Origin of the sequence: Actinomyces marseillensis, assembly GCF_900155605.1 — a bacterium.
GTDB classification, from domain to species: domain Bacteria; phylum Actinomycetota; class Actinomycetes; order Actinomycetales; family Actinomycetaceae; genus Pauljensenia; species Pauljensenia marseillensis.
Genome location: NZ_LT707420.1, coordinates 1,076,208 through 1,191,550, shown reverse-complemented (window position 1 = coordinate 1,191,550; position 115,343 = coordinate 1,076,208). Strand labels below are relative to the sequence as shown.

General features: G+C 56.6%; 101 protein-coding genes and 2 tRNA genes (2 of these 103 cut by a window edge). 34 read left to right on the top strand and 69 right to left on the bottom strand.

The genetic code is table 11. The annotated features are described in order from the left end of the window. Nucleotides 1-715: the 3' portion of a DUF58 domain-containing protein gene (locus tag BQ8011_RS05230; RefSeq protein ID WP_231945274.1), read on the top strand. It extends 584 nt beyond the left edge of the window; only the last 715 of its 1,299 coding nucleotides appear in the window; the start codon falls outside the window, past its left edge; its stop codon occupies nucleotides 713-715. A 1-nt stretch (nucleotide 716) separates the two neighbouring features. Here the strand turns inward: BQ8011_RS05230 and BQ8011_RS05225 are convergent, their stop codons facing one another. After that, on the bottom strand, nucleotides 717-1,706 hold the full coding sequence (locus BQ8011_RS05225) for a stage II sporulation protein M (RefSeq protein WP_072455431.1): 990 nt from the start codon (nucleotides 1,704-1,706) through the stop codon (nucleotides 717-719). A 19-nt stretch (nucleotides 1,707-1,725) separates the two neighbouring features. On the opposite strand from BQ8011_RS05225, the gene BQ8011_RS05220 reads away from it, so the two are divergent. Next, complete coding sequence (locus tag BQ8011_RS05220; RefSeq protein WP_072457666.1) at nucleotides 1,726-2,565, top strand: RDD family protein; 840 nt, start codon at nucleotides 1,726-1,728, stop codon at nucleotides 2,563-2,565. Here the strand turns inward: BQ8011_RS05220 and BQ8011_RS05215 are convergent. Then, a complete protein-coding gene (locus BQ8011_RS05215) occupies nucleotides 2,562-3,071 on the bottom strand; it encodes a DUF3499 domain-containing protein (protein WP_072455429.1) in 510 nt (169 codons plus the stop codon). The genes BQ8011_RS05220 and BQ8011_RS05215 overlap by 4 nt on opposite strands. A 94-nt stretch (nucleotides 3,072-3,165) precedes the next feature. On the opposite strand from BQ8011_RS05215, the gene BQ8011_RS05210 reads away from it, so the two are divergent. After that, nucleotides 3,166-3,585 carry a metallopeptidase family protein gene (locus BQ8011_RS05210; protein WP_072455427.1) on the top strand — a complete coding sequence of 140 codons (420 nt, stop codon included), beginning with the start codon at nucleotides 3,166-3,168 and terminating at the stop codon, nucleotides 3,583-3,585. A gap of 29 nt (nucleotides 3,586-3,614) precedes the next feature. Here BQ8011_RS05210 and BQ8011_RS05205 read toward each other — a convergent pair whose 3' ends face one another. Genes BQ8011_RS05205 through BQ8011_RS05195 form a run of 3 tightly spaced genes read right to left on the bottom strand, consistent with a single transcriptional unit; the run spans nucleotide 3,615 to nucleotide 8,342 of the window. Further along, entirely contained in the window at nucleotides 3,615-5,021 is a 1,407-nt protein-coding gene (locus tag BQ8011_RS05205) for a DUF5719 family protein (protein ID WP_231945273.1), read from the bottom strand. Next, entirely contained in the window at nucleotides 5,005-8,046 is a 3,042-nt protein-coding gene (locus BQ8011_RS05200; RefSeq protein ID WP_072455425.1) for a glycosyltransferase family 2 protein, read from the bottom strand. The genes BQ8011_RS05205 and BQ8011_RS05200 overlap by 17 nt, the downstream gene beginning before the upstream one ends. Then, on the bottom strand, nucleotides 8,046-8,342 hold the full coding sequence (locus tag BQ8011_RS05195; RefSeq protein WP_034502825.1) for a WhiB family transcriptional regulator: 297 nt from the start codon (nucleotides 8,340-8,342) through the stop codon (nucleotides 8,046-8,048). The genes BQ8011_RS05200 and BQ8011_RS05195 overlap by 1 nt, the downstream gene beginning before the upstream one ends. 274 nt (nucleotides 8,343-8,616) lie before the next feature. Between BQ8011_RS05195 and BQ8011_RS05190 the strand changes: the two genes are divergently transcribed. Continuing rightward, nucleotides 8,617-9,351 (top strand): TIGR03089 family protein, encoded by a 735-nt coding sequence (locus tag BQ8011_RS05190; RefSeq protein ID WP_072455423.1) that lies wholly within the window; start codon nucleotides 8,617-8,619, stop codon nucleotides 9,349-9,351. Nucleotides 9,352-9,416: 65 nt separating this feature from the next. Here BQ8011_RS05190 and BQ8011_RS05185 read toward each other — a convergent pair whose 3' ends face one another. From BQ8011_RS05185 to BQ8011_RS05135, 11 genes are all read right to left on the bottom strand, one after another. After that, on the bottom strand, nucleotides 9,417-10,097 hold the full coding sequence (locus BQ8011_RS05185; protein ID WP_072455421.1) for a hypothetical protein: 681 nt from the start codon (nucleotides 10,095-10,097) through the stop codon (nucleotides 9,417-9,419). A 48-nt stretch (nucleotides 10,098-10,145) separates the two neighbouring features. Continuing rightward, nucleotides 10,146-10,586: a GtrA family protein gene (locus tag BQ8011_RS05180; RefSeq protein WP_072455419.1), complete on the bottom strand. Its 441-nt coding sequence runs from the start codon at nucleotides 10,584-10,586 to the stop codon at nucleotides 10,146-10,148. A gap of 17 nt (nucleotides 10,587-10,603) precedes the next feature. Then, nucleotides 10,604-11,560 (bottom strand): glycosyltransferase, encoded by a 957-nt coding sequence (locus BQ8011_RS05175; protein ID WP_072455417.1) that lies wholly within the window; start codon nucleotides 11,558-11,560, stop codon nucleotides 10,604-10,606. A gap of 188 nt (nucleotides 11,561-11,748) precedes the next feature. Next, complete coding sequence (locus BQ8011_RS05170; RefSeq protein WP_072455415.1) at nucleotides 11,749-12,885, bottom strand: acyltransferase family protein; 1,137 nt, start codon at nucleotides 12,883-12,885, stop codon at nucleotides 11,749-11,751. 98 nt (nucleotides 12,886-12,983) lie between these two features. Then, nucleotides 12,984-14,942 carry a glycosyltransferase gene (locus BQ8011_RS05165; RefSeq protein ID WP_083429936.1) on the bottom strand — a complete coding sequence of 653 codons (1,959 nt, stop codon included), beginning with the start codon at nucleotides 14,940-14,942 and terminating at the stop codon, nucleotides 12,984-12,986. A 92-nt stretch (nucleotides 14,943-15,034) separates the two neighbouring features. Then, nucleotides 15,035-17,035: a DUF6541 family protein gene (locus BQ8011_RS05160; protein WP_072455411.1), complete on the bottom strand. Its 2,001-nt coding sequence runs from the start codon at nucleotides 17,033-17,035 to the stop codon at nucleotides 15,035-15,037. Between the two features lie 27 nt (nucleotides 17,036-17,062). After that, entirely contained in the window at nucleotides 17,063-17,791 is a 729-nt protein-coding gene (locus BQ8011_RS05155) for an ABC transporter ATP-binding protein (protein WP_072455409.1), read from the bottom strand. Further along, a complete protein-coding gene (locus BQ8011_RS05150) occupies nucleotides 17,791-18,669 on the bottom strand; it encodes an ABC transporter permease (RefSeq protein ID WP_034502809.1) in 879 nt (292 codons plus the stop codon). The genes BQ8011_RS05155 and BQ8011_RS05150 overlap by 1 nt, the downstream gene beginning before the upstream one ends. Next, a complete protein-coding gene (gene glf, locus BQ8011_RS05145) occupies nucleotides 18,666-19,832 on the bottom strand; it encodes a UDP-galactopyranose mutase (RefSeq protein WP_019126215.1) in 1,167 nt (388 codons plus the stop codon). Before glf ends, BQ8011_RS05150 begins: the two co-directional genes overlap by 4 nt. Before the next feature lie 58 nt (nucleotides 19,833-19,890). After that, nucleotides 19,891-20,751, bottom strand: a complete 861-nt coding sequence (locus tag BQ8011_RS05140) for a glycosyltransferase (RefSeq protein ID WP_072455407.1) — start codon at nucleotides 20,749-20,751, stop codon at nucleotides 19,891-19,893. Then, nucleotides 20,748-21,749 carry a glycosyltransferase gene (locus BQ8011_RS05135; protein ID WP_072455405.1) on the bottom strand — a complete coding sequence of 334 codons (1,002 nt, stop codon included), beginning with the start codon at nucleotides 21,747-21,749 and terminating at the stop codon, nucleotides 20,748-20,750. Before BQ8011_RS05135 ends, BQ8011_RS05140 begins: the two co-directional genes overlap by 4 nt. Nucleotides 21,750-21,867: 118 nt before the next feature. Here BQ8011_RS05135 and BQ8011_RS05130 point away from each other — a divergent pair, with 118 nt between their 5' ends. Genes BQ8011_RS05130 through BQ8011_RS05115 form a run of 4 tightly spaced genes read left to right on the top strand, consistent with a single transcriptional unit; the run spans nucleotide 21,868 to nucleotide 27,678 of the window. After that, nucleotides 21,868-23,766, top strand: coding sequence for a C39 family peptidase (locus BQ8011_RS05130; RefSeq protein ID WP_072455403.1), 1,899 nt, complete (start codon nucleotides 21,868-21,870; stop codon nucleotides 23,764-23,766). A gap of 4 nt (nucleotides 23,767-23,770) precedes the next feature. Next, a complete protein-coding gene (locus BQ8011_RS05125; RefSeq protein WP_234952148.1) occupies nucleotides 23,771-25,123 on the top strand; it encodes a hypothetical protein in 1,353 nt (450 codons plus the stop codon). 36 nt (nucleotides 25,124-25,159) lie between these two features. Further along, nucleotides 25,160-26,425, top strand: a complete 1,266-nt coding sequence (locus tag BQ8011_RS05120; protein ID WP_072455401.1) for an LCP family protein — start codon at nucleotides 25,160-25,162, stop codon at nucleotides 26,423-26,425. Beyond that, on the top strand, nucleotides 26,425-27,678 hold the full coding sequence (locus BQ8011_RS05115; RefSeq protein ID WP_072455399.1) for an LCP family protein: 1,254 nt from the start codon (nucleotides 26,425-26,427) through the stop codon (nucleotides 27,676-27,678). Before BQ8011_RS05120 ends, BQ8011_RS05115 begins: the two co-directional genes overlap by 1 nt. A 17-nt stretch (nucleotides 27,679-27,695) precedes the next feature. On the opposite strand, the gene BQ8011_RS05110 is transcribed toward BQ8011_RS05115, so the two are convergent. From BQ8011_RS05110 to BQ8011_RS05085, 6 genes are all read right to left on the bottom strand, one after another. Beyond that, a complete protein-coding gene (locus BQ8011_RS05110; RefSeq protein WP_072455397.1) occupies nucleotides 27,696-28,208 on the bottom strand; it encodes an NUDIX hydrolase in 513 nt (170 codons plus the stop codon). Nucleotides 28,209-28,239: 31 nt separating this feature from the next. Beyond that, a complete protein-coding gene (locus tag BQ8011_RS05105) occupies nucleotides 28,240-29,868 on the bottom strand; it encodes a hypothetical protein (RefSeq protein ID WP_234952147.1) in 1,629 nt (542 codons plus the stop codon). Between the two features lie 39 nt (nucleotides 29,869-29,907). Beyond that, nucleotides 29,908-30,903 carry a UDP-glucose 4-epimerase GalE gene (gene galE / locus BQ8011_RS05100; protein WP_072455393.1) on the bottom strand — a complete coding sequence of 332 codons (996 nt, stop codon included), beginning with the start codon at nucleotides 30,901-30,903 and terminating at the stop codon, nucleotides 29,908-29,910. Between the two features lie 19 nt (nucleotides 30,904-30,922). Then, a complete protein-coding gene (locus tag BQ8011_RS05095; protein ID WP_072455391.1) occupies nucleotides 30,923-32,248 on the bottom strand; it encodes a sensor histidine kinase in 1,326 nt (441 codons plus the stop codon). 14 nt (nucleotides 32,249-32,262) lie between these two features. Beyond that, nucleotides 32,263-32,943, bottom strand: coding sequence for a response regulator transcription factor (locus BQ8011_RS05090; protein ID WP_072455389.1), 681 nt, complete (start codon nucleotides 32,941-32,943; stop codon nucleotides 32,263-32,265). 96 nt (nucleotides 32,944-33,039) lie between these two features. Then, a complete protein-coding gene (locus BQ8011_RS05085) occupies nucleotides 33,040-34,062 on the bottom strand; it encodes an adenylate/guanylate cyclase domain-containing protein (RefSeq protein WP_052040902.1) in 1,023 nt (340 codons plus the stop codon). 77 nt (nucleotides 34,063-34,139) lie between these two features. Here BQ8011_RS05085 and BQ8011_RS05080 point away from each other — a divergent pair, with 77 nt between their 5' ends. Continuing rightward, on the top strand, nucleotides 34,140-34,823 hold the full coding sequence (locus BQ8011_RS05080) for a Maf family protein (protein WP_072455387.1): 684 nt from the start codon (nucleotides 34,140-34,142) through the stop codon (nucleotides 34,821-34,823). Between the two features lies 1 nt (nucleotide 34,824). Here BQ8011_RS05080 and dapC read toward each other — a convergent pair whose 3' ends face one another. After that, nucleotides 34,825-35,964: a succinyldiaminopimelate transaminase gene (gene dapC / locus BQ8011_RS05075; RefSeq protein WP_072455385.1), complete on the bottom strand. Its 1,140-nt coding sequence runs from the start codon at nucleotides 35,962-35,964 to the stop codon at nucleotides 34,825-34,827. Continuing rightward, on the bottom strand, nucleotides 35,965-36,297 hold the full coding sequence (gene fdxA, locus BQ8011_RS05070; RefSeq protein ID WP_034502787.1) for a ferredoxin: 333 nt from the start codon (nucleotides 36,295-36,297) through the stop codon (nucleotides 35,965-35,967). It lies immediately after the preceding gene. Between the two features lie 52 nt (nucleotides 36,298-36,349). On the opposite strand from fdxA, the gene BQ8011_RS09165 reads away from it, so the two are divergent. After that, complete coding sequence (locus BQ8011_RS09165) at nucleotides 36,350-36,730, top strand: putative acetyltransferase (protein ID WP_231945270.1); 381 nt, start codon at nucleotides 36,350-36,352, stop codon at nucleotides 36,728-36,730. 50 nt (nucleotides 36,731-36,780) lie between these two features. Here the strand turns inward: BQ8011_RS09165 and typA are convergent, their stop codons facing one another. Further along, nucleotides 36,781-38,703, bottom strand: a complete 1,923-nt coding sequence (gene typA / locus BQ8011_RS05060) for a translational GTPase TypA (protein WP_072455383.1) — start codon at nucleotides 38,701-38,703, stop codon at nucleotides 36,781-36,783. A gap of 113 nt (nucleotides 38,704-38,816) precedes the next feature. On the opposite strand from typA, the gene BQ8011_RS05055 reads away from it, so the two are divergent. Next, entirely contained in the window at nucleotides 38,817-39,656 is an 840-nt protein-coding gene (locus BQ8011_RS05055; RefSeq protein WP_072455381.1) for a D-hexose-6-phosphate mutarotase, read from the top strand. A 38-nt stretch (nucleotides 39,657-39,694) separates the two neighbouring features. Here the strand turns inward: BQ8011_RS05055 and BQ8011_RS05050 are convergent, their stop codons facing one another. Further along, complete coding sequence (locus BQ8011_RS05050; RefSeq protein ID WP_072457660.1) at nucleotides 39,695-40,957, bottom strand: alpha/beta hydrolase; 1,263 nt, start codon at nucleotides 40,955-40,957, stop codon at nucleotides 39,695-39,697. Beyond that, a complete protein-coding gene (locus BQ8011_RS05045; protein WP_072455379.1) occupies nucleotides 40,950-43,514 on the bottom strand; it encodes a bifunctional lysylphosphatidylglycerol flippase/synthetase MprF in 2,565 nt (854 codons plus the stop codon). The genes BQ8011_RS05050 and BQ8011_RS05045 overlap by 8 nt, the downstream gene beginning before the upstream one ends. A gap of 196 nt (nucleotides 43,515-43,710) precedes the next feature. Here BQ8011_RS05045 and BQ8011_RS05040 point away from each other — a divergent pair, with 196 nt between their 5' ends. After that, nucleotides 43,711-44,292, top strand: coding sequence for a 1-acyl-sn-glycerol-3-phosphate acyltransferase (locus BQ8011_RS05040; RefSeq protein ID WP_034502781.1), 582 nt, complete (start codon nucleotides 43,711-43,713; stop codon nucleotides 44,290-44,292). Between the two features lie 3 nt (nucleotides 44,293-44,295). On the opposite strand, the gene holA is transcribed toward BQ8011_RS05040, so the two are convergent. From holA to BQ8011_RS05025, 3 genes are read right to left on the bottom strand one after another with little or no spacing between them, the layout of a single operon-like run. Continuing rightward, nucleotides 44,296-45,267: a DNA polymerase III subunit delta gene (holA, locus tag BQ8011_RS05035; protein ID WP_072455377.1), complete on the bottom strand. Its 972-nt coding sequence runs from the start codon at nucleotides 45,265-45,267 to the stop codon at nucleotides 44,296-44,298. A gap of 35 nt (nucleotides 45,268-45,302) precedes the next feature. After that, a complete protein-coding gene (locus tag BQ8011_RS05030; RefSeq protein WP_072455375.1) occupies nucleotides 45,303-46,856 on the bottom strand; it encodes a ComEC/Rec2 family competence protein in 1,554 nt (517 codons plus the stop codon). Further along, the gene (locus tag BQ8011_RS05025) at nucleotides 46,853-47,590 is read right to left on the bottom strand and encodes a ComEA family DNA-binding protein (RefSeq protein ID WP_083429933.1); all 738 of its coding nucleotides are present in this window, start codon (nucleotides 47,588-47,590) and stop codon (nucleotides 46,853-46,855) included. Before BQ8011_RS05025 ends, BQ8011_RS05030 begins: the two co-directional genes overlap by 4 nt. A gap of 184 nt (nucleotides 47,591-47,774) precedes the next feature. On the opposite strand from BQ8011_RS05025, the gene proC reads away from it, so the two are divergent. From proC to BQ8011_RS05010, 3 genes are all read left to right on the top strand, one after another. Then, nucleotides 47,775-48,581 (top strand): pyrroline-5-carboxylate reductase, encoded by an 807-nt coding sequence (gene proC / locus BQ8011_RS05020; protein WP_072455373.1) that lies wholly within the window; start codon nucleotides 47,775-47,777, stop codon nucleotides 48,579-48,581. Nucleotides 48,582-48,742: 161 nt separating this feature from the next. Further along, complete coding sequence (locus tag BQ8011_RS05015) at nucleotides 48,743-50,104, top strand: Na+/H+ antiporter family protein (protein WP_072455371.1); 1,362 nt, start codon at nucleotides 48,743-48,745, stop codon at nucleotides 50,102-50,104. 171 nt (nucleotides 50,105-50,275) lie between these two features. Then, nucleotides 50,276-51,877, top strand: coding sequence for an MFS transporter (locus BQ8011_RS05010; protein WP_072455369.1), 1,602 nt, complete (start codon nucleotides 50,276-50,278; stop codon nucleotides 51,875-51,877). Here the strand turns inward: BQ8011_RS05010 and BQ8011_RS05005 are convergent. The 6 genes from BQ8011_RS05005 to BQ8011_RS04980 all read right to left on the bottom strand — a co-directional run bounded on the left by BQ8011_RS05005 (nucleotide 51,855) and on the right by BQ8011_RS04980 (nucleotide 59,425). After that, on the bottom strand, nucleotides 51,855-52,961 hold the full coding sequence (locus tag BQ8011_RS05005; protein ID WP_072455367.1) for a peptidase C39 family protein: 1,107 nt from the start codon (nucleotides 52,959-52,961) through the stop codon (nucleotides 51,855-51,857). The two genes, BQ8011_RS05010 and BQ8011_RS05005, sit on opposite strands and share 23 nt — an antisense overlap. Continuing rightward, entirely contained in the window at nucleotides 52,954-54,534 is a 1,581-nt protein-coding gene (locus BQ8011_RS05000) for an ATP-binding cassette domain-containing protein (protein ID WP_072455365.1), read from the bottom strand. The genes BQ8011_RS05005 and BQ8011_RS05000 overlap by 8 nt, the downstream gene beginning before the upstream one ends. Beyond that, nucleotides 54,531-55,397: an ABC transporter permease gene (locus BQ8011_RS04995; RefSeq protein ID WP_072455363.1), complete on the bottom strand. Its 867-nt coding sequence runs from the start codon at nucleotides 55,395-55,397 to the stop codon at nucleotides 54,531-54,533. Before BQ8011_RS04995 ends, BQ8011_RS05000 begins: the two co-directional genes overlap by 4 nt. Beyond that, nucleotides 55,394-56,344 (bottom strand): ABC transporter permease, encoded by a 951-nt coding sequence (locus BQ8011_RS04990; protein ID WP_072455361.1) that lies wholly within the window; start codon nucleotides 56,342-56,344, stop codon nucleotides 55,394-55,396. The genes BQ8011_RS04995 and BQ8011_RS04990 overlap by 4 nt, the downstream gene beginning before the upstream one ends. After that, nucleotides 56,344-57,933 (bottom strand): ABC transporter substrate-binding protein, encoded by a 1,590-nt coding sequence (locus BQ8011_RS04985; protein WP_072455359.1) that lies wholly within the window; start codon nucleotides 57,931-57,933, stop codon nucleotides 56,344-56,346. The genes BQ8011_RS04990 and BQ8011_RS04985 overlap by 1 nt, the downstream gene beginning before the upstream one ends. 118 nt (nucleotides 57,934-58,051) lie before the next feature. Beyond that, entirely contained in the window at nucleotides 58,052-59,425 is a 1,374-nt protein-coding gene (locus BQ8011_RS04980; protein ID WP_173656059.1) for a M20/M25/M40 family metallo-hydrolase, read from the bottom strand. A gap of 245 nt (nucleotides 59,426-59,670) precedes the next feature. Here BQ8011_RS04980 and valS point away from each other — a divergent pair, with 245 nt between their 5' ends. Continuing rightward, nucleotides 59,671-62,430: a valine--tRNA ligase gene (gene valS / locus BQ8011_RS04975; protein ID WP_072455355.1), complete on the top strand. Its 2,760-nt coding sequence runs from the start codon at nucleotides 59,671-59,673 to the stop codon at nucleotides 62,428-62,430. Nucleotides 62,431-62,494: 64 nt separating this feature from the next. On the opposite strand, the gene BQ8011_RS04970 is transcribed toward valS, so the two are convergent. The 3 genes from BQ8011_RS04970 to BQ8011_RS04960 are packed head-to-tail and all read right to left on the bottom strand — an operon-like array spanning nucleotide 62,495 to nucleotide 64,839. Next, the gene (locus BQ8011_RS04970) at nucleotides 62,495-63,352 is read right to left on the bottom strand and encodes a hypothetical protein (protein ID WP_072455353.1); all 858 of its coding nucleotides are present in this window, start codon (nucleotides 63,350-63,352) and stop codon (nucleotides 62,495-62,497) included. Then, entirely contained in the window at nucleotides 63,349-64,119 is a 771-nt protein-coding gene (locus BQ8011_RS04965; RefSeq protein ID WP_072455351.1) for a hypothetical protein, read from the bottom strand. Before BQ8011_RS04965 ends, BQ8011_RS04970 begins: the two co-directional genes overlap by 4 nt. After that, a complete protein-coding gene (locus BQ8011_RS04960) occupies nucleotides 64,120-64,839 on the bottom strand; it encodes a hypothetical protein (protein WP_072455349.1) in 720 nt (239 codons plus the stop codon). Between the two features lie 191 nt (nucleotides 64,840-65,030). On the opposite strand from BQ8011_RS04960, the gene BQ8011_RS04955 reads away from it, so the two are divergent. After that, the gene (locus BQ8011_RS04955; protein WP_072455347.1) at nucleotides 65,031-66,059 is read left to right on the top strand and encodes a hypothetical protein; all 1,029 of its coding nucleotides are present in this window, start codon (nucleotides 65,031-65,033) and stop codon (nucleotides 66,057-66,059) included. 30 nt (nucleotides 66,060-66,089) lie between these two features. Beyond that, nucleotides 66,090-67,130: a DUF11 domain-containing protein gene (locus tag BQ8011_RS04950; protein ID WP_072455345.1), complete on the top strand. Its 1,041-nt coding sequence runs from the start codon at nucleotides 66,090-66,092 to the stop codon at nucleotides 67,128-67,130. A 128-nt stretch (nucleotides 67,131-67,258) separates the two neighbouring features. Here BQ8011_RS04950 and BQ8011_RS04945 read toward each other — a convergent pair. From BQ8011_RS04945 to BQ8011_RS04935, 3 genes are all read right to left on the bottom strand, one after another. Next, nucleotides 67,259-67,337 (bottom strand) — tRNA-Met (locus BQ8011_RS04945). Between the two features lie 203 nt (nucleotides 67,338-67,540). Then, nucleotides 67,541-68,146 carry a hypothetical protein gene (locus tag BQ8011_RS04940; RefSeq protein ID WP_072455343.1) on the bottom strand — a complete coding sequence of 202 codons (606 nt, stop codon included), beginning with the start codon at nucleotides 68,144-68,146 and terminating at the stop codon, nucleotides 67,541-67,543. 138 nt (nucleotides 68,147-68,284) lie between these two features. Continuing rightward, nucleotides 68,285-68,361 (bottom strand) — tRNA-Met (locus BQ8011_RS04935). Nucleotides 68,362-68,485: 124 nt separating this feature from the next. Here BQ8011_RS04935 and BQ8011_RS04930 point away from each other — a divergent pair. Further along, entirely contained in the window at nucleotides 68,486-69,718 is a 1,233-nt protein-coding gene (locus BQ8011_RS04930) for a DNA recombination protein RmuC (protein WP_083429932.1), read from the top strand. Here the strand turns inward: BQ8011_RS04930 and BQ8011_RS04925 are convergent. The 4 genes from BQ8011_RS04925 to BQ8011_RS04910 form a co-directional block, all read right to left on the bottom strand. Next, the gene (locus tag BQ8011_RS04925; protein ID WP_106406424.1) at nucleotides 69,671-70,213 is read right to left on the bottom strand and encodes a dihydrofolate reductase; all 543 of its coding nucleotides are present in this window, start codon (nucleotides 70,211-70,213) and stop codon (nucleotides 69,671-69,673) included. The genes BQ8011_RS04930 and BQ8011_RS04925 overlap by 48 nt on opposite strands. Nucleotides 70,214-70,275: 62 nt before the next feature. Next, the gene (locus BQ8011_RS04920; RefSeq protein ID WP_072455339.1) at nucleotides 70,276-71,079 is read right to left on the bottom strand and encodes a thymidylate synthase; all 804 of its coding nucleotides are present in this window, start codon (nucleotides 71,077-71,079) and stop codon (nucleotides 70,276-70,278) included. A gap of 88 nt (nucleotides 71,080-71,167) precedes the next feature. Further along, nucleotides 71,168-71,638, bottom strand: coding sequence for an OsmC family protein (locus tag BQ8011_RS04915; RefSeq protein WP_072455337.1), 471 nt, complete (start codon nucleotides 71,636-71,638; stop codon nucleotides 71,168-71,170). A gap of 52 nt (nucleotides 71,639-71,690) precedes the next feature. Then, the gene (locus BQ8011_RS04910) at nucleotides 71,691-72,254 is read right to left on the bottom strand and encodes a DUF2505 domain-containing protein (RefSeq protein ID WP_231945269.1); all 564 of its coding nucleotides are present in this window, start codon (nucleotides 72,252-72,254) and stop codon (nucleotides 71,691-71,693) included. Between the two features lie 75 nt (nucleotides 72,255-72,329). Here BQ8011_RS04910 and BQ8011_RS04905 point away from each other — a divergent pair, with 75 nt between their 5' ends. Further along, nucleotides 72,330-73,790, top strand: coding sequence for a sensor histidine kinase (locus tag BQ8011_RS04905; RefSeq protein WP_072457655.1), 1,461 nt, complete (start codon nucleotides 72,330-72,332; stop codon nucleotides 73,788-73,790). A 134-nt stretch (nucleotides 73,791-73,924) separates the two neighbouring features. On the opposite strand, the gene BQ8011_RS04900 is transcribed toward BQ8011_RS04905, so the two are convergent. After that, nucleotides 73,925-76,927 carry a UPF0182 family membrane protein gene (locus tag BQ8011_RS04900; RefSeq protein WP_072455336.1) on the bottom strand — a complete coding sequence of 1,001 codons (3,003 nt, stop codon included), beginning with the start codon at nucleotides 76,925-76,927 and terminating at the stop codon, nucleotides 73,925-73,927. A gap of 94 nt (nucleotides 76,928-77,021) precedes the next feature. Here BQ8011_RS04900 and BQ8011_RS04895 point away from each other — a divergent pair, with 94 nt between their 5' ends. Continuing rightward, on the top strand, nucleotides 77,022-77,567 hold the full coding sequence (locus BQ8011_RS04895) for a PPA1309 family protein (RefSeq protein ID WP_072455334.1): 546 nt from the start codon (nucleotides 77,022-77,024) through the stop codon (nucleotides 77,565-77,567). A 41-nt stretch (nucleotides 77,568-77,608) separates the two neighbouring features. Here BQ8011_RS04895 and BQ8011_RS04890 read toward each other — a convergent pair whose 3' ends face one another. Then, complete coding sequence (locus BQ8011_RS04890) at nucleotides 77,609-78,790, bottom strand: YlbL family protein (RefSeq protein ID WP_231945268.1); 1,182 nt, start codon at nucleotides 78,788-78,790, stop codon at nucleotides 77,609-77,611. Nucleotides 78,791-78,933: 143 nt separating this feature from the next. Here BQ8011_RS04890 and BQ8011_RS04885 point away from each other — a divergent pair, with 143 nt between their 5' ends. Together BQ8011_RS04885 and BQ8011_RS04880 are read left to right on the top strand one after the other, a co-directional pair. Next, the gene (locus BQ8011_RS04885) at nucleotides 78,934-80,463 is read left to right on the top strand and encodes a zinc-dependent metalloprotease (protein ID WP_072455330.1); all 1,530 of its coding nucleotides are present in this window, start codon (nucleotides 78,934-78,936) and stop codon (nucleotides 80,461-80,463) included. A 134-nt stretch (nucleotides 80,464-80,597) separates the two neighbouring features. Next, a complete protein-coding gene (locus BQ8011_RS04880) occupies nucleotides 80,598-81,380 on the top strand; it encodes a hypothetical protein (protein ID WP_072455328.1) in 783 nt (260 codons plus the stop codon). Here BQ8011_RS04880 and BQ8011_RS04875 read toward each other — a convergent pair. Together BQ8011_RS04875 and nudC are read right to left on the bottom strand one after the other, a co-directional pair. Then, on the bottom strand, nucleotides 81,377-83,485 hold the full coding sequence (locus BQ8011_RS04875; RefSeq protein ID WP_407639761.1) for an ATP-dependent helicase: 2,109 nt from the start codon (nucleotides 83,483-83,485) through the stop codon (nucleotides 81,377-81,379). The genes BQ8011_RS04880 and BQ8011_RS04875 overlap by 4 nt on opposite strands. After that, nucleotides 83,455-84,435 carry an NAD(+) diphosphatase gene (nudC, locus tag BQ8011_RS04870; protein ID WP_231945267.1) on the bottom strand — a complete coding sequence of 327 codons (981 nt, stop codon included), beginning with the start codon at nucleotides 84,433-84,435 and terminating at the stop codon, nucleotides 83,455-83,457. The genes BQ8011_RS04875 and nudC overlap by 31 nt, the downstream gene beginning before the upstream one ends. 60 nt (nucleotides 84,436-84,495) lie before the next feature. Between nudC and rph the strand changes: the two genes are divergently transcribed. Together rph and rdgB are read left to right on the top strand one after the other, a co-directional pair. Beyond that, nucleotides 84,496-85,275: a ribonuclease PH gene (gene rph / locus BQ8011_RS04865; protein WP_072455322.1), complete on the top strand. Its 780-nt coding sequence runs from the start codon at nucleotides 84,496-84,498 to the stop codon at nucleotides 85,273-85,275. Then, nucleotides 85,272-85,907 (top strand): RdgB/HAM1 family non-canonical purine NTP pyrophosphatase, encoded by a 636-nt coding sequence (rdgB, locus tag BQ8011_RS04860; protein ID WP_072455320.1) that lies wholly within the window; start codon nucleotides 85,272-85,274, stop codon nucleotides 85,905-85,907. The genes rph and rdgB overlap by 4 nt, the downstream gene beginning before the upstream one ends. A gap of 88 nt (nucleotides 85,908-85,995) precedes the next feature. Here the strand turns inward: rdgB and BQ8011_RS04855 are convergent, their stop codons facing one another. The 4 genes from BQ8011_RS04855 to BQ8011_RS04840 are packed head-to-tail and all read right to left on the bottom strand — an operon-like array spanning nucleotide 85,996 to nucleotide 88,516. Then, entirely contained in the window at nucleotides 85,996-86,805 is an 810-nt protein-coding gene (locus BQ8011_RS04855) for an MBL fold metallo-hydrolase (RefSeq protein ID WP_072455318.1), read from the bottom strand. Then, nucleotides 86,802-87,644 (bottom strand): glutamate racemase, encoded by an 843-nt coding sequence (gene murI / locus BQ8011_RS04850; RefSeq protein ID WP_072455316.1) that lies wholly within the window; start codon nucleotides 87,642-87,644, stop codon nucleotides 86,802-86,804. Before murI ends, BQ8011_RS04855 begins: the two co-directional genes overlap by 4 nt. Nucleotides 87,645-87,653: 9 nt before the next feature. Continuing rightward, nucleotides 87,654-88,229 (bottom strand): DUF2017 family protein, encoded by a 576-nt coding sequence (locus tag BQ8011_RS04845; protein WP_072455314.1) that lies wholly within the window; start codon nucleotides 88,227-88,229, stop codon nucleotides 87,654-87,656. Continuing rightward, a complete protein-coding gene (locus tag BQ8011_RS04840; protein WP_072455312.1) occupies nucleotides 88,226-88,516 on the bottom strand; it encodes an ATP-dependent Clp protease adaptor ClpS in 291 nt (96 codons plus the stop codon). Before BQ8011_RS04840 ends, BQ8011_RS04845 begins: the two co-directional genes overlap by 4 nt. A gap of 87 nt (nucleotides 88,517-88,603) precedes the next feature. On the opposite strand from BQ8011_RS04840, the gene BQ8011_RS04835 reads away from it, so the two are divergent. After that, the gene (locus BQ8011_RS04835) at nucleotides 88,604-89,935 is read left to right on the top strand and encodes a nicotinate phosphoribosyltransferase (RefSeq protein WP_072455310.1); all 1,332 of its coding nucleotides are present in this window, start codon (nucleotides 88,604-88,606) and stop codon (nucleotides 89,933-89,935) included. A gap of 101 nt (nucleotides 89,936-90,036) precedes the next feature. Here BQ8011_RS04835 and BQ8011_RS04830 read toward each other — a convergent pair whose 3' ends face one another. From BQ8011_RS04830 to BQ8011_RS04815, 4 genes are all read right to left on the bottom strand, one after another. Next, nucleotides 90,037-91,812 (bottom strand): DEAD/DEAH box helicase, encoded by a 1,776-nt coding sequence (locus tag BQ8011_RS04830; RefSeq protein ID WP_072457653.1) that lies wholly within the window; start codon nucleotides 91,810-91,812, stop codon nucleotides 90,037-90,039. 20 nt (nucleotides 91,813-91,832) lie between these two features. Next, on the bottom strand, nucleotides 91,833-92,168 hold the full coding sequence (locus tag BQ8011_RS04825; RefSeq protein WP_072455308.1) for a DUF3039 domain-containing protein: 336 nt from the start codon (nucleotides 92,166-92,168) through the stop codon (nucleotides 91,833-91,835). Nucleotides 92,169-92,230: 62 nt separating this feature from the next. After that, nucleotides 92,231-93,004, bottom strand: a complete 774-nt coding sequence (gene nagB, locus BQ8011_RS04820; RefSeq protein ID WP_072455307.1) for a glucosamine-6-phosphate deaminase — start codon at nucleotides 93,002-93,004, stop codon at nucleotides 92,231-92,233. 267 nt (nucleotides 93,005-93,271) lie between these two features. After that, nucleotides 93,272-93,553, bottom strand: a complete 282-nt coding sequence (locus BQ8011_RS04815) for an HU family DNA-binding protein (RefSeq protein WP_009409106.1) — start codon at nucleotides 93,551-93,553, stop codon at nucleotides 93,272-93,274. Between the two features lie 414 nt (nucleotides 93,554-93,967). Here BQ8011_RS04815 and BQ8011_RS04810 point away from each other — a divergent pair, with 414 nt between their 5' ends. From BQ8011_RS04810 to BQ8011_RS04800, 3 genes are all read left to right on the top strand, one after another. Beyond that, the gene (locus BQ8011_RS04810; protein WP_157884987.1) at nucleotides 93,968-94,345 is read left to right on the top strand and encodes a hypothetical protein; all 378 of its coding nucleotides are present in this window, start codon (nucleotides 93,968-93,970) and stop codon (nucleotides 94,343-94,345) included. 38 nt (nucleotides 94,346-94,383) lie between these two features. Next, nucleotides 94,384-94,809, top strand: coding sequence for a hypothetical protein (locus tag BQ8011_RS04805; RefSeq protein ID WP_072455303.1), 426 nt, complete (start codon nucleotides 94,384-94,386; stop codon nucleotides 94,807-94,809). Nucleotides 94,810-95,057: 248 nt separating this feature from the next. Continuing rightward, nucleotides 95,058-96,038: a hypothetical protein gene (locus BQ8011_RS04800; RefSeq protein WP_072455301.1), complete on the top strand. Its 981-nt coding sequence runs from the start codon at nucleotides 95,058-95,060 to the stop codon at nucleotides 96,036-96,038. Between the two features lie 132 nt (nucleotides 96,039-96,170). Here BQ8011_RS04800 and BQ8011_RS04795 read toward each other — a convergent pair whose 3' ends face one another. The 10 genes from BQ8011_RS04795 to glyA all read right to left on the bottom strand — a co-directional run bounded on the left by BQ8011_RS04795 (nucleotide 96,171) and on the right by glyA (nucleotide 108,438). Then, nucleotides 96,171-97,730 (bottom strand): amino acid permease, encoded by a 1,560-nt coding sequence (locus tag BQ8011_RS04795; RefSeq protein ID WP_231945265.1) that lies wholly within the window; start codon nucleotides 97,728-97,730, stop codon nucleotides 96,171-96,173. A 223-nt stretch (nucleotides 97,731-97,953) separates the two neighbouring features. Further along, complete coding sequence (locus BQ8011_RS04790; protein WP_083429930.1) at nucleotides 97,954-98,556, bottom strand: TetR/AcrR family transcriptional regulator; 603 nt, start codon at nucleotides 98,554-98,556, stop codon at nucleotides 97,954-97,956. Nucleotides 98,557-98,731: 175 nt separating this feature from the next. Next, nucleotides 98,732-100,120: an MFS transporter gene (locus tag BQ8011_RS04785; RefSeq protein ID WP_072455299.1), complete on the bottom strand. Its 1,389-nt coding sequence runs from the start codon at nucleotides 100,118-100,120 to the stop codon at nucleotides 98,732-98,734. Next, nucleotides 100,117-101,133, bottom strand: coding sequence for a DMT family transporter (locus BQ8011_RS04780; protein WP_231945264.1), 1,017 nt, complete (start codon nucleotides 101,131-101,133; stop codon nucleotides 100,117-100,119). Before BQ8011_RS04780 ends, BQ8011_RS04785 begins: the two co-directional genes overlap by 4 nt. A 223-nt stretch (nucleotides 101,134-101,356) precedes the next feature. Then, on the bottom strand, nucleotides 101,357-102,484 hold the full coding sequence (locus BQ8011_RS04775; RefSeq protein WP_072455296.1) for a serine/threonine protein kinase: 1,128 nt from the start codon (nucleotides 102,482-102,484) through the stop codon (nucleotides 101,357-101,359). A 245-nt stretch (nucleotides 102,485-102,729) separates the two neighbouring features. Then, complete coding sequence (arcC, locus tag BQ8011_RS04770) at nucleotides 102,730-103,653, bottom strand: carbamate kinase (protein WP_072455294.1); 924 nt, start codon at nucleotides 103,651-103,653, stop codon at nucleotides 102,730-102,732. A 1-nt stretch (nucleotide 103,654) separates the two neighbouring features. After that, on the bottom strand, nucleotides 103,655-104,665 hold the full coding sequence (gene argF / locus BQ8011_RS04765) for an ornithine carbamoyltransferase (protein WP_072455292.1): 1,011 nt from the start codon (nucleotides 104,663-104,665) through the stop codon (nucleotides 103,655-103,657). Nucleotides 104,666-104,719: 54 nt separating this feature from the next. Then, a complete protein-coding gene (locus BQ8011_RS04760; protein ID WP_072455290.1) occupies nucleotides 104,720-105,943 on the bottom strand; it encodes an arginine deiminase in 1,224 nt (407 codons plus the stop codon). A gap of 306 nt (nucleotides 105,944-106,249) precedes the next feature. After that, nucleotides 106,250-107,152 carry a bifunctional methylenetetrahydrofolate dehydrogenase/methenyltetrahydrofolate cyclohydrolase gene (locus BQ8011_RS04755; RefSeq protein WP_072455288.1) on the bottom strand — a complete coding sequence of 301 codons (903 nt, stop codon included), beginning with the start codon at nucleotides 107,150-107,152 and terminating at the stop codon, nucleotides 106,250-106,252. Beyond that, on the bottom strand, nucleotides 107,149-108,438 hold the full coding sequence (gene glyA, locus BQ8011_RS04750) for a serine hydroxymethyltransferase (protein WP_072455286.1): 1,290 nt from the start codon (nucleotides 108,436-108,438) through the stop codon (nucleotides 107,149-107,151). The genes BQ8011_RS04755 and glyA overlap by 4 nt, the downstream gene beginning before the upstream one ends. 264 nt (nucleotides 108,439-108,702) lie before the next feature. Here glyA and BQ8011_RS04745 point away from each other — a divergent pair, with 264 nt between their 5' ends. From BQ8011_RS04745 to BQ8011_RS04730, 4 genes are read left to right on the top strand one after another with little or no spacing between them, the layout of a single operon-like run. Continuing rightward, a complete protein-coding gene (locus tag BQ8011_RS04745; RefSeq protein WP_072455284.1) occupies nucleotides 108,703-109,872 on the top strand; it encodes a metal ABC transporter substrate-binding protein in 1,170 nt (389 codons plus the stop codon). Nucleotides 109,873-109,878: 6 nt separating this feature from the next. Beyond that, nucleotides 109,879-110,631: a metal ABC transporter ATP-binding protein gene (locus tag BQ8011_RS04740; protein WP_106406402.1), complete on the top strand. Its 753-nt coding sequence runs from the start codon at nucleotides 109,879-109,881 to the stop codon at nucleotides 110,629-110,631. Beyond that, nucleotides 110,624-111,472 (top strand): metal ABC transporter permease, encoded by an 849-nt coding sequence (locus BQ8011_RS04735; RefSeq protein WP_072455280.1) that lies wholly within the window; start codon nucleotides 110,624-110,626, stop codon nucleotides 111,470-111,472. The genes BQ8011_RS04740 and BQ8011_RS04735 overlap by 8 nt, the downstream gene beginning before the upstream one ends. Further along, nucleotides 111,466-112,350, top strand: a complete 885-nt coding sequence (locus BQ8011_RS04730) for a metal ABC transporter permease (RefSeq protein ID WP_072455278.1) — start codon at nucleotides 111,466-111,468, stop codon at nucleotides 112,348-112,350. The genes BQ8011_RS04735 and BQ8011_RS04730 overlap by 7 nt, the downstream gene beginning before the upstream one ends. 118 nt (nucleotides 112,351-112,468) lie before the next feature. Here BQ8011_RS04730 and BQ8011_RS04725 read toward each other — a convergent pair whose 3' ends face one another. Next, nucleotides 112,469-113,458 carry a malate dehydrogenase gene (locus BQ8011_RS04725; RefSeq protein WP_034502699.1) on the bottom strand — a complete coding sequence of 330 codons (990 nt, stop codon included), beginning with the start codon at nucleotides 113,456-113,458 and terminating at the stop codon, nucleotides 112,469-112,471. A gap of 250 nt (nucleotides 113,459-113,708) precedes the next feature. Between BQ8011_RS04725 and BQ8011_RS04720 the strand changes: the two genes are divergently transcribed. Beyond that, on the top strand, nucleotides 113,709-115,343 hold the 5' portion of the coding sequence (locus BQ8011_RS04720; RefSeq protein WP_072457647.1) for a chloride channel protein. The gene runs 204 nt beyond the window's last position; the window shows 1,635 of its 1,839 coding nt (coding positions 1-1,635); the start codon lies at nucleotides 113,709-113,711; its stop codon lies beyond the right edge, outside the window.

The following is a 115,343-nucleotide window of genomic DNA, read 5'->3' as shown; positions in this document are numbered from 1 at the left end:
GGCCCGCTCATCTGACTTAGTGGTGCGTACGTGGCGTCCTGAGCGCGATCGTCACGTCATGATTGTCGTCGATGCCGGACGTTCGGGTGCAATGCTCTTGGGTGAGCCTCAAGAAGCAGATTTGGGCGATAAGGACCTCGTTGAGCTGGGAGTTGCCCCTCGTTTAGACGCTCAGATCGAAGCTGCCCTCCTTTTGGGGGTTCTTGCCGATCGCGCGGGCGATCAGGTGCACATGCTTGTTGTCGACCGTGAGATTCACGAAGATCTTGCGCAGCAGCGTGCGGGTGCTTTGATTCGCGAGGCCGCGCAGGCATTTTCGCGCGTCCAGCCTTCCTTGCTTCCCCTCGACTGGCAGTTGGTCATCAACGCGGTCGATAAGCGCCTGCGTCACCCCGGCCTCGTTGTCTTGCTGACCGAGATTCCCCCAGCCGCCACCGATGTTGATTTCTCCGAGGCCATCGCGACCCTCAGCAAGCGCCACCGCGTCATCGTTGCTGGTGCACGCGATCCGGAGCTGGGTCGCATGAGCACAGATTGGACCGATGCACCCTCGACTTTCACGGCTGCAGCAGCAAGCGCCACAAGTCGCGATCTGGACGCAGGGGCACGCGATGCGCGCAGCGTGGGGGCCTATGTGATCGACTGCGATGCCGGTTTCTTACCCGCGCGTCTTGCTGACACCTACATCGCCTTGAAGAAGGCGGGCAAGCTCTAAATCAGATGACGGGGGTCGAGTAACCCGCGTCCTCTTCCAGGTCTCCTGTTGCGCCGGCTCGATATGCCCTGCGCCCAACGACAAAGGTGTAAATCCACACGAGTGCGGTTAAGACAACGCCGCAGGTGATCTTCGCCCAGGTGGGAAGATCAGAGGGGGTCACGAAGCCTTCAATAAGGCCTGAGAAGAAGAGCATGATCACCATGCCCAGAGCAACCGTAATCATCGAACGCCCCGCTTCTGCCAGTGCCTGAGTGCGCGTGCGTTTTCCGGGAACGATCCACGCCCAAAACAGGCGAAGTCCCGCTGCTGTTGAAATCCAGATCGCGGTGAGCTCTGGGATTCCATGGGGAAGAATAAAGCGGAAGAACTGCCCGGGTCCTGCGAAGTGAATGACGATTGCAGCGCTTTGGGCAAGCGCTCCGGCGTTCCCCCACAGTACGAAAGCAGGGAAGAACCCCGTGATTCCACCGGCAACTACTTGAATCGCGATCCACGCGTTATTTGTCCACACGTAGGTCATGAACTGCGCATGAGTATCTTGGCTGTAGTAGCTGACAAAAGACTTATTTGCATAGGTCTTGAGCGCCTCGGGACTGCCCAGAAGAGCCATATTCGCGGGGTCTCGAAGAATCCACCACGTTTGAATCGCCGTCATGACGATGAAAGCAAGCATGACCGCGATCGTCAGATATCGAATGCGGTACAACGCCGCTGGCAAATCGTAGCGGAACCAGCGAGAGATGACCCACAACGATGCCCCTTCAGTTCCGGTCAGTCTTCCTCGTGCCTGAAGAAGCTCCCCTGAAAGATAGGAAATAACATCCGGATCAGGATTTTCAGAACGCACCTTTGCGAGATCACTAGTCACCTGGCGGTATAAGACAGCGAGTTCATCAATTTCCGGGCCGGTAAGTCGACGCGAATGCGCCAATTGATGAAAGCGATCCCAGTGGCGCAAATGTGAAGCTTTTAGTGCGTCGATATCCATACAAGATATAGTGTCATACATGAGCGAGCTTCCTGTAACCGTCCGACGAATCTCTGACGAATCTTTCGTCAGTGGCGAGGGCGTTAAACTCGATCTCAACCCAGCCTCACCTTTCATGAGGACCGGCGCCTTTCTCATGGATCTCACGCTCTATGCGGGAACCTTCCTCATTTTAATGTTCGCCGTCGTCCGTTACGACATCGTCTATGGACTCCCATCGACCCTCAATAGGTCGTTGACCGTCTTCCTGATCTTTTTCTCCTTTGTCCTCCTTCCCTTCCTCATCGAGGCCTTCACGCGCGGTTATTCTTTGGGAAAGTGGGCGTTTAACATCAAGGTTGTTCGTCGTGACGGTGGGATCATCACCGTTCGACATACGCTGGTGCGTTCTTTGACTGCGATTGTCGAGACCTACATTTGTTTGGGTTTCTTCGCTTTCATGTCCACGATGTTCTCCCCTAAAGCCACTCGTTTGGGGGACCTTGCTGCGGGTACGATCGTTGTGAAGGTCCCAGAACCCGTGTTCTATCCTCCGTTGGTCATGCCCCCCGACTGTGCCGAGTGGGCTTCTCAGGCACAAGTGATGCCTATCCCCGATCGTGTCCAGTACGAGTGCATGCAGTTCTTACGGACGAACCGCGAAATTACCGCGCCTCTTCGCATGTCAATTGCGAATGCTCTAGCTGGAAGGCTTGCTGCTTTCGTATCTCCCGCGCCTCCCACGACCGTCAACCCGGAACGTTTCATCGCGGCTGTCCTCGTGGTTTTGCGGGATCGCGAATATGCGAAGGAATTGCGCAGGCAGGATGTTCTTGAGCGTCGTCGCGAACAGATCGAGCGTACGCCCTTCGGAATTTAGTTTTCCGTAGCTGTTCCTTGTTCCATTTGATCATCGGTGATCAGGCGGAATTGCGCGCGTCTACGCGCCCACGGGGAATTTGGATCAAGAGGACTCGAGGGTTCGGTCGCTTCTTCTTTACCGCGCTGCGCAAAAGGACCAAATTCAGCCGGGGACGAGGCCGCGGTCGGGATAGACGGTGAAGCGGGCGTTTGCGCGCTCTGCTGCTCGGCCTCGTGAGATCGATTGCGGGTGTGCGCGGCGGCCGCACGCACGGCATCGACAAGAGCCATGAGGTCATCGCCCGAGGGAGGTGCCGGCTCAAAGTTGGTCTGCAGGCGAACGATCTGCCATCCACGAGGAACCGTCAGGCTATTGGCGTGGTTCTCGCACAGATCGTAGGCGTTAGGATCTGCGGAGGCTGACAGGGACCCGACGACTGCGGTGGAATCCGAGTAGTCGTAGGTCAATGTGGCAACAGCCGGCCGTGAGCAGCCGGGTTTAGAACAGTGTCGAACCGAGATCACCGCTCTACAATACGGCATTTTGACTATCCCTTGGGTCCCCTACTTCGGCAGGTCTTGAGCTGAGCGCGCCTCCACGCGGGTTAGGCTTGTGTTTATGGCTCTCCCATCAGCTTTTCCTCGTTCGCGCGATCGGCACGGTCGTCACCCACGCTACGTGCGCCTTTTTCCTGGGCTCCCCGCGTGGAAAACTCGTCGGGAGATTTTTGATGCCACTGTTGCTGCGGTCATTAATGAGCTCAGCGAGCGTTGGCCCGAAGTTGCCCGCATCGAATTTGCCACGGAGGATGTTCCGCCCTCAGATCCGGCCTCCTGGGAAGAGCACGGCGTTGTTCTTGCACGAGTTTTCCCCGCTGACCGACGCAAGGGATTGGGAGACCGCATTGTTATCTACCGACTCCCGGTGGCTATGCGCGTTCCCGCCCAGGACCTCTACGGGGCACTTCGCACCCTGATCGCTGAAAGAATCTCACACGTTCTCTACATTCCCCCGCAGGACCTAGATTCGCTTTCCTAGGTGCGTGAGAATCTTACGCAAGCCGGGCGCTAGTTGATGGTAATTGCAGCCGAGGCCTGCTCGACGTCATCCGCACTCAGCGGCCACAGCGCACGCAAAGTTCCGCTGGGAGTTTGTGCCTTGACCTCGAGGGCGACAGCCACCTGGCTGGGAGATTCCAGGACCACGGAATCTGCAGACGGAAGATCCAGACTCAAGGTCTTCCCCGCTTCCACGGTCACCGTCTGCGTGCCAAGGCTGAGCTGAACTCCGCTTTGCGAATGCACGGGAGTGATGATGAGCCGTGAGTGGATTTCACTGACACCGCTGGGTTTTTCTTGGGCGGTTGCTCGAAGTGCGGTGGCGCTCAGGCTTTCGCGCACCATCGATTCAACGCGCTGCGAGGAGGGAAGCTCGGCGCGAATGAGCGCAGGAGAAGCCGCGATGCTGGAACGCATTGCCCAGCGGGAGCCTTCTGAGTATTCCTCTTGCTCCGTATTCGTGACAATCTGTGCTACCAAGGCTCGATCAGCATGGACACGCAACGTATAGCGCTCATCGGTCATTCCACTGAGTGGGACATCAACGACCGTTCCCGCGCTAATATCCATCTCGCCACCGGGGACATTGAAAGTCCCGGCCTCGCTCGTGTAGCTCAGGCTGACGTGTGCGCTAGCATCATCGGAGTTTCCTGAGGGCGGAACAAAGAGACGCAGGGTGCTTGTCCCCTGAATGGATACGCCTTGCAGCACGGTCTCTTCACGAGGCCGCGCGGCGGGGATTGTCGTCGTCCCCTTGGGTGTTTCTCCCTGCATGGCTGAGCTCTGAGTCCATGTAGCCACGCCTTGTCCATCAGCGCGAATATGAAGAACAAGGGCAGTTTCTTCGGGGAAGAGACCGCCAGCCAGCACGGATTGCGTCGAATGTGCGGGAACAGTGAGCTGGTGCGTTTTCACCCCGAGCGGCCCATTGAGTCCGAATGCCTCCAGGCTCACCACAGAAGGAGAAGAATTGGGATTGGCAAAAGTGAGGACAAGATCTTCGCCCGTCGTCGAGGACCCCAGCACGCTCCACTGATCTGTTGAAGGCAACTGACACGAGCTCATGCTCAAACCGCGCAGTTCTCCCCCGCCCTGGCCAAGAACTCCCAGTGATGCAGGAAGCGTCTTGGCAGATGTATCTGCGTGCAATACCTGAAAATTCCGCTCTTTCTCTATTGTTCCAGCGGAGTTCCACAAGGTAGGAGAAGCGACTTTCCCATCAAGATCAAAGGGGTTAATGATCCCGGGCGGACACGCGTAATTGAGGGTCTCGGGACTGGCGTGAACGATCTGCGCAGAAGGGAGCGAAGGATCATGAAATACCCGGCCCACTCCCCAGGATCCGGCGCCCAGAAGGCCAAGCGCAGCTGGAACACTTATCAGGGCGAGTATGCGGTTTCTATTCGGCGTTGTCATACTCGTCCTTTCTTCCTCGAAGGAGCGCGGCGAGAAGAATCACTGCGCCTACCGCGCAGGCAATCTTCCACGCAAGGATCAGCGGGGAATAGTAGCTAAGAGTCACTTCGCCAGCTTCGGGAACGGTGAAGGCTTGTCCCCAGCCGTTCGTCGGCTCAGCTGCGCTCAAACGTTTCCCGTTGAGCGTGGCAATCCAATGAGGATTGGATCGTTCAGCAAGTCGCACAACGCCTGGACCAGAAACGCTTGTTCGGGCACCGATAACCCCGCTAGCAAGCTCAACGCAGGGAGCCTCTTTCGAGGCCTCGGTAAAGCACAAGCGCGCAGGTTTGCTTCCATCGGGGCGCACTCGCCACGCACTTCCCGCTTCTGTTTCACCAATTTTTTCAATTCCCGGCGCACGATCCAAGGTCTGTGTAATGGACGCGGCAGCGGGGCCTGAGGACTTCACGATGATCGTGTCGATGTCGTGAAGAGCCAAGTGCCTGGCAGTAGCATCATCCGGGAAAGAAACCAGCGTTGCGATTGACGTGGACAATTGCGAGGAAGCAGCGTCGCTGCTCGCGTTCATTCGCTCATGCAGTTTGATCCACGAGGCCACGGTGGAGTGTTCGCTCCACGCTGGCCCCGCCTCGCGCCAGATTCGTACGTCGAGGTCGCCGTCGGCACCAATGTTCATGACCATAACTCGCGCGTCCCTCGAAGAGTTCTGCGCGTAACGAGATACGAGCGGGACCTGGGTGCCCGCGAAGCGCGCACTCCACTGATCTGAAGGAATAAGAGGAAGCCAAGCCGAGGTGCTCATGATAAGGAATGGAATCAAGGCGATGCACGCCACGCTTGTCAATGCAAGGCGCCCGAACTTTGACGTGGATTGCGTTTCTTCGGCGCAGCTGAGGATCACCAGAATCAGGAGCAGCATCTGGAGGCTTGAGAGCGCACCACCCCAGCCGAAGATCGCGGAGCTATCGGAGTCTACTGCAAGGCGCGAAACCAGGAGTGCACCCAAGCCGGCGGCGACAACTCCCGCCATGAGCAGTGGAAGAGCCGCGGGGAAGGAAGTCTCGCCTCGATGATGGCGAAGCGCGCGAAGAAGAGCGAACACAGCCCAAGCCCACACGCAGATCAGGACCAACGCTGAAATGATCATCCACTGAAGTGAGGAAGCTGCGGGGAGCCCCCACGCACCCAAACCGTAGGGTGATCGCTGGAAGGAAGCAGCGGCCTCGGCAGGGATGAGGAGGGCCGGCCAAGCGCGCGCGGCCACTGCATCGATAAGGAAGGGAAGGGTAAGTAGCAGGCCCGGAAGAAGCGTCGATGCGCGTGCGGGCACACGCAGCAATGCAAGCAGCGCAAGGAGAGCAAGAAGCGGATATGCCGCAATGAGGATCGCTCCAACAATCGCTGCGCGCGCCCACGAGCGACGCATCATGAAGCTCTCGCCGCTGGAGAGATCATGCAGGGACCCAAACCACAGAGGAAGAAAAACGTGGACAATCAGCGAGGCCATTCGCCCGCTCATCATCGCCAAAAGTGCGCTGGGCATTGCCGCCCATAGACACATGAGAGCCACGCGGATGGTCGAGTTACTCGTGAAGCGCGAGGCAAGAGTGTCCAAATTCCATGCGGCCCATGCGGGGGCAGCGATCAGAAGAATATGGAGAACAGCCGTAGGAGAGATTCGGATCAGGGCAAAGGGAGCGCAGACGATGCTCCAGATCAGGACGATCGGATCGACCGCGTGCGCGTTTCCGTCACCCGCAGGAAGCCAGCCGGACCAAGCGTAGGTCCACAGGTCGGTGAAGCCTTCGGGTAAGCTCCGCCATGCTCCCCCGCTGATCCCGCCGAGGTCCGAGCGGAAGATCCACAAGCTTAGGACAAGAAGACCCACGCAGGTGATGAGGCGTAGTCCGATGTCACTCCTGCGCTTTTCACGCAGAGCGTCTTTCCATGATCCCTGTGTATCGTCAAGGTGAGCGCTGCGCCGTACACGCCGCATTCGCGTGGCATCCCAGCGGCTCGTGAGCAGGGGGCGCAAGCTTGAGCGCGGTTGACTTGCGCAACGACTGTGGCGCGAGCGGGAGGCAAGAATGTGGGGAAAATGAGCGAAGAGTCCAAGCCATGCAAAGAAGCGCGCATAGGCTGCTGACGCTCGCCCGCACAGGAGAAGACCCAGGCATGTGAGGGGAATCCACACGAGGGAGGCCAGGGTCTTCGCAATGAGAGACGCGGGGCTGGAAATCAGCGTTGCAAAGTAGAACTCACTTGAGCGGCGGATACGCAGTGCCGAGGCCGTGCGAAGCTTGCGTGGGGAGGACAGCTGGAAGTGGGTCAGGTGAGCGTCGGGAGCTGCGACAACGCGATATCCGCTGCGGTGGAGGCGCCAACACAGTTCGAGGCCCTCATTGTAGGGGCCAAGTGCACGATCAAAACCGCCAACGTGTGAATATGCCTTCGCTAGGACAAGGAGTCCCGCACTACCTCCGGCAAGTACATCGCTTGTTCCGTCGTACTGCCCCTGATCGATTTCGCCGTCAAAAACTTCGGGGACTCGACGTCCCGAAGATGTTGCGCGAATTCCTAACTCACACAGAGTTCCATCCGGGCGAAAAATCTTTGGAGTAACGGCTGCGATGGAGGGGCCCTGGCCTGCAGCTTTCAGTTGTTCTTCGAGGCAGTTCGGGGATGGCTCGCAGTCATCGTGCAGGACCCATAGCCAGTCATGGCCTTGCAGCAATTGCCCGCATTCTTTGTCCTTAGCCAGTTTGGCAAGGGTATCGCTGAGATTTCGAGTTCGGCCGGCAGAAAAAAGAAGCGCACCTTCTGGGAGGTCTTCAGCGACGATGACCTGACCGGAGGATAAGGGTGAAGTGCGGGGAGCACGAACATCGCAGACGATGAGTTGGTCTGGGAGTCGAGATTGTTTATCGAGAGCGTCAAGAAGTGAACGCAGCGCGGGGGTCATTCCCCGTGCGACGATGATTGCTGCAACAGTCCCCTCATACGAGGGGCTCGTGCGCACCATTAGATGGCCGAGCGACGCAGACGACGACGTTCGCGCTCAGACAGGCCACCCCAGATACCGAAGCGTTCATCATTGGCCAGAGCATATTCGAGGCACTGCTGACGCACCTCGCAGGATTGACAAACAGCCTTGGCTTCACGAGTTGAACCTCCCTTTTCAGGGAAGAATGCTTCCGGATCGGTCTGCGCGCACAGCGCGTGCTGTTGCCAGGCAAGGGGGCCGTCGGAGAAGGGAAGGTCTTCGACATCGGAAGTGTCGGACCACTGGATCGGTCCTTCACCCAGAATGTTCCACACGATATTTTCCCCTCTGTGTGATGGTTTGTAACAAAAAGGTCAATACGAGAATTACACGCGTGTCGTTCGCACCTGTCAAGCCGATTGAGGTTAAAGAAGGCGGCGAAAATAGGGGGTGAAAACACTGCACGAATTGACACTTTGTGCAAGTCCAAAAGCGCACAAAACCGCCATTTCCGCGGAATTACGCCAAAACCTGAACATCTTTCTGAATGCTTCCTGAGAAATTAAGGCAAAAACAGCATATTTCCGCCATTTCAGCTACCCTTTTTTCATGCAAGCTATCTCACATTTTCTCTCCGTCGCCCAGAACGCGAATCGTCCAATCTTGACCCACTATCACAGTTTTCGAGATGAAATCTCGGGTCCCGTGGCGGCTCGCTGGGTCGCAAAAATGGCGAATTTACTTGCATCAGACCTGAGCCCCAACCTCTTTGGTGACAATGAAACTACTCCGCGCATCCTCATTAACCTCCCAGCGGGCTGGCAGAGTATATTTTGGCAGGTCAGCACTGATTTGATGGGCTGGGAGACCCAGAGTGGCACACTTTCTCAGGATTCACCCAGCATCGCTTTCAGCTTCGATGTGCACGTGAGCGACGAGCTTGCACCCCTTGAAGCAAGCACTGGAGCATGGCGCCTGGCCCATTCCACCGCTCCCCTGGCTATGCGTTGGGGAGGTTCTTTACCCGCTGGGATCCTTGACGCACTGGCCGAGCTTATGGCTCAAAGCGATCAATTTGAGTACGAGGCATTGGAGAGTGCCCCAGGCCTAGATGACTACATTGCACAAGTAGAGGCCGACGAAGATGCCCTGTTCAGTGCGGCCTCGGAACTGGGGACGCCTACGCGCCTCGGCCTCTACACCGAAAACTTCCCAAGCGCTCCCCTGCTTACGCGCCTGTGGATGGATGGCCACGGCGTAGTGGTCGTCGACAAGTCGCATTATGGCGCCCAGAAGGCTCAGGAGATCTTCGCCAGCGAAAAGGTCCGCCTTATCCTGGATTAGAACCTGAAAGTGCTGCGTGCAAGGGACTGCTCAACAGTCCGTTAATGGCGCGGGTGAAGACCTCATCACTTCTTCAGGTGAAAGATCTCTGTTCCTGCTCGATTGATCTTTGCTCCATCACCGGTTTCGGTATCCCAGCAAACCATTGCCTCGCTTGTGCTGGCACACACGTCATTGCCAGCATAAACGCTCTCTCCATAGGAAAGGGTTCGCAAACGCTCGCCCTGGTTCGTAGGAAGGGGTCCATCTCGACGAGCGGCAATTTCTGGCATTTCCCGATCTTCGGAATAACCTGCGAAAAAAATGGTATCTTTCGCAATCGGCTGTGAACCTGGGAATAGCACCTGCTCGCCGTAGGGCTTATCTACTCGATAGGAATCGACCATGCACAGTTGCAAAAGGTCGCCGGCAAACCAACAGTGAATGTTTCCAGAGGGTGAATTCACCCAGATTCCTCTGGCATCTCCGACATCCTCCAAGCGGCTTGCCCCCTGGGGAATCGTGCCAAGAGTTGGGGTCACTCCCCTATCTTCAGCATTCGCCGTGGCACTTTGCGTCGAGGTCGTGGGAGAAGAACTTTGGGAAGCCTCGCTTTGCGCACTCCCCTGCGTTCCATTCCCGCTTGCCGAGGCCGAGGGAGAGTTCGGCGCATTCCCGCCGCCTGTGTGGGCCGTGCAGGCAGCCAGAGTAAGGCTAAACAGACCGATGAATGCGACGGCAGACACTTTATTGATGGGACCACGCATGACAGAACCTCCAACAGCGTTGTGTGGACGTGTTGGAAGGAAGTATATCTACTTCTTGCGGGTAAAAATGAACCTGTACCCCAAGTAGTTACACACTGCTCCGGTGCCCATGGCAACGATCTTTGCGGCTGGCTTGAGTAGGGACAGCGAAATCCCCAATCCAAGAGCTGGAAGACCGTGGACAATCACCCAAATGATGGCGGATTGAAGGACCATTCCCGTAAAAAGAGTCAATCCCGCAAAAGAAAAGAACGAAGCCCAGGAAAAACCTTTTGCTTGGAAGACGAAGTGCTGATTAATCCAGTAGCTCACGCATACGGTGATGACTGTCGAGGTGATATTCGACGGGATCACCGGAAGATCGAAGCCCACCGAAAGCAGTGAAAATAGCGTAAAGTCCAGAAGCGAGGTTCCAACACCCACCAAGAGGTAACGGTAGAAGGAACCCGCTTCAAGAAGACGTTTCCACGCCTTTTGAAAGACGTTCATAGATGCGCTGTCGCTTATCAGTTCGGGAGCACCGAAGAGTAGCGCAGGTACGCCAAGCGCATGGCTTCGCGGCGGGTCTTCAAGTTACCCGATTGCAGCAGTCCAACCACGAAGGACAAGACGCCGACTATGACCAGCGAAGATGCCAATACAGCGCTGGGGAGCTTCGGAACATTGCCTGCCTGGATGAAATGCCAGATGACGGGAGCTCCGAAGCACAGGGCCAGAAGCATGAAGATTGCGGAGAAGATCCCGTAGAAAGCCATGGGGCGTTCGTGCGCAACCAAGCGACCAATCAGCCCGAGAATACGGAAGCCATCGTGGAAAGTACGCAGCTTGGATTCTGAGCCCGCGGGGCGATCCTTGAAGCCGACACCGTACTCGGCCTGAGGAACGCGCAATGCCATGGAGTGGACCGTGAGTTCGGTTTCAATCTCGAACTCACGAGAAAGCGCCGGGAAGGACTTCACGAAACGGCGAGAGAAAACACGGTAGCCGGAGAGCATATCGGTGACAGTATCTCCGAAGAGGAAGCCAACCAGGGAGTTGAACATCTTATTGCCCTGGGCATGGCCCGGGCGGTAAGCGGAGTTGTCCTTGTCGTCAACACGGCAGCCCAGAACATGATCAAGGTTTTCGCGAACCAACAGGTCGATCATTTCGGGCGCTGCCGAAGCATCATAGGTATCGTCACCATCGATCATCACGTAAACATCGGCATCGATATCTGCGAAGGCACGACGCACAACGTTGCCCTTACCCTTGCGGGTTTCAGTGCGAACGATTGCGCCGGCTGCGGCTGCAACTTCAGCGGTGCGATCCGAAGAGTTGTTGTCGTACACGTAGACTTCAATTCCGGGAACTGCATTCTTCAGGTCCGTGACAACTGTGCCAACTGCGGCTTCTTCGTTGTAGCACGGGACGATTGCTGCGATACGCACCTTGAATTCCTTTTCTCCGACGTCGGGGGTCACAGGCAGAGCCTGCACTCATGCGTATAGCCTAGCGAAGATCACTGCAATTTAGCGAGACAGCGCCCCCGGCAAGTCTGTTTTCTAACAGCGCTTGGCGCAGACAATTACCTTATTTGACGCCCTCGGGATTGTTCGGATGCTTGTACTCAGGTATTCGTCGAGGAAGAAGCCGCCGGCAAGCCCGCACTCTAGGGCCGGGAAAGCACTTTCAAAAAAGCTTTTTCGCACGGCTGAACAACGAGCCGAAAAATTACGAAACATACAGCTAAAAGCACCAGATAAATAAGCACGATACTCAAAGACGCGTATGCAAGTCGCCATACTCCACTGGGGCTGGGAACCGAGAAAACAAGTCCCCACAGGTGGGGCTTAAAAATAAAGTTCTCGTGAAGAAGATAGACGCCAAAAGTTGCTGGAGAAAGCGTCAGGACAAGGGAAGAGATTCTCTCATGCGTCGAAGCATGCGTACGGCCTGAAATGTACTGAAGCGTCATGATGAAAATAAGCACGCCACAAATCACGGAAAGGATCGGAGACGCCCCCGTACCGGCTGTGAAGAGATTTCCTGGGTAGTACAACTGTTCCCTGAGGAAAGAAGAACCCGCAATTGTATGCGTACCAACCATGCAAATGAGCGCACAGAGTATCATCATCACCATCGCGAAATACCAACGCACGCGAGGCAGGCGATCTTCGTGTCGACGAATCAAAGCCCCGATGAGATAGAGAGTGCACAGATAGGACGCATCGGTAAAAGCCCATGTGTTTGCCGGGTTCAGAATATGCCAGATAAAGGTAATCCACAGCGATAGGCACAGCAGTGCCCCGTGCTGCCGAGCTGAGGTCGCGTCAAGAAGAATATTGATATAGGGCGCGACAATCACCATCACAACGTATGCACTGATGAACCAGTACGCTCCGAATGTCACTGGGAATACGGACATCAGGATAGAACGAGGATTGACAAAATACTGGCTGGATCCTACAAGGAGCGAGAGAACAAAGTAAGCACCCCATAATCCACACGAATATATGAAGGTCTGAATCCAGATTTTTGCTACTCGTGTGAACGGGCTGCGTGTACTACGTGATAAAAAGTAGGCTGAGATAAGAACGAAAATCGTCACGCCTACTTGTCCCGGCATGATCGTGACCGCGTGGAGTGCTGATTTCCATGACTGGGCGAGTGCTGGATCTATCCGTGAGGGAGAATCATCGGAAGCAAAATAGTGCGTCGCGACAATAAGGAACATCGAGAATATACGCAGAAGTTCGAGTTCCCAATGACGTTTCGCGGCTGGCTTCCCAATTTGTGCAGCACTCATTTTTGTTCTTTCCACCTATGATCGACAGATCAAGAACTCATTTTCGCGTGAATAAGGGAAGGTGTGAGCAGTTTGAGCCGCTCGCACCTTCCCTTATCTCACAGACCGAAAGTCTTTTCCCAAGCCTGGACGGAGACCAGTTCTGGAAGAGCTTCCCGATACTCACGACTGAGCGAGGCCCAACGACGAATGAGCTCCGCGTGTAGCGCAATGCTCTCTGTCAGAGCACGACGGTAGTGCTTGGCATCGCGCTGGTAGCGCCATGCTCCGGAGCCTTCTGCGTTCGATACCAGCGCAGAGTTGAGGTTTGCGAGCCTCCACCAACGAGCATCCGTGCTGGAGAGAACATCCTCAACACGATCTTCACGGTGTTCTCCTTCAGGCAGGAATTGCTTGGTGATACCAGCGATTGCTTTCGAGATGAACTGGGCACGTGAATCCGGCTTTGTTCCCACTGGAGCGGGCTTCTTGCGATGCACCGCCGGAAAGTCTGCGGCCTCAGTCATCAGGCGCGCGTCCGTGTATTCCTTTGCCTTAGCACGTGCCTCCGCAGCGCGGGTGTGCATTGACGGGTGCAGGTGGCCAGGGCCAAGCAAGACATCCTTGAGTCCTTGGCGGCGCAGATCGGCGCTGTAGTACTGCAGCGAGAGCAGCGCGCGAACGTCCGAGGCCAGCGAAGTCTTCGGGAAGGATGCACCGCGCGGGTAGGGAGAGTGCAGCAGTGCTGCAACCCAACGGTTGCGCTGGTGGAAGTAAGCCTGCCAATCCAGACCGTCGTCTTTTTCGGTCCACGGCACGTGCCACACGGCAGCGCCGGGCAGAGAGACCGTCGGGAATCCGTGCTCTGCTGCACGCAGACCGTATTCGGAGTCGTCCCACTTGATAAAGAAGGGCAGGGATAGACCGATCTCAGCAACGACGGGCTTGGGGATCAAGCACATCCACCAACCGTTGTAGGCAACATCGATGCGGCGGTTCAGGCGAGGATCATTGCGGATGGTGCGCTGAGCCAAGTCAACCGTTGCGAGTTCGGGGTTGACAGCTCCCCACCAGAACTTGTGAGCATCGATAGTCTCACCCATCGAGTGCAAGATCGTACGCTCATTCGCATTGAACATGTGGCCGCCGACAATCGTCGGGGTCAGCGTGTGCTCTGCGAAGGCGAGGGCGCGGAGCAAACCTTCAGGCTCGATGACGGCGTCATCGTCGAGCAGCAGGACGTAGTCCGAATCGGGGTTCTTGAGCATCTCGTACATGCCGCGAGAGAAGCCACCGGAACCACCCAGGTTCGCCTGCTCGATGACACGGAGTTTACTTCCCAGTTCTTCTTGAAGACGCGGGTAACGCTCGCAGTCCTTCACGTTCTTATTGCCCTGATCGACAATGAGAATCTCGGCGATGTGTTCAAGGACATCGGGTTCTGCTTGGAAGCGCTCCGCTTGCGTCAAGCAGTCTTCAGGAAGGTTGTAGGTGGTGATACCCACGGTCACATTGGCGTGACGGTCACCTTCGCGCGTAGGCACTGACCAGGTTCCCCATTCCAGTTCGACGTCTTCCTTGAGAGCAGTGATTTCCGGCCAGATCCAGCCACCGTCACCGAAACGGTTCAGCGGAATATCAAAGCTCAGTTCACCAGATCCTGCCCGGGTTGCAACGGGAGTAAAAGTACCGCGCGCAGAAGAACGCATGACCTCAACAACGGCCCTCTTTGACAGCTTCAGAGTCAGACGAATATTTCGAACATCCGTCCAACGCTGCCAATAGGAGGCAGGGAATGCATTGAAGTAGGTTGCAAGGGAGAGACGTTCACGAGCAGGAATGAGCATTGACGTGCGTGTTGCGTCGACGCCGCGCGGCATCTCAAACTGCCGAAGAGTCAGGGCCTTCTCGTCTCCTTGCGACGCACTCAGCGCCGCGCTGGAAGGGGCAACTCCCCAGTCCACATAGAGCGGCCACAACGAGGTGTCGCTTTCTCCTGGAAACACTACGCGCTGAACGGGAACCCACTGCTGTTCGGTCACAGTTCTTTCAGCGACCGCTTCACTTTTTTCTTTCACGCGACACTCCTTCATTGTGTGCACTTATGTGGCAAGTCTATGTGAGAAAACGGAAGAAAATCTATGTCACAGCACCGCAGAGGCGTTGACTCTTAGCCAAGACCGCAGGCAGTGATCTTGTAAAGACTGTATGGTCCGCGTTCCAGAACACGCTCAAAACCGGGTGTTTCCGGAGTAATGTTCCGAATGCCGGTCCAAGGTGAGTGTTCATCAAAGATCTGTCGATGACGCTCAAGAACAATCGCGTAGCGGATATCCTCTTGTTGGATCACCGGACAAATTTCTTGCGGGTCTTCGGAAACCTTATACAAGTCATTCATGATGACAAGAGCATCCGGCTTCATCTGGCCAATCCAGTTCCCCGGCATGGAAGTGAAGACAACTGGCAATCCACTGGTTGCGTATCCAAACATCGAACCATCGAAGGGATCATTAGCGACCTTCCCTTGAGTTCCGGTGATCTGGCGCGCCTCATCCATGAAGGCAATCTCATCAGAATAGGTGTAGTGATCCTGACGGTCCTGGGCATGGTCATTCATCGTATCAATGCGCCACTTGATATTTCCCCCAGTCAGCGTGACCGCCGCGATCAGAGCATAAACGAGCGCAGAGGAAATGAAACGAAGAGCGGCGCCCTTGGGATGTGATGTCTTCACAAGACTTTCGATCAGCCACGCAAGAGCAAGCGCCATCAACGGAACCGCAAGGATTGACATCGCACCGGCGGGGCGATAAGAGTCGTGATACCAGAAACCCGTTGCGATGTTTCGGAATTTACCTTCAAAGCCCGCACACAAAACATAGAGCGCGGCGATGAATGCGTAGGAAATGACAAGCCAGGCCCGACGGTATTTGATGACGGCAAGAAGACCACCGATGGCAACGCCAATGGCAAGGAGCCACTGTGCAGCCAAACGCACCGATCCTGCATTCGTCGACAGAAGAAGGACCGCCGCAATCGCGCGTTTTGGACTTTGGAAGGAATCCCAACGCCATGTAACGGTGCGTTGCATGAACGGAGCTCTATACAGTGCATACCACAGGCAAGCTGCCAGAGCGACCAGCACAATTGCGACCAAGGCTGCCTTAATAGTGCTCCCACTCGAACGACGCACCTGGTTGAAAGCAAGAGCAACCACGTAGGGGAAGAGAATAACCGCAAGGGTGAAGACCGAGTTGGGCTGAGCCAAGGCAATGGCTGCAAAACCACCAATAGCAATCAGAATCAGACCGCAGAGCTCAGCACCCTTGAATTGCTTGACAAGAACGCCTCGAAGCAAAAGAACAAATGCCGCAAGGTAAGCAGGCGCGAGCGCGTAGGAGAAGAAGTTTGAGTACAAGACTCCGAAGGCAAGCAATCCCCAGGGATATGCCGCAAAAAGCGAAGAAACCAGAACGGCAAAAACTGGCGATAGGCGCACCTTCTTCCCAAAAAGCACGTCCGTCAGAACGGCAGAGGAAAGCGGCCAAATGGTCAGCAAAACCACCAAGCACGAGGCGTTAATCGCAACCGTCATGGGGGTTCCCAAGCCGGAAATCACCATAGATACCCAGCCGTGCCACAGAGCGGGATAGAAGTGGGAGCCAACGGTGCCGTCAACAGCTGCGCTATGAAGTGAGGATCCGTCTCCGCTTTCGATCAGCCAGCGGATCACTGACATATGGAAGGGGGTGTCGTAGGTCGAGAAGAAAGCCTGGGGAGAGGGAACAGAGCGGATGAAAACTCCGATTGCGATCACTGCATTAACAATCAGTGCCCCAACCAGGCCGATGGCACGCGACCCCGCCCAGCCCGAGAAAAGCCTCTTATAGTTCTCAAGCCAATGCCTTGGCCTCGAACCACACAACCACATGATCCCCGCAACTACGATGAACACACCGATGTCGCAGCATAGGACAAACTTCAGGCTCCAGTGTCCTCGAATAACGCCGCTCGCAAGTGACGCGAAGCCCAAGATCGCTGCTCCCGTCACGGGTGCAAAACCGACCGTATAGAGACGTTTACGCAGGAAAAGAGCGTTAACCGCAATTCCGGGAATGTACAGGATCGCAGCCAGCACAAGCGCCGGAACGATCACCGAGAGCCATGCCATTTTCTCTCCTGATCTAGGTGCGAGGTATCAGAGGGAACGCAGTCGATCGACTGCTTCTTGCGCGCTTCCATCAACAAGAAGCTCACCGTGGTGCAGCAGCACTCCCCTATTGCACAGGCGCGCAATCAGGTCCAGGTCGTGGCTCACAATCACCAAGGAGGTCCCTTGTTCTTGCATCTCATGGATACGATCAAGGCACTTGCGCTGGAAGGGTTCGTCGCCCACAGCCAAAATCTCATCAACAAGGAAGATATCCGGGCTGGTGTGCACTGCGACTGCGAAAGCCAAACGCAAGAACATACCCGAGGAGTAGAACTTCACCTCGGTATCGATAAACTTCTCAATCTCCGAAAAAGCGACAATATCGTCAAAAGCAGCTTCGATCTGCTCTTTACTCATGCCCAGAATTGCGCCGTTCAGGAAGACATTTTCCCGGCCCGTCAGGTCTGGGTGGAAGCCCGCACCGACTTCAATAAGACCGGCCATGCGGCCGCGGTATCCCACTGAGCCCTCGTCCGGGGTAATAACACCGGAAATGAGCTTGAGCATGGTCGACTTACCTGAACCGTTGAAGCCGATCAGACCGATTGAGTCTCCCTGTTCGACCGTGAAACTCACGTGGTCAAGGGCTCGGAAGTGATTGACCAATTGGCTGCGGCGCCCCGTCAGGCTCCAGACCAAACGATCCTTCAAGGTGTGCGTATTACGCAGTGCGAATTCTTTAACAACATCTTCAACGCGAATAACTTCAGTCATCACAGCTCCTGGGCGAACTTGGGATCCATGCGCCTGAAAGAGACCTCGCCAAAGATGACAGCGCCAAGAGAAATCAGAAGAGCAATTCCCGTCCACAGGCCCAGATTCGGGAGGTACGGATTCGCAGCAGTATCAACCAGCGTCGGCTGCCAGAACCCATAGTGGAAAAGCTCAACCGCAATAGTCAGCGGATTGGCCTCGTACACCCACCACAACCAGTGCCAGCCGTGGGCATCCAAGACGTCGCGCACGCTAAACCACGTGTACAAAACGGGAGACACCCACGTAGCCATCATCAAGATCAGGTCAACGAAGTTCTCTGAATCTCGGTAGAACACGTTGAGTGCACCCGAGAAAAGGCCAATCCCCAGTGCGAACATTGACACGATGAGGAAGGCCGCCAGGATTGCCAAAACTCCCCATACAGTTGGATGCCAGCCAAAAAGGAGGGCACCGACGAAGAGAACAGCGACCTGCGGAAGGAAGTGAACAAGAGCAACCCACATTGCCGACATCGGGAAGAGCTCGCGGGGAAGATAGATCTTCTTCACCAGCGGCGCGTTGCCGACGACAGATCGGGTTGCGTTGCCAAAAACTTCCGAGAAATAGTTCATGAGAACCACGCCGGAGAACATGTAGATCACATAGTTCTCCACGGCGCGGTTCATCTTCATGAAAACGCCAAGCGCGAAGTAGAAGACCAAAAATTGGGTCAACGGCTTCGCGTAGCTCCACAGCATTCCAAAGATCGAGCCGCGATAGCGAGCTCGCAGTTCCTTGTGAACGATCAGGCTGGTCAGGTAGGGCTGACGGAAAACCTCGATCAGTCCCGATGACTTGCCCGGGGTTTGAAATTGCTGCGATGCGATGTTACTCAACGAGTGGTCCCATCCTCGAACAAGGGGGCAAGCTCGTTATCGAGCATCGTCAGTGCCGAAGCGATGGCCATGTGCATATCCAAGTACTTGTAGGTACCAAGGCGGCCCCCGAAGAAGACACGGTCTTCATTCTTCATAAGCTCACGGTACTGCTCCAAGCGTTCGCGATCCTGCGCGGTGTTCACCGGGTAGTAGGGCTCGTCGCCATGATCAGCAAAGCGAGAGAACTCGCGGAAGATCACGGTCTTCTCATCCTGGTAGTCACGCTCGGGGTGGAAGTGACGAAATTCGATGATTCGCGTGAAGGGAACGTCGATATCGCCGTAGTTCATGACGGAGCAGCCCTGGTAGTCACCGGTGTCGACGACTTCCTTTTCGAAGTCGACGGTGCGCCAGGACAGGTCACCTGCCGAGTAGTCGAAGTAGCGATCAACCGGGCCGGTGTAGACAACCGGAACCTTGCCGACGACCGCGGCCTTATTCAGCGGGTTCTCGGGATCGAAGAAGTCGGTATCCAAGTAGACATCGATGAGGTCCGAGGCCACCATGCGTTCCATCCACGCGGTGTAGCCATCCACCGGCAGACCTTCGTACTTATCGTTGAAGTAGCGCGAATCATAGTTGTAGCGCACGGGAAGACGCGAAATGATCGAGGCGGGAAGATCCTTAGGATCGGTCTGCCACTGCTTGGCCGTGTAGTTCTTGAAGAAGGCCTCGAAGAGGGGGCGACCAACCAGGGAAACACCCTTGGACTCAAAGTCGGTGATCTCTTGGCCGTCAACTTCTGCTGCCTGCTGGGCAATGAGGGCGCGGGCCTCGTCCGGGCCGTAGGCGGCGGAGAAGAACTGGTTGATGGTTCCCAGGTTCACCGGCATCGGGTAGACGACACCATCAACGGTGGTCCATACGCGGTGAACATAAGAGGTAAAGGAAGTGAAACGATTGACGTACTCCCACACGCGCTCATTGGAGGTGTGGAAGAGGTGTGCACCGTACTTATGAACTTCGATACCGGTTTCCGGATCAATCTCAGAGTAGGCATTGCCACCAAGGTGCGAGCGACGCTCAACGATTGCAACACGGAGGCCCCAGCGGGATGCGGCCTGCTCAGCAATTGTCAGGCCGAAAAGGCCAGATCCGACGACAACAAGGTCATAGTTCACGGTCGAACTCCTTTCAATCCCAGTCAGTATAAGCGAAAGAACTGAGTGAATCGTTTCTTTAGCCCTTCGACACGAACCAACGCATCTTTCCAACGCCTCGATACAGCACTTGACGCAGATCGGTGGGAATCAAGCGATAAGCACCACGAATGGCAAGGTTTCGGGCAAATTGAGCATCGGAAACGATGCCTTCGTTGCGGAAGATCTTTTGCAGACGCATCTCTGAGCGCAACATGTGTCTCCCCCCACGCCTCTTATAGGCGCCCGATCCCACGCGATAACGGACCAGAACTTCAGGGGTATTCCCGCAGGGGACACCTGCAGCCACCATTCGCGCAAACAAAAGGTAGTCCTCCATCAGTTGGAGATGCTCATATCCTCCAACTGCCTCGACCGCACTCTTGCGGTACACAACTGAGGGGTGCGCGAAGGGAGAGCGGTAGGAAATGACCCGACGGATCTCTTCTTCGCTGGTCGGCATGGAACGCACAAGCCCAGCCTCGGCCTCGTCGTCACTGAATTCTTGAATCGCAGATCCCAGGAGCCCAAGCCCTCCTTCAACCAGAGGAATCTGGATCGCGAAGCGCTGAGGAAGTGAAATATCGTCGGCATCAACGCGAGCGACGATGTCGTGGGAGCAGTGCGCAAGGCCGATATTGAGCGCATTTGCCAGTCCCATATTGTGCTTGAGTCGCACGACTCGAACGTCGATGTGCCCCAGTACATCGGTTTCTTCCCCTCGCGAGGCGCGGTGAAGGAAGTCAGAAATGCCCTCGTCAACGGGACCATCACATACAACCACGAGTTGCTTGGGAGAGACCTCTTGTTCCCGCGTTGCGCTGGACACAGAACGGAAGAAAAACTCCGGCTGGTCGCCTGCATAGACAGGGAGAAGAACTGAGAAGTCACCGACTGTCATTGATGCTCCCCCTTAGAGCACTCGCGCGCCCCAGAAGAGGAACATCCGCACCCGCAAGCGCGCCGGCCCTGTTCAAGAGCAGCGACTTCATCGGCAACTTCCGTCAGATGAAGGATCTCGCTTGAGCGCAGAGGCGGACGCCATGCATCACGCAAACCCTCTCGCAGGTACTCCACAGCAGCCGAGCGATCGGAAGACGCCGCAAGCATCTTTGCCCAGCGCAGCGCGGTCGCCGCCCCAAAAGCACAGCGATCAAAGAGCCCAAAACCAGACGAGGTACCAAGCGCCCAGACCTTGTTACGAACTTCGTTGTAGAAACGCGGCCCCGGGTCGGCAGTGGAGTTTCCAAAAGTCTTCGTCCGATGCTCAACACGTGCGCCATCCACGTAAAGTCCCACCCGTCCTTTGAGAAGACGCGCGGTGTATTCAAAATCGTCATTCCACAAGAAGTAGGCGGCTTCCGGAAGCCCTTCTTCTTCAATCGCGCGGGCATCGATCATGATCGCAACGAAGGACGCAGTGCGGATCTGACGCGCACCTACGGCAGCCGCGTGTTCACGAAGCTCACGCGAGATCAAGAAGCGCTCACGAGGCGCATTCATCGGGTGCTCGCGTCCATCAATCCAATCGGCTCGACATGCCAGAACGGCCGGCGTGCCGGGGTATTCTTCGCGGGTCTGAAGCAAAACTTCGAGCGCGCTTGGAGTGGGGATCGTGTCGTCATCCATGATCCACACGAGATCGGCTCCCAAAGTCATTGCCCTGGCAATTCCGGCAGCGAAACCACCAGCGCCACCGTAGTTTTGCGGCAAGGTGACGACGTTGGAAACGACGGGGTGAGAAGCAATGAGTTGCGGAGTCTCATCACTGGACGCGTTATCAACCACAACAACGCCATCAAGAGGGCGGGTCTGAGCGGCAAGCCCGTCAAGAGTTTCACGTAAAAGTGCTGCTCGGTTCCATGCAACGACGACGGCGATGACTCGTGGATTGCTCATGAGATAAGCCTACGGGCAATTGTGAGGAAATTGCCAAGCCAAGCTCACCTGTCGTGCTATCGCTTGAGTTAGGGTGTTTGAAGAGTAAGTTTCATTGCCCCCCCCAGGAGACTTCTTCATGAAGCATTCATCTATCGCATCAATCTGTGCAGTGTCAGCACTGTTTGCGCTTACACTTGCCCCTACAACACACGCAGATTCTTCTTCCGCTTCACCATCCCCCTCCCTGTCGGTCAGCACCGCGGCCAGCGAGGCGACGCCATCAACTTCCCCCACGGCCTCGGCACACGCAACTCCTAGCGAGGCCGCGCCCACCGCAACCGCAACTACTTCAGCCCCGACGCCGCTGTCCCCTGCTGAGGTAATTCGCCAGCGCTGGCAGGACATGGGCGGAGAAAACGGAGTACTTGGCACTGCCACCTCTGAACTAGTTCCCCTGCGCGACGGCGCTTTCATTCAGTTCTACCGCGGCGGCCAAATCTACTGGACCGCTAGGTACGGCGCACACGCCTCGCGAGACGGAATCCACAGTGCCTACAGCGCACAAAAGTGGGAAAACGGCCCCCTTGGTTTCCCAACCTCTGACGAAGAGAACCAGACCATCTCGGGGATTCGCGGCGCGGTCCAAACCTATGAAAACGGCCAAATTCGTTGGAGCAGCCAGGGCGGAGCCCACCCCATCTGGGGCAAAATCCTCGGACGCTACAAAACCGCAGAAACAGAAGGCCGCTCGCTGGGCTGGCCTCTGAACGATGAGATGAAGGACGCCGCGGACGGCGGGGCATACCAACACTTCACCGGCGGCTCGATTTACTACCACCCGCGCACTGGTGCTCACAGGGTTACCGGCGGTATCCGTAATCTGTGGGAAGGCCAGGGCTGGGAACGTGGGCTCATGGGCTACCCAACAGGTGAGGAGATGCCTGCACAAAAATCAGGAGTGTCCCAAAGTTTCCAGGGAGGAACAGCATACTGGCATCCCTCCACAGGCGTGCACCTGGTGCACGACGGAATGCTCGCAGCCTATGCAAAGTTCGGATATGAAAGCGGGCGCTACGGCTATCCGCTCAGCGACGAAACTCCTTCAGCAAACGGTGGTGTTTTCCAGCGTTTCCAGGGTGGAACTGCCTACTGGCATCCAGGCTCTCAGTCCTACTTTGTTCACGGCGCAATCATGGGAGCCTACGCGGCATCTCGCTGGGAACACGGCGAACTGGGGTATCCCCTCTCAGCAGAGACACCTACAGTCAAGGGAGGTGTTATCCAACGTTTCCAAGGTGGTACTGCCTACTGGAGTCCGCGCACCGGAGCGTATGCGGTTCCTGGCGATCTTCTGGCCGAATACGGTAGGCATGGCTTCGAACGCGGTCACCTGGGTTACCCCGTCGGCCCGGCGTATTGGGAAGGTAACCTCCACAAGCAGAGGTTTGAGCACGGAATCCTTGATAACACCAATGACTTTAACGTCACCTGGGCGGGCCAGCCAAATAATTACTTCTGTGGTCCGACCAGTGGGTGGATGATCCTCAACGCGATCGGCGCGCACCACTCTGCACAGGGAACGCCACTGAGCATCAATGCCGTCGCGAGCCGCGAGTACATGAACACCGTGGGATACGGCTACACGAGCTTCCACGATCGTCGTTTCGAATACGGAATGAACCGTTGGCTGGGGCGCGACGCCTATACGACGATTCACACTCCTTCGGTCGAGCAGGTTCGCGATTCCGTGAAGTCCTCCTTCTCCAAGGGATTGCCGACCGCCGTTGATGCTCAAGAACGCCGAGGCGGCCCCCACTACAACGGTCACCCGAACTCGACCTTCTCCCACATCATGGTCGTGACCTCATACGACGCCAACACTGACTCGATGCGGATTGCCGACCCGGGAGTCCACTACCTCTGGGGCGGCGAGGAACAGTTCTGGTACCACCTCCCCTCCTTCACTCAGAATTTCCTCCAAACTGAGGTTGAGCGTGACGGACGCGAACACATTGGCATCTACAGTGCCCGCTAAGTCAGTGCTTTCCCTTCATCGCCGAGGCCGCACCACCCTGCGTTGCTTTGCTTTCCTCAGCGCCTGCGCTCTTCTCGTCCTCGGCAGCTGCGCAAGTGGAGGGAGAGGGGATTTGTCGACCTCGGCGAGCGCGAGTGTGTCGCCTCGTCAGATGGATGGTGTCTTCGAGCCTCTCGTTGCTCAGTCCGCACTGGAGGATCCCCGCGAAGGTGTATGCACAGATCTCTCTCTTCCTTTTGATCTTGTTGCGATGCACGCGAGCGATCAGCCATGCGAATTGTCTCCATCGGGACAAAGTCAGGGAGCTTCCGTAGAAGAGAAATGGACATTGGGCGGGGATTTCCGGCAAATTCCTTCTCTTCCCATCGACGGCTCCCAGGTTTTTGGGTCCTCAACACATGACCCGAGCGACCTGTACTCCTACAAGCCAGCGATTCTTTCCCCGCAAGGGACACGCGAGCTCTCGCCGGATTTACTTCGAGAAAACGGCAACTACGTTGAACCCCTCGACGGGACGCAGAGCGGTCCGTGGATTACTTTCCTCGGACGTCAAGTTTCTTCGTCCTCAACCGGAGACCACCAAGAGGACAATGTCTTTGCCCCGTGGACGATTTACTCCTGGAATATGGACGAGCAACGTCTGCATACCGTGATGACGTGGTCGGATCTTCCCGCTCATAGCCCCCGGAGCTCAGGTGAGCTGCCTCCTGTCAGCGATGGGACACATGCGTTTTACGGCGCAAAGGTTTCAACTGATCACGGAGATTACTCACTGATCGTCACTCAGGGCCTGGACGCTTCAACGAGCTCCAACAAACCGCAGATTCTTCTCTTTGGGGCCTACCCCGCGGTCTCTGAGCAGGGGCTCAGCGTGGTTGCTACTCCAAAGGATTCACCGCTCCCCTCTCGCGTTGCCACGCTCAGCGGAACTGATTTCTCAAAGGTCACCACACACTTCGACCTGAAATCACAGGAGTATCGAATCAGCGGACTCTACGCGAACGGAGATCACCACGCTGCCCTCGTCACCCCCTCAAAAACTTCTTCCGCAGCCTCGTCCTACCTCGGAGTCTGGGACAGCAGCTCCGCCGACTATCCCACGCAGTGGATCATGGTTGATTCCCGAACTCCTTGGGTTTCTATCGGTGAAGAGGCGATCGCATGGGGTGCGGGATCTCAGGCGAATAACGCGCAGATGTACCTGCGTCCGTGGGAAAGCGGCCAGATTACGCGCCTTGGAGAAACCCCCGGATATTCACGCCCTGTCATCGCTGCGCAGGGACGAGCAGTCCTTATTCCTTCCCTCACCGCCACGGGTGCCGTTGAGTGGAAACTTGGAGAATTCGCCGAAAAATAGCGCGCCCTTTCGTCAAGTAACGATATGATAAACGCGATGAGTACTCCACAATCACGCATTGCGCGACCGATTGCTCACTCGGCAACGCTCCCCTTTAAGAGCGGTGCGGCACGAGTGATTTCTTTGGTTGCCTTCTCCTGCGTCCTCCTGCTGGTTTCCACCGCTTTCTTCATTTATCGCGATTTCGGCAACCAGCTTGCGTCAAACTCCATCAATACCCAGGGTCTGGGCAACGCGAACTCCACCGAGACCGCCGCACCTTCGGATTCTTTTGAGGGCCGCCCCGTCAATATCCTCGTCTCTGGAATTGACTCACGTCAGAACCAGGGTGATGACGCCAATGGTGATGCTGCGGAGCTTTCATCAATTCACTCCGATACGACCATGCTCATGCACATTTCCGCAGATCGCACGCGGGTTCAGGTTGTATCAATTCCCCGAGATCTCATCACGGATATTCCTGCATGTAAGCGCTCAGATGGCACGGTTTCTTCCGCCTACACCGGAATGTTCAACTCTGCTTTTTCTACCGGTTCGAATGACACTGATATCGCAGGCGGCATCGCTTGCACCGAGGCGACCACGGAACAGTTGACCGGCGTGAACATTGACGGCTTTGTCGTCGTTGATTTCCACGGTTTCCGAGGCCTCATCGATGCTTTGGGTGGGGTCTGGTTCGACATCCCCGAAGACATCGATGATTCCCGCTCGGACTTGCACGTGCAAGCCGGATGTCAAAAACTCGACGGTAAAACCGCCCTGGCCTACGCCCGTACGCGTTATGCCGTGGGTGACGGTTCAGATTTGGGCCGTATTTCGAATCAGCAAAAACTGGTCGCGGCGATTATGCGTGAATTGCTCGCCAAGAACTTCGTGTCGGATCTTCCTTCGCTCTTGTCCTTCACCAAGCAGGGACTGTCCGCACTCCAACCTTCACAAAACCTGTCGAATATCAACACCGACGTGGGTCTTTTGCTCTCCCTGTCCTCGATTGACCGCGCGAATATTCAGTTTATTACCTCGCCGAACCAGTACTCCCCCGTTGACCCCAACCGCGTCATCAATCTGGAGCCACAGTTCAGCCAGGCCTGGGAGGCAATCCGCAAGGATCAACCTTTCCCCGCTGCAATTGAGTTCACCAACGGTAGTGGCCAAGAAGGCCAGACGAATGCCTCGCCGAGTGCCTCGGCCTCGCCTTCTGAGGGCAGCTCCGCGTCTGCTTCGGCTACTCCAAGTACGTCACCCTCGGCAAGCGCCTCTGCAAGCGCAAGCCCCACTGCAGCTTGCCCGGCGGAACGCTGATGACGCAGCCGCCTTCTTTTCAGCCCGACCCCTCACGTAGGCGCCCGCGCCTTTCCGAGGTTCAGAACCCGTCTGCGCACAGCGAAGACGAGGACGTCGTTTCCCCCGGAGTCGAAGAATCTGCTCCCCGCGCAGCGTCCGAAGAAACGGTTATGCCACCGTCTTTTGCACCGCGCGCCAAGCGAGTAGCCTCGGCACCGAGCTTTACGCCGTCTTCTCCTGCAGCACCCGAGCGCTCAGTGACGCCGCTCAGGCCTCAATTCCAGCCTGTTCAAGCACCTCCCAGCGCTCCGATAAATACGCCTGCCTCCCCGCGGCCTCGCCGAAAGAAGAAGCGACGCTGGCCACTGGTGACGCTCGTCGTGATTCTCCTGATCGCTGCGTGGCCCACCTATCTCCTTTTCGACGCAAATTCGCATCTCAAGCGAATCGACGCCCTTTCCGGCGCCGCGGGCACCTCGGGAACCACCTATCTTCTTGCTGGCTCTGATTCGCGCAGCGATGGCTCAGTTCCAGACGACACCGAAGGACAACGCGCGGACTCAATCATGCTGGTCCACGTTGCTCCCAATGGGCAGACCAGCAATATTTCACTCCCCCGAGACACCTACGTTGAAATCCCGGGATACGGGTGGGACAAACTCAACGCAGCCTATTCCTACGGCGGTCCCACACTCCTCGTACAAACCGTTGAGCAACTCACGGGACTGACAGTCGACCACTACGCAGAGATCGGCATGGGCGGGGTTTCCAACATCGTCGACGCTGTCGGCGGAGTGAACCTCTGCTACGACCTGACAGTCAATGACGAGCGCTCCGAGCTCAATTGGGAAGCGGGCTGCCACGATGCCGATGGCAAGACCGCTCTTGCCTTTGCGCGTATGCGCTATTCCGATCCGCTCGGTGACATCGGACGCGCTCAGCGCCAGCGCCAGGTCGTCTCGAAGACCGTATCGAAGGCCACGCAGCCGGCAACATTGCTCAATCCTTCGAGCGCTTTGCGCGTCGAGCGTGCGGGAGCATCAGCCTTTACCGTCGATGAAGATTCTTCTGTCCTCGATGTCGGCAAACTGGTCTTGGCTTTCCGCAGTGCTCAAAACTCCGGAATGACCGGCGTTCCTCCAATTGAGGACTTGGGATACTCGACCTCGGCGGGCAGTGCTGTCCTCTTGGAAGACACGACCGCCCCAGATTTCTTCGCTAAGCTCCGCGCGGGAACACTGACGAAAGACGATCTCACTCCTAAGCTCTGAGTGTGCCGAGACACCGCCTAGGCTTCGTTGTGAGTCTTCCACAGCGTGAATGCAGCCAAGGAAATCGAGTCTTGAAGTTCTCCTGAGACGATCATCGAGTGCAGTTCATCGAGGCTCACCCATCGCAATGCGTCGACTTCACCATCGTTCTCGCCGCGTGTCTGCTCGGGCACGGTGCAAGCAATGACCTCGATATGCCCGCCAAGAATTCCAGAATCGGGATAGATCTGGCCGAGGGACATACCCTTTTCTCCATGAAAGCCGGTTTCTTCAAGGAGCTCGCGTAAGCCGGTTGCAATTCCATTTGCATCGCTTTCTTCGCTCATTCCGCGCGGGAACTCCCACAGGTCACGTTCAATCGCGAGGCGACGTTGGCGAACAAGTGCGAAGGCACCCTGATGATTGCGCGCAACAACCACGGCTCCGGCCTTTTCTCCGCCAATCATCACCCGATGCATTCGAGGGGTCGCATCGTTTCCTTCCACCCACAGGGGGAAGCTTTGTGCATGCCACAGCTGCGTCCACTGCATCTTGTGCCCTTTCGTATGCGTCAAGCGCTTTCTATGCCTCGGCCAAACGAATTTCCGACATCATCCGCGAGGGGCGAAGTTCAAGCAGTTCACGGATATCCGAATATGGGAAGGAAGCGAGGAAAGCAATCCCCGTCCACATGACATTCATCCAGAAGCTATCTGGACCAAACCAACCCGCATCGTGCGCCGTCAAAATGAAAGCCAACGCCGTGACCGCGAGGCAGCGAAGCACGCCGCCCATCACTCGTTTACGCCATTCACGAGGCTCGATAGCGAACTCGCGAATGAAAAGAGCAAGGGAACGCCAGGAATTACGCGTCAAGCGTTTCGCGCGAATTTCTTGCGCGGGAGACGTGCCCGCGGCAGCATTGAGTTCCTTCTGGGCTTCCCGGGCCCGCTTTGTCATGGGGTGTATCAGAACTCGCTGGTATTGTTCGGGCATCAACGTCGCCATGGCCTCGGTAATCTCACCATTGACGCTCAAGCCGCGTGCCGCACCGACTTCGCGAAGTACTTGTTTGCTCAATGCGACGCCAAGGTTCGCAAGGGTTAAACGCGCATTATCGAGCAAGCGCGCACGCCACATCTGACCCCGACTGAGCGGGCGCACGCACATTCCCCACTGCCGTTGTGCGCGCGTTTCTGGATCATCATCGCCCGAGTCGGTCGCAATGATGGTAAAGCTCATGCGCGAGCTCGGTGCGTCAAGAAGAGCAAGTCTTTTCCGTGTCGCAGCGTCCTCGTAAAGCAAAGAAAACCAGCGCAGCGCGCAGCGCGCATGCGGAGCAGTTAAGCAACGCCGGTAAACCTGTCCGCCGGGAACGGCGAGGTCCTGCGGTGCAGCATTGTTCATCCAGTGAGCAAGCAGAGCGACGACGTCTCCCCTGCGAGCCGGGCGGGCGACATGTCCCCCGTTGCTGCGTATCCATTCTGGGAGCCAGGCTCGAAGAGTCAGAGCAATCGAGCGGGCCTCTGGATCTTCGAGGTCTTCGATCCTGCCGTGACGCTCCCAAAACTCTATTTCTTCGACGCTGGGAGTCTGAGGCCACGAGATCAGGTGTACCCGCAGGGATTCCATCGCGCTTTGCCACTGGTCTCTTCCGGTTGCTACCAGCACCTCAGCCTCGCGCCTACGGCGAGGGAGGCGAACATACGCTGGATAGGAACCGATGTCCTCTGAGTCGCATTCCTCAAGGTCCGCGAGCAGAGTGCACAGTTGAGCGCGACGAGCCGAGGCCACACTCGCCTCGGTGTCGCCCGAAGCGTTGAGGGCAGCATAAGCGGCCGAGACGAATGTTTCACTTTCAACTCTGCTGCGTTGAAGGGCAATCCATTGCGCTCTCTCCTGAGCATCCCCCGGACGGGCAAAGCCACCCGCGGGTGGAGTTGGCGCCTCGCAACCCACGACTAAGGGAAGATCCTGAAAGCGTGGGATACCCAAGGCCTCGGCAATCCCATCGGGGCCAAGCGAAAGGAAACAGATGCCGTCAAGGAGTTGATTGCGATCAACGTAGACGTAATCCGCACTCAAGAGCGCCATCCGCAGCTTCATGATGAAGCGATGGATGGCCGCTTCTGGTCCGAAGCGACGCCAAGCCATCGCCTGCTCAAGTGAGTCGAAATCACTGATCGATACGGTCGATGCAGTCCAGTTCACGCGGGCAGGCGATTGGAGGCCGTTGGCGTCAGGCATTGTTCACGACTGAGTCGGAACTTTGATTGCGCGAGGACCTGCCTGCCATGCATCCCATGCCGACTGAAGAATCTCGGCCACGCCATAGTTGGCCTTCCAGCCCAAATCCACCGCGATCGACTGCGGATCTCCAATGAGCATCGGCGGATCACCGGCGCGACGGTCAAGTTCGTCAACTGGGAAATCCCAACCGGATACGGCGCGCAGCCCGTCGATGATTTCACGAACGGAGGTTCCAAGTCCGGTACCAACGTTGAATTGACGGTGCGCGGGAACGCCTCGGCTGAGAGCATCTAGAGCATAAATGTGCGCGTCTGCCAAGTCCTTGACGTGGATGTAGTCACGGATACACGTGCCATCATCAGTCGGATAGTCAGTTCCGAAAATCTTCGGGTTTTCGCCGCGAGCAAGGCGGTCCAAAACCATCGGAACCAGGTTCAAGCACGCGGGGTCCGCCAGGTCATTCCATCCGGCTCCGGCGACGTTGAAGTAGCGCAGGCCAATCCAATTCAGTCCCCACGCACGTTCAGCATCAGCCATCATCCACTCACCGATGAGCTTGGTTTCACCGTAGGGATTAATCGGTTTCTTCTCGATATCTTCGGGGATCACCGGGACAGGAGGCATGCCGTAGACGGCTGCGGAGGAGGAGAAGATCATGTTCTTCACTCCGGCCTCTTCCATCGCCAAGAGCACGTTGGCCAGACCACCGATGTTCTGGCGGTAGTACCACGCCGGACGCTCGACAGATTCTCCGACCTGCTTTTGTGCAGCAAAGTGAATGACACCGGTAACGTCTTCGTCGATCATTGCCTGGGTCAGCTTCGGGAGTGCTTCATCGCGAGCAACATCGACCTTGATCAGGGTTGCGTCGCCAATGCGATTCGCGGCCCCAGTGGTCAGGTTGTCGACGACAACAACCTTTTCGCCTCGTTCCAGCAGAAGACGGACAACATGCGCGCCGATGTAACCGGCGCCTCCGGTAACAAGAATGCTCATGTTGTTCAGTGTACGGCAATTAAAAGCGTCGCGAGCGTCGCCCCATGGAAACGAGAGCGCCTTCGGGCATGATGCGCCCGGGATCATAGGTTGCAGGAATCGCCGCTAATGAGACAGTGAAAAGTGGCGGGACAGTGCGCGAAAGTTCAATGCGCCCGCCCATCGTTTCGATCAGGTCCTTTGCCAGAGCCAATCCAATACCGCTCGATCCGTGTCCGGAGACGCCATTTTCGAAAATATGCGGGGCCAAGTCGGCCTCGACTCCTTCTCCTTCGTCTGAGACTTCGATGACGACTCCGCGATTATTGGCGCTATTGCGCGCATGAACCCACGTTGTTCCAGCGCCGTATCGCAGAGAGTTTTCGATCAGAGTTGCCAAAACCTGGGCGATCTTTGCCTCGTCAGCCAAGATCGGAGTCCCCGCTTCATCGGTGAATCGCAGTACTCGACCGGCCTTTTCGAAGGCTTCTTCCCATTCTTCACGCTGGGTATTGAAGACCTCGAGGACATCGATTGCCTCTGTTGCCGCGGATTGGCGCTTGTTCGTATCCAACAGTTCGGTGACGACGGTGGTTAGTCGTTCAATCTGTTCAAGGCAGGAACGGGCTTCTTCTTGGACTTCTTCTTCCGTTGAAATCATTTCGATTTCTTCGAGGCGCATGGACAGTGCCGTCAGTGGAGTACGCAGTTGGTGCGAGGCGTCAGCAGCTAGCTGGCGCTCAGCTGCGAGCCGCCGCGCCATTTTTTCACCAGTGCGCTGAAGTTCTTCTTGGACGAGGTCAATCTCTTCGATTCCTGAAGGTTTCACACGCGCGCGGACCTGACCTGATCCGATTTGTTCTGCCTGTGCAGACAGGTAGATCAACGGAGCGGATAGGCGCCTTGAAAAACGCGAGGCCAAGGCCCATCCAACTGCCAAGGAGACAACGATTCCTAAGAAAAAGAGCCCGTTAACCTGAGCGATTCCCCGGATCGCGTCTCGCGCTGACACAGTGATGGAGACGCGCACTCCATTGGCTGACCACGCAGTGCGAGAAATCGTGAGTCCTCGCAGAGGCTGGCCGACTGTGATGGGAGTGGGAGTTTGGGGCAGAGTGACTTCCACATAGGTGGGGCCGCCACCTGTCACCAGTGTTTGCGCCCAAGCACGCGCATAGCTTTCGGATAATCCGCTGCTTGCCATGCGCCGATCGAGGGCGCTTTGAACAGTCTGAACACGAGCGTCCAATGCGCTCGTCTGCGCATTCCAGACCAAGATCGACGAGGCGATGGCGCCGGGAACTCCCAGCAGCAGTGCCACAACTGCAACTGCGGTGACAATCATTCGCGCAGCGCGTTTACGCATAGCGAGCCCTTGATCTAGGCGGAAGGCTTTTCGAAGCGGAAGCCCATTCCACGAACGGTCGTGATATAGCGCGGTGATGCAGCGTCATCTCCGAGCTTGCGACGCAGCCACGAGACGTGCATGTCGAGGGTCTTGGTTGAGCCACTCAGACCATTCCCCCACACTTCGCGCATGAGAGTATCGCGGGGCACAACGTTTCCGGCTTCACGCACCAAAACGCGCAGGAGTTCAAATTCCTTTGCGGTAAGAGAGAGTTCAACACCGTTGACGTATGCGCGATGTGCTGCAACATCGATACGAACGTCTTGGACGACCAGATCACCATCAGCAACTTCTCCACCACCACGGCGAAGAAGGGCGCGCACGCGAGCCAGCAATTCTGCAAGGCGGAAAGGCTTCGTCACGTAGTCGTCAGCTCCAGCATCGAGGCCGACGACCATGTCCACCTCGTCTGCGCGAGCAGTCAGAATCAGGATCGGAACAGCACTGCCGGAAGAACGGATCTCCCTGGCGACGTCCAAACCATCCATATCGGGCAATCCCAGGTCAAGAACAACCAAGTCAATGCCATCAAGATCTTCAAGTGCACTCCGGCCGTGATCGTGCGCACGCACATCGTAGGTCTCTCGCGCGAGAGCACGAGTCAAGGGGCCAGCGATAGCCGGGTCATCTTCAACGAGAAGCACTGTAGTCACGGTAATAGCATACCGGATTTCAGGTATTTCTTGTAGATTTCTTGACCAAAATGGGATGAAATCACAAGATCAGGTAAAACACCTTAAGACAGCGTCTTAGCGACGATATGTCAGCAAATAGGGTGAAATCGTTCCAAAACCCCGCAACGTCGCACTTGGGAACTCTTCAACGTCATATTCCATTCCCGCTTTACCCGCAGCGATTGCGGCCGCAGTTGTGGGATCCATCAAGATTTTGCCAACAGGAGCAATATCCACCAATCGAGACGCCAGGTTCACCGTCGGCCCAAAAACGTCGCCCGAACGAGAAAACACATCGCCGCGCACGAATGACGCGCGCACGGGAAGCATCTGATCATCAGCTCCAAGCTGCTCAATCAAAGACACGGCAACTCTAAGCCCCGTCTCCAAGTCATCTGCGATGTACATAACCGCATCGCCGATCATCTTGACAACGCGTCCGCCAGCATCGGTGACTGCATCTCTGGACAATTGCTCAAAGCGGCCGATGAGATCGACGAGCTTCCCGCCGAGAATCGCCGACGAAGACGTGTAGGAGACCATATCGACGAAGCCCAAGGAACGGTTGAGGGGGAAACGAGGCTGCAAGCCCTCATGGCCGCGAGTCGAAATTTCATGATCCATTCGTTTAAGAAGAGCATCCAACTGACGTCGCCATGAGTGACGCAAGACGTCTTCAAGGACGTCAACGCGCTCTCGGATATGGTCGAGGACATACATGCGCGCAGCCGTATCATCGAGGCCAAAGCGACGCATCGTATCTTCAACAAGCGCTTCAACCTGCCACAGGCCAAGGCGATCGGCTAGGTGAGAGTTCGCACGAAGAAGAGAACGCGCCGTTGCAGTATCAATCGCACCTGAAGCCATAAATCTCGACCACTGAAGGAAGAGCTTCGCATCATTTTCGGTGAAGACTTTTTCTTCGCTTCGCGGGGAGGGAAAGCCCATTGCGACCCAAAAATCCCGCACTTCCTCAATAGTCACGCCCGCCATGGAGGCAACGTCTTCAATCGTAAGCGTTTGCGGGCCACCCAAAAGCGAAGATGTGTTGGTATGCACGGTCGAAAAATCGCGAGTGTTTCCTACGTCGTCCTTCACATCTTCCTCCACAGGTGTGGTCTAACACACATTATTCTAGTGAAGAAAACCTCCTCCTGCACGAGAAAATGCTGAGTATGCAGTTTGTCTTAGCCTCACAATCCCCCGCCAGACTCCGAATTCTTCGAGAAGCCGGTATCGATCCCATCGTCTGCGTCTCCGAGGTCGACGAAGATGCAGTCCTCGAGGCTCTCCCCCACGCCAGCGCCGAAAAGAAAGTGCGCGCCCTAGCCACAGCGAAAGGCCACTGCGTAGCCTCGGCAATCGTGGAGGGAAGGATTTACGTTCCCGAAGCAGGCAAGCTCCCGCGAGAATGCGTCCTGGTCGCTTGCGATTCAATGCTGGAATCCGGAGGCAGACTGCTGGGCAAACCCCACGATTCTCAAACTGCATTGACAAGAGTCAAAGAACTGTCGATGTCCCAAGCAACCCTGTGGAGTGGACACTACTTGGTCCACCTACGCGAAAACACTGCAGGGTGGGAGATTCTTGCAAATAGTGCTCACAGTTGCTCAACCCAGATCTGTTTCGGGGCGATTAGCGAAGAAGAAGCAGCCGCATACGTTGCCTCAGGTGAACCTCTAGAAGTCGCCGGATCTTTCACGATCGACGGCCTCGGCGGAGCCTTCGTCGAAGAAATCCACGGCGACCACCACAACGTTATCGGTATTTCAATCCCGCTCGTGCGCACCATGATGGCGGACTTGGGCCTCAAATGGACCGATCTATGGGAGCACTGGAACCCACAGGCCTCGAACTAATCTAAACAATCGGCTCCGCGACCAGGCGCTGGCAAGCCGCCGCAATACGTTCATCGCTCGCGGTCAACGCGATGCGTACAAAGCCCACCCCGGCCTCGCCGTAAAAGTCGCCGGGGGCGACAACAATGCCGCGCTTGGCAAAAGCACCAACGAGGTCCCAAGAGTTCATGACGCCACGCGGGTCGCGCACCCACAGGTACAGGCCCGCAGCGGAGTCGCCGTCACGCTCCAAACCGGTAGCCGCGACCGCGTCGACAAGCTGGGCTCGGCGGCGCGCATAAATCTCACGCTGCGTCTGGACATGCTCGGTATCCCCCAAAGCACACTGCATTGCCGCTTGGACAGGCGCGGGCACCATCATTCCGGCATGCTTGCGAACCTCAACGACGGGAGCCACAAGCTTCGGATCCCCGTACATCAATGCTGCTCGGTATCCGGCCACGTTTGATTGCTTCGACAGGGAATACAGCACGATCAAAGAACTGGGGTCCCCATCGCACACGCGCTCATCCAAAAGTGAAGGAACGCCTTGACTCACATAGGGTTCTTCCCATGCCAAGGCCGCGTAGCACTCGTCCGAAATAACGATGGCATCGTTGCTTCGCGCCCACCGAACAACCGCTCGAAGCTGCTCAAGTGAAAGGACGTGCCCATCAGGATTCCCCGGGGAATTAAGCCAGACAAGCTGCGCCTGCGGCCAAGAATCCGGGTCCGTGGGATCCACCGGAATGGCAGTGGCGCCTGCCAAACGAGCACTGATGTCGTAGGTCGGATACGAGGCCCGCGGGAAAAGGACAGTGTCGCCAGGGCGCACGCCCAGAAGGAATGGCAGCCACGCGACAGCTTCCTTCGATCCGATTGAGGGAAGAACTCCCGTCACTCCCACGTCCACCATATTGCGACGCTTACCCCAATCAAGGATTGCACGGCGAAGCTCGATGCTTCCGATCACGGTCGGATACCCCGGAGCGTCCGAGCTGTCCTTAAGCGCATCTTGGATGAGCTCAGGCGTTGGATCGACCGGCGTGCCGATAGAGAGGTCACACACTCCATCGGCATGCTCATTCGCACGTTTACGGTAGGGCGCGAGCTTATCCCAAGGAAAGTCGGGAAGATCAAGCGGACGCGGAAGACGACTCATTTACTTGTCCCAGTCCTCGTTTTGCGGAGGAAGGGCACTAATCCACGGGACATCGAAGGACTGAGGACCTGTCTTCTGTGCACCGCCGGGAGAACCCAGGTCGACAAAGAAGTCAGCATTTGCCTGCAAGTAGTCAGACCATTCGCCGGGCAGGTCGTCCTCGTAGAAAATTGCCTCGGTCGGGCACACCGGCTCACAGGCGCCACAATCCACGCACTCATCGGGGTGGATGTACAAGGTGCGCTCCCCCTCGTAAATGCAATCGACGGGACACTCATCAACGCATGCCCGGTCCTTGACATCAACACAGGGCTGGGCAATGACGTACGTCATGTATTCCTCCTTGGACTGGGTCCGACAAACAGTTCATTCTATTATCGCCAACATGACACATGACGCGAATCCCGAGCACTTTTCAGCTGATAGTGGGCAAATTTTAGGCGCTCCCCCCAGCGAGGCGAGCCCGGGTATTACGCCACACCATTCGCACGCAATTCCAGGCAACCCCAGCGCCGAGGCCACCGCTGCTCCTGCGGGAAACGAACAGTTAGCGGCAGCGATCGCCCGTTTACCCTGGATGCGCCTTGAGCTCGGCTCGCGCGTGGTGGTCCGCTACCGCTTGGAAGATGGACTCCACGACGCCCTTGGGATCTTGCTCGAAAAGGCACCGACTCACGTGGTCATTGACACCAGGCGAGGCCGCGTGAAGGTAGACGCGCGGACCATGGTGACCGGCAAGCAGGTCCCTCCCCCGCCACAGATTTAAGGAAAAGCCCCACGCGAGCTATTTCTCGCGCGGGGCAAACCTTTTGCTGATCAGTCCTTGTTCTGACGACGCTCACGCGCAGCGATCTTGAAGCGTTCCTGCGCATCCAGAACGACCTTGCGCACGCGCACCGCCTCGGGAGTCACCTCAACGCATTCATCATTCGCGGCGAACTCAAGGGATTCTTCCAAAGTCAGCTTTCGCGAAGGTGTCAGCGACTCATACACATCAGCGGTCGCGCTACGCGTATTCGTCTGCTTCTTTTCGCGGCAGATATTGACATCCATATCCTCGCCGCGGGGATTCTCGCCGACAACCTGGCCTTCATAGACCTCTGAACCGGGCTCAACAATGAAAGAACCGCGCTCTTGGAGGTTCGTCATAGCGTAGGGCGTTGCTTGTCCCGCACGGTCTGCAACAAGCGAACCGGTGAGGCGCTGTTCGATCGCGCCCTGCCAAGGTGCATAGCCTTCGGCAATAGACGAAGCAATACCCGTTCCGCGAGTTTCCGTCAGGAAGCGCGTACGGAAACCAATCAGACCGCGAGCAGGAACAATGAACTCCAAGCGAATCCAGCCCGAACCGTGGTTCGCCATCGTTTCCATGCGGCCCTTGCGCTGGGCCATGAGCTGAGTGACCGATCCCAGGTATTCCTCGGGAATGTCGATAGTCATACGTTCCATCGGTTCAGAGCGCACGCCATCAATGGTTTTGGTGACGACCTGAGGCTTACCAACGGTCAGCTCGAAACCCTCACGGCGCATCTGCTCGACCAAGATTGCCAAAGCAAGCTCGCCACGCCCTTGGACTTCCCATGCATCGGGGCGCTCGGTGGGAAGCACGCGCAGCGAAACGTTACCGACGAGCTCGCGATCAAGGCGGTCTTTCACCTGGCGAGCGGTGACCTTTGCTCCCTTGACACGGCCGGCCATGGGCGAAGTGTTAATTCCGATCGTCATGGAGATTGCCGGATCATCAACGGTAATCAGCGGCAGAGGACGCGGATCATCGAGATCGACCAGAGACTCACCGATGGTGATGTCTTCAATACCTGCGACTGCAACGATATCGCCGGGTTCGGCACTTTCAGCCGGGATTCGTTCGAGGCCTTCAGTTCGAAGCAACTCGGTGATGCGAACGGGCTTAATGCTTCCATCGTGGCGAGCAAGTCCGACGGTTTCACCCTTGCGCAATGTTCCGTTGTGGATACGCAACAGCGCGAGTCGTCCCAAGAATGGAGAGGCGTCCAGGTTCGTCACATGAGCCTGAAGGGGTGCGCCTTCTTCGTACTCGGGACCGGGGATGCGGTGAAGAATCGTTTCAAAGAGGGGCTCGAGGTCCTCGGTGGGGATATTGCCGTCACCGGGGTTGGTCAGCGAAGACTTTCCGGCCTTTGCCGAGGCGTAAACAACCGGAACGTCGAGCAGGGAATCCACATCTGCGTCGACGCCTTCGCTCATCAGATCTTCGGCCAGAGCAAGAAGAAGGTCCTGCGTTTCAGAGACAACCTCTTCGATGCGGGCATCGGGGCGGTCAACCTTGTTGACGACGATGACGACGGGAAGTTGCGCTTGAAGAGCCTTACGCAAGACGAAGCGGGTCTGCGGGAGCGGGCCTTCGGAAGAGTCAACCAACAAAACGACACCGTCAACCATGGACAGGCCTCGTTCAACCTCGCCACCAAAATCGGCGTGCCCGGGAGTATCGATCACGTTGATAACCACACCGCCTTCGAGGCACAGCTTCTGGGCGGCGGGGCCACGGTAGTGAACCGCGGTGTTCTTGGCCAAGATCGTAATGCCCTTTTCGCGTTCCAGATCACCGGAGTCCATGACGCGTTCGCCGGTTTTTTCTACCGTATCGCGCTCATTGAACGCGCCTGACTGCCACAGCATGGCGTCGACCAGAGTAGTTTTGCCGTGGTCAACGTGTGCAACAATCGCGACATTACGTAGATCTTCGCGGATGGTCATAAGACTCCCTATTACTTACCGATTCGCTTCCACAGAAAGCTTATCGCCGTTTTTTCAGAATTCCCTTCTCCGAGGGACTATGTGTGAGGCGTTACTCGCGCTATCCTTGTCCAATGGCAAACCGACGTGTCTATCGCGCCAGCAATGACCGCTGCGACGCAAGTTTTTCAGATTCCGGTGCTCAATTCCTTGAATGGACCCCTGCGGGCACCGAGCCGGTACTGTGGCTCTCCGAGCGTTCCCTTCCGTGGGCATCGACGCCTGCACGAGGCGGTGTCCCGATTTGTGCACCGTGGTTCGGCGTTGCGACTGCTTCTTTGGCAGCACCCGGATCCGAGGCTCAAAATCACGGCTTCTTAAGGAATGCAACGTGGGAACTGGTTGAACGCACTGATGACAGTGCGATTCTTTCCTTCACCTATGCTCCGACGACAAAGACGGAGATGGCGAAGTTCCCGCATCGTTTTACTGCTCAGCTTCATGCCACCTTCGGGGAGCATCTTCATCTGGCGCTCACAATGACGAACGCCGATGAGGAAGCTTTCTACGTGGACGAGGCCTTGCACCCCTACTTCAACGTCTCAGATGTCCGCGAGATCAGCGTTGTGGGACTCGACGGAGCCGAACAGCTGTGCACGGTGACAAATGAGCACTCTGTTCAAGAAGGCGACGTGACCTTCACTCAGGGACGGGTTGACTCGATCTTCGATTTCGCGGGGACCGTTTCAATCCTTGACCCGGGTTTTGGCCGTCGTATCGTCATCGAGAAGGAGAACTCGGCGTCGACCATCGTGTGGAATCCCGCCGAGGCTAAGGCTGCAGATATGCACCACGAGGACTGGAAGCACTTCGTGTGTGTTGAGGTGGGTAACGTCCGCCAAAATGCCGTCTTCCTCCAGCCGGGCCAATCGCACACAATTTCCCTGACAATCACCGTAGAAAAACTGAACTAGTACCTACCCATAGGTAGCTGAACCGGCTGTCGTGGCCGCTAGAGTCCAAAACGCTCTGCGAGCCACGGCAGCTGGTCTTCAAATGCTGCCTTCCAGACTTTCCAGCTGTGTCCCCCCGGGTATGAGCGTGTGTCAACCGTCATTCCCGAGGCCTTGGCCGCCTCGTCGACTTCAATCAGGCCTTCTTTAAACGATGTATCGTCGCTCCCCCAGGAAATAATCCCTGCGGTACCGTCATAGCGACGGGTTTTCATCACCTGCACAGGGTCATTCGCAGCATAGAGTTCGCGACTTCCGTCAAAACCTTCAGAAATGGTTCGTTCCTCAGTACCCAACTGGGGGTGGGCCTCGCCAGACATATCAAGGAAACTGCGATAAGTCTGGGGAGCGCGGGTGGCTACTTGAAGAGCACAGGTTCCACCAGAGGACAATCCGGCAATTGCCCATTGACCGGCGTCTGTTGAAACAGGGAAATTTTCCCGCAACCACTTCGGGACATCCACTTCCAGGTAGCTTGCGACTTTCCCGTGAGAGGTATCCGAGCACAGGGGATTCGCTGTCTGACTTCCAAAGGCATCGACAACCGCGACGATTGGAGCACGCCCCCCTCTACTTGCGGCGAACTGCTCCATGGTTTGAGGAAGCTTACCCAAGACCAACCAATCTTGGGGAGTGCCAGGTTGACCAGTGAGCAGAGTAATCACAGGAAGAGTTGCCTGCGGATCGGCAAAATAGGACGGCGGGAGATACACGAGGGCCTGGCGTGGCTTGAACACTGAATCCGAAGAAGGAATACCAACACGGACCACCGCTCCCTCGGCGATACGTGCACTCTGCGCTTCTTCATCGGGATTCTTCAACTCATCCCAGGAAATGGTGCGCACTCCCCCGCCCACGACCTCGGCCATGGTCGGATAGGCCTCGAAGTGATAATTGATTCCCAAAGCTGCGCCAACAGCAATCAGTAACCACGCGCACAGCGCAGCACAGAAACGCCGCAACCATTGCTTGCGTCTGGTCAAGCCAGCAAAAACCATCACTGCAGCAACTAAAGCTGGCGATGCCCACAGCCATGTCACTCGCCCCAGTCCTTCTGCAACGGGATGCCAGACATGCTCAACAAGTTGGTGGACGACCACCACAAGGATGACGCCCATGACAACACTCATCGAACGCGCCTTGATCGACAGCGGACGCATGACTTTCAGCCAGATCCAGACAAGGCTAGCCGCGATCAATGCTGCACCGACAAAGGGAATCCAGACACGCAGGAGTGGGACATAGTGAAGGATGCTAATCACGAGAAACCAGCTTTGCAGCCAAGGAGACGGCACTTGCTGCACTCATTCCAGGCAGATACGCGTGAGCAATTGCCAATCCGACAGCGGGAGCCTGCGCGATATCGGGAATCGCGAGGTATAGGGGAACAAAACGAACTTGGAACTTTTTCTTGTAGGCAAGAAGCGAACGGAAGCCGTAAACGGGCTCCATGGCATTACCCATGACATCCAATACCGGAGCGAATGCGAAGTGAGAGTCACGCAAGTCTTCTGGCTCTTCACACTGGCCCGACTCGGCCAGGGGCGCACCGGAGAGGGAAATGAACTGTAGTCCTTCTTCTTGTGCAAGGAGGGCAGCTTGACCGATGAGAAAATCAATGGCCAGACGGAAGCCTTGATCGTCTCGCCGCATCACGTCCAGAGTCAATCCAATGACGCTGCCCTTCGAGTGGACAGGCATCCATGACGTTACTGCGTGAATATGCTCTTCTTCATCGACCGCAAGCAAGAGACGTGTCTGAGGATCATCAAGTTCGCGCAAACCACCTAGGGTGAAGCCCATTTCAGGAAGAGCCTTCTCATCAGCCCACGCTTGGCAAATCGCCTGGATTTGCTCCTTCGAGGCCTCGTCAAGATCCGGGTAAGACGCCCACTGTGCACGGATTCCTTCACGCTTGGCATGGTTGAAGGCAGTCCTCACGTCTTGGAACTTCTTCCCCTTAAATTCGAGATCTCCCAGGTCGATAATTGCTTCTTCAGCGACCTTGACCGTTGACCAACCTAAGCGGTGCGCTTCTTTGGCCCACTCTTCATGGACTGAGTAGAGGGCGGGAATAAGAGAGGCGTCAGTCGCGAAAGTCGCAAACTCCGAAATCGCAGAGGAGATGTGTTCCTCATCGGCGCTGCACTGCGTGAGAGTTAAGGCCACACCGGATTCTTGGCGGTAGGAAACACCGCAGGTGCGATCGGGACTCATCCACGTTGAGTTTCCTTGCCAAGTGAGCATCCATCCCAAGGAACCCGCGCCCTGCGATGTGACCAGAGACAGGAGCTTGTCTTGTTTCTCGTCGTTCACATCAACCGGGGCCAAAAAGACCTTCAACAAGCTCACAGAAGTGATGACCCACACCGCAACGGGAATCCAGACGGTTGCAGTCGCCGCCGCCACTGTCGTCGCATACAAAGGGGTGTCAAAGAGCCATTGCGCGCCGGCGGGGGCATATGCGGCCAGATACGCTTCAAGAAGATTCAGCGGGGTGGCATCAGGAACAAAGTAGTAGGGCATCGACATGCCAACGACAAGGGCGACAATACCTCCCGCAAGGAAAGAAACAAGGGAGATGATCCCCGCGCGCTTCCAGCGAGACTTTGGCGCGCGAACTTGGAAGGCAGAGGCATTCCACGCGGTGAGCAGCATTGCTGTCAACGGGAAGGCCACGCCAACCAAGAGCTTCATTGTGGGAATATTGACGGCGAAATATCCCTCAGGAACTTCCTCTGCACTACCCGAAATCGATGCCAAGAAGAGGATCGTCTGGGCAACGCCGATGACACTCAGCGCACCTTGAAGAATTATCGTTCCCACCCAAGCTCCACGGCGGCCTCGGAAGAGTCCAAAGGCGAGCACCAACTGCACAAGGAAAGGAATCGAAGCAAGAACGACAGGGGCGTAGAGCATCAGGGAGTTGCCATATACCTCCTTCAAACACCTCATGGGTGCCTCATTTTGCTGGCACAGGGCCCACATGTACTGCTGCTCGGCAAGCTCGGGAGAAAAAGCCGCGCGATCAAAGGCCAAAAGCCCATGGCTTGTAAAAGTCCAGATGGCATTGACCGCACCGAGAGTGTAGGCGGTGATGACCAGGGGGATCACGTGGCGAACGGGATCGCCGATTCCCAGCATTGAACGATTCCTCGTCGACCAACCAATCGCAAAGCCACCGACCAAGCAGCCGGAAACGAAAGCGAAAAGTCGGGCCAGCGAGCCTGCACTACTGCTAAAGGCGAAAAGCGCAAGGAGGATGACAAGGACACCGATACGCGTGCGCCATGCCCACAAGCGGTTCATCTTTGCACTGGCGGTCCCTAAAGCGGAGATCAAGATGAGGACGGAACCGCTCACCGGGCCGCTGACCATGGGAAATGCCCAATTTAACGAGGCGCTATGAGCTAGGGCAGCGCAGGCCCACAATCCCGCGAGTGATAGCGGAAGTGAAACGACGGCCGAGAGTGCCCAGACTTTTGAGCCAAGGAAGCGTTCAAGTAGTCCGCCAACGATGAGCATCATGAGGATCAGGTTGATCATGATGCCCGTTGAAGGAGCCCACAAAACAGTGGTGAAGGTGTGAAGGGGTTGAACGTGTCCGCCCTGAGCAGCAAGATCGTGCATCCACCTCGCGCGAGTCAGGTGCGACGCACAGGCGGCAATCAGCATGAGAAGTGAGAGGAATACAGAACATGGAGCGGTTCGCAGCCACTGTCCAAGGATGCGTACCAATTCGCTCCACCGGTGCGCAATGCGAGTAGAAAGCGATACGACTGTATGTTCGCCGCTCCTTGCGGATGGGCTTGAACTCACTGGAACTCCTTCGCAGGCAGAGGAACGCCCTGCTCCTCCCGAATTCGATCTTAGAACAGTGCTCCGACAGCTCAACTCGAAGTCCCTCATTTCAGGGTTCAATCAGGGATATTTCCGGGTCAATCCCACATTGAAGAGCGCTGCTGCCAGGATTCCACGTACACTGTGTCACGGCTCAACCCGGGAGAGGAACAACATGGGATTGCGTAAGGCATTGGCTCATTTGGTCATGCGAGTATCGCGCTGGACTTTTACGCCCGGGCATCCTCTTCCCGAGCGCTGCGTCGTTTTGGGAGCACCCCACACTTCGAATTGGGATGGCTTCTACATGGTTGTTGCCATGTGGGCGTTGCAACGTCCCTTCTATTTTTTGGTGAAAAAGAACCTCACGGACGTGCCCGTGATTGGCCGTTTTGTTCAGGCAATTGGTGGGATCCCCGTCGACCGCGAAAATCCCGGCCACTTGGTGGAGCGAGTCATCGCTTTAGCCCAGTCGAGTGAAACTTTTGTCCTTGTCATTGCTCCCAAGGGCACGCGTTCTATTCGTCCCTATTGGAAGTCTGGTTTTTATCGCATCGCTCAGGGTGCGAATTTGCCTGTGGTCCCCGGATTCATCGATGGCGGGCAACGCCGCTATGGCTGGGGAGCCCCTATCGAGCTCAGTGGAAATCAGAGCAAGGATATGGATGCTATCCGCGCGTTTTATGCGGGAATTATTGGGATTCATCCCGAGAAGACCTGCGTTCCTCGTCTGCGCAGTGAAGAGGCGGGGAGCTAGTTTTTAGCCGCGGTGGAGGCGGCACAATGTCATGACGAGTTTCTCCACCGCTCCTTCGGGGTCCTTCGACGCGCCTTTTGTGTCTTCGTCAGCTTGAGCAATTGCAGTGATTGCCGAGGCCAGGGCAGGGTCAGGCCATGAACGCAGTTCCCTGCGTGCATGCTCGGCTTGCCACGGAGACATCCCAAGGTTCTTCCGTCCCGCGGGTGCGGAAACTTTCGCCATCGCCCGGAATTTCATTGCGATTGCCGCAACCAGTTGAGCGGGAGCGCTTCCCGTCGCATATGCGTGCCTGACCAAAGTCAGTGCCTGTGCACTGCGTCCGCCCACGATTGCATCGGCAACTTCGAAGCTCGTTGCCTCGACTCGCCCGGAGTAGTAGCGGCGAACCGCCTCATGAGTGATGGTCCCCTGGACGTCGCTCAGCAATTGCGCAACAGCTGCCGCGAGTGCACTGAGGTCGTTCCCTAGCGCATCGACCAATGCCTGCGCGGCTTCTGTTTCAATTTTTCGGTGTGCGTTGCGTACATCGGAGCGAACAAAGTCCAATTTATCGCGATCATTTTTCAGCGGTTCTGCCGCAATCACCGGGAATCCGGCTTTCGCAATTGCATCGAGGAGTTTCTTTCCTCTGGCGTTGCCGCCCGGGTGACGCAGGAAGATCCATACATCGGCGGCGGGTTGGCTCAGGTATGCCTGCAGGTCGGTGGCAAGGGCATCCGTCATGTTCTCCAGGTCGGAGATGATGATCATCCGACTTTCACCGAAAAGAGAAGGCGAGGTGAGAACGTCCAGTTGGCCTGCTTGGTAGCTTCCCGCGGGAAGATCTGTCCGCTCAAGGCTGGGATCGACTTCGTGCGCGAGGCGTCGCAGCTCGCTCAGCGCTCGATCTGCAAGTAAGCTTTCGCTGCCCTTGATTAAGACAACGGGAGCAAGGCGAGGGGGAACCGGTGCTGCCTGAGTCTTCGCTGCCATAGGCCGCTCTCCCCTTCCGTGTCGTACTCGCCCATTCATATATGCAAGCTTTTCCCTCCTAGTGTGACACGTTCGAGGGGACTCGACGTCGTGAAGCGCCGGAGGCAATCAGCAGCGATGAGAGCCACAGCGATGCCTGCGCCCACAGCAAAGATTCCAGCGGTGTTTCCAAGCGAGACTCGAGCTCCAGGGAAGGAAGAAAAGAGTCTCGCGACACCTGCGATCCATGCAGTTCCCCACGACGCAATCCACGCACAGACGAAACCAATAGGGGCGTACAGCTGTGCGCTAAGAGCGGCAGCGAAAGACGCGATGGTTACCGGAGTGACAAATGGAGAGATCAGAATTTGCGCTGGGATCGACCACAGTCCAATCCATGAATTCATGGAGATCATGACGGGGAGCGTGGCAATTTGCGCTCCAAGTGGGATCGCCAGCAATGCGCTCATTCGAGGGATCCATGCGTTTTCGGCAGCTACCCCAGCTTTTTCTCCTGCATGCGAAATCCATCGGGCGGGAACGCTCACTCCCCAGGTGGCAAGGACAGAGAGACAGAAACCCAGTGAACACGCATCGAAGGGAGAAAGCAGACAGGCCGCTATCACGACGGTACTCAGCGATGAATATATTCCTCCTTCACGGTTCAGCCACATTCCCCCGAAGGCAATGATGCTGACCCCGAAAGAGCGTAGAACCGAGGCTTGGGGACCGACCAACGCGACGAAGAGAAGAAGAACCGACAGTTGTACGACCAATTTCCATGTCTTCTTTCGTGGCGTTAGAAGACCAATGGTCATTAACAAGATCGACATATGCGCGCCAGAGACAGCTGTGAGATGGGCGAAAGACACTGTCTTCATGTCATTGCGCATCTGGGCACTGGCTTGATGATCATCCCCTAGTGACATGCCCGGAATTAAAGCGCGCGCATGCTGCGGAAGAGAAGAGACTACTTGCTCGAGATTGCCACGAAATGCTCGTGAGAACTGTGACCATCGATCCGTTGATGGGAGAATCTCCCATTTCTTGACACGAATGGACCCGACGTTGGGAATGCTATGGGACCAGGTAAGATCTAGCTTCCCATCGAGCGCGATGACATCCCCGCGTCGAAGGTGAGTAAATCGCGCTGTCTCACTGGACAGCAGGAATGTCATGGGCTGGCGCCCCATGACGTACTGCGCCCTGGCGAAATAACGAGCGCGTTGCTTCTTCTTCGTTGCGTGTCCTTCATCTGGAGGAAGGCTTTCTTTCACTTCACTCACGAGCCGTGCGTGAAAACCCTGCAGATTCAGTCCATGCGCACTGATCTGCGTGCTCTCTTCTTCCCAAGCAGCGGCCCGAGTTGTTGCGAGCCAAAAACACGCTGCCCCTAGGCACACAATGACGCTCATCGTGGCAGCGCATTCGCTCCACCGCAGCAGCCATGCGCGCCCAGGCAACCCCAATCCGCTGTAGGCAGTGAAGAGAATCGTCCCCGCTACGCTGCTCCAGCCAAGGACATAGCGACCGTTGAGGAATGCATAGGTTGACGACCACACTGCAAGAGCGATGGGAAGCAAGCGAATATCGACTGGCCTTCGCGTCATTGGCACGCACCTTGACGAATTTTTTCAAGAATCGATGGCCCGATCCCCGGTACAGCATCAAGATCCTCAACGCCGCTGATGGGATGAGATTGGCGATAGGTGATGATTCGATTGGCAAGGGATGGCCCAACACCGTCGAGATTCTGAAGTCCAGCGACATCGGCGCTTGCGACATCAACGCACGTTCGAGGAGCCTCTTCCTTTCCTTCTGCCTGAGAAGACTGCGCCTGCTTGAGTGAGCGCACTTTGAGCTGCTCACCATCAACAAGGACTCGCGCAAGATTGATGCTCTGTGTATCGGCGTCTTCGGTGAAACCACCAGCTTCTTCGATTGCATCCATGACTCGCGTCCCTTTGACGAGGCGGATTACTCCGGGGCGGCGCACTTCCCCCGTCACGTGGAGGACGATCTGGGGACCGATGCTATGCGAAAGAGCACTGGCGGATTCCGATGACGCGGGCTGCGCGGAGGCGGATTCCTCAGCCAAGGCCTCGTCGATGGAAGGAGGATGAGACGCGCTTCCTGATTTCCACGGAGCCAACACAACCCCAAGCACAGCGAAGACTCCACAAACCGCAAGCACGACCGCAGCTGTTTTCCACTGTAGTTTCCAGCGCAAAGGAGAAGGCGACGCTGGTTTGTCACGTTCTTCCTCATCATGGCCATGCGTTTCCTTGGAGAGCACTATCTGTTGAAGGTGACGTCTTCGGCGCATTTGCGTGTCAGTGTTCATTCATGCAGTGTGCTCGCTTCTCTCCCCTTAGCGCTCCCCCGATGCGTCAATCTGTGGATGAATCGTCTGCACTCTGTTTCTGTGGATAACTTTGGCGGACGCAGAATGAGACCTTGTTGCAATCAACACGTAAAGTGTGGTTAAAATAACGCCAACATACACACCTTCTCACTCAAGGACTGTCATGCGTATCGGCTTCATCGGAACAGGTGCAATGGCTTCAGCCATTGCACGCGGTGCCGTGGCCGCTGGCTTCAGCGGCTCGGATCTGATGTTCGCTGATCGACACCACAAGGCCGCCGAAGACTTGGCAGATGAGCTGGGAGGCGTTGCACTCGCGTCAAACCGCCAGGTCGCTGAGCAGAGCGACCTTCTGGTCCTTGCAGTGAAACCGAATGTCCAGTCAGAGGTCATTCGCGAGATCCGCGAGAGCGTTCTTTGCGCCAAGGAACTCTGCGTCATTTCTATTGCTGCAGGTCGCACAACCGATCAGATTTACTCTGATTTCGGGGCTGCTGTTCCCCTGGTCCGCGTCATGCCCAATGTCAATGCGCAGATCGGCAAGTCGATGAGTGCCCTTTGCCCCATGGGGACAACAGACGAGCAGCTCACTGCAGCACGCAAGCTCCTCGATTCGGTCGGCCAAACTATCGTGCTGGATGAGAAGTACTTCCCTGTCTTTACAGCGATCGCTTCCTCCTCCCCGGCATGGATCTTCCGCATGATCGATGCGATGGCCGAGGCCGGCGTAAACCACGGCCTCACCAAGGCCGATTCGACGCGCATCGTCGCCCAAGCGTTCTTGGGAAGCGCGCAACTCATGCTCAATGGCCTCGACAACGGGCAAGTGCCCGCAAACCTTATTGACCGGGTCTCTTCCCCGGGAGGAACCACCATCGCTGGTCTCCTCGCCGCCCAAGACGCGGGTCTATCTTCCGCGATTGTCGCGGCGGTCGACGCTGCTGTTGAGCGCGACCATCATCTTGGCTGACGTCGTCACGAGACGCCGTCAGGATAATCCCCCGCGCCCGCGAAGATTCATCGGAGCTTATCCATAAAGCTCACGCATTCCATCTCACTTCGCACCCGACTGAAGCTTTCGCTCCTTATCCACGTCAGTTTTAAACACACACGCAACCTCTTGGAATACACATGCTTTTGTTGAATGCAGTCGTCCTCTCGGTCATCGTCATGCTGGCGCTCAGCCTCGCCCGAGTGCACGTCGTTATCTCTCTCTTTGTGGCCTCTGTTGTCGCCGGCCTTGTCGCCGGAATGGGAATCACTGGCACGATGGTCGCTTTCCAAACCGGCCTCGCCGGAGGCGCAAAGATTGCCCTTTCCTACGCATTGCTCGGCGCTTTTGCTATGGCGGTCGCTCACTCAGGTCTGCCGACCCTGCTTGCGCGCGCAATTGTGAACCGCATGCGCAATGCGGATGCAGCGAGCTCCGCACGCGTTGCTCGCGGCGCCAAATGGGGAATTGTCGGCGGCGTCCTCGTCATGGGTGTGATGAGTCAAAACCTGATCCCCATTCACATCGCCTTCATTCCGCTCCTTATTCCGCCGCTCATTGGCGTGATGAACGAGCTCAAGATGGATCGCCGCATGATTGCCTGTGCGATTACCTTCGGTATCGTCACTGCCTACATGTTCTTCCCCATCGGCTTCGGGCGAATCTTCTTGCACGACATTCTCTACAAGAACATCAACGACGCCGGCATGGACGTGTCTTCTGTCAACCCCATGGCAGCAATGGCAATTCCCGCGGCTTCAATGGCAATCGGTTGTGCGATCGCGCTTTTCTTCTCCTACCGCAAGCCGCGCGCCTACGAGCAGCGCGACTCCTCCTTCGCTTCATCCGAGGACAAGCCGATTGATATGAAGAAGGTCTGGGCCGCCGTGGCCGCCCTTGTCGTGTGCTTCGTCATTCAGACCGTGCTCACGCGAATGGATTCCGAGGCCGATCCGCTGCTCGTTGGTTCCTTGGTGGGTCTGTGCATGATGCTCTTCATGCGAGTCGTCCCCTGGCAGCAGGCCGACGATGTCTTCAGTGGCGGCATGAAGATGATGAGCCTCATCGGCTTGATCATGATCACCGCTCAGGGCTACGCCTCGGTCCTCAACGAATCCGGTCAGATTAAGCCTTTGGTTGATGGAACCGCAGCTCTTTTCAACGGCTCAAAGGTCCTCGCGGCAATCATCATGCTCCTCGTCGGCCTCGTGATCACCATGGGCATCGGCTCCTCCTTCTCGACCCTGCCGATCATCTCGGCAATCTACGTCCCTCTGTGTCTCACGCTGGGCTTCTCTCCCATGGCGACGGTGGCGATCATCGGCACCGCTGGAGCGCTGGGTGACGCCGGTTCACCGGCCTCGGATTCAACGCTCGGCCCGACAGCGGGACTCAACGTCGATGGCCAGCACGACCACATGCGAGACACTGTGATCCCGACCTTCTTGCACTACAACGTTCCGCTCTTGATTGGCGGTTGGGTTGCTGCAATGGTCCTCTGAGCAGTTCACAATCTGTATTCCCGAGGCCGGGGCTGGGTGCGCGTGGCGTGCCGGCTCCGGCCTCGGCCTATACGTCAGACGACAACGAGCACCTGTTCATTCCCCCAGAACACATGAACAATTCACCGAATATGTGCACGAGCAATGAAGAGGGGATGCACAATAGAGACCATGACTCATTCTTCAACGCCTCCTGCGCTGAGCAAAAAGGAACTCGACGATCTGACTCGAGACACTCCAGCTTCGGGGCCAAAGCGCTCCATCGCGTTCCTTGCAGGAGTTGCCACCTTCGGTTCCCTGCTCTTCGGATATGACACGGGAGTCATCGCCGGCGCGCTGCCCTATATGTATATGCCTCGCAGCGCCGGAGGCCTTGCCATCAATGAATTCGAAGAAGGGCTGGTCGGCGCCTTTCTAGCCCTCGGTGCCGCGCTGGGAGCGATCGTCGGCGGCCGACTATCTGATCGCTACGGGCGCCGCCACAATATTCTCCTTTTGGCAGGAATCTTCATTCTCGGAACGCTGGGGTGTACTTTCGCTCCGAATGTCGCAATTTTGTACATTTTCCGCTTCATCTTGGGGCTTGCCGTCGGTGGCGCCTCGGCAACTGTTCCCGTTTACCTCGCAGAGTCTGCCCCAACGCGCGTCCGGGGTTCTCTGGTTGCGCTTGACCAGTTCATGATCGTCTTCGGCCAGCTTCTCGCCTATTCGATGAACGCGATCCTTTCCAGCGCACACGGCGGACCACAGGTCTTTGTTTCCGAAGACCCCTCAGGTACTTTGAGCGGCGGCCAATGGTATCCCTGGGATCAAGTCCAGCACGTAACAACCGCAGTCGTGACCAGTGGTGATGGCTTGGCATGGCGTTGGATGCTTGTACTTGCAACGATCCCGGCCGTGTGTCTATGGCTGGGAATGCGCCTCATGCCTGAGTCTGGGCGCTGGTACGCTTCCAAGGACCGCTACTACGAGGCCATCGGCGCACTCAAGCGTATCCGCGACCCCAAGCGCGACAACCTACGTGAAGAAATCGAACAGATCGCGGCACTTCAGCATGATCAGCACGCTCAAGGACAGTGGTCACTGCGCCGTACGGTGTCGGTCAAGTGGACTCGGCGTTTACTTGTTATTGGCGTTGGTCTTGCCTGCTTTGACCAACTCACAGGTATCAATACCGCGATGTACTACCTGCCCAAGATCCTTGCCGCAGCAGGTTTCTCCGCAGCAGATTCCATTACTCTGAACGTCATTACAGGTGCTGTGGCGTGCCTAGGAGCCGGTTTTGGCCTCTATCTGGTGTCGCGTCTTGCTCGCCGCCACGTCGGTATCTACCAAGAAACTGGCGTGACTCTTTCTCTTTTTGCTTTAGCGATCGTCTTTGGCTTCGGGATCTCTCCCTACGTTCAAAGTGATGGAACAATCTCGCAATCAATCCCGACATATCTTCCCTGGCTGGTCGTGGTTTTGGTATCACTCTTCGTCTTCGCCAAGCAGTCCGGAACCGTCAACTGGGTTTTGGTTTCGGAAATCTTCCCTTCCAAGATCCGAGGCGTGGCGCAGGGTTTCGCTGTCGGCTGCGGTTGGTTGATGAATGCAGTTGTCACCTGGGTTTTCCCGGTTATGATTACGCACTTGGGAGCAACGTGGACCTACGCCGTGTTTGGCCTCATCAACGTTGTTTCCTTGTGCTTCTACATTTTCATCGTTCCCGAAACACGCGGAGTATCGTTGGAAACCTTTGAAAAGAATTTCAGCGAGAAGTACGGACGCTAAGGAGAGCGCGCTCGTGGGTGTCGTCAGCCCACTGTGCGGCCTCCCAGAGGTCGCGTGTATGGAGGGGCTGGACATAGGTTTCCACCCAGGTCTCGCCGAACTCTTCGTCGTACCAGGGATCGTGCATCAAAAGAAAGTCTCCAACACGTCCCCAAATGAGAAGCCAGTGCGGGGTATCTTCCCCATTGAGCGGAGCAAGGTCGACTAGGGCAATGACGTGTCTGCCCGCTTCCAGTGCCGAGGTGATGTCTTCTATAGACAATTCCCTTACCTGGGAGGTGACTCCCAATTCGCGTGCGCGCGCCATATGCTCGCAGTGAAGAGCGATCCGCGCCCGCTTTCCCAGCATCGTGGTTTTAGAAATTCCCACGATGGGCTCATTCGTCGACACAAGGACCTCTACCTGTGCGCCGTGGTCCGCTAGTGCCGAGGCCAAGCCGAAGTGTCCCACTCCCCCTGAGTAGGTCGCTTGACGCCAAAGGTTGAGCTCATTGACAAAATCAGTGTGCGGGTCGCCTTCAATCTCGCCGAGTGTCATCAGTGCGCTTGCGGGACCGCAGGTGAATTCCGTCTTTTGGTGCTCGTATGCGGGGATCGCCAAATTCGTGGTTTCTGACGCGTATTCGGGATTCCACAACAGCCAACCGCTATGCGAGTAGTCTCGATCATTTTCAATGGGATGCGGGTTCCCGTTGATTGTTACCTGCTCAAAACCACTCGAGCGAAGGACATCAATAAAAACCCCTTCATCAGCCCATGAATCGGCTTTAATCAGGGGAAAATCCCGTGAACGCATGTCATCGCAGAGCTCTTCCACGATTTCACGCAAGAGAATCGCTTGCGCGTCTTCATCTACTTCTTGGGCGCCATACAGACAAGTCCATCCCGCGATGCGCAAGTGAGCTGAGAGCTCACGGTGGACTTCCCACACCGCCACGGGGCCGTTGATCCACAGGGTTCCATGCATTTTAGGCCCAAGGCGCGCCCAGTCTTTCGCACGCTCTTGCGAGACCCCTCGAGCAATCAGACGCTCGTAGCCATTGTCACCAGGTTCAATCGAAATCCGCGAAATATCCTTAGTCATCGTGGCCTTCTTGTCCGGGAACGGCAGCAAGAAGCGCGCGAGTGTAGTACTGGCGCGGAGAATGCAGAATATCTTCCGTAGGCCCTTCTTCGACGACGACTCCATCTTTCATGACAATTAACCGGTCGCACATCTGGCGTGCAACTGCAAGGTCATGCGTAATGAAGAGCAAAGCGAAGCCTTCTGTGCGTTGTAGGCGAAGCAGAAGCTCCAGAACGGATGCCTGCACCGAAACATCAAGGGCGGAAACGGCCTCGTCGCAGATCAGAAGCTGGGGATGCGTTGCCAAGGCGCGCGCAATTGCCACGCGTTGACGCTCGCCGCCCGACAAACGCGCAGGGTAGCGATCCGCATAGGAAGCGGGAAGATCAACGGATTGAAGAAGCTGCGCTACCTCACTGACCTCGCGGCCGCCCACGCGCAAGGCCTCGGCAAGGGTCGCGCCGACGCTTCGAGCAGGATTGAGAGCCGAGTAGGGATTTTGGAAGACGATGCCAATCGGCGGCGGTCCCCCGGCGCGCGCGTGACGAGGTCCTCGCTCGACGCCGTTGATACTCACGCTGCCCGAATCGGCCTTTTCCAATCCAATGATCAGACGCGCGAGCGTTGTCTTTCCCGAACCCGATTCGCCGACAATGCCCACTGATTCTTGTGGTTTTATCGCGAGGGAAACGCCATCGACAGCGATATGTCTTCCTCCACGCCCGTGGCCACGAAAAACCTTGACCAGCTCACGAGCCTCAACAAGAAGAGGAAGTTCAGTGTGCGCGGTAGAAGCCGGACTCTCAGGGCGAGGATTGGGACCATCAAGTCGAGGCTCAGCAGCGGCGAGCTCACGTGTATATGGAGTTTCTGGGTGAGATAAAACCTTCTCAACGCTACCCGATTCGACGACGCGCCCATGGCGCATCACAACTACTTCATCCCCGTATTCGCGAGCAAGAGCCAAGTCGTGAGTGATGAGAACCAGAGCCATTCCCCGGATCGAACGAAGATCACTCAAAAGATCAAGAATTTCCTTTTGAGTCGTCACGTCCAAAGCCGTTGTTGGTTCGTCGGCGATGAAGACAGCGGGAGAAGAATCCAGTGCGGCCGCAATGGCGACGCGTTGACGCATACCACCGGAGAGTTCATGCGGATACGCTCGGGCGACTCGCTCGGGAAGACCGACCTCACGCAAACGCTCCCCGATCCGCTCGCGACGGTCACGCTGAGAAAGGCGCTGCCCGGCGATGATTTGATCTCCGCATCGCTGAGTCGGCGACAAGGACGTGAAGGGGTCCTGAGGAAGCCAGACGATGCCTTGGCCACGAAGGTCCTTGAAAGCTCGCGCGTCGCGAACAATGTCGTATTCGCGTCCCTGCAGGGCGATGCGCCCTTGAGCGCGAAGAGAATGCGGGGTAAGGGCACAGATCGTGCGGGCAAGCATGGATTTGCCTGCGCCAGATTCCCCGACGATCACCAAGGTGTGACCTGCACGGGCACGAATCGTCACGTCGTCGACGAGGCTACGGCCATCGGCAGCCCAGACACTGATACCCGAGGCCACCAACCCCTTATCGTCAGTCGTCATGAGCGTACCTCCTGCCTTTCGCTCCACCAATCGCCAGCGATGTTAATTGCGGTGGCGGTGATAATGATCGCAAGGCCCGGAATCACGCAGGCGGCCGGATTTTGAGCGAGGATGAAACGTCCATCGGCAAGCTGGCGTCCCCAGTCTGCATCCTGAGCTCCCACGCCAAAGCCGAGGTAGGACAGGCCTGAAAGAGAGACAAGAGCAAAAGCGACGTTGACAAAGAGGTTCGCCCACACGATCGGGGTGATGTTGGGCAGAATGTGGATGCCCAAGATGCGTGGAGAAGACAGTCCCAGAACCTGAGCAGATTCGATATAGGGCTGCGGTTTCTGTTGGAGGGTCGCCGCGCGGATCATGCGGATATCTGAGGGAGCAAACAAGATGATCAGAACGCCCACGGTCACCCAGTAGGAGCCTCCAATCACGCCCGCGACAACGATCGCCAACAAGGTAACCGGCATGGAAAGCAGGATTTCGCACGAGCGAGAAACCAGTGTGTCCCACCAGCCTCCCCACCAGCCGGCAGTCATTCCAAAGAGCAAGCCCAATACCATTGAGCCGCCGGCAATGACGATGGGGCCAAGGACCGCCGATCGAGTCCCCGCAATAGTGAGGGCAAGAATATCTCGACCGACTTTATCGGTTCCAAAAATGTGGCCCGCCGTCCCGGCGGGGCTCACCCCCAAGCTCACGTCCTGGCCCAGCGCGTTGGGAACCAGCAACGAAGAGAAGAAAACGCAGAGCGCAACCAGACCCAGGATCACAAAGGAGAGCGCGACGGAACCGGGGATAGCACGCGCAAAGTGGCCGAGGCCTCGTAAAGTCGAACGGAAACGATCAGTAGGCTGAGCGCTGCTCATGCGGCACCCCCTTCTTCAAGCTTTTGACGCGGATCGATCGCAAAAGCAGCGACATCCACAACGAAAGTAACGGCGATGATCACCACCGCAACCAAAAGCGCAATCGCCTGGACGACGGGCACATCCTTATAGGTGATGGAGTCGGCAAGGAGCTGCCCCAGTCCGGGAAGAGAAAAAGCTTCCTCCACGAGAACCGTCGAGCCGAAAAGAGTGCCCAAGATCAGTCCCGCGGAAGTAATGATCGGCAACGAGGCCGCGCGCAGGTACATGCGAGTGATACGCCCGGAGGCCAAGCCGCGCGAGCGCGCGAAAGTCACGTAATCCTGTTTGAGTTCGGCAACGACCGCGGCGCGCGTAATCCTGACGATCATTGCGCCAATCCCCGTTGCCAGTGCAAGTGCGGGAAGGGCAAGGTGCCAGAGGGTGTCGAGGAGTCCCTCCCCTTGCCCGAAGATGGGGAACCATCCGAGCATAAGTCCAAAGACGTAGAGAAGGACAAGCCCCAAGGCGAAACCGGGAGCGGAAATGCCAACGACGCTCCATCCGACGATGGAGCGATCAACCCAGCTTCCTGCGCGGCGTGCTGCCCAAATCCCCAGTGGCACACCGACACAGATCGCGATGATGAAGGCCATCAGCGTGAGCGTTGCCGTCAGGCCGACGCGACCGGCAAGAACATCCGTAACGGGAGTCGCCGAACGTACCGAATCGCCAAAATCGCCCGTGAGCGCACGGGAGAGCCAGTGCCAATAACGAACAAAGAAGGGCTCGTCGAGGCCGTATTTTTGCGTAATGGCAGCACGAACCTCGGGGGTCAGGCGGCGGGTGCCAACCAAGATCTTCACCGGATCTCCCGGGACCATGTCCAAGAGGGAGAAGATGATGAAAGACAGGGCTAGCAGTACCGCCGCGAAACCCGCGAGGCGTCGAGCAAGAAAACGCACCATCACTTCGTGACGTTCAGGGACGCGGCCCAGGGGGTCATGAAGAAGTAGGACGTGTAGTTATTGGGAGTGACGGTCTTGGAGAAAGCAGTTGAAGTCTTGCCCCACCAGATCGGCGAGTAAATCGTGTTCTGCTGAGCAATTCGCTCAGCGTCAACAATTTGTTCGGCGCGCTTTTGAGGATCCGTCTCCTGGTTCGACGAGGCGATGAGACCTTGAACTTCCTCATTCACATAACGTGCGGGATTACTAGGACCGAGCAGCCAGCCGGCGATTTCAGCGGGGTCACCGGTCGTCGAGGTGTAGCTCATGTAGTACAGGCCGTATTCACCCGTTCCCACCTTGGAAACCCACTCTTCGATGGGCTTCGAAGTCACCGTGACGTTAATTCCGATCTGCTTGAGGTTCTCCGCAATAGCGAGCGCTGCGGATCCCATTTCAGGAATCGAGGCCGGGTAGGTCAGTTCGGTGTCGAAACCGTTGGGGACCTTCGACTGAGCGAGCTCTGCGCGAGCCTGCTCCATGTTGAAGGAGTCAACGGGGAGATTGGCTTGGAGCCCGCGAGCCTTATCGACGCCGATCTCGCTGCCCAACTGATCGTTGGGTTCAATTCCGGTCGCAACCTCGCCTCGGCCCTTGAGGATCGAGTCGACGATGGCCTTGCGGTCGACAGCGTGAGCGATTGCCTTACGGACGTGAATGTCATCGAAGGGAGCAACGCCTTCATCGAAGGTCAGCCCCACGAAGGAACGGTCGGATTCGGTCAGGACCTTCACTCCGTTGATCGATTCAAACTGAGAAAGCTGATCCGTCGGGAGCTGAGTCGAGATGTCGATCTGACCGCTTTGCTGAGCGAGAAGACGCGAGTTTTCATCAGAGAAGAAATCAAACTCGATGGTCTGCGCGGGGGTATCTCCACCCCACCAGGTTCCGCTTTTCTCAAAAACTGCCTTCGAGTCGGGCTGGAACGATGTTGCCTTGTAGGGGCCAGTCCCCATGATCAGATCCTTGGATGAACCATAGGACTGCGCGGCCTCGTAGAAGGACTTCTCAGTGATCCACAGGCCACCGTTTGCCGTCACGGTCCACCCGAAATTCACGGCCGGAGAAGGAAGGGTAATGGTAATTTCCCACTCTCCGGTCTGCGCGGCCTCGATGCCTGCCGTCCAGTACACGGCCGAGGAAGGCGACTTTTCGGGAGCCTTCGCGACGTTGATCGAGAAGAGAACATCTTCAATGGTCACGGGGTTACCATCTTGGAACTTCGCGTCCTGACGGATCTGGAATACCCAAGTTTTCGCATCATCCGTGTGGTAAGCCGTCGCGATTGCCGGAACCAGCTTGCCGTCCTTATCGACAGCGAGCAGACCTTCAGAGGTTACCTGTGCAACGTAGTAGTTGATAATTCCGGTTTCATGGGCGGTATCCAGAGTCGACAAAGAACCCGGAAGACCAACCGTAACTGTCCCTGCCTTACTCGAGGATTGCGTCGAAGAAGCATTCTTCGGCGCACAGGCTGCCAGCGAGGTACACATAAGGACAGCGGCTGAGACAAGAGCGGCTGCTTTCATGGTGATGCGTGATGCTGGCATCCAATTCTCCTTTGTTCCTTCGGCGCGCACGGGTGTGCACAAATATAACGATATGGGTCAACAGCTCCCTTGGCGAGTTGTGCCACGTGCTGGTCGTTTGTAACAGTGAATCTCACACTCACTGGGCATGAAGCGAAGCGCCAATATAGCGGCGAACAAGGCGTTCTAGATCACGCGCGGTCGAGAAGACGTCTTCGATGGGCATATGTTCGTCGTGCGCATGAAGTTGCGAATAGACCTCGCCGAGAGTCGCGCCGGAAGCACACGATCCAAAACCGTAGCCCACTCCCCCCTTGCGTCTACCGACTCTCAGGTCTGATCCTCCCGGGAAGAGGATGGGGACCACGACTGCGCCGGGGTGCGCTTCGCGAAGAACTTCTTCGATTGCTCGGTAGAGTGTCGTCTCGATTGACGAGGCCGTGGCTGGTTCGCTGAGCAAGCGCTCGATCTGGACGCTGGGGGCCAGCTCCCCCAAGGCCTCGAAAATCGCGCGATCGACGTCATCATCACTTTGCCCAGGCAGAGTACGGATATCGAGTTCAATGTAGCCAGAAGAGGGAAGAACGTTGATCGGACCTCCGGCCCTGACAACGGTTTGCGCAACAGTCATATGCGAAACGGCGTGAGCGTAGGCAGCAAGATCACCAAATTCACTGTAGTCACCATCGTAGGTACCATCGAGCAGCGCGGATTCCAGCGAAGCGTCAAACTCGAAAGCGCGTACAAAACCCGCCCAGATTTCATCGCTTGCATGGGGCCATTGGGCGTGTGCAAGAGCACGCGAAACCCTGCCCAGCATCTCGACAGCGCTGACTCGACCAAGGGGAATCGATCCATGACCGGCATCCCCGCGCACATGAAGACGCCGTTGTGCGGCTCCCTTTTCACCGACAATGACGACGACGCTATCTCGGCCTCGAGCGCCTCGAATATGGGCGCCTCCCATTTCAGATAGCGAAGCATCCCACGAGAAAGCCTCGGGATGATGCTCACCGATCCACGGAACTCCCAGTCCGCCTCGTGCTTCCTCATCCGCAGCAGCAACGAAAGTCAGGCTTGCTTGCGGACGCACCCCACCGTCGGCGATTTCTTGGGCGATGCGGCGAGTAACGACAGCCATGGCTGCGGTGAGGTGGAGCATATCCACACTCCCTCGTCCCCAAATTTGGTCACCGCTGATTTCCCCCTCAAAAGGTGGGTGCGTCCAATGCTTGTCATCGACTGGAACAACGTCGGTGTGCCCCAGAAGGGTGAGAGCTTCGCAACTGGGATCCGTTCCATCAATGGTGACGACTAAAGTCGTGCGACCAGGATGGGCTTCAATGCGTTCACACGTTACGGGAAGGTCGGCAAAGTAATCTTCGAAAAGATTGGCAGCCTTGATTTCCTGTCCTGAATCTGGGGTGAGGTCATTGACCGATTGCAAGGCGATGAGCCGTCGAAGAAGATCGAGTGTTTCTTCTCCGATTTCACGTGTTTGCACCGCAGCCATGACTATCCCTTTCAAGTGTGAGCGATCCTTCATCCAGACTACTCAGACTCTCCTTCTTCGCTCGCGCAGACCGTTCGATGAGCGGATGTAACGAAGGGATCCTTTTGCTCGTGTGCACGCTGCTTTGCATTCTCCAGTCTAGTCCCCACTGTGAGCGACTCATCGGCGCGTTCTCGCTAGACCGGGGGGCCGATGAAACGTAGGCTTGGACGGTAATAAGTCCACGACTCGGATGGAGAATATGTATGAGCGCTCAGCGCCAAGCCGAACCCACCTCGCTGCCCGCACCCCAGGTGCCGGACAAGGTCGCCACTGAAGGCCTCGAAGCCCAGTGGAACCAGCGTTGGGAAGATCAGGGAACCTATCGTTTTGATCGAAGCCGCCCCCGCCAAGAGGTTTACTCGATTGACACTCCCCCGCCCACGGTTTCGGGTTCGCTTCACGTCGGCCACGTGTTCTCATACACGCACACCGACGTCGTCGCGCGTTTCCAGCGAATGCTGGGCAAATCGGTCTTCTACCCCATGGGCTGGGACGACAATGGTCTGCCCACAGAGCGCCGCGTGCAGAACTACTTTGGGGTTCGCGTTGATGCAACCCTCCCCTATGATCCGAACTTCGAGCCCCCGCACGTTGGCGGCGAAGGCAAGTCCATCAAGGCTCGCGATCAGGTGCCGATCTCGCGTCGTAATTTCGTGGAACTGTGTGAGCGCTTGACCGTTGAAGATGAGAAGCACTTCGAGGACCTGTGGCGCCACCTGGGCCTGTCGGTTGACTGGACCCAGAACTACCAGACCATTGGTACACGTGCCCGCAAGGTTGCCCAGGCTGCTTTCCTGCGCAATCTTGAGCGTGGCGAGGCCTACCAGGCTGAGGCTCCTGGCCTGTGGGACGTTACCTTCCAGACTGCGGTTGCTCAGGCTGAGCTTGAGAGCCGCGAATACCCGGGCTTCTACCACCGCCTCGCCTTCCACATCACCGACCCCGCGCGCGCTGCCGAGGCCGCTGCAGCCGGTGCGCCGGTTGAGAACGGTGTTGATGTCTGCATCGAGACGACTCGCCCCGAACTGCTTCCCGCGTGCGTGGCCCTGATTGCTCACCCCGACGACGAGCGCTACAAGCCACTGTTCGGTACCACAGTTGCATCCCCCGTTTTCGGTGTTGAGGTCCCTGTTCTTCCCCACCCCGAGGCGGAGATGGACAAGGGCGCCGGTATCGCCATGTGCTGTACTTTCGGCGACACGACCGATATCGATTGGTGGCGCGACCTGAACCTTCCGCTCCGCACCGTTTTGCGCAAGGATGGTCGCCTGCAGACCGAAACCCCCGAATGGATCACCACCGATGAGGGTCGCGAGGCCTTCGCTGAGCTTGCGGGGAAGACGACCTTCTCTGCTCGCGAGGCCCTAGTGGCACGCCTCGAGGCAAGCGGCGAGATGCGCGGTGAACCTCAGAAGACGATGCGCCAGACGAACTTCTTCGAAAAGGGCGACAAACCCCTGGAGATCGTCACTTCGCGTCAGTGGTACATCCGTAACGGCGGCAAGCCGTGGGTCAATCCTGCAACGGACAAAGACCTGAACGAGGAACTCATCGAGCGCGGTAAGGAACTGGAGTTCCACCCGGATTTCATGCGCGTGCGCTACGAAAACTGGGTACGCGGCCTCAACAACGACTGGTTGGTCTCCCGTCAGCGTTTCTTCGGCGTCCCCTTCCCCCTGTGGTACCGCGTTGATGACAGTGGCGAAGTCGATTACACCCAGATCATCACCCCCAGCGAAGATCAGCTTCCTGTCGATCCCTCATCGGATACGGCTCCCGGTTACACCGAGGATCAGCGAGGAGTAGCCGGTGGTTTCGTCGGCGAACTCGACATCATGGATACTTGGGCGACCTCGTCCCTCTCTCCGCAGATTGCCTGCGGTTGGCTTGAGGACGAGGACTTGTTCTCGCGTACCTACCCGATGGACTTGCGTCCGCAGGGGCAGGACATCATTCGAACCTGGCTGTTCTCAACGGTCGTCCGTGCCGATCTGGAATTTGGCGCACTCCCCTGGGCACACGCAGGCCTTTCGGGGTGGATCTTGGATTCGGATCACAAGAAGATGTCGAAGTCTAAGGGCAATGTCGTCACCCCCATGGGCTTGCTCGAGAAGTTCGGCTCGGACGCGGTGCGCTACTGGGCGGCATCTGCTCGACTGGGCTTGGATGCTGCTTTCGATGAATCCCAGATGAAGATTGGCCGTCGCCTGGCCATCAAGGTACTTAACGCTTCGAAGTTCGCTCTCACGATGGGTGGAGACGCAGATCTGGATCTGGATATCACGCACGTTGTCCAGCCCCTCGACCGTTCGATGCTTGCCGCTTTGCGCGAGGTTGTCTCTTCTGCGACCACGGCTCTGGAAAACTACGAGCACGCGCGTGCACTGGAAGTCACCGAGTCCTTCTTCTGGACCTTCTGCGATGACTACTTGGAGCTCGTGAAGGAACGCGCCTACAACCGCGAGGGCAAGTGGAGTGATCAGGCTTCTGCTTCTGCCCACGCAGCGCTGGCGATCGCCATCGATACTTTCGTTCGTTTGCTTGCTCCCTACCTGCCCTTCGTGACCGAAGAGGTGTGGAGCTGGTATCGCGAAGGCAGCGTCCACCAGGCTGCATGGCCGACCACCTCCAACCTTGAGGTCACCCCTGATGGGAGTATCGAGGGCGCGATCGAGGACGCTTCCAGCGTGTTGCTGGGCGTTGCCTCCGAGGCACTCGTGGTCCTTCGCCGCGTGAAGTCCGAAGCAAAGGTTTCCCCCAGGACCCCCTTCCTTGAGGTGACGGTATCTGCTCCCGAGCAGATGATCCCCCTGCTTGAGGAAGTTCTGGAAGACCTTGCAGCCGCGACGAAGATCCAGGGTCCTGCCCACTTCGAGGCCTCGGCAGACTCTACCGAAGATGAAGGCACCATCCGTGTCGCTTCCTTCGAGTTGGGCGAAGCCCCGGCTAAGAAGAAGAACTAAGTTCTAGGTATAAAGGTGTGGGCCCGGCAGCTGCCGGGCCCACACCTTTATACGAAGGAAAGACCTATTGGAGGTTTTCCTGGTTGTCGTTCACATGGGCACGAAGGCCGTAGCGTTCTTCTTGGCGACGGCGAAAAACGTCGTCTTTGCTATGTCGCCTCAGAGGGGTATATTCACCGGTCTCTTCGGTGTAGCCCTTCGCAACTGCCCAATCCCAGATCCGAGAGCACTGGATAACAGTGCTCTTTTCAACCTCGTCTGCGTCAATATCCATCAAGGCAATGGGAATCGATATAGCGGAACCGTCTGGGCGAACGACCTTCGCTTGAGATGTCTTGACGGGTCTGCCTCGACGCGATCGGATCTGCACGTACAAGCCGCTCCTTGAGCGTGGCCAAGGCGACCGCATTGTTCTGAAACAGAAAGTGACGCGGAAACCATCTTTGTCGATGTAATTCTTACAGGGCCAGAAGACAAGAACGCTCAATACAACGAGCAAAATAACGATCAGCAGATCAACACCCAGCATGACCGAGTAGACAATTGGGTGATCTTGATTGATCACTGAAGCGGGGCCATCCCTCATCATTTTCACGAAAGGCATGAACAGGAAAAGCGCGAAAGCACAGGGCACAATAATGGCGATCCATGCCCCCGTCAAAACCACTATTCGTTCTGCCTCAAGAGGAATCGGCTTCTCGCCGTTTAGATCGTAGTAGTAGTCACCGTCTACAAGCGTCCCGATCTTCGAGACGATCTCTTCCTCTGGCTCAATGACGAAGCGCTCCCCAGCACCGGGAGGAAGTGATACTCGAGAAGAATCCTCAGCGGGCTGAGGAACGTAGGGATTACTACCTTCAGCAGGCTGAGGAGCGAAGGGATTACTACCTTCAGCAGGCTGAGGAGCGTAGGGATTACTCATTGATTGAAGTTCTGGCGAAAACCGTAGCGTTCTTCTTGGCGACGGCGAAGAGACTGCTGAACCCCTAGTCCCGCAAGAGGAATGTATTCGTCACTCTCTTGGGTATAGCCCTTTGCCACCGCCCAGCCCCAGATCCGCGAGCATTGGATGACAGCATCTCGTTCAGTTTTGACTGAATCCAGTCCCCTGAAGGTAATAGGAAGTAACGCGGAGGAACCGTCTGGGCGAATGACCTTCACTTCAGCTGTCTGAAGAGCTCGACCTTTCTGGTTCACACGGCGAACATACAAACCCGTTCGCGAGTGCGGCCACGGAATCTGTATTTTCCTTGACAAGATAGACAGGGTGATCCCTTGGGAGTCAAGACAATCTGTACTTGGGAAATAAAGGAAACCATGAATAATAAGAAAGACGATGATCACCAGATCGATCCCTAGCATGAAGGACCAGATCAATGGATGATCCGCGTCAATGACCGCGTCTGTTCCCTTGGCCAGCATCGTCGGGAAGGGCATAGAAAGAAAGAGCGCTAAACACCACGACAAAATCACCATAAAGGTCGAACCTTTTTCGAAGACTATTCTCTTTGCTTCAAGAGGAATCGGCTTCTCGTCGTTTTGATCGTAGTAGTAGTCACCGTCTACAACCGTCCCGATCTTCGAGACGATCTCTTCCTCTGGCTTAATAACGAAGCGCTCCCCAGCAGCGGGAGGAAGTGAGAGTTGAGGAGAATCCTCAGCAGGCTGAGGAGCGTAGGGATTACTCATTTATTGATTGAAGTTCTGGCGAAGACCGTAGCGTTCTTCCTGAGACTGACGAAGTGCTTGGTGAATTCCAGCTCCCGAAAGAGGAATGTACTCCCCCGTCTCAACGGTGTAGCCCCTTGCAACGCCCCAATCCCAAATACGCGAGCACTGAACGACGCCTCGCCATTCCAATTCATCGGAGTTCGGACCGGTGAAGACAATCCCCAAGGGAATCTGCATTCCCTCAGCACTGATCAGTTTCACGTCAAAGGTCTGTGTCATCCGAGCGCTCGCCGAAGCTGCGTTTCCAGCCCGCGTGTTACGGACGTAGAAACTGGTACGCGAATGAGGCCAGGGGAAGCGCTTCGAGCCAAAAATGCTCGTGACATAGAAGCCCTGGTAGTCGATGTAGTCTTTGCGGGGCATCATGGCGAGCCCGGCGACAATCAAGAGAGCCCCGATCAAGAAACAAAGAATCATCGCTACAACTGACTGTTCAGTGCGCACGGAATTGACACATGCAAGGAGGAAAACTCCTCCCAAAACGAAGCCAATAATTGCTTTAGTCCATGAACCTTTTTCAATGATCAGTCGGTTCACCATTGTGGGAATCGGACGATCATCAAACTTATCGAAATAGTAGTCACCGTTTTCAATCCTGCCGGTTGCTGGCACGCTTCCCTGCGGAATTGACTGTCCGCTCATGGGCGGCAGGCTCGGCGGCATCGTCGGTTCACTCATTTTGTCCTCCTCAAATGTGTTTCAACATTTTTATACTACAACTGTTGTGAGAGAGGACCTTTCGCTCAGAACATATGAGTTTTAAGGCACAACTGGCAGTTTTTCTTGAACTGAGCAGCTACTTACAGATAGCATTTCTCGGTATTGTGCTCAGACAACTTGCTGAGTATTGAAGGTTTTGGAGGCTCGTTATGTTCAGGCGTTCACAGCGAGGGTGGAGCATCATTGCTGCCCTCGCCACTGCAAGCGTTGCAATGGGTATTGCTGGGGTCTCCACCGCACAACTCCAGGCTCAGGCAGATGAAGAACGCGTCCCCGACTTGATCCTCCTGAAGGATGCAGCCCACGTCCAGATGTCTGGCGGACAGCCCGTCTACGACGAATTCGGCCTCCCGATTGGCCTTGATTCGACCGCAGATGGCCCCATTGGACGCTTTGAGGTCGGAGACTACGTTGTTTACCGCATCAATGTTCTGAATCGCAATTATGCCAATGTGAACAGTTTTACCGTTTCGGAGTTCCTTCCCGAAGGGGTCACCTATCAGAACTCCTGGACACGCAGATGCGCACACACTGTTATAGCTCCAACCGACCATCTGTGGGTTCGCGAAAGCCAAAGCGTGAATCCCGATGAGAGTCTGTACCCAGATAGCCCGATTACTTTCCCCTGTCGCGCACCTGAAGGATACTCTTCAGGGACCTACGATCACTGCAGCGGAACATGGACGAGCAGCACTGAGTATTTTGGTTACGCCGCATACTCCACTTTGTTTGTCCTTGGACGTGTCGACAAGAAGGGCGCAGGAAAGACGATTTCCAACACCGCTCGTTTTACGGAGATCTCTCCTCAAAATTCAAAGCTCTCCGTTGACTCATGGACCGCAGATATTACGGTTGCACCTCTTGCTAGCGGCGCACAGGTTGAGGAGATCACTGACCCTTCACCTTGCTCAACACCGACGCCTTCAGATTCCCCCACGTCTTCGCAGCCCTCACCATCGGTGAGCACATCCGCTCCCTCCGCGGCCACAAGTACCCCCACTACCACGCTTAGCGCTAGCGAGGCCTCGGCAATGACAAGCGCGACAGCAGCCTCTCGCGCACCGCAGACAACCACGCTCGCACGGACGGGTGTTCCCCTCGCTCTTCTTGGGGGAATAGCGCTACTCACCACTATTGCAGGATCATCTTTCCTCTCGAGCAGGCGTAAGCTCAATTAACCCCCCCGTTTACAGAAGGACCGACATACCATGACACTCCGTCATTCTCGACGCCGCAGTTTGTGTGCAGCACTCCTCAGTGCCTGTGTTGCACTCGGAATTGTCGGTGTTTCAGCATCCAAGTTCCAGGCCAACGCTGACCCAAACCAGGGCGCTGATCTTATTGTCTTGAAGGACGCTGCCCACGTCCAGATGTCTGGCGCTCAGCCTGTTTATGGCGCGAACGGACTGCCCATCGCTCTCGATTCGACGGCTAATTTCCCGATTGGGAACTTTAACGTTGGCGACTATGTTCTTTACCGTGTCAACATTCTTAACCGTGGCGTTGGCACAGTGACAAACATCAATGTGAAAGACCTGCTGCCCGAGGGAATCACCTACCAGAACTCGTGGACCCGACTGTGCAACAACGAGATCCTTGCCTATCCTCCGGTCGATCACCTCTGGATCCGGGAAGGACACGACTTTGATCCGAACCCGGACGACGGCCTCATTCGAGACTTCACTTTCCCCTGTACTGATGCCAAGGTCTTTGGTTCTTATGATCACTGCACTGGAGTCTGGGCCGGCGGCGCAGGGCAGCTCGGTTTCATGAACTACACGACGCTGCATGTGCTGGGACGCGTGAATGAAAAGGGCGCTGGGGCAACCATCTCTAACACCGCCGCACTCACGGGATTTACCGGCGCTAATGCACAGTCCTCTGCAGACTCTTGGACCGCCGATATCACCGTCGCTCCGCTGGCTGCTGGAACACAAGTCGATCCAATCCTCGACCCCTCGCCGTGTGCAACCCCCACCCCCTCGCCTTCTCCGTCCGTTAGCTCAACAACACCTACCGCAAGCACTCCTACGGCTTCAGTGAGTACAAGCGCTACATCTCCTTCAGCCAGTGAGTCAACGACGGTTTCGGTAAGCGCAAGCACGAGTCCGGCAGGAGTGTCAACCAGTGCATCGGCTCCGTCAAAACCGGCGCTCGCACGCACGGGTGCCCCGATTGCTTTCCTTGCTGGGGCAGCAGCACTGAGCGCAAGTGCGGGCGCTGCCTTGCGCAGACGCAAGCGTGGCTAGAAAAGTTTCCTGCATTTAATTGCGGTCTACGCGAAGCGTAGGCCGCAATTTTTCTGGCCCCTCGGGCAATATTGGGTAAAACAAAACCCGGTATCTCAGCGAGTTTTTGTTGAGATACCGGGTTTTTCTGGTAGTGGAGACAGGATTTGAACCTGCGACCTCCGGGTTATGAGCCCGGCGAGCTACCAGCTGCTCTACCCCGCAACCATGCAAAAGATATCCCTAGCCAAATGTGATATGCACCCAGAATCCTGGACACATGTTATGAATTAAGCGGAACACATGAATACTATCCTGCACATTACAGGTGGCATCCATTTTGTTTTTCGGACTATAGGACAAAAAGTGTTGATAAAAACTTCTAAACTCATTCAAATTTCAACGTTAAAATGTGGTATATCTTCTTAGAATTAGTTTTTATGGAGAACCAAGCTATTGTACCAACGTTTCAACATGGATTCCAAACTGGTTTTCCCGTTATTATCTATATAAATGAGAAATTTTTGTAGCAGTTTTGGAAATATATATTGGCCTGTTTCAGTCAGGTCTTTGTTTAGATATACCATTTGAAGGATACGGTTCTGCTGATCTAGAGGGTTTTTTACAAGTAGCTTTCTTTCGAAGCAGAACTGTAAGAACACAATGTTCTTGTCATAGAAATCCTCCACTACAGCTGCGCCAATACTGGTATATGTAATGTCGTACACCAATCGCTTATGGTCAAATTTCTCCGCATAGAGTAGTTTTAAAGCTGTTTTCCAGTGTTCCTCTGGTATTATCAACATTTTGTGTAAGGCTGTGCTTGAGTAGCCACGGTAGACGGGTTCTGGGTGTCCGAGCAAGTCATTCACGCTGTCTGCATAGACTAAGCACAACTCGTCGTCAAACAATCCTCCGACAAAGTTACCATTGCAGTACAGCATATAGTCCTTAGACTTAGCTGGAGAAAAAGAAAGACTATATCCTTGTAAATCTAAGTTTTTATACAGTTTGTTTAAAAAATCTATTGATGTCATATATAACTTCTCCAATGCATATAAATCAAAAATCGAATAACACTTATTTATTTAATCGACTGCATTTCATCACATATACAATTTTCATAAAAGTTTAATAAAAAATCCCTAGCCTCATGGCTAGGGATATCTTTTGCATGGTAGCGGGGACAGGATTTGAACCTGCGACCTCCGGGTTATGAGCCCGGCGAGCTACCGAACTGCTCCACCCCGCGTCGGTACCTAAAAAAGATACCTGTCTTGGCCCAAAAGCACAACTCGAGGCGGGTGACATGGGTCATGTAGATCCACACACTCAAACTGGACGCAGATGAAAGTGCCAGGTTTTAGCATCGCTCCATGACACTTCAGAGCCTTTTCTTTTTCGTCCTCTGCGCAGCCCTAGCCTGTTTATCGTGGGCAGTGGGCAAGCATAGCGGGGCGCTCCACGCGCGCCTCGAACTTTCGCAAGATCTCGCACGCAGCCAGGCCCAAGTGACAGAACTGCGCGAACGCCTCACACAAGAACATACTTTCCAAAGCTTCTTGGCCGATTCTCAATCCCAAGCAGCACAGCTTGATTCTGCGCAGCACCAACGGCTCATGCAGACAATCCTTCCGATCAACGAAGGCTTAAAGCTCCTTCAAACCTCCGTCAGTTCTTTAGAACGACAGCAGGCCGCGCAAATCGGCGCGCTTGATCAACAATTGAAGTGGACACGCGAATCGGAAGATTTACTTCGGCAGTCCACCCAAGAACTCACGCGAACACTCTCCCATGCTTCTCTTCGTGGAACTTGGGGAGAAGCCCAGCTGCGTTCTCTCGTTGAGTCTGCCGGGCTTATCGAACACGTCCACTTTGAGACCCAAGTGGAAACGGCAGGCCGATCCAAACGCCCTGACATGATCGTCCTTCTCCCCCAAGACAAGTGCATTCCAATCGATGCGAAGGTTCCCCTAGACGCCTACTTGCGCGCCCAAAGCGAAGACACTCCACTACATGTGGATGGCGAGGATCCTTCGGATCAGACACTCACTTACGAGCAGCTGATGCTCCAGCACGCAAAGTCCTTGCGCCGCCACGTCAGTGAACTCTCCCGAAAGGAATACTGGAAAGAACTCCCCCATGCCGCTGACTATGTCATTGCTTTTATTCCCAGTGAATCGGTTCTCTCTGCAGCATTGCATACCGATCCTTCACTCATGCACGATGCATTGAACATGAATGTTGTTCTTGCATCCCCCACTTCCCTGTGGGCAATTCTGCGAACGGTTGCCTTCACCTGGCGTCAACAAAGCCTCTCCACACAGGCTCAAGAGATTATTCAGCTCTCTCAAGAACTCTACGAACGGCTCCAAACGCTTGGAAAACATGCCTCCAAAGTCTCCGCTGCACTCAACAATGCATCGCAGTCCTGGAATTCCTTCCTCGGCTCTTTTGAGTCACGCGCATTAGTCAGCGCACGAAAGCTCTCAGGAATTGATCTCAGTCCTGAGCCCCTCGAGTACGTCCAGGTAGAGGCAAAAACTCTCACGATGCCCTTTTCACAGGTGGCGGAAGACCTCGACTCGCCAGCGGAGGGCATCTCCTGAGGAGGGACGCCAGGCCTCGTCGCTGCGAAGAGGGTCAAGCCCCCACTCGTCAGGGGAAATCTCTGGCGCAAACACTTTATTTTCACTGGTCTTGATCTTCTCGATGCAGGGCTCATCAAGTTCCAAGAAAGAAACGACAAGCTCATCCACCAGCGGCATTGACTGCGTGTAGATCTGTGCGCCGCCCGTGATCCAGACGCGCTCGCTACCCCGCTCGCGCGCATCCTCTTGTCCAAGCCGCACTGCTTCATCTAAGGAATGCGCAACCAGAGCACCGTCCAGTTTCAGATCTGGGTTCCGGGTAATGACGATGGACGTTCTACCAGGCAGGGGACGCCCCAAGGCATCCCACGATGAACGACCCATAATAATCGGGCAGTTCATTGTCTCGGACTTAAAGTGCGCAAAATCTGCGGGAACCCGCCAGAGCATTTCAGTCCCAGAACCCAGCAGGCCGTCAGCAGTTTGCGCCCAAATCGATGCAAGAGGGACCAAGCGATGCTGTGCTTGTAATTCCTCCCCCACCGTCATTTCCCGGGCAGTGCCCCCGCGGTGATTCACACGGCCACCGGCGCTTTGATCGTCGGGTGATGTTCGTAGCCCTCGATCTCGATATCGTCGAAATCGTAAGAGAACATCGAATCCGCTTGGCGTAGCTTCAAAGTTGGGAAAGGATAGGGCTCACGCGAGAGCTGCTCATTCACCTGTTCGACATGGTTCGAGTAGATGTGGCAGTCTCCACCGGTCCAAATAAAGTCGCCAACTTCCAGGCCGGCCTGCTGAGCGAACATGTGGGTCAAGAGCGAATAAGAAGCAATATTGAAAGGAACGCCAAGGAACATGTCGGCACTGCGCTGATACAGCTGGAGGGACAAGCGCCCCTGGGCAACATAAAGCTGGAAGAACGCATGACAGGGCTCAAGAGCCATCTGCGGAAGATCCCCAACATTCCAGGCGGACACAATCATGCGACGGGAATCAGGGTTAGTCTTCAGTGTCTCTAAAACCTGAGAGATCTGGTCAATCTCACGACCATCCCCAGCATTCCAGCGACGCCACTGGACACCATAAACGGGCCCCAAGTCACCATTTTCATCGGCCCATTCATTCCAGATACGAACGCCATTTTCTTGAAGCCAGCGGACATTTGAATCCCCGCTGAGGAACCATATGAGCTCGCCAATGATCGACTTCATGTGGACACGCTTGGTCGTAATGAGTGGAAAGCCCTGGGAGAGGTCGTAGCGGAGCTGAGCGCCGAAAAGGGAACGCGTGCCTGTACCCGTGCGATCGGTTTTTTCCGCACCTTCGCGCATAATCTTTGCCAGTAGGTCTTCGTATTGCCTATCAACCTGGTTCATTACTTTTCCCTTCCGGCTTTTCGTTTCTGCGTCTTTCGCCAGCGCCTACAAGCCTAGTGGCACACGCTGGCGAAAGAGACAGCAACTCTCAAGATTCGCGAACCTCTTCGGAGGCGATATGCAAGGTGTGAGGCAGTGGCTCAGAAATGCTATGCGAGATCGTGCAATTGCGCTCGATAGCGGAGCCAGCACGACGAAGAAGATTAACTGTCTCTTCTTCACTGAGCGAAGAGAGGTCCTGAAGAAGTTCGACTTCCATCGAGGTGAAGCGGTCAGCGGCCTCGTCATATTCGGCGGAAACGCCGGCAATCTGCGCGAAATCCTCGCCCAAAACTGCGGCGAAACGCGCATCAGAGGACATTGCCATGCAACCGGCCAGCGCAAGCTTGAGCAAATCACCTGGGGTGAAGCGTCCCGGGCCGTCACCGACCAGAACCTCAGCTCCGCGAGCATTACGAGCGACGTACTGACGCACTCCTGTCCGTTCCAGGTACAGAGGCCGTGAGGGGCCACCCGCAGCCGCGACAGACTGTGTTGTTTCGCTGATCTCTTCAGCCATGATGTGTCCTTCCCATGTTCTTTATCAGTTCACAACCCAAAGTAAAAGGGTTTTATTCCGCGATGTAGTACTCGCCCGCATGTCTCTTGAGCCACGTGTCAACTATTGTGTGCTCTCGCTTGAAGAAGTCGTCAAAATGCGAGGCCACCGTGGCCTCGACCATGCGTCCAATAAGAGGGATGGCAATTCTGTATTCGCCGCTGAGCGCCCACTGACACTGATTGCGATCCCACTCCACGGGACTCACGCTTTGGGTCAGGTGCGCGCTGACAGAGACCGCCTCGGCGCTGAGCGTACATGTCGCTTGAAAGTGCCTGGGAGCGACCTGCGTCCACACCTCGTCGTATTCGATGAAGACTTGGTTTTCCACCGCCGAGCGCGCCCGCGCAGGAAGAGCGTCGGGGTTGAGTTGTCCGCGAACGCTCACGGCGCCTGCCTGCGGATGCTCCACCACGGCCTCGCGAATAAGTTCCCCAAAGCGCGTCTGAACGAAATCCCCGTTCGTGCTGATTTCGACGAATGCCTCTGGCGAGCATTGATACTGCGCATCCCCATTGACCTGCATCATTGTCCCATCTTCTTGCCTGCTTCGCCCGTTTGTTGAAGCGAAGTCCACAGGAGTGATTGTATCCTTGCCGCCCGTTGATTCTCACAATAAGGCGAGTGCCGCTATTGTGAAGACATGTCGGACATGTCAAGCTTTGCCCAATCTGCAGAAGTCTCATTCACTCCTAAGCTGTCCCCGGGAGCTCACGATCATTTGCACCAGCTCTTGGCTGATTGGCAGGTTCTTGCAGACCTTGCGGCTGCCGACTTGGTGTTGTGGCTTCATACAGACGATGACCGTTTCTTCGCCGCAGAGAATTGCCGCCCGTCAACCTCGATCACCGTTCACGCTGACGATCCGCGGGGCCTGTATCTTCCTCTTGCTCGCGAGGCCGAGCTGCGTGAGGCGATGAGAACCGGCAAGGTCGTGCGCCCGACTTCGCCGCATTGGGCCGGCACCTATTCGGTTCTCGAAGTCTGCGTGCCCATCCCCTACGAGGGCGAAGTTATCGCAGTGCTCACGCGCGAAACGAATCTATCGTCGCCTCGTCTTGCTCAAAACTTTGATACCTGGACCAGTGACGCGGCGGACATCATCTGCGAGATGATCACTCAGGGCGAGTACCCCTACAAGTCTGCTCCAACAGCTTCCGCGCATGGCGTTCCTCGCGTCCAAGACGGAGCGATCCTCATCGATCAAGATGGAAAGGTCCTTCAGACGACCCCCAACGCTATGTCGTGCCTGCGTCGCATTGGAATCCGTCAAGATTCTGTATTTGGCGAAATCTTGGCCGAACGCATCACAGATGCTGTCAGCGATGAGAACAGCGTTGAAGAGTCTTTGGCGGTCGTTGTGATGGGACGCGCCCCTTGGCGCGTCGAGCTATCGGTTCAGGGGGTCACAATATCCTTGCGCGCACTTCCGCTTGTTGACGGTCATAAGCGTCTGGGCGCCGTCATCTTGACGCGTGATATCACCGAGATTCGCCGACGCGAACAAGAACTCATGACAAAGGACGCAACGATTCGCGAAATTCACCACCGCGTGAAGAATAATCTGCAGACGGTGTCAGCTCTGCTGCGTCTTCAGTCTCGCCGTTCTGATCTGGAAAGCGTTCAGGCCGCGCTTAAGGAAGCCGAGCGACGAGTCCAAGCGATTGCAACCGTTCACGAGGCCCTCTCACAAGACGTCAATGAACAGGTTGATTTTGACGATGTCGCGCGAACGATTGTGCGAATGGCCGGAACGCTCGCTTCAACCGATCATGCGGTCGATGTGACGACAACCGGCGAGTTCGGCAGCCTTGCAGCAGCGCAAGCGCAGGCCATGGCGACTGTTCTTAACGAGCTCGTGTCGAATTCGGTTGAGCACGGTCTTGCGGATAAGGATGGGCTGATCCGCGTCCACGCGCAGCGCAACGGTGACCAGCTCACTGTCACAGTTACTGACAACGGCGCAGGAATCCAGCCCGGTCGGGCGATGACGGGTTTGGGAACGCAGATCGTTAATCAGATGGTTCGCGGCGAACTTCGAGGCAGCATCGATTGGGAGCCTGCTGAAGGTGGCGGAACCGTCGTCACATTGAAGGCCCGTTTATCCGACTGAAAGTTTGTACCCACACCTTTCCTCGAAAAACTAATGAGGAAGGGCCTAGATACAACGCTTGAGATGTGAATGTCGTTGGGGGCGGGAGGATTGAAATCCTCCCGCCCCCACAACATCACTCATGTGTCAGCACATCAGGAACCAGAGCCCTTTTGTGCTTCCAGTGCCTTTTGAGCCTCAATAGCCTTGGCGAGGGAGTCGTTGAGGCGTTTTTGTGATTCACCATAAGCTGCCCAGTCATTGTTCTTCAGGGCGTTTTGGCCATCTTGGATGGCCTGGTTAGCGTCCTGGAGAGCAGAGGCGAGCTGCTGTGAGGGCTCGCTATTCGTATCGGTATTTTGGTTCTTATCCTTACCGGAGGTGTCCTTACCCGTCACCTTCGCAGCTGAATCTCCACCGAAGGTCTGATCCAGTGACTCTTGCAAAGTCGGAGCGAATCCAACGCGATTACCAAAAGCCGTCAAGACGAAACGCAGCACCGGATAGTTTGCGCCGCCCGATCCTTGAATGTACACAGGCTGGACATAAAGTAGGCCTCCGCCCACAGGCAGGGTCAAGAGGTTACCCCGAATGACCGTTGAATCCGATAGGTTCAACACGTTCAATTGCGAGGCAATTGTCTGATTCGTGTCGTAGGCATTTTGGATCTGTCCGGGGCCGGGAACCGTCGTCGAGGAAGGCAGTGCGATCAATCGCAGTTTGCCGTATCCCTCACGGACTTGCCCAGCCTGGCTTCCCGTTTCCGAATCGACTGCGAGGAAGCCAGCCATGGCCTCGCGCTTAGACTCACCACCGGGGACGAACACCGAGGTCAGGGAGAACTCCGCGGAGTCTTGCCCAGGCATCTGCATGGTCAAGTAATACGGCGGCTGAACTCGGATCGCTTGCAGCTGCGCGGAGGTCATGTTCTGAGACAAACCATTGGCTGTTGCCGCAGTCGAAGTTTCTTCTGCGAGTCGCCAGCGGTCACCGCCGGTGTAAAAATCAGCGGCATCACGCACGTGGTAAGACGTGAGAAGGTCACGCTGAACCTTGAACATATCCTCCGGGTAGCGCAGGTGCCCCATCAGGTCGGCAGAGATATTTGCCTTGGGTTCCACGGTTCCGGGGTAGATCTTCGTCCAGGTATTGAGGATCGGATCGTTATCGTCCCACTGGAACAAACGCACCGATCCATCATAGGCATCGACGATGGCCTTCACCGAGTTACGCATGTAGTTGATGGAGTTTCCTTGGATGTACTCTCCCACCGACTGTGAACGTGAATCGACTGTGCTGGAGGACAGCGATTGGTGCTGGGCATAGGGATAGGAATCCGTGGTCGTGTAGGCATCAACAACCCACACCAGACGCTTCGGGGTCGAAGGATCTCCATCGGTATCGACAACCGCCGGGTAAGCCTTCTGTTCCAGGGTCAGGTAAGGCGCAACCTTTGCCACTCGCAGCAAGGGATCACGGTCATACAGGATCTGGGATTCTTCATTCGTTTGAGAGGAGAAGAAGATATCGGTTGACCCGAACTTGATCGAGTACAGGAGCTTATTCCACACATTCCCAACCGAGGGACCACCGTTGCCGGTGAAGGTTGTGGAGACCTGACCACCGGGAGCGTTGTCGTCGGGGTAGTCAAGTTCTTGGGGCGCGGTGCCCTCTGGGCCACCAACGATTGAGTAATCAGGCGCCGACTGAGAGAAGTAGACGCGAGGCTCGTAGGATCCCATTTCACCCGTCGAGGGGATGGATTGCTCCCAGTAGGCGGGAAGACCATCAGAAGTGATGGTGTTACCGTAGGCAGCGACAACACCGAAACCGTGGGTGTAGACGGTGTGCCGGTTGACCCAGGTCTGTTGTTCTTGCGAGAGTCCAGCAAGGTTGAGTTCACGCATCGAGATGACGGTGTCACGACGTTCACCATTGATGGTGTATCGGTCGACAAAGAACCCGGAATCAAAGGAGTAGTAGGGACGCGACTGCTGAAGCTGCTGAACAGTCTTGCGGATCACCTGCGGGTCGAGCAGTCGAATCTGCGAGGTCGATTCCGAGTCTTCGCGCAACTGACCGGGTTGAGCACTGGTCGTTGCGTCATAGGTCGTGTAGTCCAAATCGTCCAGACCATAGGCACTCAAAGTCGCATCAATATTGTTCTGAATGTAGGGAGCGTTTAAAGAACGCGCGTTCGGGCGGACCCTGAACTGTTCGATGAGCGCGGGGTAGGCGCCACCGATGACCAATGCGGCAACCACGGTGACAACGACGCCGATCGTGGGAAGGCGCCAGGTGCCTCGGAAAGCGGCAATAAGGAAGAGAACTGCAACCGCGAGCGAGATCACCGCGAGGATTGAGTGCGCGGGAAGGGTGGCGTTGACGTCTGCATACATTGCGCCGTCAATGTTGTCTCCACTTTGAGTGAGCAGTGAGTAGCGTCCGATCCAGTAGTATGCGCCGATGATCACCGAGGCCACAGCTGCGAGGATCCCCAGGTGGCGTCGCACGTTTTTCCGAGCGTGCGGGCGCGGAGTGAGCTGCAGTCCTCCGTAGAGGTAGGACACAGCAAGCGAGACCGCCAGGGAGAGAAGAACAAGGCGCATGAGGAAAGAGACGACCAGCTCAAGGAAGGGAAGAGTGAAGACGAAGAATGAAACGTCCCACCCGAAAATCGGGTCGGTCTTCCCGAAGGGTGTCGCGTTGAGCCAGGTGAGGACAGTCTGCCATCCTTCGGCGAGCCTGATTCCAACGGGGATACCGATCAGCAGAGCAACCAGCCAGGCCAGCCCCTTCTTGTGGGGCTCAATCGCTTCTTGGTATTGGCGAAGATTCGCGCCTACTTCTCCCCTGCCCGATGGCACGCGATGACGATGAGCCAGACCAATCATCGTACGCAAGAGAGCTACTGAAATCACTGCACCGATGAGTGCCAGCGCAGCGATAGCTCCCCATCGGGTCAAAATGATCCGAGTCGAATGCATCTGCTGGAACCAGAGAATTTCGGTCCAGAACGATGAAGCAGCGTAGACAAAAAGCCCCACGAGCACCAATACCACAACGGTGATGGCTCCGGGGCCGATCTTCGGGCGACGGAACTCGATCTTGGGCAATTGGATGGGGTTATTGCCGATGGAGAAGGGAGAATCGCTCACAAAGCTTCCTCTCTAAAGAATGATCACGATATGTGTATTCTAGCCAGCCGCGCATGCATCTGCGTGTGCCAAGTGCCTGTGGGAAAATGAGCGCATGAATGAACTCACCCCCACCGCTGACCAGCTCGCCCTCGCTCATGTCGTTCTCGACATTGAAAAAGCGGCATCACTGGTTGGATGGGATCATGCGCCTTCCCTTTATGCTCTGGTGCGCACAGCGACTCTTCTCGATCAGCCTGATCTTCCTGAAGAACTCAAAGACGCCTTGCGCCAAGAATGGGACGGTACTGATACTCATTTGAGTGCAATCATCCAAGAAGACTTCCAGGGGGAAGACCTCGAAGAGATGCTCGCCCACCTCGCGTGGCCACCTTCGGTCGTCGGCGCAGCGCTGAGCCTCGAACGCGTCATTGTTCCCCCCGAGGTGGAAGCACAGGCTCCGGAAGATCCCGATGAAGCTCTTGCTTTCATTTCGAATCATCCCAAGGCTACCGATGTTCGCATTGCAGCAGGAGCCCTGCGCAGCGGTGAGACGTGGAGCGCTCTGCGCGCGCGTACTTTCGACAGCGATGACAAGGTCGGTCAGGGTTCGCAATTGGTCCCCGGGCTAACGGACGCGCTCTTAGCCTCGCTTTCCTAAGGAATCGATGAGGCGCGCGCCTGCCCCTGACGTTCTTTGGCTTACTTGGCTTCGCAGGTCGGAAGGGAATCCCCACGGTCTGCGGCAATCGCATCTACTGCCTCGTGAGCTTCATGAAGGGTTGACACACGCACGACCCGCAATCCCTCCGGGACGTGCCCAATGACCTGATCGCAATTGCTTTCAGGGGCAAGGAACCAGCTGGCTCCGTCGCGTTTTGCACCCTGCATTTTCTGTGCAATTCCACCGATTGCCCCGACTTTGCCGTCATAGGACATGGTCCCAGTTCCGGCGATCGACTTCCCGCCCGTCATGTCTCCTTCGCTGAGGCGGTCAATGATGCCCAGCGAGAACATCATTCCCGCGGAGGGGCCGCCGATGTTCTCCAAGGAGAAATGAATATCTACGGGAAGATTCACCTGCGCGTCCAGGTAGATCCCAAGCTTCGAGCCTTCTGTTTCTCCGATAGAGGCAGCAGAAACAACTGTTTCTGTCCGTTGATCCTCACCGTTTTTCACCGTGACTTTGAGTATCGAGCCGGGAGCGACCTTGCGCATGATCGCAAAAGGATCAGCGGGAGTTTCGATTGAGTGAAGGACCCCGTCGGGGGTTTCGATCGATTGGAGGATATCGCCCTCACGCAGTTTCCCCTGCGCGTCGGATCCCTCGACGGTGCCCGTAATCTTGACCGTCGCGGGGACTTTCCAGCCAAGCTCCATCAAGGCTGCGACTTTCGCCGTCGATTGCGACCCCGTCATTTGTGCTTTGTTGGCGTTATCAACCTGCTCGCGGGTGACGTTATCGGGATAGACCTTCGAATAGGGAACCAGTTCCGAGGCCGGGGTGAGTTCCGCTTGAATCCACCCGTAGACGTTGAGCCTGCGCCCAGGTCCTCCCATCTCAGAGACCGTCACCATTCGCAATTGGCCGCTGTCCGCATTGGTCGAAGGATCTGGGTTTTTGATTTCTTCACCCGTCAGGGGGTTGGTCCCTGTGATGGAGAGAAGCTCCTCAGTACCATCTTTCGTTGCCGCGGCGCCCAAAATATTCACCGTCGGCCCGGGAAGGCGTGCGACGTAGGGCAGCGGGACAACCGCTGCAGCCACACCAAGAATGCTCATGACGACAAGCGTGACCGTTAGTCTACGTAGCCAGCGCAGGCTACGAGCATTGGCCTGCGGGTCTTCATCGTTCACGTCGTGATCGTCATGGAGTTCATTCATACCTGTCATTGTCCCTCAGTATGGAAATATTCGTGAGGCGGAAGTATGTGCCGGTATCCGAAGACGATTGCGCTGTGAGCTAAGTTCGTTCGAAACTGGGCATTGAGCTAGAACGCGGCCCAGCTCACAGCTAGGCTCAACACATGAGCGACAACGAATCGAACATGGAAGAGTTTCTCCGTAACCTGCTCGGCGAGCAGGCAGCCCGAGCGGCAATGGAATCCATGCGCGCTCGCGGGATTGACCCCGAAAGTCTCAACAGTCAATTCCCCGATCCCGAGGTCATGCGTCAGGCACTGACTCAGTTCTCCATCATGATGAATGGACCTTCAGTTGGACCTGTGGATTGGAAGAGCGCCCTTCAGCTCGCTCAGTCGAAGGCATGGGATTCACGAGAAACTGCGGTGACTGCCGCTCAAGCACAGCGCGCCCGTGAAGCGATGACTGTCGCAGATCTGTGGCTGGATGCCACCGTCGAGTTCTCTCCCGGTCCCGTCAACCGTCAGGTCTGGACTCGCGCCGAGTGGATCGACGGCACTGCGGAGGTGTGGAAGAAGATCTGCGAGCCGGTTGCAGCTAACGTCGCCAAGGCCTTCGAGGACGTGCTCAACGAGCAAGAACAGCACCTGCCCGAGCTTGACCCCTCAGCATCAGAAGACATGCCTGATATCGCCAGTTTGCTCAACTCAACGCGCAATATCTTGCCGAAGATGTCTTCTTTCCTTTTCGCGAGCCAGATCGGTGTTGCCTTGGGCAAAATTGCGCAGAGCGCCATGGGGTCCACCGATGTCGGTATTCCTTTGACCAATGGCTCGACAACTGCGCTGGTCGCGCGCAATGTTGAGGATTTCGCCGATGAGCTAGATATCCCCTTCGAAGAGGTTCTTCAATTCATTGCCCTGCGTGAGTGCGCGCACCGCCGCCTCTTTTCCGGAGTCCCGTGGCTTTCTGGGGATCTGACCCGCGCGGTTGAGCGCTATGCCCAGCACATTGCGATCGATTCACATGCAGTCGCCGAGGCCGCAGCACATTTCGATCCGGAAAACGGTGAATTCACCGAAGACACTCTCAACGAGCAAATCTTCGCAGCTGCCCCCACTCCCGAGCAGATCGCTGCAATGGAGCGAGTTGAAAACCTCCTTGCCCTCATTGAAGGTTGGGTTGATGTCGTCACTGCTCAGGCGGCCCTGCCCTACTTGCCTCACCTTGAACAGCTTCGTGAGCTCATGCGTCGCCGGCGCGCACTGGGCGGTCCGGTTGAGAAGATTCTCGGGAGTCTCATCGGGTTGAAAATGCGTCCACGACGCGCACGAGATGCCGCAAAGCTCTTCCAGTTGGTGTTTGAAGACGGCGGAACCCATGCGCGTGAGGATTTGTGGGCGCACCCGGATCTGATCCCCAATAGCAATGAGCTTGATTCTCCGGAAACCTTCGTCGCTCTTCGCCATGCCGAAGCCGAGGCCAGCGCCGATATGGATCAGGCACTGGAGTCTCTTTTGGACGGTTCGATGGGGTGGGCTGAGGGCCTTGATCCCTCAATGGATCCCGAGGCCGATACCCTTCGTAAGGCGGGGTACCAGATTGGGAACCCAGACGAGGCCGCTCATCCAACAGATTCGGGGGATGATTCCTCAGAAGAACCACCAAGCGAAGCCGACAGCGATCTTTCCTGATACTGACAGGCAAGTATCGAGCCTGTCCACAGGGTGCGCGCGCCTTCGGCGTTTTCCACAGATTGCGCCAACGTACCCGCTCGAAGTGTCCTTGCGTACACAATGGAATTTATCCATGACAGTGCGGAGGAACAATGACGAACTCTCTCAGCCTTGAAATCAACGGGATTGACCCGGTCACGGTCGCTGCAGTCGACCTCATCGTTCAGACTCTGCCAAGTACAAGAATGCGCTTGGTCGATTCTCGACGGCTCAGCGCAGAATTAGCGCACCTATTCCCAGATGAGCCCCCGTTTCCGCGCCGCTCTCAAGCAATGCGTGTTCATCTTGAGCATCGCTACCCCGATCTACGCTATTGCAATTCGTATTCGCCCGTCGATCTGGCAATCGTGTCTTCTCAAGGTGCTCATAACCTTGAACAAAGCGATTCTTTCATGCTCGAAGATATTCCCCACGTCCTGAGCTGTCAGAGTGAGGGCTGGTGGGATATTGGCCCTCTTGTCATTCCAGGCATCACCTGCTGTGCTCGCTGCATCGATTCATCCTCGAGAGAAGGTAGCCCTCCAAAAGGACGAGACATTGCTCTGTGGCGCCTCGAGTCACCACTTCCGTGGCTCACTCATATGGCGGCCTCGTGGCTTTCTTTGATGATCTACGACTTTGCGCGTTTTGGCTGTGAACACTCCACCTGCACGAATCGTTTTCTTCGAATCTCGGCTTCGGGAGATGTTTCGTGGCATGAACTCAGCATCAACCCCGACTGTGGCTGTCACGGCGCGGCATCAAAAGACGCACTCTGCCTGCCAGAACCTGACTGTGAAAGGCGCTCCCCCGCTGGCGCGCATTGCCTCGCTTCACTGCCGCGTACCGAGTATGACCTACTCAGCCACAATCTTCGCTATCCCCTGGCTTCTTAAGCAGGATCAGTATCGACTGTGACCTCTTCACCTCGGATAATTGCCAAAATTTGAGGCCCGAAGTAGTCGATCTTGACTTCACCAATCCCTTTGATGACGCGAAGCTGAACAAGGGTTTTTGGCTGAGCAATTGCAACATCGCGCAGGGTTTTGTCGGTGAGGACCGCAAATGCGGGGATCAAACGCGCTTCGGCCTCGGCTTTTCTCCATGCACGCAAGCGCTCAAAAAGCTCGATGACTTCCGGGGAATTGTTTTCTTCAAAATCCGCGCGGGCCACTCGCGCTGCGCTCTTCTTGGAGCTGCCTCCTTCAAGCGCACCGCCTCGGCCCACCCGGGTTCGGTTCTTGTCGTCCCGAGGCCACAGATCTTTCAAGAAACGCGAGGCTTTGCGTTTTCCATTACCGCCATGACGAGAACGCGAGTATGAGACACAGAGGCGATCACGAGCACGCGTCATTCCCACATAGAGTAGGCGTTTCTCTTCTTCGATCGCGTCTTCTCCTTGAGCTAAGGAAATTGGGATCAGTCCTTCACTTACTCCCGCGACAAAGACGTTGTCCCATTCCAGTCCTTTTGCAGCATGAAGCGTTGAAAGCGTCACTCCTTGGGTTGCAGGTGCGGCCTGTGAGATCTCTCTTTCGGCAAGATCAGCGACGAAAGCTACGAAAGACGCATCCCTTCGCTGGCGCGCCATCTCAACGATTGCGTTGAGGTTATCCCAGCGTTCTCGAAGGGCTCCTTGCCCGCTGGGGGCCTTTGCACTCCACCCGGCAATTCCCACTAGGTCTTCGACCAATTGGACAAGGTCGCTCTCATCCTTGCCTTCGTTTCGCAACATGGTCGCCTGTTTCTTGAGCAGGTACATTGCGCGCCGTACTTCCTCACGTTCGAAGAAGCGCATTCCCGAGTGGACGATGAAAGGAATCCCGGCCTCGGCAAGTTGTGCCTCAAAGGACTCAGACTGTCCGTTGGTGCGGTACAAGATTGCGATCGAAGAATACGCCGCACCCGCCTCGTGGAGCGAGCGAATATCTTCCGCGATGCCTCGTGCTTCATCCGTGTCATCGTCAAAACTGCGATAACTGACGGGAACGCCGTCTTCTCTTTGAGACACCAGCTTCACTGCTCCCTTGAGCACCGAAGAATGTTGCCCTTTCATCAAAGTATTGGCGGCACTGACAATCTGCGGGGTCGAGCGATAGTCGCGCACAAGTTCGACAAGTCGCGCGCCTTTGTGCGCCTCAGCGAAATCTTGGAGGTAGCGCGGAGAGGCACCGGCGAAAGAATAAATTGTTTGCGCAACGTCTCCGACGACGCAAATATCGTGGCGCCCACCCAACCACAAGTTGAGCAAGTGCTGCTGCAACGCAGACACGTCCTGGTATTCATCGACGACGAAATAGCGATACTGGTCGCGGATCCGCTTGGCAATTGCCGGGTAATCTTGCAGGATTCCCGCGGTGAGGACTAGAACGTCCTCAAAATCAAGGACGCCTCGCTCTTCCTTGGCGATCTGATAGGCATCCATGACAGAGAGCACGTCGTCCACACTCAAATCTCCCGGCGTGGTGCGAGTATTCGCGCGAACGGTATCGGCATAAGCATCGGCGTCAAGCATGGAGACTTTCGCCCACTCAACTTCCGCCGCAAGATCGCGAACCAGCGCTTTATCCGCACGGATCCCCAAGCGCGCCGCTGCCGACGAAATCAACGAGGCCTTGTGCTCGATCAGCGGGGGCATCGACCCGCCAATGGTGCTGGGCCAAAAGAACTGCAATTGGCGCAGTGCCGCTGAGTGGAAAGTACGCGCTTGGACACCGGGAACACCTAAAGCTGCCAAACGCTCGCGCATTTCAACAGCCGCACGTTTAGTAAAGGTTACGGCCAAGACATTGGTCGGCTCATAAATCCCACGCGCGACGCCGTAGGCAATGCGATAGGTGATCGCACGAGTCTTTCCCGTCCCGGCTCCCGCGAGTACGGCCATGGGGCCGGCCGCATACTGAGCGACCATACGTTGGTCCGGGTCGAGAGCCTCCAGAAGTTTCTCGGCCGCGGATTCGTCGCGGGCGTTCACGAAGCCCGTCCAAGGTGATGGAGCCACATGTCGATCATCTTTCGTGCGATCGCGGTGTGAGTGGGAATCTCGAGTTCTCCCGATTCGACAAGGGTCATCAGTTCATCGCGAGTCACCCAACGCATGGCATCGACTTCGTCCATATCGGGTTGAGGAGTTGGGGTACCGTTCACCGAGGCGGTGAAGCCCATCATGACCGAGCGTGGGAATGGCCAGGGCTGAGTTGCGAAATAACGGACGTCTTCGACGTCGAGGTTTGCTTCTTCCTTGGCTTCGCGAACAACAGCGTGCTCGGGGGTTTCTCCTGCCTCCACGAATCCGGCGATCAGCGACATGAATGCGGGTGTCCACGATCGATTGTGCCCAAGGAGAATCCGGTCTTCTTCATCGGTAATCAAGACGATAACCGCAGGATCTTGGCGCGGGTATTCTAAACGATCGCACTGCACGCAGCGTTGGATTTCTCCCCCATTTTCACTGCACATCTGCCCGCCGCAGCACGAGCAATACTGGTTATTTTCTTGCCAGCGCAGTAATGCCAGTGCCCGTCCAGCACTGGTGCGATCCGCACTTTCCAAGTGCGCGGCCTCGTGACGCAAGGAAAGCCAGGAAAGTTCCTCCAACGGCACATCCCACTTATCGCGCAGGGAGGCAAGGCTTTCTTCGGATACGATCGCGATAAAACGCACAACCTCGCGCGAATCTACTCCGGCAAAGAACACGCGATCGCAGTCTTCAACTACTGCCCCCATATTCCACGCTTCGTAAAGCCCTTTGTTCACAGGGAGCACCGCGACCTTACCTTCAGTCGTCATCGCGAGGATGCGAAGCTCTTGTGCGTCTTTTTCGAGTTCTTTGAGGAGTGCACTATAGCCCCCGGGCGCGTTCAAGCGCTTCACCCACGCGCCAAGTTCACGCGGGAAAAACAGTTGTTCATCGGCAAAGGGAAGACCATTGATCGTGTCGAAAAGGGGCATGCTGTAACCGTAGCCGTCCTTCGCTTCAACCACAACGCAAATGAGCGTTAGGCTGGAGTCATGACTACTTCTCAGCTTCGCGCCGATGGGCGCACCCCCTCTCAGCTTCGCCCAATGTCTATCACTCGTTCCTGGGCAGGAACCGGCGAAGGATCTGCACTGATTGAATGTGGGAACACGCGCGTTTTGTGCGTTGCCTCGCTAACCGAGGGCGTGCCGCGATGGAAGCGCGACAGTGGAGAAGGCTGGGTGACCGCGGAGTATTCAATGCTCCCGCGCGCTACTTCCGAGCGCTCCCAGCGTGAATCCGTCAAGGGTAAAATCGGCGGCCGCACCCACGAAATTTCGCGTCTCATCGGCCGTTCGCTTCGCGCGATCGTTGATATCAAGGCCCTCGGAGAGAACACTCTGGTTCTTGACTGCGATGTTTTGCGAGCTGATGGCGGAACCCGCACCGCTTCCATTTCGGGCGCCTATGTTGCGCTTTACGAGGCCATTTCTTGGGGTATTTCGAAGGGGATCGTTGCGGCTTCTTCTCCCGAGAAGGTCCTCTCTGATTCTGTAAGCGCAATTTCCGTTGGCATCATTGATGGCACCCCCATGCTCGATCTTCCCTACGTTGAAGATGTGCGCGCGCAGACGGATATGAACGTTGTCCAGACGGGTTCGGGTTCTTTCGTTGAGGTTCAAGGAACCGCTGAGCATGCGCTCTTCTCCCGTACCGAGCTCGGCGAGCTCCTTGACTTGGCAACCACCGGTAACGCCCAGATCCGCGACCTCCAGGCACGCGCGTTGGCAGCGCAGCCGGGAGTTACCGTTTCTTCCGAGGCCACACTGTGAGCTCCGTACGCAGCGCAGATGCACCTCGCCTGGTTTTTGCGACCGGAAATGCCCACAAGGTTGCAGAGCTCGAGGCGATCATCGCTCCCCTCCTCCCCGAGGGTGCTGGCCGCATTGGCCGGATGAGCGATTTCGATGTTACCGAGCCCGTTGAAGATGGCGCTTCCTTCGAAGAGAATTCCCTGATCAAGGCCCGGTCTTTGTGCGCAGCAACCGGAATCGCTGCGCTCGCCGATGATTCCGGCCTGTGCGTGGACATCATGGGCGGCGCACCCGGGATCTTCTCTGCCCGATGGAGCGGAGCTCACGGGAACGACCGCGCGAACCTTGAGTTGCTTCTTGCTCAGCTCAGCGACGTCCCGCTCCATTTACGAGGCGCGGCATTCGTTTCTGCTGCAGCGCTTGTTCTGCCCGATGGCCGCGAGTTCGTTGAGCTCGGACGCGTCGAAGGACACCTGACGACCGCTCCGCAAGGCGAGCAAGGATTTGGCTACGATCCAATTTTTGTTCCCTCGGGTATGGATCGCACTGCCGCACAGCTCAGCGCGGAAGAAAAGAACGCGATTAGTCACCGCGGGATCGCTTTCCGCGCGCTTGCGCCGAGGATTATTGAGGTCCTAGCAGGCAACTAAGCAAGGCGCAGGAGGACGCGTGGCCAGATGGTGTGGAATTGTCCGGCTTCGCGGGGTTTTCTCTGCACCAAAGCGGTGTCTGCGAGTACTAGAAGTCGACAGACATGCCGGTCGTCGCAAGTTCCACGCGCCCGCCAAATGCTTGTTCCGCTTGGAAGCGCGTGGCCTCGGGATTATTCCACGGTTGGATATGCGTGAGGATGACTCTGCCAACTTCGGCACGCGCGGCAAGGGTACCTGCGCGGGTGCCATCCATGTGAATGCCCTCGACGGTATCTTCTTCAGTAAATCCGGCCTCGCTGAGGAGAAGATCAACCCCGCGAGCACCCTCAACGATGCTGTCGCATAGGTCAGTGTCACCGGTATAGAAGAAAGTACTGCGCGATCCAGAGGCATCGCCTTCTGAAAAACCAGAAGGGCCGCTAATGCGAATCCCGAAAGCCGGCACAGAGTGCCATGCCCGCGCTGCACTTAGGGTAAAGGGCCCCAGAGTCCATGTCTGAGTGTCGCGTAGTTCCTTGAAAATAAACTCTGTCGAGTAGTTTTCTTCTTCGCCAACTCCATCGATCTGGCGAACACGGCCGGGCAAACATGCCGGCCCCGCAAGAACCATGGGGTCACAATACGCGCCAGGTCCCCAGCGGCGGTAGACGTGCAGGGAAATGACATCTCCCATGTGGTCTGCGTGGCAGTGCGAGAAGATCACTGCATCGATATTGGTTGGCTCGATGTAGCGCCACAATTCACCGAAAGATCCTGGCCCCATGTCCAAGACAATGTTCCAGGTTCGCTGCCTCCCAGTTCTTTCATCGGGGCCGAGGGCTTGAAGCAGATAGCACGATGCCGGCGAATCCGGACCCGACATTGACCCCGTGCAGCCAATGATGCGAAGCCTCATTGGGCGCCTCCTTCTAGTGGGAGGGCGGGAACTTCACTGACGCTTTGGACCTCGGGCCCTAAGAAACGACGGGCAAGGATCGGGAAGCGTGAGGATGCATCGGTGGTGAGGAACTGATGCTGGGGTTCATCACTTGCGCCGCGGCGCGGTGCGTGGAGCAGATCACGGTCAACCAACTCGTTGTAGGTGACATTCGCCGTCGTTGCAGAAGAGGTCACCAAACGGACGGTATCCCCCATGACTCGGCCGATCACTCCGGTGAGAAGCGGGTAGTGCGTGCACCCCAGAATCAAGGTATCGACCCCTTCTTCTTTCAGGGGCGTAAGGTACTCGCGGGCGATTCCTTCCAATTCGGGGCCAGCCGTTTGCCCGGCCTCGACGTACTGGACGAAAAGTGGGCAGGCCTGTTGGAAGACTCGAAGACCCGGAACTGCGGCAAGAGCATTGACATAGGCTTCTGACTGGATAGTTGCTTGAGTTCCAATCACGCCGATTTTACGATTGTGCGTCGCGACAACAGCAGCGCGCGCAGCGGGGGTCACGACCTCGATGACGGGAATGCGCTGGCCAACCCAGTAGCGTTCGCGAGCGTCCGACAGCGCAGCAGCAGTCGCAGTATTGCAGGCAATAACCAGCGCCTTCGCCCCTGCCTCGACGAGGCGATCAAGGCCCCACAGTGTCAATTGGCGAACTTCAGCGATCGGACGCGGGCCATAGGGAGCGTGAGCCGTGTCCCCCAGGTAGACGATGTCTTCATCTGGAAGTTGATCGATGATGGCACGCGCAACCGTCAGCCCACCCAGGCCAGAGTCGAAAATACCAATCGGCGCGTTATCCATACAATGAAACTAACTCGCTTCACCCTGGAGATGCACTGATTTGAGCAGTGACTCTTGCCACCATGTCATCAGAAGGTAGATGGCTGCTGCACTTTGCTCGCGTGTTCCCTCAGGTTTTTCCTGAGCAATTGTCTCAATCCGGATCAGGTCCGAATCGTCGTGAATCCCAAGTTCCCCGGCCAAAGCAAGGCGCATGTCGGTCAGAGCACCCAGCCAATTCCACGTCGATTCTTCATCGAGAACGAGGTAGTTCGTCCCGTCGACCAGCACTTCGTTGAGTTGGTTACACACGGTGCGCAGACGCGCAGATTTTTGTGAACGCAGGGTATCTTCGGTCAGCGCGCGCAGCCGCGCAGCCTCCTGAGGATCTGCGCTCATGGGGGGAAGAAGGAAGTCGAGGGCAGGATCGATTGCCGCTGCGCGTTCACTTTCGAGTCCTGTCGCAGCGGATAAGAACATGGGGAAATCCCCCGGGTCGTCTAAGACCACGAGTATTTCGTGAATCAACTGCTGGATCAGAAGGTTGTAGTCCCTTCCAATCGGTGCGCTGATTCCCCGTCGTGAGACGGTAAAGGGGCCGATCACGTGGCACGCTCCAATGTTGATTGCACTCCGTAGTCGTGAAGTGTTTGTAGGTCTGCTTCGACGCGTTCACGTAGCCCAGTGGCGATGATGGCCTTTCCATCACTGTGCACCTGCAAAGTCAGTGCTTCGCACGTAGGACGCGGGTAACCGAAGTGCCGGTGAAGGACTTCGGCGATGTAGCCCAATGAGTTAATCGGGTCATCCCAGACAATGAGGTTCCACCTCGGCACCGACGCTTTTACGGTCCCGACATTGGGATTTTTCGCCGTCACAGGAACGCCCGACATACCTTAAGCCTACGCAGGAAATGCCCTCCTGTCTGCATTTTTGGCATTTCTTGCACATATTTCCACAGATGCGATTAGATTTGAGATATGCCCGCATCATTTGAAACGTCGCTTCTGACGGATATGTACGAATTCACCATGCTCGATGCCGCAATGAAGTCGGGAACTACGAACCGACATTGCGTCTTTGAATTATTCGGGCGTCGTCTTCCCGCCACTCGCCGCTACGGCGTCGTCGCGGGGACCGGTCGCGTTCTCGAGGCCATGGCGCGCTTCGAGTTCTCCCCCGAACAAATCCAGTGGTTGGCTGAGAAGAAAATCGTCTCAGACGCCGCGCTGGAATACCTTTCCGATTTCCGCTTTAAGGGCACGATTTCGGGCTACGCGGAAGGCGAATGCTATTTCCCAGGCTCCCCCTTACTCACCGTTGAGGGCACTTTCGCCGAATGTACCCTCCTCGAGACACTCCTCCTGTCGATCTACAACTACGACTGCGCAGTTGCTTCTGCTGCTTCACGAATGACAATTGCCGCGCACGGACGCCCCTGCCTGGACATGGGTGCACGCCGAGGCCACGAGCGCGCAGCTGTCTCTGCAGCACGCGCCTCAGTTATCGGCGGCTTTGCAGGCACTTCAGATCTCGAGGCCGGCAAGCGCTACGGCATCCCGGTGATCGGTACTGCCGCCCACGCATTCACCCTGCTTCACGACAGCGAACGCCAAGCGTTCGACGCTCAGATCGCTTCTCTTGGTCCCTCGACGACTCTCTTGGTTGATACCTACAACGTCACCGAGGGTGTGAAGACCGCTGTCGAGGCCGCGCGCGCAGCAGGTGGAGAGCTTGGCGCCGTGCGCTTGGACAGTGGCGACCTCGTCGCTCAGGCCTTTACGGTTCGCGGACAACTGGATGCGCTCGGTGCGACCTCCACGAAGATCACTGTGACTTCCGATTTGGATGAGTACGCTATTGCTGCTCTGGGGGCTGCGCCCGTCGATTCTTACGGTGTTGGCACACGTCTGATTACCGGTTCCGGCGTCCCCACCGCCGCCTTGGTATACAAACTCGTATCCCGCGAGGACAGTGACGGAAATATGGTGGGTGTTGCGAAGAAGTCTGCTTCGAAGAACACCGTTGCCGGTAAGAAGTATGCCGGTCGTCTTTACGATGAAGACGGCTATGCCAGCGAGGAAGTCTTGGTGACGGGAAGCGCTGAAGAAGCTGCAGCTTTCTTTGAGGAAAACGGCGCGCGTCCCCTGCAGGTTCCACTCATTGTTGACGGTGAGATCTTGGCCGAGGGATGGAGCTCTGAGGCTCTGGCTCAGGCACAGGCTCGTCACTTGCGCTCGCGTAATGAATTGCCTTACCAAGCATGGCGCCTCTCCGAAGGCGAACCTGCTATTCCAACGCGTTACGTCTAAGGACTCAACGCTGTTTGCGGCCGTGGGGCTGCGGTGATTCCTTTCACCGCAGCCCCACACCTGTCTATCGTTTCCAAGTCAGCTAGCCTCGGATAAACCGCCTACCCGCGCCCGACAAACCACTCGCGTAAGAGCGCGATACGGGCTTCGATCTGTTCGGTTGTGGCCTGAGCGACCTCGGGGCCGCCGGCTCGCCTGCGCAGTTCCGCGTGAATCGTCGCGTGAGCTTGCCCTGAACGCCTCGACCATGAAGAAACCAGGCGAGAGAGCTCCTTGCGTTTTGCCGCGCGCACGCGGTGAGCGGGGATATTCGCGTTGTCCTCGCGTGCACGCCTCGCACTGGCCTCACGGCGCTGGGTGGCAAGCTGTTCTTCTTGGCGCGCTCGAAGCAAAGTCGTTACCTGTTCGGGTTCCAAGAGACCCGGGATCCCCAAGTATTCTTGCTCTTCAACAGAGCCCACATCGGCCTCGGTCCCCCAAGCCGCCCCGTCAAACAGGACAGAATCAAATTGTGCATCCGCGCCCAAGGCCTCGAATTGGTTGAGAAGATCACTCGAGGCGCTCTCGGTCTTGTTCGCCTGAGCAACCATGGCGTCTTCGGGGTTCCACATGTCCCCCTCTTTCGAGGGAGGCCGGTTCAGCGCATGATCGCGCTGAACTTCCATCTCCCCGGCCAAATTCAGCAGGGGAAGAACGGAGGGAATGAAAACCGTCGCAGTTTCGCCTCGGCGCCTGGCGCGCACAAAACGCCCAACCGCCTGCGCAAAGAAAAGGGAAGTCGAGGCGTTGGTTGCGTACACCCCCACGCTCAGTCGGGGAACGTCCACGCCTTCGGAGACCATACGCACCGCGACCATCCACTTATCGGTCGATTCGCGGAACTCATCGATGCGCTCGGAGGCATCGGCGTCGTCCGAGAGGACAACGGTTGGCCGATGCCCAGTGATCGCACGCAGCTGGCGAGCGTACGCGCGAGCTTTATCTTGATCTGCGGCAATCACCAGACCACCGGCGTCAGGGACTTGGCGACGCACTTCTTCCAGGCGCTGATCAGCCGCTTGGAGAACGGCGCTCATCCATTCTCCCTTGGGATCCAAAGCGGTTCGCCACGCCTGTTTCATGAGGTCCTTCGTGAGAGGTTCTCCAAGGCGCGCGGTGTAGATATCTCCCGCGTTCGTTCGCCACGACATCTGTCCCGAGTAGGACATGAAGAGCACCGGACGCACAACGAAGTCGCGCAGAGCATCGCCGTACCCGTAGGTGAAGTCGGCTTGAGAGCGCTTGATCCCCTCTTCGTCTTCTTCGTAGCGAACGAATGGGATGGCGGAGGTGTCGGAACGGAAAGGAGTGCCGGTGAGGGCAAGGCGGCGCGTGGCCTCGTCAAAAGCATCGCGAATGCCATCGCCCCACGACAGGGAATCTCCCGCGTGGTGAATCTCGTCGAGGATCACCAGGGTGCGGTGCAGGCGCGTGCGCGCGGCATGAACCATGGGATTAGACGCAACCTGCGCGTAGGTGACCGCCACTCCGTCAAAGTGCGATCCTGCCATTCCCTGCGAGTTCGAAAATGCGGGGTCGATGTGGATTCCTACGCGACCCGCTGCCTCGGCCCACTGGCTCTTGAGGTGTTCGGTCGGGCAAACGATCGTCACTTTGTCAACTACTCCGGCGCCCATCAGCTCGACCGCGATGCGCAGAGCAAAGGTCGTTTTGCCGGCACCCGGGGTTGCAACGGCAAGGAAATCCTTGGGAGAGGCAGCCATGTACTGTTCCAAGGCTGCAGCTTGCCACGCTCGAAGGCTACCCGCGGTCCCCCAGGGGGCTCGGCGGGGAAAAGCGGGAGGAAGAGAAGTGACTGCGGAAGAAGAAGCGTGCAAAGGGCCTTGCGCGGCGGGAGTCACTGCGCGCTGCCCCCCTGATCTCCCCCATCAGAGAAGGGCCAATTGCGCCCGTTCTTGCCCATCGAATCACGAAGTTCCTTGCATGTGGGGCACACGGGGTACTTAGAGGCATCCCGAGTGGGAATCCAGACCTTGCCGCAGAGGGCAACAACGGGTTGCCCCGTGATCATTGAGGAATCAGCCTTGTCGCGGCGCACGAAGTGAGCGAAACGATCGCCGTCGCCGGGGCTTTTCTCTTGTTCAACCTCGGTGCGCTCAAGCAGACCTGTCGAAGACTGGGTTTGCGGGCCCTGCGGCGCGGAAGATCCCTGGGGTTCATCGAGAAAAGACATGTGCCCTATTGTATGACGCGGCCGCTTCCGATGTGGATCAGAAACGGCCGCGAATACTGGAATTACGCTTGGTGCTTAGCCCAGACCTCGCGGTAGAAATCGGCCAGTTCCAGGCCGACTGCTGCGTCTTCGTCCAGGAGGACGACCGCGTTGGGGTGCATCTGGAGGATCGTCGCAGGCCAACGTGCAGAAATCGCGCCTTCGACCAGCTGACGAACGGCCTCTGCCTTACCCGCGCCGGTGGCGATCAAGAGTGCTTCTCCGGATTCCATGATGGTTCCTAGGCCCTGGGTGATGCAGTGGGTCGGAACCTTGGTGATGTCTCCGTCGAAGAAGCGCGCGTTGTCGCGGCGGGTCTGCTCGGTGAGCACGTCGACGTGGGTGCGCGAGGCAAAGGACCCGCCGGGCTCGTTGAAGCCGATGTGTCCGTCTGCGCCGATTCCGAGAATCTGGAGGTCAATGCCGCCGGCGTCGCGGATTGCCTTGTCGTAGTCTGCTGCGGCCTGATCGTTGTCGCCGGTCCACACGTTGGGGCCGTGCGCGGCGCCCTTGGGGAAATCTACGCGGTCGACAAGGAAACGGTGGATGAAGTTTGCGTAGCCTTCGGGGTGGTCTTCGGGCAGGCCGACATATTCGTCGAGGTTGAAGGACTGGGTCTGGGCGAAGGAGATTTGGCCTGCTTCGCAGCGCTTTGTCAGTTCGTCGTAGAGAGGAAGAGGGGTCGATCCCGTTGCGAGGCCAAGAACAGCGGTGGGCTTGCGCGCGAGGAGCTGTTGGATACGGTCGGCTGCGACGACGGCAATATCTTCGGGGGTGGGCAGGATGGCAATCCGCATTGAAACTCCTCATTGATGTTGGGATCGCAAGGCGCGGGCGAGGCTGTGGCCGCTTCAGTATGGGGTTACGAGGCCAAGCAACGAACACGCCTGTGTGTACAGTTTGTGTACCTTCAGCTTACACCCAGCTTTGGAGCGAGGAGAAATAGGCGGGTGTGATCTGTGCGAGATACAGTTGTGCCCCGATCACGAAGACCGGGGCACACTATTCACGCGTGCGTTGGGACGCAAAAGATTGCGTCAACGCATTTCAGCGTAGAGCTGAGGTCACTTGGCGACAGCCTTCTTCAGGGTGGAGCCAGCGGAGAGCTTGACGCCGAAGCCTGCGGGGATCTTGATTTCTTCGCCGGTACGGGGGTTACGGCCGGTGCGGGCTGCACGCTCAACGCGCTCGACGGAGAGCAGGCCGGTCACCTTGACGGTCTCACCCTTGGACAGGGACTCAACGAGGACATCCTGGAACGCAGCAAGGGCGGCGTCAGCGTGGACCTTCGAGATGTTGGCGCGCTCGGCGATCTTGGCAACAAGTTCAGTGCGGTTGACGGACATAGAAAAACCTCATTCTTGTCGGTTATGGATGCCACTTTGGTGGCTTCAGGGAACAGATTAGGGAATGAATCCCAGTTTTGTCAGCTTTTCCGCGACTTTTCGGGGCGTGTCTTAATTTTTTGGAGTTTTTTGAGCGCTTTTTGTGTCGAGCGACACAGAATTGCTCTTCTTGCACCTCAGTTACGGCTTGATCGCAGTTCGATGACGATTGATGAAAATGTCTTCAAACCGGAGCAAAGGACGGTAGTGTGCGAACTAGTCGACGAAGACCGCTTGGAGGATGGCTGCCATGGGAGTTCCCAATGTCACGATCGGAGAAATTTCGTAATGGTCAAAAGACAGCCAACAGCCCTGCTTCTGAGCACCGCTCTCACAATTCCACTATTACTCGCCGGATGCACACAGCATTACGAAGTGAAAGAACCCATGTCACAACCCTGCCAAACGGCCGCAGTACATTCCAACGCCGTCTTCTACCCAGTCCAAGGAAGCATCGATCCGAGTTTTGTCTTTTCAGGAGCCTGGATTGAAAACGGCAGAATGAAAACAACTCTAGATGGCGGGTGGGCATACGATCCTCCACTACCTGGTTATAACGGTGACCTCATTGAAGGAGAGCCTGTCACAATCCCCGGCACCGGAACCTTCGAGCTCACCGGCATCACTCTTTCACGATGGGGCAACTCACCAGAAACAATCACTTTCTGCTTCACACCCGACCCCAATCTGCTCGACAACGCCAAAGAACACCTACCGCCAGGCCAAACACTCCCACCCCAAGACGAGCACTAGGAAAACCTCATACTGCGACAGCGACTTATGCTTGAATCATGAATTCGTCTGTTCTCTCGCCATCATCCCTATCCCACGATTCCAGCATCGTACTCGTGGTGATTTTCATTGGTTTTCTGAGCATTGCAGCATTCAAGCGCTTGATTTGGTGGGCCCTCAAAGAAACAGACTATTCCGATCAAAAGAAACAGAATCTTGTCAATAAGTGGGGACTCCTCCCCTACACTGCACTGAGTATCTACTCATTAGCGCACGCAAAAGCACTCTTGTTTTGTGCGTCAGAGTGCACCTTTCGCGTATCCAATGTCGCTATCGTATTCTTCTTTCTCCCCACGCTTGCGACCATTGCCTACATCGTGACAGAGGTTTCTTTCGTCCAAAGTGCCATCATCTGGATTCTCGATAAAGTCATTCCCGGACGACGAACAACTCAGAATCAGGCGAAACCACGACATCGAAAATAGTGCGGACGTCTCAGTCCTCGAACTCCAAGAAGGGAAGAGATCACACAAGGAGTTCAGCACATTAAAAGCTACTGGACGTACACGGAAAATATCCCGACACATGCAGTATTCGATTTGAAGGATGTCCGCACGTACGCTCGATTTCTTCCACTGATCTTGATTCAACAGATCCCGTTTCCACACCCTCACGTGACCAGCAAGCGACGGCCTCACCCAGCCGGAGACGTGGATTCTTTACGCTCTCCGGGGTGGTCATCATCGCGATTGCAGCGAGCGGAGCTTATGCCTTTACCGCGCATTCAACTGCCGCGGCCGTGAAAGATGTTCAAGCTCAATTGGTCGATGCAGAAAATGACTTCACTACTGCACGCGCCGCTGCACAGGCTTCTATCGCTTTGGCTGACGAATACGCTCTCGCTTCCGAGAACGTAACCGCACTTAAAGCTACTTACGCTGATTCGGACGCGACTGTTACCGCTCTGACTGAGGCTCCCAACAATACGAAGGCCAGTAACGAGAAGATCGAGTCGCTGAAGAAGGTCCTCGATCAGGCTAAGACCTCCACCAACAAGCTCAACGCTGCTCTGGCCCCCATCGCGGGTGAACTCGACGATCTGACCATTAAGAAGCTTGATGAGGCTGCCAACAAGGCAGATCAAGCCCTGAATGACGCGAAGAATCTCATGGGTGAAACCGATGGGAAAGTCAAGGACAATGCGACCCGTGACGGCTTACAGTCCACCATCGACGACACCACGAAGACTATTGACGAAGCACACGAAGCTGTGAAGAATCGCTCGCACGTGGGCGATGACCGCAAGTGGAACGTCGATGAGGAAAAGAAGCTCACCGATGCTGTACATGCTTTGGGCGAGAAGTCGAATCAGGTTCGCGATTCACGAGGCCAGTGGGAAGCCGAGCAGGCCTCTGCTGCTTCGTCCAGCGTTGGGGCTTCTCGCTCGACCGGCGCTTCCTCTTCCCATTCACGTTCTAACGGTGGCGGCTCCGCCTCACAGTCAGCCGGTTCCGCTGGCGCTTCTCAGGGACGCTCCAGCGGAGAAACATACTGGACTTATACCGAAGAATCAGACCCCAGCCTCGGCTACAACTGCACTCTCAAGACCAACGGTTCTACCACCTGCCATGACAATAGCGGCAACGAGATTTACAAGGATGGACAGTGGTCCAACGGCAACCCGAACGGACGCTGGAGTGAAGGTGGCCGCTGACCTCACGCAACCCCGGCCTCGGCAATCAACTGACGCACAGAAGCTAGCGGGTGCGGAGAACTGAATAAACGCGAGCGCCGAGGCCTCGAAACCCCACGTGGATTTCAGACCTCGGCGCTAGTTCGTATCGAATCAGTCGTCGTAGTGCTTGGTGCGCTCGATATCTTCTTCGATCTGCTCGCGAGTCACTCCACGAACATCAAGCTCAGCGAGCGGTGTCATGCGGTCCTTCTTGATGAGGTGGTAGCCCAGCCAGACTCCCAAGAAGAGCGGGACACCAATGTATGCCGAGATGATCTCCCACATCTGGCCAAGGAAGATCGCCTCGTAGTTCTGGCCGAGAAGCACGATCAGACACATACCGAAAGCCAAAATCGGTCCGAAGGGGAAGAATGGCGCGCAATACGGCAGGTCCTCGAGCTTGTAACCCTGGAGCAGGTAGGCGCGACGGAAACGAATATGGCACGCCGCAATACCTAGCCACATAAAGATTCCCGAAACACCGACGATACTCACCAACCAGGTGTATGCCGTTCCCTCACCAACCAGCGCCGTGCAGAAGCCAAGAGCCGAAACGGCAGCAGTAGCGAGCATCGCATTAAGCGGGACTCCCCTCTTCGTCACGTGGCAGAAAACGCGGGGGGCCTGGCCAATGAGAGCCATCGAGTGCAGCATTCGCGAAGAGGCATAGAGGCCCGAGTTACCGGCCGAGAGAATCGACGTCAAGATGACCGCATTCATCACGGCTGCGGCGGCTGCGATGCCCAAACGGTCGAAGACCAGGGTGAAGGGCGAGTATGCGATATCCGATTCACTGCTGCGCAACAGGTTCGGGTCAGTGAATGGAATCAGCGTACCGATAATGGCGATAGCACCAATGTAGAAGAACATGATGCGCCAGAAGACCGACTTAATGGCGCGAGGCACATCACGGTGAGGATTGCCCGATTCTGCTGCAGCAACGCCAACAAGCTCGGTTCCTTGGAATGAGAAGCCGGCGATCATAAAGATCGTGACGATCGGCAAGAATCCGCCATGGAAGGGCGCGTCTTCAATGCGCCAGTTCGCAAAGCCAGGCGACCCGTTGCCCAAAATGCCGAAGATCATGGCAACACCGGAGACCAGGAAGACGATGATGGTCACGACCTTAATGGTTGCCAGCCAGAACTCGGCTTCGCCATAAACCCGCGCACTAAGCGCGTTCAAAACGGTGAGAAGGACAAGGAAGCCCGCTGCCCACATCCACCCAGGAACGTCCGGGAACCAGTAGGACATGACGATTCCCGAGGCGACAAGGTCAGCTGAGACCGTTACGGCCCAGTTAAACCAGTAGTTCCACCCCATCGCGAAGCCAAAGGAAGGGCTAATGAAGCGCGCGGCATAGGTTTGGAAGTTGCCGACAACCGGCATGTGCGCGCTCATTTCACCGAGCGACTGCATCAGGAGAAGTACCATGAGGCCGATTGCCGTGTAGGCGACGAGCGCGCCCCCCGGACCGGCCGTTGAAACCGTAGCGCCCGAGGCGACGAAGAGACCGGTTCCGATCGCACCGCCGATGGCGATCATCTGCATGTGTCGACCGCTCAGACCACGCTTGAGATCTGTGCGCTCAGCGACCTTCCCGCAACCGCCGCATTGCTGCGCATCGAGGCCTGCAGAATCTTCTTTTATTTGAGGTTGCGACCAGAACATAATGATTCTCCTACGAATCTTTTGTGACCTGAGCCAAGGCTCAAGTTAGTGGTACGAGTGTACTACTATGCATCGCCAATACTATTCATTCCCAGCGTAATCGCAGAAATTTTGCAGCAGAAATGGCAAGATTGCGGACTTTTCTTTCTTTTTACGATCCCATTAATTGGACAAGCGGACACAGCTTATGAGGAACAGCCATCGTTTAGGCCAATCCACACGCCTAAACTATGTCTATTTTCCAATATTTATGTAACGCACTATCGAGAAGCTCAAAGGCGGTGAGGCGAACATCACGACCTTCAGAAAGCGCAGAAACGGCAGCGCCATCAACAAGCGCAATAACAACTTCAGCCGGAAGGTCAACCCCGACCGCCGACAAAACAGTTGTTACCGCAATATTGAGTCGAACACGACCGAATTGATATGCACTGGCCACAAGCGCCGCTCCGCCCGCGGAGACGAGCTGCTCATAGTGCCCTTTAAGATTTTCATCATCAGGAAGCGTCGCAGAAAGGATCAAATCGATCCGTTCCTTTACCGAAGCATCACTCTTGAGCTTGCGAGCTCTAAACGCAGCACGTTCGGCACGCTCAGACCAACGACTCATGTTAGCCAGACCCGCTTGATGAAGAAGATCCTCAAGACCGTCAAAATAGTATGTTGTTGCGGATAAAGAGCACCCGGCAAGCCGCGCGACGGAACGGTGTGAAACCGCTTCCGGACCACCCTCACGAAGCAAGGTGGCAGCAGCGTCAATGATCAGCTGGCGCTTATCGAAGCCTTTTCGCGTACTTGCAGTGTGCGAGATTGCGCCAGCAGACATCTGGGTCCCCTTTCTAGTACGAGCGTCCTAAAAAATCTTATTTATTCAGGGTTATGCGCTTAACGGTCATACTATCCCCCACCTATGTCTTTTGCTGATTGAAATAGGTGAGAAAAAGAACTCGGAACCTTTGCCGTCGCAACACCGTGCAAAGGTTCCGAGTTCTATTTTCCTGTTACCCCTGAGACTGGGCGCTTTCCGCTTGCTCACGATCGAGAGCACTTGTCGCGTGCTGTGGAATCGCAAGCATGGCAGTGAGCGCCAAGAAGGCAATGAACGCCAGGTAGTAGGCGGGTGCCAGGGACGAACCCGTGTATTGGATCAGTGCCGTGGCAATTGTCGGAGCGGTTCCACCAAGAAGAGCATTCGCCGTATTGAAGGACAATGCGAATCCGGTGTAGCGAACCTCGGTCGGGAAAGACTCGGCGAGGAAGGTCGCCAAGGTACCGTCGTTGATCGTCAGCATGATTGCAAATGCAATTTCACACAGAAGGACGACCCAGACGTTACGAGTTCCCATGAGCATGAAGATCGGAACTGTCAGGACGATGAAGGCAACCGATGCAATCAGCAGCATCTTTCGCCGTCCGTGCGTATCTGACAGGTGACCCATCACCATGATCGAGCCGATGTAGACAATCAGCGGTGCAGTCGACAGTGCCGTAGCCAAATCTGACGAGAAGCCAAGTTCCTGCTCAACATAGGTCGGCATGTAGCTCAGCAACAGGTAGAAGGCGACTGCATTCAGCGATGCCACGCCGAAGGAGACACAAATCGTACGGGTGTGGTCCCTGAGGACCTTCGACATTGGTACGCTCTGCTTTTGTCCTCCGCTGATCGCTTCCTTCATCGCAATGTAGGTTGGCGAGTCTTCCAGGTGGAGTCGGATGTAGCGGCCGATCATCCCGAGGGGACCTGCAAGGAGGAATGGGATCCTCCATCCCCACGATTCGATCTGTGCATCCGACAGGAAGTGGAAGAGGCAGGCGGTCAAGAACGATGCGGCCAGCAAACCAACTGCAGTCGATGCGGGAACCAGCGCAGTATACATACCGCGTTTCTTCGGCGGTGCATATTCTGCAAGGAATGTTCCCGCTCCAGCGTATTCACCCGAGGCCGAGAAGCCCTGGATCATACGGAGGACGAGAAGGCAGATGGCTGAAGCTAGACCGATTGTCTTATGTCCTGGCAGGAACGCAATTAGGAATGTCGAACCCGACATGATGAGGATCGACCAGGAAAGGGCCGATCGACGACCATATTTGTCACCCCAAATTCCCCAGATGAGACCACCAACGGGACGCAGGATGAAGGACATTGCGAAGATGGCGAATGCTGAAATCAGCTGGACGTTCTTATCCTCGGAAGGGATAAAGACCGTACCGATGACAGCTGCCAGGTAGCCGTACGAGGCGTAGTCAAACCACTCAATAAAGTTACCGATGAACGAGGCGCCAGCAGCGCGCCTGAGAGTCTTGAGTTTCTCCTGTTCTTCGGCGCTCATTTCATGATGGAGGAAGGTGTGGTGTTCGTTGCCACTATCAGACGGTGCTTGACCACTCATCGCGCCTCGACCTCCTGAAGTGCATCCCCCTCCTCTACGGGAGCCGCGGCCTTATCCCTAAACAAGATCGGGCCAATGCCGCCGACAATGATCAGCAGGCCACCGATGGCACCCATGACGGTCATGCTCTCGCCCCAAACGACGACACCGAGGAAAATAGCAACCGGGCATTCCCAGTAGGAGATCGTCGAGATCTTCACAGCGACAAGGTTACGGCCAGCGACAACAAGTGAACCAAGGGCGATCAAACCACAGACGATGAAGAGGATGACAGCCCAGCCCCAGTTAGAAGCGGTGAAGGATGCGACGCCGTGCCAGGGACGCAGAATGATGCTCATGACGAGTGCAGCGCTTGCGGCGCACACGAAGTTCCAGAATCCACGAACGGTGGAGTCCATATCGCGGCGGTAGCCGTAGAAGAACATCGAGAGGCCGTAGAAAACGCCGGAGAGGAAGCCGAAGAGGTCACCAAGAGGCTTCTGCGGGTACTCTGCGCTGGCACCTGAAAGGTCAAGACCGAAGCTCAGGTGTCCGTTCTCCCAGTCGATGATTCCTATGGTCATGAGCATGCCGACGAAGACCATTGCCAGGAATCCGCCCGCCATAAGGCTGATGTGTTCCTTACGGAAGATTCGGGCCAAAATCGCGCAGAACAAAGGACCGGTGTAGATCAAGAAGACTGCGTTTGCAATCGACGTCATCAGAGTCGACGAAATGTAGAAACCGAGAGACAGGCCAATACTCACGCCACCCATGATGACCGAGAAGGAAACCTTAGCCTTCCACAGATCATGGAATTTTCCGGTAATGATCGCGATGAGCAGGAAGCCAAACATCGCGGTGGTCATACGACCAAAGGACAAGAACGAACCGATAACCGCTTTGTCTTCTGGGAGCAGTCCCTTTGTAGCGCCACGCGAGAAGGTACCAACCATTGCCATACCGGTAGCAGCAATGAGGATCATGATGACACCGAGCTTGTCGTTCATTTTGTAGCTAGATTGTGTGGACATCTTCGTCCTTTCTAAAACCTGGAAGTGTTAATGCTTCAGCAGAACCAGGTCCGCGGGCTTAGTGGGAACAACAAGCTCGATTAGCGTTCCCGATTGGGCAACCACGTCCCCGTTACTCCCCGGCTAGTCACGACATTCACCACCGGGGAATTCTTGTGCAGATAGGGGGTAGGCCCCCCCGATACAGAATTGGAGGAATCGGGGGGGCCTAGCCTTTAGATCGTCAGACCAGCGTGGGATCGTCGACCTGGTTGGGGAAGTAATCCTCGCAGCCACCTTCACGGTAAACGTCAGCGGTCGCGCAGTGCAGGCCGCCGCCGAATGCGTAAGCATCACGGAAGGGAACGGGGATGACGTTCATGCCCAGCTTGTCCATCTGCTCCATCTGGTGGACCTCAGAGGCCTCAACACAGACGGTCTTGTGGTCGATGACCAAGCAGTTCATGGACAACCACACCGAGGAGTAGCACAGCGGCGGCGGGGTGGTGTGTGCCGGATCTGCGGCGTCAACGATCTGCCAATCGTTGGCTTCGAAGATCTTGCGCTGCTCTTCGGGCAGACGACGGTGGGGGTTGTTGATGATCAGGCCCGGACGCAGCGGCACGAAGGTCGCGTCGATGTGGATCGGGTAGGGATCACCGGGGAAGTTCACAGCGTGAACGCGGAAATCGGGGTAGTAGCGCTTGAACCACTCCATTGCCTTGCGGTTGGTGGTAAGGCCGTGCTGGATGAACAGATCCTTACCAACGCGCATGACGTCAGCTGCGTCCCACATGGGTTCGAACTCGGTGGTCACGAAGTCCTTGTTAGCGGTACGAACGAGGCGCTCCTCGATGGTGATGCGCTCATCGTAGTAGTTGTGCTTGTAGGACTTGTCGGTCAGACGAGGACGGGGAGCCTGGGTCCAGAGGAACTCGGGGTCCTGCTCGAAGTACTCGTTCATGAGCGGCCAGTAGGCCAGGTACTCGAAGTAGCGGCAGCGGAAGGAGTTTGCTGAGGAGAGGATCTCGTTGCCCATCGTGAGCAGGATGTCACGAGGAGGCATCTGGGTGAAGCCGGACTCGGTGCGGAAGTCGGGAGTCTTGATCTCCTGGTTCCACTGCAGAGGAGTCGGGCGGTCAACCTTGACGCCGAGGCCTTCGAGGATCTTGACGTAGTTGTCGAGCTGCTCGTTAGCTGCTTCAACGGTGGCGGTAGGACGGGGTCCCCACATGCCGCGCATCTCGGAGTCAACCGGAACCTTTTCGGAGGTTGCGGGCTCTTCGGGCGGAATTACGGAGAAGTCTGCACGGCCAACGATAACGTGCTTCAGCGGATCGAAATCATTCCAGGAATTGACGATCTTCGTCATTGTGTTCACTCCCTTGTGAGTGTGTTGTTAATTTATCCCCAAATTTCTTTGAGGGATGGCGGAGAAAACCGCTCTCGAAACAGTTGCCAACCAAAGTTGGCGATCTCCAAGTGGGCGGGTTTTCCCGCCCTTCTTCGGTTCCCCGAAGAAGCTTGGTTCCCTTGGGCACTGTGGCCCTTGGGTCCGCTTCCCCCTCGGGAGGTGTGTGGAGCGTGAGGGGGAAGCGGAAGTGCTATTGAGCCTTATCAGGCGTTGTAGGTTCCGTCGGGCGTCACGATCGTGCCGGCATCACCGGCGATGATCTTCGTGGCATCCTCGAGGCGACCGATTGCAGCGACGCCGCCGGTCAGCTCGACGAAACGGCACACGGCCTCGACCTTCGGGCCCATTGAGCCAGCGGGGAATCCGTATCCACGCATCTCGGCCGGGGTTGCGCGATCAATGCGACGAGCGTTGGGGGTGCCGTAGTCAAGCTGTGCACCATCAACGTCGGTCAGGATGATCAGCATGTCCGCTTCGAGGGAGTCTGCCATGACAGCTGCCGTCAGGTCCTTGTCGATAACAGCCTCGACGCCTTCGAGCTTGCCTTCGCCGTTGCGAACGACCGGAACGCCGCCGCCACCGCCACAGATCACCGTGGCGCCGGCATCAAGGAGGACCTTGATGAGCGGGGTTTCAATCACGCGCTGCGGCTTGGGCGAGCCCACGACGCGGCGGAAGTATTCACCGTCAGCCTTGACAACCCAACCGCGCTCTGCGGCAAGCTTCTCAGCTTCTTCCTTCGAGTAAACCTCGCCAATGAACTTGGTGGGGTTCGCGAAGGCGGGATCGTCGGCCAGAACCAGAGTCTGGTTGATCAAAGCCATGACATTGGCACTGGGGAGAGCATTCTTCACACCCTGCTGGAGCCAGTAGCCGATCATGCCCTGGGTTTCTGCACCCAGCGTATCGAAGGGGTAGGGCTCGGACAGACGAGCATCGGATGCGGATTCCAGTGCCAGGACACCAACCTGCGGGCCATTGCCGTGGGTGATGACCAGTTCGTGGTCCTTTGCGAGCTTAGCGAGCTGCTCTGCTGCCAGGTTGACGTTTTCAATCTGGTTGCGAGCGTCCGGCTTTTCACCGCGCTTGAGGAGGGCGTTACCGCCCAGTGCAACTACGATGCGCATGTTACTTTTCTTCTCCGAGGGTGGCGACCATGACGGCCTTGATGGTGTGCATGCGGTTCTCAGCCTGATCGAAGACGATCGAAGCGGGAGACTCGAACACGTCGTTGGTCACTTCCAGGCCGTTGCCCATACCGGTCTTCTCGAAGATGTCCTGGCCAACGGTGGTGTTGATGTCGTGGAAGGAAGGCAGGCAGTGCAGGAACTTGACGTCCGGGTTTCCGGTTGCTGCCATGAGCTCAGCGTTAACCTGGAAGGGACGGAGCAGAGCGATGCGCTCATCCCACTTTTCCTTGCTTTCACCCATCGACAACCAGATGTCGGTGTAGATGAAGTCTGCGCCCTTGACGCCCTCTTCGATGTTGTCGGTGACGAGGACCTTGCCACCGGACTTTGCTGCGAGTTCTTCAGCAGCTGCAACGACCTCGGGAGCGTTGAAGAGTTCCTTGGGGGCAACCATGCGGACATCCATGCCGATCATGGCGCAGGAGATGAGGATCGAGTTGCCGACGTTGTTGCGGGCGTCGCCCACGTAAGCGATGCTGATTTCGTTCGGCTTCTTGCCGGAGGCCTCGAGCATGGTCAGCTGGTCAGCGAGCATCTGGGTGGGGTGCCAGTCGTCGGTCAGACCGTTCCACACCGGAACACCGGACAGAGCAGCAAGCTCGTCAACGTGTGCCTGCTTGGAGCCACGGAACTCAATGCCGTCGTAGAAGCGGCCGAGAACGCGAGCGGTGTCGGCGACGGATTCCTTGTGGCCCATCTGGGAGCCGGAGGGATCCAGGTAGGTGACGTGTGCGCCCTGGTCGTATGCCGCAACCTCGAAGGAGCAGCGGGTACGGGTCGAGGTCTTCTCGAAGATCAGCGCGATGTTCTTGTCGACGAGGTACTTAACCTCGCGGCCGGCCTTCTTTGCGGCCTTCAGTTCGGCCGCCAGATCGAGAAGGTAGAGCCACTCTTCAACGGTGAAGTCGGTTTCCTTCAAGAAGTGACGTCCGTGCAGGGGGAACTCCATTGTTGTTTCCTTTCAGAGAGTTTTGTTGTTTCTTCCGCGTGGAGGGCAGGCCGCTCAGACCGCTTCACGCACGACCGGGCACGACATGCAGCGCGGGCCGCCACGGCCTCGGCCAAGCTCGTCGCCTGGGACAGTGATCACTGTGATGCCGTTTTCGGTCAAGAAGTCGTTGGTGGTGATGTTGCGCTCGTAGGCGTAGACAACGCCGGGGGCGCCCGCGAGGACGTTGGAGCCGTCGTTCCACTGTTCGCGTTCTGCTGCGAGGGCATCCATCGGAGGAGTCAGGATCTTAATATCATCCAAGCCGAGGGCCTGTGCGATGACCTTGTGCATGTCCTGAGGATCGTGTGCTGCGACCTTGATGCCGCCTTCACCGTCGGAGGTCAGAGTCATGGATTCAACCATTCCCATGCCAGCGTACTTGGTGAAGACTCCGAAGTCAGCCTGGGTCATGACGGTATCGAGGTGCATCTGTGCACGTTCCTTGGCCATATCCAAGGCGATAACCTGCTTGACCTCGCTGTTGCCGAAGAGACGACGAGCCATTCGCTCAACACCGGCAGGGGTGGTGCGTTCGCTCATGCCGACCAGCACAGCGCCATTTCCGATAACCAGGACGTCTCCGCCTTCAACGGTTGCCGGGCCTGCCTCGTTGCCGTTGCACCACTTCTTGATTGAGGGGTCCTGGAAACGCGGGAGGTAGTTATAGATCGCTTCGTAGTTAATGGTCTCGCGGCGACGTGCTTCCTTGCGCATCGAGTTGATTGCAACGCCATCGTAAACCCAGCAGGAGGTGTCGCGAGTGAAGAGGTGGTTCGGCAGAGGGGCGACAACGAAAGAGGTCGGACCCATAGCGTCGTAGATCACGGAAGAAATGGGGCCGAGGTTGAGTTCGGCGAATTCTTCCTTGGTCAGGCCTGCAACCATGAGTTCTGCAAGCTGAGCTCCCGTAAGGGATTCGCCGTAGGCGCGCATCGCTTCGGCAATCGCAACGCCGTGGCTCTCTTCGGTGAATACAGAGGTCAGAACATGCTGGCGAGCCGCAGGAATATCCATTGCTTCGGCCAGTAGATCCTGGAAGTAGAGGACCTCTGTTCCCTGAGTGCGCAGGGAGTTCGCGAAGTCGTCGTGCTCTGCTTGAGCGTGCTCAAGCCAAAGCATGTCATCGAAAAGGAGATGTTCCATATTCGATGGGGTCAGGCGCAGCATTTCGCGTCCGGGGCGATGAATGATCACCTGGCGGAGGCGCCCGATCTCGGAAGTAACACTTGGTTGCATTTCTTGTGGTCCTCTTCTGCTTCTTCGCATCATGAGTTAGATCACCTGGAGATGGAACAAGCGTACCACTTCGTTCCAGAAAAATCACTTGTCCAAAGCTGTGAAAATGCTTAGCCTGCATAAATATGCGGACAAAAGTCCCTTATTCCTGCGAAATGTATCGACCGGACTAGGCTAGGCAAATTTGTCCGATAAGTAAACAAAAGAATATATTCCTGAAATATTCGTCACATGTGACACAGAACACACTGAAAGCCTGGGGGACAACCCAGGCTTTCAGTGTGAAGAGATCAACGAGGCGAATCTTCAGCCTTTCACGTAGCGCTCTGCGGCCTCGACAACATTCATCAGAAGGAGCGCGCGCGTCATCGGCCCCACTCCCCCAGGATTAGGTGACAGCCAAGCAGCAACGCGATCAACTCCATCAGCCACATCTCCCATCAAACGCGCTTTCCCAGTATCTGGGCTCACCACGCGGGAGACCCCGACATCAAGAACAACCGCGCCAGGTCGCACCATCTCAGCAGTAACAAGCCCCGCATAGCCTGTGGCTGCGACAACAACATCCGCAGCTCGAGTATGCATCGCCAAATCACAGGTTCCCGTATGACAGATAGTCACCGTTGCATTGACATCCTTGCGTGTGAGCAAAAGCCCGATTGATCGCCCAACCGTAACGCCTCGCCCGACGACGCATACATCCGCGCCGTTAAGATCGATCCCATTGCGCTCGATCAGCTCGATGACAGCGCGCGGCGTACACGGTAGAGGCGAGGTAATAGCTTCGCTCCCCCGCAGCACGAGTCGCCCAAGATTTGTCGGGTGGAGACCATCGGCGTCCTTATCCGGATCAATCGCCTCGAGAATTCGATTCGTATCAACGCCGCGAGGAAGTGGCAGCTGAACGATGAAACCCGTGCAAGCGGGATCAGCGTTCAGCTTTTCGACTGCCGCAAGGATTTCCTCCTGCGAAGCCTCGGCAGGCAAATCGACGCGAATCGATTCAATACCCACTTCCGCGCAGTCACGATGCTTACCGGCGACGTAAGCGACCGAACCGGGATCTTCCCCTACTAAGACGGTACCAAGGCCAGGGACTACTCCCCGTTCCCGCAAGGCCTGAACTCGGCCTCGAAGCTCATCTTTGATCTGAGCCGCGCACGCCGTGCCGTCCAGAACGCGTGCGTCACCTTCCCACGGAGCTCTCATTGGTTGAGCCCCGCGTACAGGGGGTGAGCATCGGTGAGAGCGCGCACGCGCGCACGCAATCCATCGACATCAACACTCCCGCTTGTGCCCTGAATGAGAGCAGTCGCAATAATGTCGCCAACTTCTTCGAAATCAGCAATGCTGAAACCGCGCGTTGCCAGCGCGGGAGTTCCAATGCGCAGCCCCGAGGTCACCCTTGGGGGACGCGGGTCGAAAGGCACCGCATTGCGATTAACCGTGATACCAACCTCGTGGAGCAGGTCTTCGGCCTGCTGGCCATCCAATGAGGAGTTCACCAGATCCACCAAGACGAGGTGCACATCGGTACCACCCGTGACAAGGCGAATTCCCGCTGCCTGTGCATCGGGCGCCAAGAGACGCTGAGCAATTGCCTGCGCACCATCAAGGGTTCGCTGCTGACGATCCTTGAATTCCTCTGTCTGAGCGACCTTCATGGAAATCGCCTTCGCAGCGACGACATGCATCAGCGGACCACCCTGCTGACCGGGGAAGACCGCACTGTCAAGCTTCTTACCCCACTGTTCACCGCGCGAGGACAGAATCATTCCCGAACGAGGCCCGCCCAAAGTCTTGTGGACGGTCGTGGTGACGATATCGGCATGAGGAACCGGGGAGGGATGCAAGCCTGCAGCAACCAAGCCTGCGAAGTGCGCCATATCGACCCACAGCGCCGCACCGACCTCGTCCGCAATTTCGCGGAACGCAGCAAAGTCAAGGTGACGAGGGTAGGCCGACCATCCCGCGATCAGCACGCGGGGACGCTCACGAAGCGCGGCCTCGCGAACCTGCTCAGGCTCGATGCGCATGGTTTGCGGATCAACCTCGTAACCAACAGCGTGGTAGTTCTTACCCGAGAAGTTGATGCGCATGCCGTGAGTGAGGTGGCCGCCGTGGGCAAGGGAGAGACCGAGGAGAGTATCACCGACGTTCGCCATTGCCATGAGAGCCGCCGCGTTCGCCTGCGCACCCGAGTGAGGCTGGACGTTGACGTAGTCCGCGCCGGTAAAGACTTCCTTCGCGCGCGAAATCGCAAGAGACTCCGCAACATCGACGAACTCGCATCCACCGTAGTAGCGACGACCGGGGTAGCCCTCGGCGTACTTGTTGGTCAGGACAGATCCCTGCGCTTCAAGAACCGCACGCGGAACAAAGTTTTCCGAGGCGATCATTTCGAGCGTGTTCTGCTGGCGTTCCAGTTCCTGATCCAGAACCGCTTGAATTTCAGGGTCGAGTTGGCGCAGTGGCAAATCGTTGAGCGTATCCATCTTCAGTCCTTCTGCGAGTCCGGGGGCCACGCGTGCCCGGCGAATTTGGATCAACCTTACCCCACAGCGCCAATTTGGCAAGATCGCGCCCAAAAATGACATGCATAGTGCGTACTGAGCGCTTTGAGAGCCACAAGCGCGAGGCCTCCTCGGGAACAAAGGCCTACCTAACTTTCGTGAATTGTGATAACCTTTATCAAAGTTCGGTCATGCGAACTTTGATAAAGATATAAGTAAACATCACCCCAATGAAGAGGAACTTCAATGTCCGTCGCTTACTCGCGTTCATTCCTTGCCGCCACAGCAGCCTGCCTACTGGGTGCGACTTCGATCGCCGCGTGCTCAACTGCATCTTCACAGTCGGGCTCCACCTCACTCTCCCTCGTCGCAAGCACCACCCAGATCTGCGACTATGTCACCCAAATTGCGCAGCAGCCCTCGGCTCAAAACTCCATATCACTCGATAAAACTGATGCCTCGGGAACGCAATCCCATATTGGGGCCCCCGCCGAGCAAGCCAGCGCAAAAGTGCAGCTCACCTGCCTGCTTGCCCCCAACGCCTCGGCACACGAGCACGAAATGACTCCCCAGCAACTGCAAGCACTTGCGTCGGCGAAAGTCCTGCTCGTCTCGGGCGTCGACCTCGAGCATTTCCTGGATCAGGCCGTGAGCGCCTCCGGGTTCAAAGGAACGATGGGAGTGACCTCAGGAGTCCTCACTGCCGCCGACCTCAAGGATCCCCAGGGCCAGGAACAGCGCGACAAGCAACTCCCCTATTCCGTTTCCCGTGGCACGCACACTGTCGAGGCCGCACCTTGGCCTTTCCCACCGGAAGAAGGAGAGAGCGAGCCGGAGTTCGCCTACGATCCTCACGTCTGGACCTCTCCAGCGAACGCAGCCCTGCAGGTTCGCAACATCGGTGAATTCCTCTCAGCGGCGGACCCCGATCACGCCGAGGCATACAGTGCGGCAACCGAAGAATACGCAAAGCGTATCGATTCCCTCGATGCGTGGGCGAAGGCCAGCTTTGACAGCGTTCCCGCTGATAAGCGCGTCCTCTTTAGCTCCCACGATGCCTTCGGATACTTGTCGAAACGCTACGACATTCGTTTTATCGGTGCTGCACTGTCTGATTTCAACGAACAGCAGGATGCAACCGCTGAGCACATCGCACAGGCAACCGAGGAAGTGAAGAAATCCGGAGCGAGCGCGATTTTCGCTGAGAACTCCAATAACTCAAAGTCGATTGAAACGATTGCGCGCGCCGCTGGAGTCAAGGCCATCATCGGCGACGACGCACTCTACGGGGATTCACTTGGCCCCGTGGGAAGCGAAGGAGAAACCTACATCGGCTCGATCATCCATAACGTCACAACCATGACACGGGCATGGGACGGAACGCTTGCTCCCCTGCCCGAGCAACTCACGCGTTAGGCGAGCATGATGAACGCAGACGCTCCTATGTTTTCGGAGCCTGACGAGGGCCGCGATGCTGGCGCCACTGTCTTCTCAGCCAAAAATGCCAGCATCGGCTATTCCCAGACACCGGTCCTGACGGGAATCACCCTCTCGCTCAGCCCCGGACATGCCCTCGCTTTGATCGGTCCAAATGGATCGGGAAAGACAACGCTCATGCGAGCGCTCTTGGGAAGCGCCCAACTCATCTCCGGAGAACTGAGCTGCCCGCTGGATTTCCTCGGCTACGTCCCACAAAACAGCGACATCGACCTGAGTTTCCCAATCAACCTTCGTCAGGTCGTCGAAATGGGAATGTACCCCAAGACAAAGCCTCTGCGTCCACTCAGCCGTGAACAGAAAGAAGAGGTCAGCGCAGCATTAGAACAGATTGGCTTAGCCGATCGCGCCCGCGAGCGCTTTGGGACCCTTTCCGGCGGCCAACGCCAGCGTGTTCTGGTCGCGCGCGCCCTGGTCGCCAAGCCTCGCATGGTATTGCTTGACGAACCTTTCAACGGTTTGGATGAGCCCAACCGCGAAGCTCTTCTCTCGCTCATCAACCAAGCAAAAGCACAGGGAACCGCGTTCATGATTTCAACCCATGACTATCGGGTCGCAACCGAAGTGTGCGATGAGAGCCTCATCGTGGCTGGACGCCAAGTTGCCTACGGGCCGACCTCTCAAGTTTTCCGTCCGGAAATCATCAATGAAGCTTTCGGCGGGATTAACAATGTTTAACGCGATCGTAAGCGCTCCGCCCCTGTGGCAGTCTCCCTTTTTCCTCCGTCCTCTGTTCTTCCTTGTTCTCTTCGGGATTGCATCGGGCGCGGTTGGAACCCTGGTCAATCTACGCAACTGGCAATTCGGCGCCGAGGCCTCGGTCCACTCGATCTTCCCCGGGATCGTCGTCGGCGCGGTTTTCGGCGGTATCGATTGGATCCCCGCGGGCGGAGGAATTTGCGCAGTGTTCGTTGCCGCCGCATTGACCTGGGCGATGCGGCACCGCGCGCACGAGGCCGCTGCGGCAGTTGTCCTGACCTCCTTCTTCGCGCTCGGCGTCATCATTTCGCTGAAAAAAGGCGATATGTCAGGACAAATGGAGGCCTTGATGTTTGGCCGCCTTCTGGAGGTTACTCCCCAGCGCATGGCAATTTCCCTCGTGTTTTGCCTTTTCGCCTGCGTTCTAGTCCTTCTTTCGTGGCGCGCTCAGCTCATGTGTGCCTTTGACAGGGCGGGAGCTGGCGCCGCGCGAGTACCCACGACGCTGTGCGATGTCTGCCTCAACGCCGCGATGTGCGCAGTCGTCGTCGCGGGGGCCTCGGCAATTGGTGTTCTTTTGGTCGTGGGGTACCTCATTGTCCCCGCACTCGCCGCCCGCCTTCTTTCCTCATCGCCGAGGCAGATGCTGGCCTATTCGGTACTTCTTTCCTGCGCGGGTGGTGCGCTGGGAATGGTGACTCTTCTTCTTCCCTTTTCCCGTCCTATTTCACCCCAAGCCTCGGTTGCTCTGACCCAGGTGGCTCTGTGCGCACTCATCGTCGGAATTAACAGCGCGCGAAAGCGAGTGACGACATGTTAGCGATCCTTATCCTTCCTCTGTGCGAACTTGGGCTACTGGGGATTCTCTCTGGAATCGTTGGAACGATGACTGTCTTGCGCGGCCGCGTGTTCTTTGCTGAATCAATCACGCACGGAGCCTTTCCCGGCGCGGTGATCGGTGTTGTAGGCGCATCGGTTTTTACCAGGGATCACAGCATTCTTGCGCTGTGTGTATTCTTGGGCGCACTGGGGTTGTGCTTGCCTCTTTCCGCGTTAATGAGCGCTCTGGCACGAATCCCCGGAGTCTCAGGCGGGGCCGCTGCCGGGGTCGTCTTGACCTTCAGTTTTGCCTTGGGCTATTTCCTCTCGAAATGGTTTGCCCCCTTGCCCTTGCAGATTTCGAGCTTCCTCACTGGGTCAATCATGACTGTTACTCCAATGGATATTGCATTGGCCGCTACAGCAACGCTTGGCGCACTTGCTCTTCTTGCGCTACGAGGACGCCACATTCTCCTCTTGTCTTTCGATGAACAGGGATACCGAGCAGCATTTCGTTCTTCCCCCAACGCCTGCGCACTCACCGACGCGCTTATCTCCGCTCTTATCACGGTTTGTGTCATTGTCATGATTCCCGCGGTGGGAACATTGCTCCCTTTGGCCTTACTGATTGCACCGAGCGCCGGTTTGATGCGATTCATTTCCCGCCCCGGAGTCTTAATGGCAGCATCGGCATGCGTGGCCCTTGCAGTGTGCGCCTTCGGTTTTGGGTTTTCTCTTCTGACTGAGCTGTCCTCGGGTGGGTGCATTGCCTTAGCTTCCGGACTTTTCTTCTGCGGGTGCGCGGCTTGGGAGGCACTTGCCTCGAGGCCGAAAGCCGGCTCAACCCCAGCGGCGGCGCGTTATGCACCAGAGAAATGAGGCATGAAAGCAGCGCGTGAGCAGACAAAAGGGGCGCCGCATTGCGGCGCCCCTCAAGCAGTTAGACCAAGAAAGTCAGGCGAACCGACTCTTGATCAAACCGTAAGTTTCGGCGAGATCACTTAATGAAGCCGAGCTCCTTGACGGTGTTGTACTCGTCCTGGAGAGCAGCAATGTTGTGATCGATGCCAGCGCGAGTTGCCTCAGAAACCTCCAGGCCCTCGACAACCTGCCACTCGCCACCATCAGAGGTGACGGGCAAGCCGAAGCACAGGCCGGCGGGAACACCGTAGTGCTCTCCATCAGTCATGATGGCGGCAGTGGTGAACTCACCCGCGGGGGTTCCCAGAACCCAATCGCGCATGTGGTCGATTGCAGCGTTTGCTGCGGAAGCGGCCGAGGATGCGCCACGAGCTTCGATGATGGCCGCACCACGCTTGGCAACGGTCGGACGGAAGTAATCCGAGAGCCAGGCCTCGTCAACAAGACCGGACGCAGCCTGTCCACCAACGGTCGCGTAGGAGACATCGGGGTACTGGTCAGCAGAGTGGTTACCCCAAACAACCAGGTTCTTCACGTCGGCCACAGCAGCACCGGTCTTGTGTGCCAGCTGCGACACTGCGCGGTTGTGATCCAGACGCATCATGGCGGTGAAGCGCGATGCGGGAACGTCGCCTGCTGCGTGAGCAGCGATGGTGGCGTTGGTGTTGGCCGGGTTGCCAACGACCAGGACGCGCACGTCTTCAGCTGCACCATCGTTGATGGCCTTGCCCTGAGGACCGAAGATACCGGCGTTTGCCTCGAGCAGATCGGCGCGCTCCATGCCTGCACGGCGAGGCATTGCGCCCACGAGGAAGGCAGCGTTAGTTCCCTGGAATGCTGCAGTGGCGTCATCGAAGATATCGACACCGGCGAGCAGCGGGAATGCGCAGTCATCCAGCTCCATTGCGGTGCCTTCAGCAGCCTTCACGCCCTGGGGGATCTCAAGCAGGTTGAGCTTAACGGGGGTATCGGGTCCGAAGACAGCTCCCGAGGCGATGCGGAAAAGAAGGGCGTAACCGATGTTTCCGGCTGCACCGGTGACGGTGACAATACGAGGTTCTGCCATGATTGGGCACTCCTTCAGTTATTTCGTGCGACGCACAGCGCCGCGACGATCTGATGATCGTTACCCCTTAAGCCTATTGCCTCTCCCCTGATCTTCGCGGTGTCAGCAGTCCCAAGTGGGACTCGAATACCCCATTTTTGCTTGTGATGTCCATCACGAGCGCGGGTCTTTTAAGTCCCGCTGAAGTGCAAGCGACCGGGACTACCATGTTTGGGTGAGTGAAAAGAAGGACTCTCCTCAAGCCGGACGCATGACACGCATCGGACGCGTCTGCGCAGCCCACCGATCGCTACTCGCCGTTGTCGCAGCGATTGTGGGAGCAATCGTTGGTGCCGCAGCCGTCCTTTTTAACACCATGATTGGCGCATGGACCTGGGTAACGACAGGCTACTGGGACTACACGCAGCACATTGGCAGCTCTCATGGCCACCTCCCCATCCCAGCGTGGATCTTCCTTCTCTTCGCCCCAGTGATCTCGGCGCTGATCTACGGGCCTCTCATCTCCCGCTTCGCACCTTCTGCGAAGGGACACGGGATCCCCGAAGTCATGCTCGCGGTCCAGCAAAAGGGCGGTTATATCCCTTCCAAAGTCGCGGTCGTCAAACTTATTTCTTCTGCTCTCACCATCGGCGGCGGGGGTTCAGCGGGGCGCGAAGGCCCAATCGTTCAAGTTGGCGCATCATTAGGCTCTTCATTCGCCGCTTCGCTCCGTCTACCCAAAGAGCGCGTGATCATGCTGGCTGCCTGCGGGAGCGCTGCGGGAATCGCGGCGACTTTCCATGCTCCCCTTGCCGGCGCTTTCTTCGCTCTTGAAGTGATCTTGACGCGTTTCACTGCCGAGGCCTTTGGCTACGTCGTCGTTTCTTCCGTCCTCTCTTCCTTGGTTGCACGCGCAGCAAGTGGAGATCATCCCCTCATCGATTTGGGCGAAACCTTCCCCCTGCAGTCCCTCCCCGATATCGGATGGGTGGCAATCCTCGGAATTATTGCGGGCCTCGTTGGCCTTGCCTTCTCGAAGTTCCTCTACCTCAGCGAAGACTGGATCGATGCCTTCTGGGCTCGAATTCCACTTCCCAATTGGTCTCGACCAGCGGTTTTGAGCATTGCCCTTGGCGGAGCTCTCATCTGTTTCCCATACATGTACGGCTCGGGCTATCCAATCGAAATTTCAGCGATCTTTGGCTCTTACTCGATTCCCTTCCTCGCTCTTTTGCTCCTCGGTCGGATCCTCTACACCTCCTACACCATCGGCATTGGCGGATCGGGCGGAGTCTTTGCCCCAACCTTGTTCATGGGTGCAATGACTGGAATGATTTTTGGGCAGCTTGTCGATCCCTGGGCTGCCTCACAAAGCGCGATCTTCGGCGTCATTGGAATGGGAGCTGCCTTTGCCGGTGCCGCACGCGCCCCCATGACAGCGGTCCTCATCATCGTTGAAATGACCGGACAATACTCCCTGATCATGCCCATGATGTTGGCCGTCATCATCGCAACCTTTGTTTCCCGTTTCTTCACTCGCTCGACGATTTACACAGAAAAACTTCGCCGCCGAGGCGATGTCCTCCACGAACCCGTCGACGACACCTTGCTCGGACGCCGAAGTGCTCGCCAGCTCATGACCGCGCCCAGCCGCATTCTGACCGAGGACATGACATTGATGCAGGCACAGGAGTATTTCCAGTCAAGTCCTGTCCCCTGCCTTCCTGTAATCGCAGCGAAGGACCGTTACCAAGAACTGCCTCGATATCTCGGAATGCTCACCTTGAGCGAACTCGCTTCCTATCTTTCTCGAGGTCTTCCCCCACATACTCAGATCAGTTCTCTTGCTTTGGATGAGTCCTCCTCGATCCCCCAGTCAGCTCGCCCATCTCAAGTCCTTGCTCGC

Bases quoted from the DNA above. Each gene is read 5' to 3' on its own strand.
- BQ8011_RS05225 (WP_072455431.1), bottom strand. From the start codon at position 1,706: ATGGATATCGACGCACTAAAAGCTTCACATTTGCGCCACTGGGATCGC.
- BQ8011_RS05220 (WP_072457666.1), top strand. From the start codon at position 1,726: ATGAGCGAGCTTCCTGTAACCGTCCGACGAATCTCTGACGAATCTTTC.
- BQ8011_RS05210 (WP_072455427.1), top strand. From the start codon at position 3,166: ATGGCTCTCCCATCAGCTTTTCCTCGTTCGCGCGATCGGCACGGTCGT.
- BQ8011_RS05205 (WP_231945273.1), bottom strand. From the start codon at position 5,021: ATGACAACGCCGAATAGAAACCGCATACTCGCCCTGATAAGTGTTCCA.
- BQ8011_RS05200 (WP_072455425.1), bottom strand. From the start codon at position 8,046: ATGGTGCGCACGAGCCCCTCGTATGAGGGGACTGTTGCAGCAATCATC.
- BQ8011_RS05190 (WP_072455423.1), top strand. From the start codon at position 8,617: ATGCAAGCTATCTCACATTTTCTCTCCGTCGCCCAGAACGCGAATCGT.
- BQ8011_RS05185 (WP_072455421.1), bottom strand. From the start codon at position 10,097: ATGCGTGGTCCCATCAATAAAGTGTCTGCCGTCGCATTCATCGGTCTG.
- BQ8011_RS05180 (WP_072455419.1), bottom strand. From the start codon at position 10,586: ATGAACGTCTTTCAAAAGGCGTGGAAACGTCTTCTTGAAGCGGGTTCC.
- BQ8011_RS05170 (WP_072455415.1), bottom strand. From the start codon at position 12,885: ATGAGTGCTGCACAAATTGGGAAGCCAGCCGCGAAACGTCATTGGGAA.
- BQ8011_RS05160 (WP_072455411.1), bottom strand. From the start codon at position 17,035: ATGGCATGGCTCTCGGTGATCGTTCCGGCGCTTGTGCTGGCTGCGATC.
- BQ8011_RS05155 (WP_072455409.1), bottom strand. From the start codon at position 17,791: ATGACTGAAGTTATTCGCGTTGAAGATGTTGTTAAAGAATTCGCACTG.
- BQ8011_RS05140 (WP_072455407.1), bottom strand. From the start codon at position 20,751: ATGACAGTCGGTGACTTCTCAGTTCTTCTCCCTGTCTATGCAGGCGAC.
- BQ8011_RS05135 (WP_072455405.1), bottom strand. From the start codon at position 21,749: ATGAGCAATCCACGAGTCATCGCCGTCGTCGTTGCATGGAACCGAGCA.
- BQ8011_RS05130 (WP_072455403.1), top strand. From the start codon at position 21,868: ATGAAGCATTCATCTATCGCATCAATCTGTGCAGTGTCAGCACTGTTT.
- BQ8011_RS05120 (WP_072455401.1), top strand. From the start codon at position 25,160: ATGAGTACTCCACAATCACGCATTGCGCGACCGATTGCTCACTCGGCA.
- BQ8011_RS05115 (WP_072455399.1), top strand. From the start codon at position 26,425: ATGACGCAGCCGCCTTCTTTTCAGCCCGACCCCTCACGTAGGCGCCCG.
- BQ8011_RS05110 (WP_072455397.1), bottom strand. From the start codon at position 28,208: ATGCAGTGGACGCAGCTGTGGCATGCACAAAGCTTCCCCCTGTGGGTG.
- galE (WP_072455393.1), bottom strand. From the start codon at position 30,903: ATGAGCATTCTTGTTACCGGAGGCGCCGGTTACATCGGCGCGCATGTT.
- BQ8011_RS05095 (WP_072455391.1), bottom strand. From the start codon at position 32,248: ATGCGTAAACGCGCTGCGCGAATGATTGTCACCGCAGTTGCAGTTGTG.
- BQ8011_RS05080 (WP_072455387.1), top strand. From the start codon at position 34,140: ATGCAGTTTGTCTTAGCCTCACAATCCCCCGCCAGACTCCGAATTCTT.
- dapC (WP_072455385.1), bottom strand. From the start codon at position 35,964: ATGAGTCGTCTTCCGCGTCCGCTTGATCTTCCCGACTTTCCTTGGGAT.
- fdxA (WP_034502787.1), bottom strand. From the start codon at position 36,297: ATGACGTACGTCATTGCCCAGCCCTGTGTTGATGTCAAGGACCGGGCA.
- BQ8011_RS09165 (WP_231945270.1), top strand. From the start codon at position 36,350: ATGACACATGACGCGAATCCCGAGCACTTTTCAGCTGATAGTGGGCAA.
- typA (WP_072455383.1), bottom strand. From the start codon at position 38,703: ATGACCATCCGCGAAGATCTACGTAATGTCGCGATTGTTGCACACGTT.
- BQ8011_RS05055 (WP_072455381.1), top strand. From the start codon at position 38,817: ATGGCAAACCGACGTGTCTATCGCGCCAGCAATGACCGCTGCGACGCA.
- BQ8011_RS05040 (WP_034502781.1), top strand. From the start codon at position 43,711: ATGGGATTGCGTAAGGCATTGGCTCATTTGGTCATGCGAGTATCGCGC.
- holA (WP_072455377.1), bottom strand. From the start codon at position 45,267: ATGGCAGCGAAGACTCAGGCAGCACCGGTTCCCCCTCGCCTTGCTCCC.
- BQ8011_RS05030 (WP_072455375.1), bottom strand. From the start codon at position 46,856: ATGACGCGAAGGCCAGTCGATATTCGCTTGCTTCCCATCGCTCTTGCA.
- BQ8011_RS05025 (WP_083429933.1), bottom strand. From the start codon at position 47,590: ATGAACACTGACACGCAAATGCGCCGAAGACGTCACCTTCAACAGATA.
- proC (WP_072455373.1), top strand. From the start codon at position 47,775: ATGCGTATCGGCTTCATCGGAACAGGTGCAATGGCTTCAGCCATTGCA.
- BQ8011_RS05015 (WP_072455371.1), top strand. From the start codon at position 48,743: ATGCTTTTGTTGAATGCAGTCGTCCTCTCGGTCATCGTCATGCTGGCG.
- BQ8011_RS05010 (WP_072455369.1), top strand. From the start codon at position 50,276: ATGACTCATTCTTCAACGCCTCCTGCGCTGAGCAAAAAGGAACTCGAC.
- BQ8011_RS05005 (WP_072455367.1), bottom strand. From the start codon at position 52,961: ATGACTAAGGATATTTCGCGGATTTCGATTGAACCTGGTGACAATGGC.
- BQ8011_RS05000 (WP_072455365.1), bottom strand. From the start codon at position 54,534: ATGACGACTGACGATAAGGGGTTGGTGGCCTCGGGTATCAGTGTCTGG.
- BQ8011_RS04995 (WP_072455363.1), bottom strand. From the start codon at position 55,397: ATGAGCAGCGCTCAGCCTACTGATCGTTTCCGTTCGACTTTACGAGGC.
- BQ8011_RS04990 (WP_072455361.1), bottom strand. From the start codon at position 56,344: ATGGTGCGTTTTCTTGCTCGACGCCTCGCGGGTTTCGCGGCGGTACTG.
- BQ8011_RS04985 (WP_072455359.1), bottom strand. From the start codon at position 57,933: ATGCCAGCATCACGCATCACCATGAAAGCAGCCGCTCTTGTCTCAGCC.
- BQ8011_RS04980 (WP_173656059.1), bottom strand. From the start codon at position 59,425: ATGGCTGCGGTGCAAACACGTGAAATCGGAGAAGAAACACTCGATCTT.
- valS (WP_072455355.1), top strand. From the start codon at position 59,671: ATGAGCGCTCAGCGCCAAGCCGAACCCACCTCGCTGCCCGCACCCCAG.
- BQ8011_RS04970 (WP_072455353.1), bottom strand. From the start codon at position 63,352: ATGAGTAATCCCTACGCTCCTCAGCCTGCTGAAGGTAGTAATCCCTTC.
- BQ8011_RS04965 (WP_072455351.1), bottom strand. From the start codon at position 64,119: ATGAGTAATCCCTACGCTCCTCAGCCTGCTGAGGATTCTCCTCAACTC.
- BQ8011_RS04960 (WP_072455349.1), bottom strand. From the start codon at position 64,839: ATGAGTGAACCGACGATGCCGCCGAGCCTGCCGCCCATGAGCGGACAG.
- BQ8011_RS04955 (WP_072455347.1), top strand. From the start codon at position 65,031: ATGTTCAGGCGTTCACAGCGAGGGTGGAGCATCATTGCTGCCCTCGCC.
- BQ8011_RS04950 (WP_072455345.1), top strand. From the start codon at position 66,090: ATGACACTCCGTCATTCTCGACGCCGCAGTTTGTGTGCAGCACTCCTC.
- BQ8011_RS04940 (WP_072455343.1), bottom strand. From the start codon at position 68,146: ATGACATCAATAGATTTTTTAAACAAACTGTATAAAAACTTAGATTTA.
- BQ8011_RS04930 (WP_083429932.1), top strand. From the start codon at position 68,486: ATGACACTTCAGAGCCTTTTCTTTTTCGTCCTCTGCGCAGCCCTAGCC.
- BQ8011_RS04920 (WP_072455339.1), bottom strand. From the start codon at position 71,079: ATGAACCAGGTTGATAGGCAATACGAAGACCTACTGGCAAAGATTATG.
- BQ8011_RS04915 (WP_072455337.1), bottom strand. From the start codon at position 71,638: ATGGCTGAAGAGATCAGCGAAACAACACAGTCTGTCGCGGCTGCGGGT.
- BQ8011_RS04905 (WP_072457655.1), top strand. From the start codon at position 72,330: ATGTCAAGCTTTGCCCAATCTGCAGAAGTCTCATTCACTCCTAAGCTG.
- BQ8011_RS04895 (WP_072455334.1), top strand. From the start codon at position 77,022: ATGAATGAACTCACCCCCACCGCTGACCAGCTCGCCCTCGCTCATGTC.
- BQ8011_RS04890 (WP_231945268.1), bottom strand. From the start codon at position 78,790: ATGAATGAACTCCATGACGATCACGACGTGAACGATGAAGACCCGCAG.
- BQ8011_RS04885 (WP_072455330.1), top strand. From the start codon at position 78,934: ATGAGCGACAACGAATCGAACATGGAAGAGTTTCTCCGTAACCTGCTC.
- BQ8011_RS04880 (WP_072455328.1), top strand. From the start codon at position 80,598: ATGACGAACTCTCTCAGCCTTGAAATCAACGGGATTGACCCGGTCACG.
- nudC (WP_231945267.1), bottom strand. From the start codon at position 84,435: ATGCCCCTTTTCGACACGATCAATGGTCTTCCCTTTGCCGATGAACAA.
- rph (WP_072455322.1), top strand. From the start codon at position 84,496: ATGACTACTTCTCAGCTTCGCGCCGATGGGCGCACCCCCTCTCAGCTT.
- BQ8011_RS04855 (WP_072455318.1), bottom strand. From the start codon at position 86,805: ATGAGGCTTCGCATCATTGGCTGCACGGGGTCAATGTCGGGTCCGGAT.
- murI (WP_072455316.1), bottom strand. From the start codon at position 87,644: ATGGATAACGCGCCGATTGGTATTTTCGACTCTGGCCTGGGTGGGCTG.
- BQ8011_RS04840 (WP_072455312.1), bottom strand. From the start codon at position 88,516: ATGTCGGGCGTTCCTGTGACGGCGAAAAATCCCAATGTCGGGACCGTA.
- BQ8011_RS04835 (WP_072455310.1), top strand. From the start codon at position 88,604: ATGCCCGCATCATTTGAAACGTCGCTTCTGACGGATATGTACGAATTC.
- BQ8011_RS04825 (WP_072455308.1), bottom strand. From the start codon at position 92,168: ATGTCTTTTCTCGATGAACCCCAGGGATCTTCCGCGCCGCAGGGCCCG.
- nagB (WP_072455307.1), bottom strand. From the start codon at position 93,004: ATGCGGATTGCCATCCTGCCCACCCCCGAAGATATTGCCGTCGTCGCA.
- BQ8011_RS04815 (WP_009409106.1), bottom strand. From the start codon at position 93,553: ATGTCCGTCAACCGCACTGAACTTGTTGCCAAGATCGCCGAGCGCGCC.
- BQ8011_RS04805 (WP_072455303.1), top strand. From the start codon at position 94,384: ATGAATTCGTCTGTTCTCTCGCCATCATCCCTATCCCACGATTCCAGC.
- BQ8011_RS04795 (WP_231945265.1), bottom strand. From the start codon at position 97,730: ATGTTCTGGTCGCAACCTCAAATAAAAGAAGATTCTGCAGGCCTCGAT.
- BQ8011_RS04790 (WP_083429930.1), bottom strand. From the start codon at position 98,556: ATGTCTGCTGGCGCAATCTCGCACACTGCAAGTACGCGAAAAGGCTTC.
- BQ8011_RS04785 (WP_072455299.1), bottom strand. From the start codon at position 100,120: ATGAGTGGTCAAGCACCGTCTGATAGTGGCAACGAACACCACACCTTC.
- BQ8011_RS04780 (WP_231945264.1), bottom strand. From the start codon at position 101,133: ATGTCCACACAATCTAGCTACAAAATGAACGACAAGCTCGGTGTCATC.
- BQ8011_RS04775 (WP_072455296.1), bottom strand. From the start codon at position 102,484: ATGACGAAGATCGTCAATTCCTGGAATGATTTCGATCCGCTGAAGCAC.
- arcC (WP_072455294.1), bottom strand. From the start codon at position 103,653: ATGCGCATCGTAGTTGCACTGGGCGGTAACGCCCTCCTCAAGCGCGGT.
- argF (WP_072455292.1), bottom strand. From the start codon at position 104,665: ATGGAGTTCCCCCTGCACGGACGTCACTTCTTGAAGGAAACCGACTTC.
- BQ8011_RS04760 (WP_072455290.1), bottom strand. From the start codon at position 105,943: ATGCAACCAAGTGTTACTTCCGAGATCGGGCGCCTCCGCCAGGTGATC.
- BQ8011_RS04755 (WP_072455288.1), bottom strand. From the start codon at position 107,152: ATGAGAGCTCCGTGGGAAGGTGACGCACGCGTTCTGGACGGCACGGCG.
- glyA (WP_072455286.1), bottom strand. From the start codon at position 108,438: ATGGATACGCTCAACGATTTGCCACTGCGCCAACTCGACCCTGAAATT.
- BQ8011_RS04745 (WP_072455284.1), top strand. From the start codon at position 108,703: ATGTCCGTCGCTTACTCGCGTTCATTCCTTGCCGCCACAGCAGCCTGC.
- BQ8011_RS04740 (WP_106406402.1), top strand. From the start codon at position 109,879: ATGATGAACGCAGACGCTCCTATGTTTTCGGAGCCTGACGAGGGCCGC.
- BQ8011_RS04735 (WP_072455280.1), top strand. From the start codon at position 110,624: ATGTTTAACGCGATCGTAAGCGCTCCGCCCCTGTGGCAGTCTCCCTTT.
- BQ8011_RS04730 (WP_072455278.1), top strand. From the start codon at position 111,466: ATGTTAGCGATCCTTATCCTTCCTCTGTGCGAACTTGGGCTACTGGGG.
- BQ8011_RS04725 (WP_034502699.1), bottom strand. From the start codon at position 113,458: ATGGCAGAACCTCGTATTGTCACCGTCACCGGTGCAGCCGGAAACATC.